This is a genomic window from Flavitalea antarctica, from assembly GCF_054461535.1.
Map to the genome: position 1 here is coordinate 1 of NZ_JBTLQG010000013.1, position 115,343 is coordinate 115,343.

Sequence of the window (115,343 nt, forward strand, 5' to 3'; positions counted from 1 at the left end):
GGTCAATACCTTCCTATTCCGGCCAATTCAACAACATCTTTTAACCAGCTTGCGGTTAACGTTGAGGAAAACAGTTCACGTACGCCGATACCTTACCGGACACCACCGGGAGTTGTGCGCCAGCAACAATTAAGCAACAACAACGTAAACCTGTTGTTAAATGAGCAATCACTGAGTATCCAGACCTGCGATCTCAAACAAAACGAATCAAGGGGAGTGTTCAAAACCATGAATCTTGACCTGAGGCAGTATGGTAAGCTCGAACTTTTTGTTCATGCTGAATCAGTAAACTCGAGCGGCGATATCAAAGACAACGAATTATACAGTATCATAAGAATTGGTGCGGACCTGATCAATAACTATTATGAGATCAAGATCCCGTTAAAGATGACGCCATGGGGCACCTCTGATGATGCGGTGATTTGGCCATCGCAGAATGAAATGAGTCTTTCCATAGAAAGACTGACAAAACTAAAAGTGGTCCGGAATGTGGCCGGCAGTGTCGGAACTTATTTTAAACAGATCGACAGTGATGGCAGGGAGTATGGTATACTCGGTAACCCGAATCTCGGTGAGATCAGGATATTTTTCCTTGGTGTGGAAAACCGAAGACAGGCTACGGCTTGTACGGAACTATGGTTTAACGAACTGCGTTTGTCTGAACTTGATGAAAAGGCCGGCTGGGCGGCATTGGGCCGGGTTGATATAAAACTTGCAGACCTGGGTACCCTATATGTATCCGGTGGCTCAAGGAGTATCGGCTTCGGATTGCTCGAACAACGGGTGAATGAAAGGTCGAGAGAAAATTATGACCAGTATGATATTGCGACTAATCTTGAGCTCGGAAAGTTATTGCCGGAAAAAGCAGGTATCTCGATCCCGGTTTATGCAGGATTTCAAAAAGCAGTTTCAACACCGGAATATGATCCATATGACCTGGATATTAAACTGAAGGATAAGCTGAAAGCTGCGCCGGCGGAGCAAAAAGATTCCATACGCGAAGATGCGGTTGATGTGCGCACCATCACAACGCTCAACTTCACCAACGTGAAAAAAAATAACACAACGGGCAAGGTGCAGAAGCCATGGAGCATTGAAAATATCGACGTGAGCTATTCTTATTATAAAGAAGAACAACATAACCCGCTTATTGAAAATAATAAGGTGACGCGTCATCGGGCGGGGCTTGGATATAATTATGTGGCCACGCCAAAATACTGGGAACCACTGAAGCGCGCAATCAAATCGCCGTCACCGTGGTTGTCGTTGGTGAAGGATCTGAACATCAATTATCTTCCTTCTTTGCTGGGGTTCCGTGCAGATGTTAACCGGCAGTTTGGTAGTTTCCGTCCACGCAGTGTCGGTACACCAAAAGGATTCATCCCGGAGACTTATGACAAATACTTCACCTTTGACCGCTATTATAACCTGCGATGGGACCTGACACGTTCACTGAACATTGACTATACAGCCGTGAACAAATCATGGATCGATGAAGATTCCGGCCGTTTGGATAAGGGGGAGAAAGCAAGGATGTGGGATAATTTTGTGAAGGGTGGTAGAACCATCCTGTACCAGCAGAATGCAAACTTCTCCTATACCTTACCTACAGCGAAGGTGCCATTGCTCGACTGGACAAATATCCGGTTAGGTTATGTGGCGACCTATGACTGGCTAGGTGCCTCACTGATTGCACGCAACTTTGGAAACTCAATATCAAACAGTCAACAGAAAAATGCGACGGGTGAACTGGACTTCACGCGCCTTTATGCAAAGTCACGATGGTTACGTGCATTAGAGGAAGAGCAGGCAGAAGCGAACCCGGCTGCGGCTGCGGGTGACAGTCTGAACGCGAAACGGCCAAGAGATAAAAATGATCCCCCACAGATCAGCGGCGCACTCAAATTCGCCGGCAGGTTGATCACTTCGCTGAAGAGAGTGAGTATTACTTATGCGGAAACCGCCAGTTCCACTATTTACGGTTATACCGACAGTACACATATACTTGGTATGAACTTCAAATCCGGTGCACCCGGTCTCGGATTCATATTTGGTCAGCAACCAGACACGAGTATGATCAACAGGTTTGCACAAAAAGGCTGGTTAACTGCCGACAGTAACTTCAACTATCAGAACCGGCAGGATTATAATCAAAAGATTACCATCAATGCCCAGCTTGTTCCCATCAGGGATCTGACTATAGACCTTAATATTGATAAAAGTTTTGGTAAGGGTTACAGCGAATTATACAAGGACACCGGTGGACTTGGTGGTTTTGTCAGATTGAATCCATATACCGCGGGTAGTTTCAACGTAAGTTATATATCGTATCAAACGATGTTCGAGAAGTTCAGTGCCACCGAGGTAACGAAAACGTTCAGGACCTTTGAGGACAACCGTATCATCTTATCTGAAAGGCTTGCAAAAGGGAACCCGTATTGGCAGAACCTGCCGGCTAACGAGAAGTTCCTTTCGGATGGTTATTATAATGGTTATAGCCGCTATGCCCAGGATGTATTATTACCAGCTTTCCTGGCTGCTTACACAGATAAGGACCCGAATACCGTACCACTGATCAAGCAGAATAACCCAAGTATTAAATCAAATCCGTTCTCAGGCATCCTGCCAAGACCAAACTGGAGGATCACTTACAATGGCCTGAACCGGATTGGCAATCTTGATAAGGTGTTCAGTGCCTTCAGTGTGAGCCATGCGTATAATGCAAACCTTAGCATGAACAGTTTCAATTCGTCCCTGTTGTTCCAGGATCCTTTCAGGCTCAGTTACCCAAGCTTTATTGATACGTTGACCGGAAGTTTTATTCCATATTTCCTTGTTCCGAATATTTCCATCAGCGAGCGTTTTGAACCGATGATCAACTTTGACATGCAGTTCACGAACCAGGTGACCATGAGTTTTGATTACAAAAAGTCGCGCACGGTGAGCCTCAGTCTTATCGACTTCCAGGTAAGTGAAGCGAAATCTACTGAATATACCATAGGTGCAGGTTACCGCAAACGTGGAGCCTTCTCCTTTATCCGTATCAAGGGCAAGCCAATGCAGAACGATGCAAGCTTCAGGCTCGATGTAAGTATGCGGGATGATGCCACCGCAAACAGCCGTCTCGACCAGACCCAGGCACTGCCTACTGCGGGCCAGAAAGTATTGTTTATTAATCCATCTATCGATTACGTGCTCAGTAACAGGGTCAACATCAAGCTGTATTTCGAGCAGCGCCGTGTTGAGCCAAAGATCTCCACTTCCCCGCCAATAACTACGACACGCGCAGGTATGCAGCTCCGTATTTCGCTGGCACAATAATCACAACCATCTTTGTTACCATAGCTAAGAACTATTGCTCACTGCAAACTGAGAAATATGGTTTACGGCAACCGATGAAATCATAATCACGGGAGACTCAGAAATGTGGTTCACAGGAGGCTGAGAACTGTCGGTCTGGGTTGGGTGCCAACCGGGGATCACGGTTTTATTATCCATAACTCCTGGTTGAGTCCAGTAACTTTCTGATGCATATCTTAAATTGTGCTTTCTTAGATAAAGCACTATGGGTAAAATAATTTTGGTTACAGGAGCAACTTCAGGTTTTGGAAAAGCAATTGCAGAAAAATTTGGTTCATCAGGTTATGATGTGATCATAACGGGCAGAAGAAAAGATCGTCTCGAAAAGTTAAGCAAAGAGCTGAAGGATAAATACGGAACCAGGATTTTACCCCTGGAATTTGATGTGCAGGATCGTGAGGCGGTTGCTACCGCAATTGCAGGCTTGCCCGAAGAATGGAAGGCTATAGATCTGTTGATCAATAATGCCGGGCTGGCGCTTGGCCGCGACTACTTTGAAGAAGCATCGCTTGATGACTGGGACACGATGATCGATACCAATCTGAAGGGACTGCTATACGTAACAAAAGCAGTGGTACCTTTTATGATAAGTGCGAAAGGCGGACAGATCATTAATATCGGTTCAACGGCCGGTAAAGAAGTGTATGAAAAAGGGAATGTTTACTGCGCAACAAAACATGCGGTAGATGCCATATCAAAAGCAATGCGCACAGACTTATTAAGGCATGGAATAAAAGTGACCGCTGTTCACCCGGGTGCTGCTGATACCGAATTTTCGCGGGTAAGATTTAAGGGCGATGAAGAAACGGCAGCAAAAGTTTATGAAGGGTATACACCACTTGCGGCCGAAGATATTGCAGACATCTGTTACTATTGTGCAACACTTCCCGCCCATGTTTGCATCAACGACCTTGTAGTTACCTGCACGGCACAGGCAAACTCTTTTATCACTTTTAAAGGGTGATTATTTACTTTTTTGTAGGGGTAAAATCCGCAGAGTTTTTGTAATAATCAGCGGCGGGCAGTCGTTATAAAAGCGAATAAGATAACATTAAAGCCAGCAAAGACAATAATCGATCAAACAGGGCCGGACCGGTAGAAAACTGTGGCCAGCGCTTTGATCAATCAAAATCTATGACTAGTTTTAAGTACTGAAACCGTCCAATAAATCCTGATTATGAAAATGACCCTTTGCCATATCATTATAGCATCCTCGTGCTTATTCTTTTCATCCCGCCTTTCTGCTCAAAGCGATCTTATCAAACAACAGGGATGTGATATCAAACCTTACCAGATTTCGATAGACAGTCTCAAACAGGTATATTCAACCCAGGGCTATAGCATAGTACGCGAAGCTTCTATGACCATGGAAAGTCAGTATGAAATGCCCATAGTTGTGCCTATGAATGAAGGTACCTGGTACCAGTTTATTTTTATCGGCGACCCCGGTTCAAAACTTTACGAAGTGCGTATGTTTGACTGGAGCGAGAAGCAGGTTGTTTATAAAAAAAATCAATGGGGCGAAGTAGATGGTAATATCATCTCTTATAACTATGTTCCCAAAACAACTGAGTACCATATGATCAAACCGGTGCAGGTAAATAAATCAAAAAAGAAACTGTGTGGGTATGTATTGTTGCTGAAAAAAACAGCAGCCGCATCTACGGCTTCAACAACAACTGCGACGTTGTCAAGATGAATTATGGTATCAACATTGCCGGATAATCACCGTATCAACATCGCGGTCCCTCGCTTTTGCAGAGCCTTGCCGGTATAATCGATGCCACTGACCATCCAGACGTAAGTTCCGCTTTGCTGCAGCTTGCCACTGATCATGCCGTCCCAGCCTTTGCCAACTTCTGAAGTTTCATATACCAGCTGACCATAGCGGTTGAACACGCGGAAATATTTTAACTGTTTAATGCCAACAGGGATCGGCCTGAATACACGGTTGCGCCCCGTTGGTGAAAATGCATTTGGAACAAAAATATCCGGGCCCGATTTGAACACCTTGATATTAATAGTATCCAGTGCAGAACATCCTTCCTCCGTAAACGCGCGCATCACATAAGTCATATCTTCCGTTAACTTCACTACAGGTCCTGCAATATTACTGCGGCTCAGATGCAGAGACGGTGTCCATTCAATAAGCTCTGACCCGGTACCAGCCAGTTGGAGCGGCTGGCCGGATACGACCGAAGTATCATTGCCGGCGAAAGCATTGATCTTATCTTTCACACTTACCAGGATATCATCAACTCCCGGTTTCGGACAACCGATATTATCGAAGACAGTGAGCGTGTATACGGTTGACCTTCTCGGGAAAGCAATAGGGTCAAGGCTTGTACCATTGCCCAGTGTATTTACCGGTGTCCAGACAAAACGATTCCCCTTGATTGAAGCATGAAGATGTGCCGTATCATCAAAGCAAACCGTCGTATCCCTGCCCGCATTTGCAAGCGGATAGGGCACGGTATAGATATTTACGTCTTCTGTTTTTGAGCATTTGCCTATGGAAGCAGTAACTGTGTATACGGTGTTCCCTCCCGGTCGCGCAACTGGGTTCCTGACCAACGGATTGTTCAGCGTTGAGCCCTGCGTCCAGCTATATTTCAAACCATCGCCATAGGCATTTAACTGCGCCGGATCGGTTAAGCAGATCGTAGAATCAGGTGTTGCAGACAGCGTAACCTGGTCAACAACACGCACACGAACGGAATCAGTATTCACGCACCCGTTATCATTCAGATGAACATAATACCAGGTGGTGGTCTTTGGATATACAAGCGGGTTGATAACACCCGGGTTGATCAGGTTATAAGCCGGTGACCAGTTAAATGTTCCGCCTCCCCGGGCACCCAGCTGCAGGGTATCGAGGCTGCAGATTAGCGTATCGCGGAAGGCGAGGTCGACCAACGGCTTATCCCTCACCTCGATCACCCTCGTGATATTTGCTTCACAACCTTTGGTTGTAGTTACTTTAAAGACTACCTGTTTAAAACCGGCAACGGGATATTTCCATGAGGCACTCCTGACATTGTTTGTATCATTGATCGCCGTTTCATCTCCAAAGTTCCAGTACCAGCTGTCTACCGCCCCATACGCGGCTTTGGTGGTATCCGTGAAAATAAAAGGATTCTGGTAGCATGAACCCGAAAGAGCAAAGCCGGGAGAGAAGCCGGGGAACACGGACAATTTTGAAGTTGCAGAATCGGAGCACTGATCATTTTTATTGATCACCAGTTTTATATCATAAACGCCGGTGTCAGAATATGTAAAGCTGGGCGAGGCAAGCTTTGAACCTGAGGCTGATTTATCGCCAAATTCCCAGGTGTAGGTTTTTATCAGGGAGCTGGGCGGTGCTTCGTTCTGAAACGTGAAGCTAAAATCATCACAGGTGCTGTAAGCGGGCTTTAACAGGGCAGCAGCAAGATCGCATCGTTCATCTACCTTGATATTGAAATCTTTCCGGTGATCACTGATCATTTTGCCGTGCCGCCATTCCCGCACGATAACGCTCATTACGTAGTCGCCTCCCTTAGGCGCCAAACCCGCAATTAAGCCGGTAGACGGGTTGATCGTTACCCCTTTACCCAGCGGCTCTTTACCTGAGAAACCGGAAGCATAGTTTACAAATTGTATGGAGCCGGGTGGAACGGGATTCAAGATACCACCTCCGCCGCCACCGGGTGCATTAAAGGCTTCGATAAACTCGTATGATAGTGAGTCGCGGTCAGGATCAACAGCCCCGAAATCCAGTTCAAAGGGACGGTTCTGGCAGATCAATACAGTGTCTTTGATCGCAAAAGAAGGGCTTGAATTCTTTTCACCCGGAAGTATGGAATTCGTACCATGAATGTTGCTGGTATAGGAGGAGCCGATATTGTTGTTGGGGCTGAGATTGGAAAGATTTTCGATGCGGCAGCAACGCTGGAACACGGCGGTATGCCCGATGGGGTCCCGGGGTAGCTCCACGCTCGATACATAGGTTCTTAGGCGGTAACATACCGGCGAAGGATTGACGATACAGGGATTCGGCTGGCGGATATTGATGAACTCATCACCCACCAAAGGAAAATTAAACGGTGATCCGGGTATTGACTGGTTGTCGGAAATACGGAATATACCAATATTGGCCATTTCATCCAGTTGCTGACCGGATGCATTGCATTCAAGAAACAGACGAAGGGTGATTACATACCGGTCCGTGTTCGGGGTGCTGCCGGGACCCTGGTATTCGTAGGAGATCTCACCGCCTTTAATATGCCTGGCCAGGATGTTTTGCATCCATAGGATAGTCAGGCAAGTTATTAAAAACAGTTTTTTCATTCACTCGTAAGCATTAAATACGGATGTTCTCACGTCGGGGTTTGCCACGTTCAAAACATATTTGAACGCAAGGGGTAGCAGATTTCACAGGATGAATTTGGATAGGGAGAAATAGAAACCACTATCAATTTAAGCGTTTTTGTTCATCAAAGACTACGCTGTTCCGAAAGAATTATAATTTGCTTCAACATAAATTTTTGCAGCGATCTGCATCATCGCAACAGTACGAGTGAGCCTCGTTTCACAACAGTTTTACCGGTATAATCTTTACCGCTGACGGTCCAGACATAGGCGCCGGCATCCTGGTTTTTGCCCGCCAGTCTTCCGTCCCAGCCCTTGCCGATCTCCGTTGTCTGGAACACGAGTTGCCCCCAACGGTTATAAATTCGGAAATAATCCAGTGAAGAAATTCCTACCGGGACCGGTCTGAAGACAGTGTTTTTTGTACCGGTCGGATTAAACGCATTCGGTACAAAAATGTCGGGCTGTGTTTTGAACACCTTTATATTAATGGTATCATATGCCTGGCAACCTTCTTCGGTAAATGCGCGGAGTATATAGGTAGCATTATCGTTGATCCTTGCAGTAGGAGTCGAAATGTTCCGCTGGTCAAGCCCCGCGGGTGGGGTCCATTCATACAGATCTGCGCCGGTTGCATTGAGTTTTAAAGGCTGACCGATAACTATCGAAGTATCGTTCCCTGCAAATGCCTTTATTCGCTCCCTTACCCTGATCTCTACCTCCGAAATACCCGGCTTTGGACACCCAAGGGTATCATAGGCGCGTAGTGTATAAATCGTGGTGGCCCTTGGAGTAGCGACGGGGTTTAGTACCGATGAATTATTGAGGGTGCTGATGGGTGACCAGTTGAATCTACTGCCCACAATACTTGCATTGATAAATGCCGGATCTGCGAAACAGATCACGGTATCATTTCCTGCATTGGCAATGGGATATGGAACCGTCTTAATGTTTACATCACCGAAAGCGGAACATTTACCGATATCAGCTCTTACATTGTATTGTGTGGTTGTTATCGGGAAAGCGAGCGGATTGCGGACCCCGGGATTATCCAGCGTTGCGGCAGGGGTCCAGGTAAACTTCAGACCATCACCCGAAGGCCGCAGGCGAACGCTGTCTGTTAAACAGATCGTCGTATCCGGGCCTGCATCAAGAGTCACAAAATCAACCACGCGCACCCGCACGATGTCGGTATTTACACAACCATTTTCATCCAGGCTCACCTGGTAGGTGGTTGTTGTTTTCGGCCATACCAATGGTGTGGCAGTATTCGCATTCATGATATTACCGCTGAGTGGTGTCCATGAATAAAGACCGGGACCGGTAGCTTTTAACTGGAGGGTATCGATATTGCAGATCAGCGTATCCTTGAAGGCCAGCAGCACCGGTGGCTTGTCCCTCACCTCTACCTTTTGCGAGATGGTATCGCGGCATCCCTTGGAACTTTCAACGATCAGTTCTACGTCTTTTATGCCGGTCGAACTGAACTTCCAGGATGGGTTTGCCTTAGAGGAAGTATCAGCGAGTGTTGATGCGTCACCAAAGTTCCAGGTCCACTTACTGGCCTGTCCATATCTTGAGGATGTGGTATCAACAAACTGCAACGGAAGCAATACACAGGTACCCAGGGTGGTAAACCCGGGAAAAAAACCAGGATAAACCTTTGCCAGCGTTGAGGTCTCGTCTACGCACTGGCCGGCCAGAACAACCTTTACTTTTACGCGGTAAGTGCCGGTGTCAGCGTACTGGTGATTTACGGCTCCCTGCGCATCCGTAGAGTTTACGACGGGTGTGCCGTCTCCAAAATCCCAGCTATACACTGATCCGGGGGGATTATTCTGCTCATTTTTAAAAGAAACCAGGAAGTCATCGCAGAAAGAGTAGTCGGGTTTGAGGAAAGCTTTTAGTGGAACGCAATCTGACACCCGTACGTGAATATCTTTTTTATGGACGTTGATCAGCACACCCTTGCGGTATTCATACGCGCAGGCAGTAATAACATACTGGCCGAGGACCACCGGGGCTATGCCGGTTATCAGGCCGGTTTTTGAATCCATGCTGACCCTTGATCCCAGTGGTGATGTGCCGCTGTAAGGATTGGCGTATTTCAGTTCCACAAACGGGGGCGTGCTGCTCAGCGAAGGATTTGGATTTTGCTGTGATCCGCCAACAAAGCCGCTGCAAAGCATATACACGAGCGAATCACCTGCTTCCGGCTGCTCCGCAGAAAAATCGAGTGTAAAGGCACTGTTGGTGCAGATGGCAGTAGCATCATTGGTTGAAAACCTTGGGCTTGAATTTTTATAGGCATCCGGCGCAACACCGGTGCCGGGTATCTCACAAAAATAAGTTGCACCAGCCGAGTTGCTGGGCTGGGAGAGATTTACGATACCGCCTATCCGGCAGCAACGCTGAAATGAAATGATATAACCCGCCTGGGAATCGGGTAGGGTTACGTTTGCGCTGTAAACCCGAACGCGGTAACAAACATCAGTTGGCGGATTGCCTATACAGGGATTGGAAGCCGGGTCAAATTTACTAAAGCTTTCACCGGTAAATGGTGCCGAGATGACCGAACCGTACTGGGTATTGTTGGATTTGTTGAAAACAGTCAGGGAAATACTTGGATCCAGCTGGCCGGAACTCGAAGCGCTGCAATCAATATAAAGTTTAAGCGATACGAGATAGTTGGAGGTTCCGGGCGCGGAACCTGGCCCCACATAAGTATAGAATAACTCACCGCCCTTGATATGCTCCGCCATAACAGGCAGTATCATACCAATTATACCAATAAGTATAGCCAGAAACTTCTTCATGCAATTAGTCCACAGTATTCACTGGTGCCCGCGGTCAGCTGTTATTAAGGAGAATCTCCAGGTAATGATTGCTTAGGTCGGGTTCTTCCAGCATACCCATATGGCCGGAATTCTTTAGAGAATGAAAATAGGACAATTCAGGCAAATAAGATTGTTCCAGCATATGCTTTAACGGGATGGCGGTATCCTGCTCTCCCGCAATAAAAAGCACAGGTTTGGACAGTTTTCTTAACACTTCGGACCTGTCGGGTCTCTGAATCATCGCTTCGTAGTAATGTACGAGCGATTCTGCGTAGAAGTTGGAATATCTGGCGATAATTTCCTCTACAAGGCCAGGATTTTCGGTTTTTGTCTTGTCAGAGAATAGATTTGGCGTGGCTTGTTGGAGAAATTTGAAAGAGCCGTGTTGTTTGATGAATTCGATGCTTTTTCGCCTGGATTCGATCTTTTCCTGGTTGTCTGCATATGCGGTGGAATGAAAAAGACAGAGCCCGGTAATCCTTTCGTGATGTTTTTCGGCAAAAGCGAGGGCAATATACCCGCCCATGGAATGGCCCACTATGTCAGCCGCCTCCAGTTTTTCGGCATCCAGTACCTGCAACAGCAGGTCCGCATGGTCATCCATACTAAAGATCTCCGGCGCAAAGTCCGATTTGCCACTTCCGGGCAGGTCGGGAACGATGAGCTGGAAATCTTCTTTAAACCGGCTGACCTGGTTATTCCAGATGCTGCTGTCTTCCCCGAACCCGTGCACCAGCATGACGGCCTTTCCTTTCCCATAAACTGAATAGCTGAGGCTACCGTTGTTGTGACTTAATGATTTCGTCATGATTTTATTTTTTTGAGCGGGTAAAGGAGCGGATAACCAGCAATAAGACCACGGGTATCAGTGAGTTATTGAGCTCCTGTGGCCACCATGGCCAGCCCAGCAACAATAATGCCCCCAGGATGCCGGAAACGCGGAAATAAGGTTTGATCCAGGGATTTTGTTTGCCGATGAAAAACGCCGCTACGGCATGGGTTGGCAGGGCCCAGATAATGTTCAGATTGTTACGACAAACCGTATCCTCCCTGAACAGCCAGAGGCAAACCATCAGGAGGCCAAGTAGCCCGGTAACGAAGAACAGCGATTTGTCCATGATCCTCACCGTTCTTTCCCGGGTAGAACTTAAAAAACTCGTGATCAGGAACAAAATGGAAACCGTAGTGAGTACGAGATATGGATTAATCCAGGGCATCGACAATTCCTTAACCTTTGGCTGGTACAGGTAAGGTTTAGAGATGACCAGTGGGGATAATGCCGCGGGATCCGGTTTGGTCAGGATGCTTGCACTGTCAAAACCCTTCATCAGGTAGTCGGGTAGAAACATCGATTGTTCATTCGTAACCTTTTTGTCGATCAATGAACCGAGCAAAAGATCAATGCCGAGTTTGCTCCAGTGTTGCTGACCCCTGTGCAGGTATTCATGGATCATGTTCCTGAACGTGGGCACCTCCGGCGGTAAAATGTTATTAAAACGTACCAGTGATCTTGGTTGCCTCGAGATGATATCGCGGATCCGCGTTGAGCAATTGTCGTAGAGAAAGGAATAATTATAATACTTGTTTTCTTCCTGCGCATTCAGCTTTAGCGCTTCGAACAACCGCATCTTATCTTCACAGGTCATATGCAATTGTTGTTCTATTACGCTGCGGCGGGTAACCTGGTATTCATACAGGAATGAATGTATATCCGTATAAGACAGGTAATATAACATCTGGCCTTTGGTAAACTTTACATAAAACGAAAAGTCATCAAACTCCATCGTTCCATAGTTAAAAACGATGTCCATGCCGGCATTGGCATCCGTAACCCTGATGGCCGAGTGCCCGAAGATCGAATACAGATCCTCTCCCGGTCCGCAGGTGAGCACGCTTACCCGGAGATTGCACGAATCTGTACCTCGCACAGCCGTATCATTCTGTGCAAATGCCAGCGATTTACAAAAGAGGAAACCAACAATTAATAACAGTCTCATGAAGTGCCGGCAATGTTTGGTGAGCATAAAACCGATGATCATTTCCTAACGGCTATAGTTAGGCGCTTCCTTGGTGATCTCAATGTCATGAGCATGGCTTTCACGCATACCTGCATTGGTAATTCTCACGAACTGCGATTGTTGAAGGGCTGCAATATCCTTTGCCCCGCAGTAACCCATACCGGCCCTTAAACCACCGGTGTACTGGTAAACTATTTCATGAAGATTTCCTTTAAAAGCAACCCGGCCCTCGATGCCTTCAGGAACAAATTTCTTGACATCGTCTTCAACGTCCTGGAAATAACGATCGCTGCTTCCGCGGTTCATCGCACCGATTGAGCCCATGCCGCGATATTGTTTAAACTTCCGGCCCTCATAGATGATGGTTTCACCGGGACTTTCTTCTGTACCTGCAAATACACTTCCCATCATCACTACGTTCGCGCCGGCTGCCAATGCCTTTACCATATCACCGGTATAACGGATACCACCATCCGCAATTAAGGGTACTTTCAGTTTATGCAGGGCGCTTGCCGCTTCCATGATAGCCGTGATCTGGGGCATACCTGCACCGGCCACTATCCTGGTGGTACAGATCGAACCCGGTCCGATTCCCACTTTAACAGCATCAGCTCCTGCTTCTACCAGCGCAGTAGCGCCGCTGGCTGTAGCTATGTTTCCGGCAATGACCTGTAGCTTTTTGAAGTTCTTTTTTACTTTCTTTAAAGCATTCAGCACACCTACGCTGTGACCGTGTGCACTATCAAGACAAACAACATCAACACCGATCTGCTGAAGTGCAGAGGCGCGGTCAAGTAAATCTTCCGTTATTCCCAATGCAGCGCCAACAAGCAAACGGCCATAGGAGTCTTTGACGGCCTCGGGGAAACTATGTAACTGGAGTATATCACGGTATGTAATAAGACCGATAAGTTTACCGGCTTTGTTAACGACAGGTAATTTTTCAATCTTATACTGACTGAGGATGGTCTTTGCTTTTTTGAGATCAGTACCTTCGGGCGCGGTGATCAGGTTGGTGCTTGTCATCACACTTTTCACCTTTTTGCTCATATCGGTTTCAAAACGCATATCCCGGTTGGTTAGAATTCCTACCAACTGGTTCTGATCGTTCACAATGGGGATCCCACCGATCTTATTATCCTTCATCAGCTTCAGCGCATCGGCGAGGACGGCTTCTTCATGAAGTGTTATCGGATCGAGTATCATGCCGCTTTCACTCCGTTTCACCTTACGGACCTGTTCGGCCTGTTGTTCAATGGACATGTTTTTATGAAGAATTCCTATTCCGCCTTCACGTGCAAGGGCTATGGCCAGTTTGGCTTCTGTAACAGTATCCATGGCTGAAGACAGCATGGGGATGTTGAGCGTAATATCTTTTGTAAGTTGGGATCTGATGCTCACTTCGCGTGGTAAAACCTGAGAGTAGGCGGGCACCAGCAGTACATCATCGAAGGTTAATCCTTCACCAAAAAACTTTTCTTGCCTGGGAGATCTTGATTTGGATGCGTTATTTATTGTTGCCATGTGCAAAGATAGCGCAACAGCCAAATCCCTTCCAAATGAATTTTTCAGGGTTTTAAATTGATAAAAATTAACACGTCCTGATGATAATTAACAAGTTGCCGATATAAAATACATATGCAAATAAGTTTGTTACATGTATTCCTGATGTTAACGGGTGCTCACATCTTAGTAAAGTTGAGCGAATGGTTACGCCCGATCACATCTCTGAGCTCAATCAAGTATATCAATCAAACGCCGCAAGATTTGCTCAACCGCTAAGCGTTAACCCTTATCACGACTCCTTAATCTATATCGCTTCCTATAATTAATATATAAAAGATCGTCCAAAATGTCAAAATCCGGAGTCGATTCGACAGTCGCACCAGACCGATTATTAGAGGAAATCATGTTTTCGGGTATTCAAAACAGATAGTAAAAGGAAATATTTAAGATTTATGCCCTGGAATTAACTTTTTTTTAATAAATCGATTTATATTCATCGGGAGAATAATTACCAGTCACTTCCTAACCAAAACGCACATGAGAAAAAAACTGCCCAGTCTTTTGCTGGCTATGCTATGCTTTGTAGTAGCCGGTATGTCACAGGTCCTGACCATCTCCGGCAGGATAACGGACGATAAAGGTGTCCCGATCCCATTTGTTTCAGTTGTTATTAAAGGAAAATCTACTACAGGTACCACTACCGATGCTCAGGGTAATTTTAAGTTGCCTGCTCAGAAAGGCGATATCTTATTGGTATCCGGCGTCAGTTATGCTACCAAGGAAGTAGTTGTAGGTTCAAGCAGTACCATGGATCTGATGTTATCCTCCAGCAAAGAAGATTTGTCTGAGGTTGTGGTAACGGCCATGGGTATCAAACGTTCTGAAAGGGCGTTGGGATATGCTGTTTCGAAAGTTGATCCCGGCACATTGTTACAGAAATCTGAACCGAATGTGCTGAACACACTTGCCGGAAAAGTGCCTGGTGTTGATATCAGGGCCGGCCAGGGTGCACCCGGTGCGGCATCCCGGATCCAGATCAGGGGTGTATCTTCTTTCAGTGGTGGTGAACCATTGATTGTTGTTGATGGAGTTCCTTACAGTAACCCGATAGTAAATACCTCGAATCCTTTCAACGGTGGTGGTACTTACGGTTCCGGCTTGAATAATATTGACCCGAATGACATTGAATCGATCAACGTGCTGAAAGGCGCCGCCGCGGCTTCGCTGTATGGCTCAAGGGCAGCTAACGGTGTATTGCTGATCACTACAAAATCAGGTTCACCAAGAAAAGGTGCCAAACCCCTCAACGTTAGCTACCGCGCAGGTTATGCAATTGAAAAGATCGCTGATATTCCGGAGTTCCAGAATTCTTATGGAGCAGGAGCCAACTTCAGAACCCAGTCCTCCAACGGATCCTGGGGAGCGAAGTTTGGCAAAGGCGTGATCTACGACGCTTCCGGTGTGGTGATCGGCACTTCGGCATCCGGCATTGACTCTATCCCTGCCACAACATGGGCCTCTATGTATGCAGCTTACCCGGAGCTTTTCCCTAATGGAAAAATTGCTTATAAGCCATATCCTGATAACGTTAAGAACCTGTTCAACACCGGTAACCTGATGGAACACTCCATAGGTCTGAACGGTGGACAGGGTAGCTCGCTTTTCAACCTTACCGTTTCAACTCTTGATCAGAACGGGTACATCACTAATTCCGGTTACCGTAAACATAATATCAGTGTGGGTGGTCAGACCGCTATTGGAAATCTTACCGTCGGTGCTAATATGGCTTATGCGCGTTCAAAACAAACCGGTGGCTTCATCGGCCAGGCACAAAGCTTCCTGAGCCAGTGGGGTCGTACCTATACCATGGCAAGGAACTGGGATATAGTTGGATTTCCAAGCGAAAACAAAGCCGGTGCACAGATCGGTTTCAATGACGGACAATATACTAACCCGGTATGGGGTGCATATCACAACGTGATCACTTCAATTGATGATCGCCTGGTTGCTACCGTGAGGGCATCTTATAAATTTAATAACTGGATCAAGGTAGACTTCAATGCCGGTGTTAACAGTTATGCGCTTTTCCGTGACCAGATCATTGATAAGTCTTCTTATGGAAGTGCCGATAATACCTTAGGTACGATCACTGAAGTTGTTAACAGGCAGCAGGAAATACAGGGAAAGATCGTGGCTGTATTTTCGCCCAAGATATCTAAAGACTGGACACTGGATGTAAACATAGGTAGTGATGTAAACGAAAGAAATACAAGAGCGCAGCAGGTATACGGTGTTGACTTTGTAATACCGGGATTGTATAATCTGACTAATACCCGCCGCCAGACTTTCTCTAATGACTCACGCACCAAAAGAAGACTCGTAGGTATCTTTGGTGATGCCTCGCTCGGATATAAGAACTTTGCTTTTCTTAACATGACAGGAAGAACAGATCTTACATCAACACTTCCTTATGAGAACGCGCAATATTTTTATCCTGGTGTTACCGGTTCACTCGTTTGGTCGGATGCATTTAAGTTGAAATCCGGCTGGTTAGATTATGGCAAGATCCGCGCAGGTTATGCCCGTGTCGGAAACGATGCTGCACCACATAATGGATCTCCTATCTTCAACCTGAATTCGGCAGGTTTCCTTGGCCAGCCATTAGCTACACGCGGTGGTTCCATCTATGATACCCTGCTTACACCAGAGTTTACCACTGAACTGGAAATCGGTTCCGACATGCGTTTCTTCAAAGGCAGACTTGGTCTTGAAGTAACCTGGTACGATAAAAGATCTACTGACCTGATCTATGCGATCGATCTTCCACAGACAACAGGTTATGGTTCATTCTATACCAATCTCGGAGAAGTGCGTAATACTGGTTGGGAAGTTGCATTGGATGTAACACCAGTTTCAAGCCAGAATTTTGTATGGGACATCCGTGGTATTTTCACAAGAAACGTTAACACAGTTGAGAAACTGGTTGAAGGACTTACCAGGGCACAACTTGGTGGATTCAACTGGATAGAAGCGGGTATGCCTTACGGTTATCTCCGCGGATCACGTTCTGCCCGCTCCGACGACGGTCAGCTGCTGATCAACGCTACTTCAGGTATGCCTTATCTGGATCCTAATGATGGTATCGTGGGCGATCCGAATGCTGATTTTAAAGTTGGTGTTACCAATACATTCTCTTTCAAAGGTTTTACATTGAATGTACTTGTTGATGCTACGATTGGTGGTGACTTTTATTCTGAAACCATCAGTGGTATGCTGGGAAGAGGTGTAACAAGAGATACAGAGGACCGCGAGAAAAACAGGGTAATAACCGGTATCTACGGAAACTCCACACCTGTAACAGGAGCAGATGGGCTTAACCGTTATACCCCAATGCTGGATGCAGGTAAAACAATACCTAACCAGACAAGGGTCACAACAAATGATTTGTTTTTCACTGCAGGTACCGGTGCAAGTTTCGCAACGAACGGTGCATTTGAATACGCTGTTTTTGATGGTACCGTATACCGTTTAAGAGAAGTTAGTTTTGGATATAACCTGCCTACAAAATGGGTAAGCAGAATGAAATTGTCCGGCATTAATCTTTCTCTCAGCGGTCGTAACCTCTGGTACCTGGCTCCGAATGTTCCTAAGTACACACATTTCGATCCGGATATCAATTCAGTGGTTGGAAGCGGCACCCAGGGTGTTGAAACCGGCGGTGCTCCAAGTACAAAAAGGTACGGTATCAATCTTAACGTGACCTTCTAATAACACAAAACAAAATTTGAATCATGAGAAAAAGATATTTCATATACTTTGTTTCGGTCTTACTAATCGGGGGTGTTGCAACCGGATGTAAGAAGTTCCTTGATGTAAACGAGAACCTTAACAATCCAACACCTTCTTCAGTAGGACTGCCGCTTGTGTTAAGTGCCGCTGAGCGTAACATCGCGGGCAACCTTGCTTTGGGCACCGGCCTCGGAAACACCATGGCTGTTTATACCCACCAGGTAACTGGTCGGGTAGGTGCTGACCGTTACAATGCCGGCGCATCCGGATGGGACGGCTTATATAGTGCCTTATCAAACCTGAACGTGATCATCGAGCGCGGGCCGACCGAAAGTCGTTACGTGTATTCAGGTATTGCCAAAATACTGAAAGCTTATACCGTCAGTATGATGGTTGACGTGTGGGGCGATATACCATATTCTGAATACGATAAATTTGATGAAGGAATATCCCAACCTAAGTTTGATAAAGGTGCTGATATCTATCCGCAGTTATTGACCTTACTGGATGAGGGTATCGCCGATATCAATAACCCGACTTTCAATCCTTCGAAACCCGGTACTGATGACTTTATCTACAAAGGCAATACCGCCAACTGGATAAAAGCTGCGAACACCATCAAATTGAAATTGTATACACAGGTAAGACTTGTACAGGACGTAAAAGCAAAGGTTACAGCACTGCTGGCTGCTCCAAATACATTGATCAATTCGCAGACCGAAAGTTTTATGTTTCCGTATGGTCCAATCAGCACAACGGACGACAGGCACCCGGCTTTCGGTGATTATAATGCCACACAACGTGGAGGCCAGCTTTTCAGCCCGTGGTTATATGAAATAATGAAAGGCAGAAATGCCAACATTCTTACCGGCCTGGCTGATCCAAGGGTTCCTTATTACATCTACAATCAGAAATCACCAGTTGGCGGAACGAACCCAACACCTGAAAACTGTACTGAGTACCGCGACGGTGGTTTTATCACCATCCTCTTTGGCTCCAACGGACCGTGCCGTGATGGATCTAACAGCCAGACCTACTCGCTGCTGGGTGTTTATCCCGCAGGCGGACGTTTTAATGACAGTGCCGCAAGAAGTGTAAACTCAATCGGTGCACAGAATGCCGGCACCGGTGCACGTCCACATGAATTCATCACTTATGCAGATCGTTTATATCTTGAGGCAGAACTGATACATCTTGGCCTTGCCCCGGGTGATGCTAAAGCTGCATTCAGTAAAGCTTTGGATGCTTCGTTCGGACAGGTTGACCATGTGGTGATCAACCACGTAAAACCGGGTTCAGCGGGTGCTGCTCAAACGGTGCCTGTTATCTCAACATTACCGGCAACCACCACCTACAAAACAGGCGTTCTTGCGGCATTCGATGCGGCCAGCCCTGCTAAAAAGCTTGAGTACATCATGACTGAAAAATGGATAAACAGGATTGAAAATCCCATAGACAACTATACTGACTATCGCAGAACGGGCTACCCGGTGTTGTTTGCTCCTGCCCCGGAAGGTGCTGTGACCAGCGTAACAAGTCCGGACGGAAAAGTTACCCCGGTGTCAAACGACCGTAAGTATCCATGGTCCCTGCCTTTCAGCAATACGGAGATTGGATTGAATTCAAATGCACCGCCACAAAAGGTACCTGAATCTTACAAAGTGTTCTGGCAACCGTGATCGTTTTATTACTTATTAATTTACAGATTATGAAACTGAGAAAAATAAACATACTCGCAGCTGTTGTATTCGGCGCAATGACCATCTTAACCGGATGTTCAAAGGATGACGGTGCCATCCCAAAAAATATAGGCATCGAAGATGTACCGGTTGTTACCACCAATCTTGAGACCGGGGGGACCACTGCAACAATTAGTTTTACCAACCAGGCTGCCTTCCAGGGAAAATTTAAGGTAGCACTGTATTTTGCCGGCGCCACACCTCCTGCTAAAGTGGACGTGGTGGTGAGAAAAAATGCCTCCGCTAAAAATGTGAGAGTCTATAAAACAGATGTCACAGCATTACCTGCCAGCTTTACCGTTACTGCAGCAGAGATCGCAACGCTGTTTGGTGCTCCGCTGGCATTGAATGACACTTACGATTTTGCTCCGGACATTTATGTTGATACCAGGAAGTACCAGGCTTTCCCCACAGTAGGGTTAGGCTCGGGACAGGGTATCACTGGTATGTCTACCATTGGTTTCGGAGAGTTCGTACGTTTTTCTGTGAAGTAGCATTAACAGAAGAACAATTAGTAAAAATTTATTTGCGGGCTGATCAAAGAGTTCATTGGTTAGCGGGCTGATGAAGATATCCATCAGTAAGTTTATTAAAAGAGTGCATCACACCGATGCACTCTTTTTTTTGCAATGCCCTTAACTGCCTGTTCCTCGTCTTTACTCTGACGAGTCACAAACGTTATACAAATACCTCGTCTTTACTCTGAGGATTCACAAACGTTATACAAATCGAAATTGCTCAGATAAGGTTAAATCTTTTTCCGGGTAAGGTTGCAATGATGCTCCGCAGCTCCAATGCAAGTATCACTGAAGCCGTGAGACTGTTACTCATGCCGCTTCTGAACATGAGTTCATCGATATGCATCGGGGCGTTATCCTTTAGCAGACCGATAATTTTCTGCTCATTTTCATCCAGGTCATTGAACAGCAGCATCGCCTTTTTTTGCTTAACGGCTTTATCATCGTTCCAACCCATTGTTTCAATAAATTCTTCCGGTGAAGTCAGTAAACTGGCCTTATGCGTTTTAATCAGCAGGTTACATCCCAGGCTTTTTGAATCTGTGATTCTTCCGGGACATGCAAATACATCCCGGTGATAACTGTTGGCCAGGTTTGCAGTTATAAGACTGCCACCCTTTATACCCGTTTCTATCACTATCGTTGCATCGCTTATGCCGGCAACTACGCGGTTCCTGCTGGGAAAGTTATGTTTGTCCGGCTGCGTATTGCTTTTGAATTCTGATAACAGGCCACCATGTTTTATCATATTTTTTGCAAGGGCCGAATGCTCGGGCGGATAAATGGTATCAAGTCCGTGAGCAAGTACCCCGATGGTTGGAACGTTGTTCCTGATCGCTGCCCTGTGTGCAAATGAATCAATCCCGAAAGCAAGTCCGCTGACTATTATGACATCATAAGATTGTACAGCCTGCACCAGTTTTTCTGTAATTGCCTTGCCATAGTCTGTACTTGATCTTGTGCCGATGATTGAAATGATCCTTGAACTGTTGAGATTTGCATTGCCGCGGTAAAACAATAAGGTTGGCGGATCATAACAGTTCAGTAAGCGCCGCGGGTAGCCGGGATCAGTGAGGAACAGCGGTTCAATCTTATATTTTTCAATAAACCGGATCTCGTTTTCTGCTGATTTGAAATCACGGAACTGTTTAATTTTATTTGCTTTGATCAGCCCGATATCTTCAATGGCTTCGATGTCCCTGACATGCGCCCTGAATATGTTTTCCGCAGAACCAAACTGATCCACCAGTTTTTTTGCATTTACGGGACCTATATAGGGAACCTGGCAAAGCGCCAGTTGAAAAATCAGATCTGGATTCATATCCTGTTTCTTTACAGGAAAAAATACAAATCATTAATGTGCTGTAACCAGTGGAATCAGCTGATTTAAATCGTCAAAACACCAACATTATTTGCTGATAACTTTTAACACGGTCCTTCGGTTTTGTGCCCTGCCGGCTTCAGTACTATTATCCGCAACGGGAACAGTAGCGCCAAAACCTTTTGCAGATAAACGGGTTGAAGGAATTCCTTTGGAGACGATGTATTTTACCACCGCTTCTGAACGGTCATTGGAAAGTTTAAGGTTATCAGCTGCCTTTCCAACATTATCGGTGTGCCCATCGATCTGGATAGCAAGTGTTGGATTCTCCTTCAGCAGCATAACAATTTTGTCGAGTTCGGAATACGATTCCGGTTTGATCACAAACTTGTTTACATCAAAGAAGATGTTCTTTAGTACGATGGTAGCATTGGTCTCTATGGGTTGAAGAGGTATATCGATATTGTAGGTGGAATCCGGTGATTTTTCGGTGAGTGAAAAATTTTCTGAAAAAAACAGGTAACCGCGCCGGTTCACATTGAACGCATAATCTTTTCCGACAGGAAGTGTGATGAGATAACTGCCGGTACCATCGGTCTGGATGCTGCTCAGTGTCTGCTGGGTGGCAAGGTCTGTAAGCTCGACAGATGAAGGCAAACCTTTGGTTGTTTTTTTGTCATACACTTTTCCTTTTATCCATAATGTGCGGGCAGGCCGGATATCATCGCGCAACTGAAAAGTATAGAGGTCGAGGCCCCCGCGGCTATCACTGCGGTCCGATGCATAATAAGCGGTTTTTCCATCTGCGGCAATGGAGAGACTTCCCTCGTTTTCAATCGTGTTGATCGGGTACCCGAGGTTGGTCGCTTTCGACCAGGCGCCTCCGGGAAGTTTACGGACCAGGAACAGATCTTCACCACCATAACCCAGGTGACCGCTCGAAGTGAAATATAATGTCTGGTTATCGGCATGGATAAAGGGACAACTTTCGTCGCCCGCAGTATTGATTTCCGGTCCCGCATTTTGTGGTTCGCTCCAGGTGCCGTTTGGCAGCCTCCTGCTGATATATATGTCTGAGCCGCCAAATCCACCGGGACGGTTACTGGTGAAGTAGAGGTCACGTTTATCGGGTGAGAGGGAAGGTGCAGTTTCCCAGGCTTCCGTATTGATCTTATTACCAAGATTTTCAGGATTGCTCCAACCATTATTGGTGAGATAAGAAATATAGAGGTCGCAGCTTCCCAGTCCTTCGGGAAAATTGCAGCCGGTAAAGATCAGCCATTGACCATCCTGCGAGATGTTCTGTGCTCCCTCGTTAGACGGTGAATTTATTTGGCCGGGGAGGGCGGCAGCGGCGCTCCAGGACGTATCGCTCCTGGAGGCGGTATAAAAGTCTTCGTTCGTATTGCCGACGCGACGGGTGAAGACCAGTTCCTTTCCATCAATGGTTAGGGTGGGAAAATATTCTGAGACCTTGCTGTTTACCTTATCTCCGAGGTTTTTTGGTTCGAATTTATAGTCGCCCAGTGGTTTTTGTTTTGAATAGTCGACTGCAAACTGGAAACTCTTCCGCCGGTATTCCGCTGCGAGCCGGCTCTTTTCATTGAGGCCTGGGATATTGATAAAGTCGGTGATAGCTGCAATTGCTTTTTCAAATTCGCCCTGGCCTGCCAGGTTGATCGAATAGGGGAGATTGTAATCCTGGAAATATTCAGCGTCAATGGATTTCGCTTTCAGGTAATTGTCGATCGAGGCCTGGTAGTTTTTCAGTTCGCCGTACATCCCGGCGATCGACAGGTAGGCGTCCATAAATTTTGGGTCGAGCTTAACCGCGTTCTCAAGAAGCTGAATGCCTTCCTTGAAATTTCCGTCATTGGCTTTTTCGAGACCCTGGCGGTAAAGCGTCATGGCTTTTTTCCCGATTTTTTCAGGGTAATATTGCGCCTGCAATGCCAGGGCAAACAAAAGGGTGGAGATCAGCAGCAGGTATTTTCGAGGATTGCCCGACATGAGTTTGGATTAGTGAACCAATATTAGATATTATATCTGAGGAAGATGAGTTCCAGGTCCTGAAAGTTGTCAAACACGCTTGCACCTGGGCATCCCGGGGGCAGTTTTAAGGGACATTTATGTATTTATGCAGCTGGAGCGAAAATTCCCACTTCGGATTCCGCTTGATATAATCGATGATCAAAGGCGTCATTTGCGCTGACTTCGACCATTCCGGCTGCAAAAACAGTTTGCATTCTGGCGAAACTGCCTTTGCATGTTGTTCGGCCCATTCAAAATCCGAATTGTTATAGATAATCACTTTCAGTTCGTTGGCCAGGGGCATGATTTCGGGCAAAGGGGACTTGAATTTTTTTGGGGAAAGACAGATCCAGTCCCAATCACCACTTAAAGGGCTTGACCCTGATGTTTCGATATTTGTCTCAAAACCGGCTTCGTGGAGTGCTTTGGTCAGCGGGCCACAATCATGCATCAGTGGTTCACCACCCGTGATAACTGCCAGTCGGCCCGGGTAAGCGGCTGCTTCACTAACAATAGAATCAATATCCAGTAAAGGATGTTTGCCGGCATCCCAGCTTTCCTTTACATCGCACCAGAAACAGCCTACATCGCAACCCCCGAGCCTTACAAAGTACGCGGCTCTTCCCTGGTGAAATCCTTCACCCTGTATAGTATAAAAAGCTTCCATCACCGGAAGCTGAACCTTTGTTAATATTTCGGTCAGTTCGCTCATCACTGCATTATTCGCACAAACATTCATTATCTAAGTATTCCCTTTAACTAAGTATTCCCTTTAACGCTTACGGCGTTCCGCTTAATTCTAATGGCCTTCTCCCTTGATCAACGCATATCTGCTTATCCATGTTTTTGCTGGCAGGCCTTAAAAGTGTTGGTCATCAGCGCTGCGATGGTCATAGGACCTACACCACCGGGCACCGGCGTGATATAGCTGCTCTTAGGTGAAACGGTCGCAAACTCAACATCACCTTTGATGCCATAGCCTCTTTTCTTCGTAGCATCCGCTACGCGCGTAATGCCCACATCGATTATGATGGCGCCTTCTTTAACCATATCCGCTTTTACAAACTCTGGCTTTCCGAGAGCCGCAACAATGATATCTGCGCTAAGGCAAATTTCTTTCAGGTTTTTGGTGTGGGAATGACAAAGGGTTACGGTACAGTTTCCTGGATTTGTGTTCGCACTCAGCAGGATACTCATAGGGCGACCCACAATATTGCTTCTGCCGACTACCACCGCATGCATACCCGCGGTATTGATTTTATAATGAGCCAGCAAAAGCATTATTCCGTAGGGCGTTGCGGATACAAAACCGGGCAGGCCCTGTACCAGTTTACCGACATTCACCGGGTGAAATCCGTCCACATCTTTTGTCGGATCTATAGCATTGATCACTTTTTCATCCGAGATGTGTTTTGGCAACGGCAGCTGAACTAGGATGCCATCAACATCAAAGTCAAGGTTCAGATCGTCTATAATAGATAACAACCTGTTCTCCGTGATATCTTCCTCGAGGCGGATAAGGGTACTTTTGAACCCGATCTCTTCACAGGTTTTCACCTTTGAGCCGACGTATGTTTCGCTGGCGCCGTTGTTCCCAACCAGGACAGCTGCCAGGTGAGGTATTTTTTTTCCTTCATTTGAAAGCTGCGCCACCTTGATCTTAAGCTCGTCTTTTATAGCCTGGGACGTGAGTACACCGTCTAAAATTTCCATTTCGCAAAGGTATATTTCCATTTGGAATAGATTCCCTAAAATTTGACCATGTGTCAGGATTAGTTAAAACTTTTGAACTGTCAATGAGAAAAATGACAGCTTACTGAAAAAAGTTTTCAGGTATTTGCATACCGGGATGAAAACTTTTCTTTAGTAAAGCAGTCGTGCAGATGATATTGTGGTGGACCGGATTTTTGTTGAGGATGATGCTCATTTTCTTTTGCGCTGGCGTCTTACAACCGCTTGCGGTTGCACAATCCGTGCGTTCTCCCCTGGCATTCACCGATCGTGGGGCAGGGGCCTTCAGCGAAAATTTTACTGATGTATTTTGTCTTGCAAACAATCCCGCGGCTTCAGCAGGGGCGGAGGGTTTCAGCGCTGGCATTTATAGTGAGCGAAGGTTCATGTTGAAAGAGCTGAGCAAGTATCATCTGGTGATTGCACACGCCGCAACAAATGGCAACATAGCGTTAAAGATGAACCATTCCGGGTTCTCCGGGTTCAGTGAGTCATCAGCTTCGCTCAGCTACGGTCGCGATCTTGGGAAGATCAGGCTTGGCATCGGCTTCAATTATCACCGGATCAGTATTTCCGGTTATGGTTCAGCATCCACTTACTCAGCAGACGTTGCGTTGATCTGGCAACTCACGGAAAAACTTCATGCAGGTATCCACGCCATCAACCCCGTACCTGTTTTCTTCGGACCCGGCAAGACGGAACAATATGCATCTGTTTACAAAATGGGAATGGGGTATGAGATCTCTGAAAAATGTTTCATAGCCGGTGAGTTATGGAAGGAAACTGGCAAGATCGTCAATGTCATGTTTGCATTACAATACCGTTTTATTGCCAGTTTAGGTGTTCGCGGCGGCTTCAATACCGATGTAGGGCAGCCTTTTGCGGGGGTAGATTGGGTTTTCGGAAGTATTCGGTTAGGTATATCCGGTAGTTACCATCCGGATCTTGGTTTTACTCCATCCCTCCTGGTTTGTTTCATGAAAGAAAAAGGTAAGTGACATGGATATCGGTTTGAGGTCCGTGAGATGGACGGCGTTCAGTTTTATCACAACGATCTTTGTTTTGATCCACGCTGGAGGTTTGGCGCAGGAACAAAAAACACTGACGATGCATGAAGAGATGATGCTTGAGGCGCAGGCAACCGGAACCGAAGATGAGGTTGAAGATGATGGTTATTTACTAACGCTGAACGAGTTTCGGAAACATCCTATAGCTATCAACACCGCGGATGAAAACGCATTCCGTGAACTGCGCATACTCACGGACCTGCAGATACTTCAGCTTTTGAGATACCGGTTGCTACTGGGTAGATTGATAAGTCTTTATGAGCTACAAGCCGTTCCCGGCTGGGACCTGGAAACGATAAAGAAGGTTTTGCCTTTTGTGGTACTCAACCAGGCGGAGCCCGTGTTAAAGAATATTGCTGCAATGCTCAATAAAGGAAAAAGTAATTTCCTGTTGCGAAGTGCTGTTGTACCGCAGCGGTCAGCCGGGTATCTGAAAGCCGATACAGGGTCAGGAGGATATACCGGCAGTCCCATGCGACTACTTGCCCGGTATCAATACAATTATAAGAACCTGTTTCAATATGGTTTGACCGGTGATAAGGACGCGGGCGAACAGTTTTTTAAGGGTAAACAGAAAGCAGGGTTCGATTTTTATTCTTACCACATCTTTCTGAGAACCCAGGGTTTTATCCGGGCGCTTGCCCTCGGCGACTATACGATCAGCATGGGACAGGGGCTCATTCACTGGCAAAGCAGTGGTCTAAGGAAAAACGCAGATGCAATGCTTACCAAAAGGCAGGGTCAGGTCCTCAAGCCATATCGTTCAGCTGGTGAATACAATTTTAACCGGGGAGCTGGTATCACATTGCAGGCAAAGCGATATTCGCTCACTGCTTTTTTTTCATACCGGCGACTGACATCCACGCTTGACCGCGATGCCAGCGGGGAATTTGTAAGTTCGTTTGGAAGCTCCGGGTATCACCGCACAGAACTCGAACTGGGGAAACGGAAAAATCTCACGGCCCTTGCCGGCGGCCTTGTCATGAAATACGGCTTCAGACAGGGTAATATTTCCTTCAACACGATACACTACAAATTCGGTCTGCCACTCAGGCCCCAGGAGAAGCCGTATGATCTCTATGGAATAAACGGGGCCCGATGGTCCAATTACAGCGTGGATTATAGCTATACTTTCCGTAACATTCACAGTTATGGGGAGATAGCCATTGATCGAAACCGGAATCCCGCCTTTTTACATGGTTTGTTGATCGCACTGGACCGCAAACTCGATGTTTCTCTCGTCTACCGGAACCTGCATAAAGCTTATCAAACCCTGGCCGCCAGTTCGTTTACTGAAAACAGTACACCATCAAATGAAATAGGGCTTTATGCCGGGATTGCTTTCCGGCCGGCTATGGGGTGGGTCGTAAACGTGTACAGTGATTTTTTTGATTCGCCCTGGTTGCGGTTTAACTCGGATGCACCTTCAAGAGGCAGGGGATATCTGATCCATGTGATCCATAAACCAAACAAGCGGGTTGAGCTTTATACCAGGTATTCGAACGAACAGAAATTGTTGAATGTCTCCGGGTCCATGCTCCGCGACCCGCAGATGTCGTTTATTTCAAGGAAAGAGTGGCGGCTACAATTCTCACAGGAACTTACCGGTGGGATGCTTTTCCGATCGAGGGTTGCGCTGAGTTGGTACGGCGACGCCGGGAAACCATTTCCGAAAAAGGGTTTCCTGGGCTTTTCGGACCTCGTCTGGAAACCGCCGAAAGGCTGGGTGTCGGGTAGTCTGCGACTGCAGTATTTTGATATGGACGATTACGATGCGCGCATTTATGCTTATGAAAACGGTCCGCTGTTCGACACAAGTATTCCCGGTTTTTTTGAAACCGGCTGGAGATATTATGTCAATCTGCGGCTTGAGCCGGTAATTCGTCGTTGGAATATTAAGGGCCTTGTCATCTGGCTGAAGTATGGAGAGTTATTGTATCCTGCAGGCACAACGATTGGATCAGGCCTCGACAAGCTTAACCGCTCTCAAAAAACGGACATCAAAGTGCAGGTGATGTATTCGTGGAACTAACAATCGTTAGTCGAACCGGTATACGTTTACTACTTTTTCCCTGCCGGAATAATAGTACGGGAAATGGAGTGTCCCAAAATCCGGCACCTGGACCTGACAAAAACGTCCGAAAAAGCCGGATTCAGGGCCTGCCTGAAAAAAAATTTTAAATTTTTTTTGGCCCCTCAAGACAACTTGTTTCGAGTAAAAGTACTCGAAATTGCCCGCCAGTAATTTTGCATTAAAGAAAGAAATATCCTTCAAAAATCGGGCAAAACACTATAAAAATTGATAGTGTTTATACGAAAGGTTAGAAAACCTTCGACGAACCTGACAGTCATTTAATAATTGTGAATTAGGGTTGAATGGAAATTCATGATAAGTTTGTCCAATTTTTTGATCCCGATCACCTAATTACGGGTATGATTATCAACACTTTATTGAGCACGATCAAGAAGTGCTTGTTTCGGGCCACTAATTTAAACGGCAATGCAGCGGTTTGGTTTGAAACGTTGACTTGTGATTTAACGAATTGTTAATTTATTTTTTTTTTGATTTTCAATTCTCTTAATTTTCAGCGTCACATTCCAGTTCACACGGTCAAAACAAACAAATCACATGAGAAAAATTCCATTGCTTTTGGCAATGCTGGTCTGCCTGTGCAGTCTGGCATTTGGCCAGGCCGGGACCATTTCCGGCCAAATTAAAGATGAGGCGGGCACTCCGATTGCTTACGCGACAGTAAAAATCAAAAATTCTTCGACAGGGTCATCCGCAGATGCACAAGGACGGTACAAAATAGCAGCAAAGAGCGGCGACGTACTTGTGTTTTCAGCGATAGGCTATGGACAGACGGAATTACCGGTTGGTAGCTCCTCTACGCTCGATGCAAATCTTTCCAAAACAGAAAGTTTAATTGATGAAGTAATCGTTACGGCCCAGGGAATCCGCAGAAGGCCACGTGAACTCGGCTATTCTGTTGCAAAAGTGAACAACGAAGACATAACTGTTGGTCGTTCACCACAATTAGCACAGAGCTTGTCGGGAAAGGTTGCCGGTCTTGCCGTATTTAATGTCAACAACTCTGTTGATCCGGCCGTGAAAATAGTTCTCAGGGGTTACCGTTCAATGACCGGTAACAATGATGCGCTTGTTGTAATCGATGGTTTGCCAATGCCTCCCGGTTCATCAACCATGCTGAATCTGTTGAATCCAAACGATATCGAAAATGTTTCTGTGCTCAAAGGTGCACAGGCTGCAACACTTTACGGTTCAGACGGTGTAAACGGTGCACTTGTAATCACTACCAAAAGAGGTACCAAAGGCAAGGCGAGGGTTACCTACTCCAATGCAACAAACGTTGAAACAATCAGCTTTTTACCAGATTTCCAGGACCAATACGGAAGTGGATCACATTACGCTACCAGCTTTGGTGCAGCGGGTTGGAAGTCAGATTATCTTGCCCGTATGAAGGATAACTGGAGATCTTATGAAAATCAGCAGTTCGGTGATCGTTTCGATGGAAGTATGAGACCAGCCGGCCGTTTGTTACAGGATGGCACATATTATAACCTCCCTTATTCCGCTATTGACGGAGAAAGAAAGAGAATCTGGAATACCGGTATAACAACCAACAACCAGCTTTCGATCAGTGCAGGAAGTGAAAACAGCACTTTTTACTTATCGCTTGAAAACAATCTTGCTGAAGGTGTTGTTCCGGAAGATAAAAGCAGGCGTACAGGTGTAAGATTGGCCGCAACAACAGAAGCCGGAAGACTTCGTGCCGGATTCAATCTTGCTTATGTTCAGGCAAGTTATGATCGTACAACTTTCGACTTCTACAACGAATCAATCAACCAGGCCGCACACATTCCTTTGTCTGAACTCCGCGACTGGAAAACGAACAAGTTTGCAAGTCCTGATGCTTATTACAATGACTATTTCACCAATCCATACTTCCGACTGGACAACGACCGTCAGAACTACGGCGATGCAAACTTCCAGGGTAATGTGGAGTTGAACTACAAAATCGCAAGCTGGTTAAATTTATATAACAAGCTTGGAATAATGAACAACACCCGTAATCGCAAAAACACGGTTGGTAAATATAACTACACCCAGTATGCGAAAACCGGGGCAAAGGTTCCACCGGCATTTGACCAGGACGATGGATCTGGTATAACACGTACTGTAACTGACCTGGCTGGTAGCGTGTATGATGCTACAGAGGTAGAGAACATTGTTAATAATGAGTTTCAGATACAGGCAGAAAAAGACTTCGGAGACTTTTCTACAAAAGGTTTACTTGGTTTCTCGGCTTATGACAGGAAAACTAAAGTGGTAGAAGTAAGCTCTGGGTCTATCGTGGTTCCGGATGTTTACAACGTAGCAAACCGCCAGGGTGAACTTGGTGGTGGAGAATCATCTACTGAGTATAGAAAATTTGGTTACTATGCAGACTTGTTGGTTGGCTGGAAAGAGTTGATTTTCCTTCACGGTTCCGTGAGGTATGATGGAACGTCTAAGTTTTACAAGCCTTCAAGATCAACTGATCTGTATACCTATCCTTACTACGGGGTAGACGTTTCAGCGAACGTTACAGAAATATTGCCCGCTATCAAAAGCAACATATTAAATTATGCCAAGGTCCGCGCAGGATACAGTAAGAACGTTTCTGATAACATTCCCATCTACGGTCTTGACAGATCTTATCCGAACGCTCCGGGCTTCCCTTATGGTAACACGGTCGGTATCTCTGTTGGTAATCTGCTTCCTGCTGATGACCTCAGACCGGAAAAAGTTGCTTCTTTCGAGGTTGGAACAGAACTTCAGTTGGTAGATAACCGTATCAACATTGATTTCACTTATTACACACAAAAAACTACCGATGGGGTGATCCCGGCAGCTATTCCGTCTTCAACCGGGTACACCCAGTTGAGATTAAACGTTGGTGAAACAAAGAACTGGGGTTATGAAGCCGATATCAGGGGCCAGGTGATACGGGGTGAAGATTTTAACTGGGAGCTGAGTTTCCGTTACTCAACAAATGACAATAAGGTTATAGATATTTATCCTGGTATTACCGAGTTTCAATCCAGCGGTTATACCTATGCAGGATCTTATGTAACTGATGAAAAATCATTCCCAAGAATCAAGGCAGTTGGATATGTTCGTGACCCGGTAACAAACCGTGTGATCGTTAACAGAACTACAGGCTACCCGATCTCTAATGGTCCATTGAAAGATCTCGGAAGGGCTTTGCCAAACAAGATCATGGGATGGGGCACTAAATTGAATTACAAAACAATTTCACTGGCAGCTACTTTTGAATACCGCGGCGGTAACGTGATCTATAGTGACCTCGGTCGCCAGATGACTTTCACCGGTTCAGGCGGTTGGACAGAAAACAGGGCTCCTCATGTGTTTCCTAATTCATCTTATGATGACGGAACCGGCAAATTTGTTGAGAATACAAGCGTAAACGTGCAGGAAGCTGAGTATTCACTTTGGGTGGATCATTACAGGCTGATCACAGAAAATTTCACTGTCCCGGCGTGGTTCATCAAACTGCGTGATATAAACCTTTCTTATAACTTTTCACAAAGATTACTTGTAAAGACCAAATTCATCGCTGATGCAAGCATCGCTCTGTATGGTCGCAATTTATTTACGATAGTCGATTCTCAGAATGATTTTGTGGATCCGGAGTTTAGTTTCACAACAGGCAATGGTTTAGGTATCAGTAACACTTCTCAGACACCGCCGGTACGCCAGATTGGAATTAACCTGAATCTGACTTTTAAATAATCAATTAATTACAACGTTATGAAGTTTAATAAAATATTGTTATCGCTGTCCATTGTGGCAACAGCGTTCAGTAGTTGTAAAAAACAATGGCTGGATATAAACACGAATCCTAACCAGTTACCTATTGCAACACCCAACTATGTTTTTACATCGGGTGCGAACAGAACTGCAGGTACCATTGGACCAAATGAGCTGGGTTCTTATTGGAGCGGGCAATGGACCCAGTCAAACACTTATATCATCAGTGGATCTCAGTTCCAGTATATATTCAATAACACAAATTTCAACTACTGGGACAACTGGTATGATATCCTCAATGATTTCCAGTTTGTGATTGATAATGCAGACGAGCAGGGACAGCCTTTTATGAAAGGTCCTGCTAAAGTAATGAAAGCTTATATCTATCAGCAACTGGTAGATGTTTATGGAAATATTCCTTACCGGGACGCATTGAAAGGAACCGGCAGCTTAACGCCAAAATTTGATGATCAAAAATTCATTTATGAAGATCTGATCAAAGTGCTCGATACAGCTATAACCGATCTTCGGGCCAATGCATTTACAGCGGTAGGCAGTAGTTCAGACATCATCATGAAAGGAAACACCGCAAACTGGATCAGGTTTGCAAACAGTCTTAAGCTAAGGATCCTAATGAGACAGACCCGCGTAGCAGGCAGGGCTCCATATATCATTGCAGAAATTAACAAAGCAGCTGCGGCCCCAGAAGGTTTTTTAGCTGCGGGATTTGATGTTACTTCTAACCCGGGATATGTTGGGTCAGAGGGCAAAACCAATCCAATTTATAACCAGTGGGGTTACACCGCAACTGGAACAACACAGGCATTGGGCCGTTACCCACGTCCGACTGAATTCCTTTTTCAACAAATGATCAGCACGGGTGATACCTTCAGGCTTAAGAAAATGTTTTATGCAGTGGGCGGTGAAAGCAGCACACCGGGCGTAAGTGTCAATGCGGAAGTGATGTCAAACTATAAAGCTGTACCATTCGGTGCATCTTCAGGTTACCTGTCTCAGAACACATCACCACTCGGGCCATCCGTTATTCAGCGTGGACAGTTCAATAAATCAGTGGTACTTTTCGAAGCCGCGGAAAGTTTCTTCCTGCTGGCAGAAGCAAAAGAAAGATATGCTGCCGGGGTAACGCTGACCGGAACCGCTCAGTCTTATTATGAGCAGGGCGTTCGTGAATCATTCCGTTATACAGGTACTGCAAGTACTGCCGCCACAACACTGTTAACGAGTGGTAAGGACCTGGCCGACTATACTGCTTCTCCCGACAAACTGAAAGCAATCTGGCAACAGAAATGGCTGGCTTTGGCTAACATAGGCGGCTTTGAAGCCTGGGCTGAATATCGGAAGAACAATTTTCCTGCTATTCCAAAGTCGGCATCCGCTGCTGCCAATGCAGTCGCGCCCGTCAGGTTGTATTATCCACAGGGAGAAGAAGCGAGCAATGGAGTTAATGTAAAAGAACAGGGAACTATCAATGTATTTACTTCACGGTTATTCTGGGATGTAGATTAATACAAACCCGGTTACCAATAAAAATGAAATCTTAATGACCGTCTCTTTTCAGGGGCGGTCATTATTTTTGGGTAGATGCAAGCAAAGAGCGCACCCTTTCACAGGGATAAATTCATTTTTATCAAATCCACCCTTAACTTCGAATAAAACCGGCAACATGCAGAATCAAAACCAGGCAGAAAATCAAATCAATATCGAGATCTCGGAGGAAACAGCAGAAGGTACCTATGCAAACCTGGCAATCATCACCCACTCTCATGCGGAATTCGTGATTGATTTTGTAAACGTAATGCCCGGTACCCCAAAAAGCAAGGTGAAATCGAGGATAATACTCACTCCGCAGCATGCAAAACGATTTATGAAAGCACTTAACGATAACGTGCAGCGTTTCGAAGCGGCAAACGGCAAGATCCAGGACCTGGAAGAAGTGCAGTTGCCACTGAACTTTGGTGGCCCGACTGCGCAGGCTTAGTAACCAGGTTCATCAGAAAAGTTCGCAACCGGCTTCATCAGAAAAGTTGGCAACCGGCTTTATCAGAAAAGTTTGGCAACCGGCTTCATCACAAAATTCGCAACCGGCTTATCAGTACCCTTTTCGTAATAGTGTTAATCAGTGCAGTCCGCAAACGCTGGGAGTACATTTTCAATGGCGATACGAAAAACGGTCATGCTCCTTATCTCATATAATACCTTCATCAGCAAAGCTGTAATAGCCGTATTCGCTTACTATAATGTGATCGAGTATTTTGATGTCGAGAAAACGGGCTGCCTCCTTGATTTTTGCGGTAAGTTCCTCATCTGCCCTGCTTGGCCGGATGCTGCCTGATGGATGATTATGACAAAGTATAAGGCTTACAGCGTCTTCTTCAAGCGCTTTTTTCAGAATGATCCTCGGGTCAGCGACAGTTCCGGTTATGCCGCCTTTGCTGATGATTTCGAAATGATTTACCCGGTTCGAGCGGTTTAAAAATACTACTCCAAACACTTCCTGCTGGTAATCTTTGAGCATTGCCTGCAGGTATTTGGCCATTCCGCTGCTGTCTTTAACGACTAGTTTTTCCAGTGAAACCCCTGATTGACGGCGTCTACCAAGTTCAAGGGCTGCGACCAGGGTAGCAGCTTTGGCGGATCCTATTCCTTTTACCTGCATGATCTCTTTCGCGGATAGTTTACCCAGTTCCTGTAGATTGTTTTGACTCAGTGCCATTACCTGGCGGGCAAGTTCGAGAGCGGAGTTCTTTGGCGTGCCTGATTTGAGCAGGATCGAGACGAGTTCGGCATCGGAAAGATTCGCGGCCGATTTGGTCAGTAGTTTTTCCCTGGGCCGGTCGTCCGGCGCCCAATCCCTGATACTACGGTGTGGTGTGTCCATGCCTCAATGATAAGGTCGGTTTGCGCACGTACCAACGTCTTTAAAACAAGAAATAAGGAGATTTTAGCAAGATAAAAGGCTCACACCGTAAATATCGCTGGTCCCATCAAGTAGTTTTGCGATTGCAGGAATCAATACCAACTGCTATTTTTATGTCAGTAACAGTTTTTAACGAAATAAACTTGTTTATCCGGCGTTAGAAACATGTTCCAAATTCCAATCCTTTTAAAAACACTAAATCCCTGCTATGAAACACAAATCTACACTCGCTGCTATTGGTGGTTACCAGCCATTTCTTTTTTGTATCGGAATGTATTTTGTTGCACTGTTCTTCTCCATTTTTATTTGTTCGGCCATCTTTTATGCAATCAATCCAAAGAAAACGATTGCTAAAGTAAACACCGTTGACAGCAGGAAAACCGCAATGCTAAATTCCGGCAACCAGGTCATGTTGTCTGTAACCAAATAGGCAGATCATAAAGGAATCATCTCTCTGCTGAGAACCAGGTGTGATGCCTGGCAGCGTGGATATGCGTGATATCTATATATGATCTTGTAGTGGATTAACAGGTTGAATTTTCTTTTCCCGATTATTCCTGAATCAACCGCTTCGGTTTATCTTCGCCGGATATTCAAAAGCGGCATGGAAAAAACGGTAAAAATATTTTCGGGTACAGGTTCGCAATACCTTGCTGAAAAAATCGCGATAAAATTTGGTGGCACCCTCGGGAAAGTCACCATTTCGCATTTTAGCGATGGTGAGATACAACCGGTGTTCCAGGAAAGCATCAGGGGCGACATGGTTTTCCTTGTTCAGAGTACCTTTTCTCCCGCTGAAAACATCATGGAACTGCTCCTGATGATTGATGCCGCCCGCCGGGCCTCAGCCTACAAAGTAGTTGCCGTGATCCCATATTTCGGATACGCACGTCAGGACCGGAAAGACAAACCACGGGTGGCCATCGGGTCAAAGCTCGTGGCCAATATGCTGGTAGCCGCCGGAGCCGACCGGGTGATCACCATGGACCTGCATGCACCCCAGATCCAGGGTTATTTTGACATCCCCGTTGACCACCTGGATAGTTCTGCCATTTTTATCCCTTATATACAGCAACTTCAGCTGGAAAACCTTACCTTTGCGGCCCCTGACGTAGGATCCGCAAACAGGATCCGGGAAATGGCCTCATATTTCAATGCCGAAATGGTGATTTGCGACAAACACCGCAAACGAGCCAATGAGATTGCGAGTATGGTCGTTATCGGAGATGTGGTAGGAAGGGAAGTAGTTCTTATTGATGATATCTGTGATACTGGCGGAACGCTTGCAAAAGCAGCCGGCTTGCTGAAAGATAAGGGAGCCAACAGTGTGAGAGCACTGTGTACGCACCCGGTTTTGAGCGGAAACGCTTATAAAAACATCGAGAACAGCGTGTTGGAAGAACTGGTGGTCTGCGATACGATCCCGCTGCGGCAGGAATCATCAAAAATCAAGATTCTCAGTGTTGCTGAACTGTTTGCGATAGCAATCAGGAACGCCTATGAGAACAGGAGCATAACCAGCCTGTTTATTCATAGCCAGTTGCGGAATCGTTGAGAAAATCGTTAACTAAAAATCAATTATAAAACAATGAAAACAATTACAATCGAGGGTCAACTGAGGACCGGAACCGGGAAACAAGCCACCCGCCAACTTCGCTCTCAGGAACTCGTGCCTGGTGTAATTTACGGCGGCGAAAAAGAGATCAATTTTTCTGCTCCAGCCAAGGCTTTCAAAAACCTTGTTTACACTCCGGAGTTCCAGTTAGCAGACTTAACAGTTGAGGGTACAACTTACCGTTGTATTCTGAAAGACATCCAGTTTAACAAGGTAAGTGACGAACTGGCCCATGTTGATTTTATGGAACTGGTGGAAGACAGGCCCGTTATTGCTACAATTCCTATCAGGTTTACAGGAGCTGCTGCCGGTGTAAAAGCTGGTGGTAAACTGATCACCAAGATCAAGTCCCTGAAAATTAAAGCGCTTCCCAAACACCTGACAGAAAACATAGAGGTAGACCTTACTAACCTCGAACTGAATGGTAACATTCGTGTAGAAGATGTGAACCTGGATAATGTAGAGATCCTTAACTCTCCACGTATTCCGATTGCATCCGTGGTTATGACCCGTGTGCTGAAACAGGAAGCTGAAGCCGCTCCAGCCGGTGCTAAACCAGCCGCCGCAGCTGCCAAGGCCGCACCAGCCGCTGCTGCCGCCAAGCCAGCCGCAAAAAAATAATCAGTTAAGTTTATTAATAAAAGCCCGGCTCAGGCCGGGCTTTTTTGTGCCTGGATTTTATTATATGTAGATACATACAAAACGTGGCTGTTTTCGTTCATCCATTACCGTGACAGGTTGGGATAGAATTTCCTTTTTATTATTATTTTTATCAGAATATCAAACAACTGAGATGTCAAAGTTCTTAATTGTGGGCCTGGGCAATATTGGTTCAGAATATGAAAAAACAAGGCATAATATTGGGTTCGACATCGCTGACGCCTTTGTTCAAAAACACAACGGAAGTTTCCAGAGCGGAAGACTTGCAGATGTTGCTACGCTGAAGTGGAAAGGTAAATCCATCATTGTTATCAAACCGACCACTTATATGAACCTCAGCGGTAAAGCAGTGCGGTACTGGATGGAAAAGGAAAAGATCGCGATAGAAAACATCCTTGTACTGGTAGATGAAATTGCCTTGCCTTTGAATAAGCTGCGTTTACGTGGTTCAGGAAGCGATGCGGGGCACAATGGCCTGAAAAGCATCCAGGAGATGCTTCTGACAGATAAATACCCGCGGCTTCGCTATGGCATCGGTAATAATTATCCAAAAGGTATGCAGGTAGATTTTGTGCTGGGCAAATGGACAGAAGCAGAACTTCCGGTTGTTAACCTTAAGTTACAAAAAAGCGTCGAAGCAATTGAAAGCTTTATCTCAACAGGTATAGAACGCACAATGACTGAGGTTAATAAATTGGATTTTAAACTATGAATTGTTAATTTGAATCTTTATTTTCGCAGTAATTAGCGTAACGGACTAATGTTTTGATATTCAATGAACCTATGCGATTCCCCACATACCTGTCCAGGTAATAACCTTTAAACTGTCATTACAGATAAACCCTTATTGAATATGAAAATATTTTGTGTCGGCCGTAACTATGTTGAACATGCTAAGGAGCTTGGTAATGAAGTACCGGATGAACCGGTGATCTTTATGAAGCCCAAGAGTGCATTGCTTCAGACACATACACCGTTCTACTATCCCGAATTTACCAACGAACTCCATTATGAATGTGAACTTGTACTTCGCATTTCAAAAAACGGAAAATACATCCAGGACCGTTTCGCCAACAAATACTATGATGCTATTACTGCGGGTATAGACTTTACCGCGAGGGACATCCAGAATGAACTGAAAGAAAAAGGCCTTCCCTGGGAAAAAGCCAAAGCGTGGGACAACTCCGCTGCTGTTGGTAAATGGATCCCTTTTCAGAATATAAAAAATAAGAAGGACATTAATTTCTGCCTTTATAAAAACAAGGAGCTTGTTCAGCAGGGTAACTCCGGAATGATGATCAACAGCTTCGATAAGATTGTTGCTTATATATCAAATTATTTTTCGATCAACATAGGAGATCTCATATTCACCGGCACACCCGCAGGTGTAGGAGAATGTGTAGTTGGTGACGAACTGGAAGGTTTCATAGAAGAAGAAAGTTTGTTTAATATAGAGGTGAAATAATTTCCGTTCGGGTTTCATCTCACTAAATTCTTGAAAAGGACAGTTCGCTGTCCTTTTTCTGTTAAGTGATCTTCTTGTATAATTACCAGGCAGGTTGTTATAATGGCGTAGATTAGCAAAGCACTTAATCATGTTATCCATGGTAGGCAAAGAAGTTTTGATAAAAGCATATACACTTATGTGTACTGCCAAAACCATGGCAGAAACTTACGAAGCCAACCGGCAGATTTGTCGTTATGTTCACTCAACCTCCAGGGGACACGAAGCAATCCAGCTTGCTACCGCTTTGCAATTGCTTCCATGCGATTTCGTAAGTCCTTATTACCGGGATGATAGTTTATTGCTGGGCCTGGGGTTTACTCCATACGAACTGATGTTGCAGCTGCTCGCCAGGAAAGATGATATCTTTTCCGGCGGCAGATCTTATTATTGTCATCCCAATTATCGCGGTCCTGATAAACCAACAATCATTCACCAGAGTAGCGCCACTGGCATGCAGGTGATTCCCGCAACCGGCCTGGCACAGGGCATTCAACACCTCGAAAGATATCTGCCCGGGAAGCTGGTGAGTGGACCAGCGCGGGAAAAACCTATAGTGATCTGTTCACTGGGCGATGCAAGTATTACAGAAGGTGAGGTGAGTGAAGCCATCCAGTTTGCTGTGCTGCGGCAACTACCCATCATCTACCTCGTGCAGGATAATAAATGGGGGATCAGTGTAAGCAGTGCGGAGGCAAGGGCCATGGATGCTTACGACTATGTTGAAGGTTTCAAAGGCATAAAAAGGATAAGGGTAGATGGAAGCGATTTTCAACTGGCGTTTAACTGTATGCATGACGTTATCCACGATGTAAGAACGTATCGCGGTCCATGGTTGGTCCAGGCATCCGTTCCACTTCTCGGGCATCATACAAGCGGTGTAAGAAAGGAATTTTACCGGTCATCAAGTGACCTCGCTGAACATGCGCAAAATGATCCATTGACCAGGTTGCTGGGCAGCCTTAGAGAAGCTGGTATCAGTGACCTGTTGATTGCCGATATAGAAAGTGATTGTATAACAATGGTGGAAGAACAGTTCAACCGGGCCAGCGCGGCGCCTGAACCTGATCCTGCCACTGTTTCCACACATGTTTTTGTTCCTACACCTGTAACGGATGAAGTTGGAGAACGCCGGCCGGCCGACGCGAAACCGGTAATGATGGTAGATGCCGGGCTGTTTGCGATACGGGAAATTATGGAGCAAAATGAAGAGGCTGTTTTTTTCGGGCAGGATGTTGGCAGACGACTTGGCGGTGTGTTCCGCGAAGCAGCTACACTGGCTGAAAGATTTGGTGATCACCGCGTCTTTAACACTGCCATACAGGAGGCCTATATTATAGGCAGCACGGTGGGATTAAGTGCAACTGGTATTAAGCCAATTGTTGAAATACAGTTTGCAGATTATATATTTCCCGGCTTCAATCAACTCGTCACCGAGATCGCAAAATCCTGTTATCTGAGCAACGGTAAATTCCCTGTTCAAACACTAATAAGAATACCTGTGGGTGCCTATGGCGGTGGCGGGCCTTATCACAGTGGATGTATTGAAACATTATTGTTGGCAGTGAAGGGGATCAAGATTGCTTATCCTTCCAATGCTGCAGATATGAAGGGGCTTATGAAGGCGGCATTCCTTGATCCGAATCCCGTGGTTATGCTTGAGCACAAGGGCCTGTACTGGAGCAAGGTGCCGGGAACGGAAAATGCCAGGCAACCTGAACCGGGTGCAGATTATATACTACCATTCGGCAAAGCAGCCATTGTATTAAACCCCGACCCGGAGGCAGGTGCAAAAGGAGTTACCTGTTGCATCATCACTTATGGTATGGGGGTTTATTGGGCCCTGGCAGCTGCTTCACAGTTCCCGGGACAGGTAGAGATTGTTGACCTGCGTACGCTTTTTCCGCTCGACGAGGCAATGGTATTCAAAGTGGTGCAAAGACATGGCAAATGCATGGTGTTGACGGAAGAACAGGCAGGCAACTCATTTGCGCAATCCCTTGCGGGTCGCATCAGCCATCAGTGTTTCCGCTTCCTTGATGCACCGGTAGAAGTGATCGGTGCGCTGGATCTTCCTGCCGTTCCTATGAATGTTGGGCTCGAAGCGGCCATGTTGCCGAGCCCGGCGAAGGTTGCACTGCGGATCAGGCAGCTCCTGGAGTACTAATTTACTCCCATTCACTGCTTCAACCTGGTATATCCCGCATCGTTTTAACCCCACTGAGCGGTTCTTTACTGCACTGGTTTCAGAAGTTCTGTTCCGGCGTTCTGCTGGCTTTGTTGCTCCGTTTTTCCGGCATTTGCTCCTGCCTTCTCCTGGCAAAAAACAACCTGATTCGCCTTCCTGATATTCAAATCCAACTAAATTACTAGACTTGATAAGCTCATTAATCGCACATCCCCGGGTTTAACCGCTTATAAAACTTTAACAAGCAGTCTTGCTGAAATTGTTGCTTATTTACGTAGGCTATCGTAGATGATCAACAGCAATTAATTAATTACACCACCTAATACTTCTTTCATGAAAAACAGATATCTAAAAGGTGCACATATTTCTGAAAGGAAAGTGCGGGAATTATTGAAATTATTCTGCGATGACCTCACTGCAACCCAGATTGCAAGCATTACCGGCATTAGCCGGATAACAATAAATGCATACCTTAAACTGATAAGATCGCATATCTCACTTCACTGTGATGAGCGCTTACCCATAACCGATAGATCTTTGATCAATACGCCTGCTTTTGCCCATCTTATGCCGGCAGAGACCCCGAGTGAACTGATACCGAGTGATATTGTCTATAAAAAAGCATTATATGGTCTGAAAACAGACAAGGATAATCTGAGGGCTCATAAGATCGCTGCCCCGGATCCGCAGGAGGTGTATGACTGGCTCAAATCGGCAGGATCTAAAAACCAGGAATATGCAAGGCAATATAACCTGACCTCCTATGATGCGATCATCGATTTCAACAACCTGAAATTATACCGGATCCATAATGGGATCCCCAAACCTATTGCATTAAAAGGACCGGTTGATGACATCGAGTTATTCTGGAGCATGCTTAAGGCCCGGTTGGTAAAATTCAGGGGGCTTAACGGAAACACCCTTTACCTGCATGTAAAGGAAACCGAGTTCAGGTTTAATCATCGCAACCAGGACATCTTTGATCTGCTGGTCAGCATTTTTCATCATCGTCCCTTACATGTTGCCAGGCAATATAGTTAGGTGACGTGTAAAAACGAATAAAAGAATTTTCATACCGGCGCATCTGCACCGGGTGAATAAAATCTTTCCGGGGCAATTCTCAAAATATACCGCGAAAGCTCCCGGAACTATTTTGCGGTACTGGAATTTTTCTCATGTGACTCGCGGCCCTGATTCCTCAGGGCCGCCTTTTTGTGTATTATGATGATTGGTACTTCATTGAACGGGGCTACATTTGCCATGGTCTGATGAAGCTAAAGATGAAAATAAGAGAAGCAAAAACTCTATACAAAGCGATTTTCCACTACCTCGCGACACGGCTCAACCGGGTTCAGTATATAATGTTCGTTGCTACCGTTGTGGGCTTTGTGTCTGGCCTTGCCGCAGTGTTGCTAAAAACTACTGTCCATTATTTACAGGTTGCGATAGAAGAGATACCTGTTTCAAAATTATCTTACCTGTTATTCCCGGGACTGGGACTGCTGGCGACTGTAATGATAGTACGGGTGGTGTTCCACGGACGTATAGACAAAGGGATAGCCATGGTGCTGAAAGCTATCGCGCGTAATTCTTCGGTTATTCCACTCAAACACACTTACCAGCATATCCTTACCAGCTCTGTAACCGTTGGTCTTGGTGGATCCGTCGGTCTGGAAGCACCTATTGTGGCCACCGGCTCGGCAATAGGCTCGAACGTTGCCAGGATACACGAGCTGAATTACCGCGAGCGGACCCTGCTCATCGGATGTGGTGCAGCCTCAGGGATAGCTGCTGTTTTTAATGCGCCCATTGCAGGGGTTATCTTTGCGATCGAAGTTTTACTGGTAGAATCCATAGTGAGCTATTTCATTCCATTAATTATCTCGGCGGTAATTGGTGCGCTATGTTCGAAGATAATTCTGCAGGAGGCTTTGTTATTCAATTTCAAACTCAAGCAAACTTTTGATCCGAACAATGTGCCCTATTATATTTTACTGGGGGTGATCGCGGGTTTCTGTTCGTTATATTATGCCAGAACATTCAAAAACGTTGAGCACAAATTGCAGCAATGGAAAATAAATGTTTATTGGCGGGCATTGCTGGGAGGAATCATGCTCATGGTCATTTACTTCCTTTTCCCGCCGTTATTTGGAGAAGGGTATGACAGTATAAAGGAACTGGCCGATGCCACTCCTTCCATTCCAGACAACTCGCGATTGCTATCCTACTTTTCAGACGAGTGGAAAATGATCTTGTTTACCGGTGTGGTAGTACTGTTGAAACCGCTGGCAGCCGGCATTACTATTGGCAGCGGTGGAAACGGCGGCAACTTTGCACCCTCGTTGTTTGCAGGGTCATATCTCGGGTTCTTTATTTCGAGGCTCCTGAATACCAGCTCCTGGTTTCAATTGCCGGTTGGCAATTTTGCCATAGTTGGCATGGCCGGAATGCTGAGCGGGGTAATGTATTGTCCTTTGACTGCCATCTTCCTGATAGCCGAGATTACCAATGGGTATGAACTCTTTATTCCACTGATGATCGTTTCAGCCATTTCTTTTTTCATCGTCAGACATTACGAGCCCTATTCCATGGAAATAAAAAAACTGGCTTTGGAAAGGCAGATCTTTACCCATCAGAAGGAGAAGAACATTCTGACTTCTATAAGTTTCACAGAAATGTTGCAGGATACCTATGCCACCATAGGTATTGACAAAAACCTGGGTGACCTTGTTGAGATTATAAAGCTTAGCAGTAAAAATATCTTTGCAGTAGAAGATAATAAGGGAAAGTTTGTGGGCATCATCGAATTGCACGATATAAAGCAACAACTATTTGATGCCGCAAACTTCCAACGCATTGAAATCCGGTCGATCATCAAGACGCCGCCGGCCGTGCTGCAGGAAGACCAGGACATGCATGCTGCAATGGAAAAGTTTGATATGACAAACAGCTGGTACATCCCCGTACTCAATAAAGAGAAACGGTTCGTTGGCTTTATTTCGCAAACCAGGGTATTCAATAAATATCGTGAGATCCTTGCTTCGCAGGGAGATTTGTATGAGTGACAAATCCAGTTTCGCGGTTGTTTTAATCTTCGTGCCTGGGTCCTTAGGCTGCGGCAGAGCCTTGTAATACCGGTGCGTGTTTTGTTCCTGTCTTGTGATCGAACAACCAGCTGAACATTTTGCTGATAAAGCTTGTGAATCCCGCGGCTGAATTCCGGGAATGACGTTCAAAATATTCTGCCTTTTGTATTCTCATCTTGAGAAGTACAAATTTATTATTTATCGCACCTTCTCTTACATCTTCAGGAAGGCTCACGAGATGTTGTATTTCTTCGGGATCACTGATAATGTATGCCTTGCCTGAAATATGGAGAAAATATTCCTTGCCCTTTTTGAAGAACCTTAGCTTGGCGGGGAACTCATGGTCAAACTCCTGTAGCATTTGCTGAGGAGGGTTCACTGAAAACCAGATCTGGCCTGCGTCATCCACTGTTAAAGCACTGATGATATTTGTTGGCAGTTTCAGAACCGCTTCTGACTCATTGCTGAACAGGGCGCTTCTTATATCAGCTATTTTATGCTGCAGAAATTTTAGTTGTTGAGTGTTCATTGTCTGGGGTGCGTTTGCATGATATTTCAAAAACTAGTGCCAGCAGTTTCTTCGAAAATTACCAATCATTAAACCAGATTTTAATGAAAGCCCGTGGAAGAAACTACCCATTTCCCTTTAAACGCCCGGAAACGAATTCAATTGTTTGAGATCTGTGGAATAAATATTCAGGAACCCACGGGCTTATTACCTGTAACATTATTCAGATTCGTCGCTCTTGTCGTTTGCAGCTGCTGATTCCTCTGTTTGGGAGTCGGCCGTAAAACCGCCCTGGGGTTGTGTAGGATTCTTTTCGTTGTAACCCGTCTTTAAAGCTGGGTCCGTACGATTCAGATTTTTCTGATCCTTCTCGGTGGTGCCTTTCTCAACCGGTGCGGGGTCGGGATTTTTTTCCGACTCATCCATGTAAGAATGTTTTGTTGCCATTTTATGTAATTTCCATAAGGAGGAAAAATCCTATGCCATTCTGTAGAAACCCGGGACACGACCCTGGCAGTTTGCGGATGGCATTCTAATTTAACTGTCAAAATCAAGGAGATAAATATGGAAGAACCAGTCATACAATTGTCGCACAAAGAATTTCTTAAGGTCGACCGGAACTATGAACAAGCCGCTGCGGCAATAAAACTGATTTACGTAAAGGATTCCGAGCCGGGCATTCAGCGCATCAAATCCGGCAAGGGGTTCACTTATATTTATGATAGTAAGCCATTGACCGGCGACGCACAGCTCGAGCGGATAAAGAAACTGGTAATTCCGCCAGCCTGGGAAAATGTATGGATCTGCCCATTGGAGAATGGTCATATCCAGGCAACCGGTCTTGACCTGAAAGGAAGAAAACAATACCGTTATCATAGCTTATGGAACAGTTTGCGGAACGAAACTAAATTCCACCGGCTCCTGGAATTTGGTAAACAGCTGCCGGCTTTGAGGTTACAGATTGAAAAAGACTTCGCAAAAAAAGAACTTTCTTTCGAAAAGGTGTTAGCTGTGTTGCTAAGCGTAATGGAAAGAACATATATAAGAATAGGAAACAACGGTTATGAAAAGTTGTACGGCTCTTATGGTTTGACGACATTGAAAGATAAACACGTTGAGGTATCCGGTGATACGTTGCATTTTAGTTTCAAGGGAAAAAAAGGTGTCGAACATGAGATATCGCTAAAAAATAAAAAACTGGCCAGGGCCGTTAAAGAATGCCGCGATATTCCCGGTAAAGAACTGTTTCAATATTATGTCGAAGATGGTAAAAGAAGAACGATCGATTCAGGAGCGGTTAACAGCTATATTCAGTCAGCAACGGGCCAGGATTTTACAACCAAGGATTTCAGAACCTGGGCGGGCTCAGTTCACGCGCTCCAGGCGTTCAGGAGTATAGGAGATGCGATAACGGAGACAGAAAAAAAGAAGAACATTGTTGCTGTGCTGGATACGGTTAGCCAAAAGTTGGGTAATACCCGGACGGTGTGTAAGAAGTATTATGTTCACCCGGGACTGGTAAAATTGTATGAAGAAGATAAACTGAATAAATATCTGAAGGAGCTCGACCAGATTGAAGAACCGGATAATGCTTCAGGGCTGACAGCGGAAGAAGAGATCCTGATGAAGATATTGAAGAAGCATTCATAAGTGCTGAACACGCTTCGATAAGTGCTGGAATAGTTCTGATAGGTTCTGAAAAAGTATTAAGTCCTGATAAGCATTCAAAGTCTCCGAAAATATTGAGACGTATGGACAAAAAAAAAGGTAACCAAGAATGGAAACCTCGTTTCATGCGTAGAAAAAAAATATTAATCAGTTCAATATTATTAGTTCAATACTATTTAATCATTTTATTTATTAACTCTCTTCTTACACTGCTACCATCTCACTAACAATTCTACTATAACACATCTACTATATCTATATCATTATCACTAGTACTATCTCATTAACACTACTATCTCACTAAAACTATATACTTACTCAGTAACACTATATACTATCTCACTAATTGAGCCAATCTCCTTTCTTATTCTAAAATCACCACTTACCCCTTACACGGATCGGACACTATTTCCTTACTAACAATCTTTCTTTCGTTACATCAATCTTTCGTTATTATCAGAGCATCGTTCCTCACAATTACCAGTACTAATCCATACACATCTCACGCACGTACGCCGTTTCTCTTTTTTCAAATAGACTACAAATTATTTTGCGTCTCACGTTTCTAATAACATGCCATTTGCTTTTACGCGGTAAATAACGGTGTTAACTGTCGTTAGCGGGATGGATTGCTTCAAGTTGTGAATTTTATTCTACAGGGCGGCCTCATTTCATTTCCACAGGGGTATGTGTTACAGTATAAGAGCGAGGCACGGTTTTTAAACACTCATAAGTCGATAAACGATTATATCAATTAACATTAATCACAATTAAACAAATTGTCATGGAAAGAAATACAGAGCTTATAGAAGTACTTAATGATCTTATTCAAATAAATAATGATCGCGTTGTTGGTTATGACAAGGCATCAAATGAACTTTCTGCTGCAGACGTGGATCTTAAAGCGTTGTTTTCACAGTATTCCTCTGAAAGCAGGAAATATGTAACTGAACTTAGTGCTGAAGTTGGAAAGCTTGGTGGTGATCCAACAACATCAACTACCGGCTCTGGTAAAATTTATCGTGCCTGGATGGATGTAAAGGCATTGTTCACAGGTAAGGATCGTCATGCAATTCTGGAAAGTTGTGAATTCGGGGAAGATGCAGCCCAGAAGGCTTATGATGAAGCACTGAAATCAGATGCCGTTATGGACACTGAGATCCGTCAGCTCATCACCAACCAAAAGTCATCACTGAGGGTCGCACATGATACCATAAAGAAGTACAGGGATATGCATGAAATTGCAAAATAAGAACATCTTTCACGGTTAATGCTGAGATGTGTAGTCACGAGCCGGTTCAATGAACCGGCTTTTTTCGGCCCTTGCCCGGATATGCCCGACCGCAAAAATGGTTAGCTTGAAGGAACCTTGATACACAAAAAAAAGACACTTTTAAAAGCATCCCTTGTTGATATTTCCGGTCATGTTTCGTTGTTCCCCGCTAAGCGTTTATGCCTGCCTTATGTTTTCTATCTTCTTCTAAAGTTTCCTGAGTTACATGTTCTGATTCTTCAGTCGCTTTGTCTGCTAGCCCTGTATTCAAATTTTCTATCACCGGCGAGGTCGATGCTTCTTCTGTTGCCTCTTTCATTTCCTGGTTGGGCTGCCCATTACTTACCTTATCCTGGTCCTGTTCGTTAACGATCTTTTCAGGAGAGATCTGCTTTGAGTATCCGTCGTTTTTTTTTGGTCCGGGATCTTTAGTGGGATTAGCTGCTGGGTTCATAAAAAATGTTTGAATGTTTATTGTCGTCAACGTTTTCACTTAATCATAGCGTCACGATCTTTGTTGGCTATCTTGCAGAATCCCTTGTCCTTGCTGTATCAGCTCTTCCTATTGTGCTGCTATCTTTAGCCGCATTACTGTCCTGCATATGGATCCGGTCATTAGGATGTTCATTGCCATAATTATTCAACATGGAACTATCCTGCGTTTTTACACTGTCTCCTGATTCCTCATTACTGCTCTCTCCGGAATTGCAGGCGAGCATACCAACAGTTATCATAAGCACAATCGAAAAATAGATATTCACAAAACTTTTCATGTCGGTTATTTTCGAGATACATTAAAAAACTGTTCCGGGACTTTAATGGTCGAAAGCAGGCCGGTAATGATATATAATAATGGCCGGAGGCCTTTCGGAGGGCTGACTTGTGGAACATCTTACTCAACATTCAGTATTGAAGACGCTAAAGGAAGATCGCGGAGTGCAGCAGATCATGGCACATTTTTCATCCGGTTAATGTATGTCAAACGAAGATATTCTGCTACGATTGGTACTAGCGGCGATTGCCGGCGGTATCATCGGCGCCGAGCGCGAATATCGTAATAAATCTGCCGGTTTCCGGACGCTGATCCTGATCAGCCTCGGATCTTGTCTTTTTACGATAGTTTCCATACTGATTGAAGAGGATTCAAAAGACAGGATTGCCTCGAATATCGTAACGGGGATTGGCTTCGTGGGCGCCGGGGTCATTTTCAAAAGTGAAACCGGGGTTAAAGGACTTACTACTGCAGCCACGGTTTGGGTAACGGCAGCGATCGGGATGTCTTTAGCGGTTGGATTTTATACAGCCGCCGCATTTACCTGTTTCCTGGCTTTGGTGGTTCTCAATATCCTGGGTTATTTCGGGAAGTGGCTCGAAAGAACCAATGTAAAGTTTAATTACAAGATCACTTTCAATGATAACCTTGTCGGCAATAAGGAATATGAGGCGTTCATGCATCAAATCGGGTTGAAGTACGTCAGATCCACCCTGGCCAAACGCGGTACGGAACTGGTGTTTGAATACGTCGTGAAGGGCAGCGAAGCAAAACATAACGACCTTCTCCAGAAACTGATGAGTGACTCGCGGGTCATTCATTTCGCTTCCATTGATCCCAACTAGGGTTTGGTTTCATCGCGATTTCCACCATCCGGATCCGTTTTGAGCCTCAGCGGCGAGTTGACCGATGCCAGTCAGGCTGACACCTGCGCCAGCAGTCCCTAGATCCCAGTCAGACCTGAATTTTACCGTTTTACAACAAATGACGATGATCAGAACGCTCAGGGGCGTTAGAGAAGCCATGACCGGAAGTCCGTATTTATCATACCCGCGGCTCAAAACCGGCTGGTTCTAAATAGTTAGAAATTCATTTCAGATTTTTACCGTATTTGTCTATTTTTGCACCCCTTAAGCAAACGTCCCTCTTTGGCGAGGTAGCTCAGCTGGTTAGAGCATCGGATTCATAACCCGAAGGTCGGCGGTTCAAGTCCGCTCCTCGCTACTATACCGAAACGTAGTATAGTGCTGCGTTTCGGCTTTTTTCCCCACTTGATACCCGGACTTGACTGGGAGGTTCTCCATCCATTGATCTTAGTCTGAATATATCATTGTCACCAGGTATTCCGGTTCACGATGTTATTTGATCGCAAAAATCCTTCAGAGTTGCTTGTATCCTCCTTTCCAGGATATGCCTAAGTGCTTCAGTTGTGATCTTATTCTTTTCGCGTCCATATGATACCATTCCGTTCAAAAGCTACTAATCCCTTGCCTTTCGCGAAATAATATTTCGTGATGCCAGACATATTGCAGTTGTCTATGGCTGCGCACTCATTGACAAGCACATTGTTATAACTTTTACCATTTATGGTGGCTGTACTTTCGAATCTCCTGTTTGTGCCTGGTTGGCTGACAACATTTTTGGTATCGTAGTAATGAATCCAGGTGTTTTTACGTTCGATCAAAACCCTCTCATTGAAACCGATCTCGGTTTTAATGGTGTCATTCGAACTCCGGTCAATAATACTGCCTCTTAGAAACTGACCCCTTGATTGAGCACATTCATCTCCATTCCAAACATCATCTTCTCCTAGAAAGAAATCCCGCAAAAGGAGTGTATCCTGTCTTAACCCGGAATCCTCGAATACCAGGTCTTCATTTCCGCTATATGGGAACCATAGTTTCACTGATGCTGTCAGGGTATAATATGGTTGTGTATTGCACTGTCTGTGTTTAGCACAGGAGGATAACAGAAACCCAATGATAATTGCTACTAAGACTCTTCTCATGCTGTTTATGCCATTGAAATTACGAAACTTCAATGCCGTTCAAAATGTAGCAATCATGATGTTGGCAGTCAGCACAGCTTTGCCATGCCGGGTGCATACCTACACCCTCTATTACAGACTAGAATATTTCAAGAAATTGAAGTAAATTCAGATAAGAATATAATCCAAGGTCCTGGAGAGATCATGCTAAGATATTTTGTGCGATGCCTCGCTTAATCGCACTTTCAGCCACGTTATCCGTTGTCTGTTCAAACAAAATGAAATGAGAAAGTTCGTGATGAGTTTTCTGTTTTTCGGTGCAGTCATTTATGCAAAGGCACAAGGACCCGTTCACCCTTCAGACACTTCGTCTCCCTTTCAAAAAACCATTGACAGTTTGCAATATCTTTTTTCACACCACAAGTCAGACACCGGGAAAGCAGGCGTCCTTCGCTCTTTAGGAATAAGTTACCGCACGGTAAATAAAGATTCATGTATCACATATTTCGAAAAGGCTTTTAATTTATCTCTTAAGATTGGAGATAATATTGGTCAGGCACAAGCGGCAAGGCTACTGGTAGACTTCCTGGCCGTATCAGGTGATTATACGAGATCTCTGGAATTTGCCTTATATAATCTGCAGCTGGCAGAAAAAACTCGTGACACGATGTACCTGTTCTGGGCCACACGGGCTGTTTGGAGAAGTTATTCTTATATGCTGGAACATACAAGGGTGCTTGAATACGCAAACAAAACGAAGCTCATTGTACATTCCGGGTATTTCAGGAAAGAAGAAGACATCAGACTTTATGCACTAATGGGATACATTAACGCTATGGCAATCGCCTATGATGGCTTGGACAAGATAGACTCCGCGATTTTTTATGGACGATTAGGCTATGAAACCGCCGTAGTACTTAAAGACGTTAGCCAGCTTGCGATTACGACTGTTCAACTTGGAGATCTTCATCGGAAAATCCATGATGAGTCATCTTCGTTCTCTTTTTATCGTAACTCTATCATTTATTCTCATAAAGCAAAGAGGAAGGATTTAGTCGCCAACTGCTATTTAGGCATAGCGAAATTGTATGCAGAGCGAAAACAGACGGATTCGGCCCTGTATTACGGAAAACTGTCGTTAACAATCCATCAGCGCCTTAAATCTTCAATACACGAATTGCTGGCTACTACTTTTCTCACTGAGGTTTATGCACATTCAACGCGAATTGATAGTGCTTATAAATATCAGTCACTATTACTTGCCCTCAAAGACAGCCTGTTCAGCCAGGAGAAAATGAGAAAGGTGCAATCCATCTCTTACAATGAAACATTACGCTTACAGGAACTGGAAAGGCAAAGAAACGAAATCGAGCGAAGTCATGCAACGCGCCTAAAGGCTTATGCCGTTTTTGGCGGACTGATTTTGTTCGGTTCGATCGGTTTTTTCAATTATCGACTGAGTAAGATAAGGCAGGAGAGCCGGCTCAAGACAAGTTTTACTACGAAAATCTATCAAACGGAAATGCGTGCTTTGCGTGCGCAGATGAATCCGCATTTTATTTTCAACTGCCTTAATAGCATTAACCGATACATCGTAAAGAGCGACCACAAGACTGCTTCTAATTACCTTACAAGATTTGCACGGCTAATTCGATCGATCCTTGACAACTCCGCAAGCGAAACCATTACCCTGGACAATGAAATACAAACATTGCAGTTATACCTCGACATTGAAAAACTCCGCTTTGCCAATGCATTTGAGTATTCGATCGAAGTGGAAGAAGGCATAACAGCGGAAACGATTAATATTCCTTCCATGTTGTTGCAACCCTATGTAGAAAATGCAATTTGGCATGGATTGTTGCAGAAGGAGTCAGGAACCCGTGAATTATGGGTACGCTTCCGGCAGGCTCGGGCAGACTTACTGGTAGCAGAAATAGAAGACAATGGTATTGGTCGTGAAAAAGCAAAAGAATTGAAAAGTAAAGAGGCGATCAACAAAAAATCTTACGGAATGCAGATCAGCAAAGACCGGATATTCCTGATTAACCAGATTTACAACATGCAGGCCAAGGTACAGGTTGAAGATTTAGTAGATATGTACGGCAACGCCGTAGGAACAAAAGTAACAGTTCAGATACCTGTTGGGCATTTGTAATTGTTCTTTTATGTTGGTGTAAGACAAAAAGAATCCAACAAACATTAATTATTTTGGAGAGAATTTAAGCACGAAGAACTCGAGAATATATGTAGCCTTATAGTCAGGTTAACACCCCATGATAAAAGCTGTTTTGATAGACGATGAAAAAGATGCATTGGAGATTTTGGAATGGCAACTCCAGAATTATTGTCCACAGGTACTCGTCATGGAGCGATGCTTAAGTGCTGATGATGGCATTGCGGCAATTGAGAAACATTCGCCTCAATTAGTTTTCCTTGACATAGAAATGCCCCGCAAAAATGGTTTCGAGGTGATTGTTCGTTTCCCGGAACCGGCTTTTGAAGTTGTCTTTGTCACCGCCTATGATCAATTTGCTATTAAAGCTTTCAAGGTTGCTGCGCTTGATTATTTACTTAAGCCCATCAATGGAGAGGATTTGATAGCTGCTGTGCAACGTTATGAAAAGAAGCAGCGCAATCTCCAGTTCAAAGAACAACTGGAATTTTTGTTACGACAATATAAGCAACCACAGCCAGCGCCCGGGAAACTTCCGTTCGCCACCCAGGAAGGCATTGTTTTTATCAATCCTGAGAACATCGTCCGCTGTGAATCCTCCAGTAACTACACCACTTTACATTTTGGAGATAAGTCAAAATTTATCGTTTCCAAAACGCTAAAAGAGATCGAAGATATGTTGCAACCTTACAACTTCTTCCGCGTGCACCATTCGCACCTTATCAACCTGCAACAGGTCAACCGTTATGTAAAAGCAGACGGCGGTTATATCCAGATGAGCGATGGTGCGCAGGTGCCCATATCCCGGCAGCGAAAAGATTTTGTCCTCGATCTGTTGATGAAAAGGCCTTGATTCTCCGTTTGCCAATTACTCATTCCCGCCACCCATTTGCTCAACCGCTCAGCATATTATACCCCGACATTCTAACTTACGCTCAATTATTCTACTTTGTTTATTAGCCGTTTAAGTGGCATTCAAAGCGTTTGTAAAGAGAACCAAACTATCCCAGGCAAACATGACTTAGGAATGATTGTCGACACAACCTCAGGCAAGCACTAAATAAATATGTGCGACAAGATAACGCAAATCGAATTAAGTGTAGCGACATGACTGCTTCTTCGCATTTGCACCGTTGCCACATGAAATCATATGAACTGGGATTAGCCGGGTTTCAACAAAAGAACCCGGGTTTTTTCTGGTGATTTAGCAAACATCCCTGCTTAAGAGTTAAGGTGTACATAGTCTTCATTCCGATACCGCAATGCCTGAAATAATTCTTTCCAATATCCGCTGCTGTTATTCGAAATTATTCTGTCAATATCAGCTTCAGCTATTCATCAGATTATTTCACTCAATATTAAAACCTACGATCATGAAGAAACAACGAACATCTTTATTGTTATGCGCAGTAGCGCTATTGGTTTTTTTCCCAGCCTGCGAAAAGAGCGATCCCAACGATCCTCCGGTTATTCCTTGTGGGGATGCCTGTGCAGCACAGGAAACTGCAGAGGTCCCGATAACCTGGTACAAGTTTTCCTTTAACTTTTTGTCTTCGATACCATTTCAGCCCGGTGGACCTGTGAGTGCCCGCACTTATGCCTGCATGGGTGTGGCACTATATGAAGCGGTGGTGCCGGGCATGCCAAAGTATCAATCCATCCAAAGCCAGTTGAATGAGTTGCCTGTTTTGCCAAGGCCTGATCTTACAAAGAAATATTATTACCCGGCATGTGCGAATGCCGCTTTAAGCCAGATGCTCGATAATATAACGCTCAACGCGACGCCACAACAAAAGGGCCGAATCGACTCACTGGAAAACGTGTTTGCGACATCTTTTCAATCCACTGTACCAAAGGATGTGCTGGACCGTTCCGCGGAATTTGGAAAAGCTGTTGCGAATGCTGTTTATGCGTGGTCTACTACCGATGGTGGTGCCGATGACATTTTCAACTGGTATCCGACTTCATACAATCCTCCTGTCGGACCAGGGCTATGGACCCCGCAACCCGGACAGCTTGCGATTCTTCCCTATTGGGGCAGTTTAAGGCCTTTTGTGCCCAACAACGTTGATCGTACGCAGCCAGCTCCGCCACCAACTTATTCTGCTGACCCTAACTCGCAGTTGTATAAGGAACAAATGGCAGTGTACACCGAATCAAAAAACCAGACCGCAGAACATCAGCAAATTGCCCGTTATTGGAATACCGGTCCGGGCTCCTATGGTTCTATATCAGTGTTAAACAATATACTGAGCAACAAATCTGCTAACCTTGCTACAGCGGCTGAAGCATATTGTAAAGCCGGGATAGCGATCCATGATGCAAACATCTCCTGTTTCAAAACCAAGTACACGTACAATCAGGAACGTCCGATAACCTATATCAGAACCCATATTGACCCCAAATGGTCACCACTGCTAATGACGCCACCCCAACCCGATTATACGAACGGGATCCCATGCCAATCGGCGGCCAACGCGACTGTGCTTACCGCTTTATTTGGCAATCGTACAACGTTCACCAACGACTTCATCAACGATAATTTTGGATTGACGCCTCGTATATACCATTCTTTTTCGCAGTATGTTGAGGAGGTAGCCCTTTCCGGCTTTTATGGAGGCATAGATATACCCATTTCCAATCAGATGGCTGTTGTTCAGGGTAACCGGGTAGGTGCGAATGTGAATGCATTGCGGTTTAGAAGAAAGTAAGAAACATGATCAAGCTTGGTATGAACAGTACAGGTGCTTTGAACAGTAGGGGATAAGCTCAGCGAAAAACCAGTGACTGCACAATATCGATAATTGAAAGCGGATGCATTTATAGTGTACCCGCTTTTTTATTTGCCGGAATATATAGTGCTATGCTACAAAAAAAAGCCCTCCTGTGGAAACAGGACGGCTCAACGATTGCTTGCCATATGAAAAGAGATAAAAATCAATTTTTAACTCACCAACATGTTACGAATATCTACATGTTACCCTCTTTCCTCAAATGCACATAGCAAATATAGTATAGAAACTTTAATTATCAAATATGGTTTTTATTAATATGAGTGTTTTAATCCCGTTTTAATCTGGGCGGAATCAGACATTAGTCAAATTGCCGCTGTCTTTCAACACTTTAGTGCGCAGGGGATATTTGTCAAGGGCCTTTTCCAGGCAATCCATGGCCTTTTCCAGGGATGCTGTATTTAATACATATGCAAGTCTTACCTCATTTTTGCCCAATCCCGGGGTTCCGTAGAAGCCGGAAGCAGGCGCCATCATCAATGTCTGGCCATTATGAGAGAACGACTCGAGCAACCACTGGCAAAATACATCAGCATCTTCGACAGGTAATTTTGCCATCGCATAAAAAGCACCGCCGGGATTAGGACAGAACACTCCCGGAATGTTATTGAGGCGTTTTACCAATAAATCGCGGCGCTTCATATACTCGGCTTTTGTTCCTTCGAAATAATCGGCAGGCAAATCAACCGCCGCTTCACCCAGGATCTGTGCAAATGAAGGTGGACTTAACCTGGCCTGCGCAAATTTCATGGCCGCAGAAAGCACTTCCTTATTTTTTGTGATAAAAGCGCCAATCCTGCCTCCGCAGGCGCTGTAACGTTTGGAAATAGTGTCCATCAGGATTATATGGTCGTCTACACCAGTGAGCTGCATCGCACTGAAATGCTCACCGCTGTAACAAAACTCCCGGTAGGCCTCATCAGCAAACAGGTAGAGGTTGTGTTTAAGGATGATCTGTTTTAACACCTCCATCTCCTCACGGCTATATAAATACCCGGTCGGATTATTTGGGTTACAGAGCACGATCGCTTTTGTACGGGGGGTTATCATTGCCTCAAAAGCGCTTATAGGTGGCAGTGAGAAGCCGGTCTCGATGCTCGATGTTACCGGCACTACTTTCACATCTGCCTCTACGGCAAACCCGTTATAGTTTGCATAATAAGGTTCTGGTATTATCACTTCGTCACCGGCATCAAGGCAAGCCATAAAACCAAACAGTATAGCTTCGGAACCGCCGGTGGTGACGATGATCTGGTTATGGTCGATATCAATATTATTATCAGCATAATACTTCACCAGCTTCCGGCGATAACTTTCATTACCCGCGCTGTGACTATACTCCAGCACCTTGAAATCACTGTGCCGGACGGCATCGAGAATCTGCGGCGGCGTCTCAATATCCGGTTGACCGATATTAAGATGATAAACAATGGTTCCCCGTTTTTTAGCAGCCTCTGCAAAAGGCACAAGCTTGCGGATTGGCGAAGCAGGCATAACCTGTCCGCGGTGACTGATTTTTAGCATGCAACAAAGATATTGCTAATTGATAATTTGGATCTTCTAATCAGGCGCAAAAAAAAGCCCCGGGATATCCGGGGCTCTTTTCATTACAATTTATAAACACTAAAAAAAGTTTACTTTCCTTTTTTTGATCCTTTTTCTTTTTCAAACTTAGCGTAATCTTCGGGAGATAATACCTCGCCGGTAATGGTAAGATTCATCGGGGCGTCAACACCAGCCACTTTAACTGTGATTGTTTTTGTGAATGGTCCAACAGTAGGAGCGGTAAATCCGGCTACCAGCTTGTCAGTTTTTCCTTTTGCAATCGGGGCCTGTGGCCAAACGGGAGTTGTACATCCGCATGATCCCACGGCTGATTCAATCACAACGGGCTTTTCGCTCACATTTGTGAAAGCAAATTCATGACTTACCTGGACGTCTTTCTTGATCTTTCCAAAGTTGTAGGTAGTTTCTTTGAACTTAACATAGTTCTCCGCTTTTTTGGTGGTAACACCAGCGGCAGCCTGGGTTTGAGCAAAGCTTGTTGCAGTGATAACAAGGGCAGCCAGGGACATTAAAATACTTTTCATATTATTGGTTTGTTGGTTTTAGTAAAGAGATAGACGCGTTTACCGGTGCAGAGGTTGCCGGCGCCTTATAAACGGTACCGGAAATGGTGATTGTTTTAACCTGGTTGCCGTTATAAGCGATGGTGACTGTTTTTGTGAACGGACCTTCAGCGGCGGCATTATATCCTACCTTGATACTTGCTGATGCTCCTGGCTCTACTGGTTCTTTGCTCCACTCCGGAGTAGTGCAACCACAGGAAGCCTGTACACTTTCAAGCTTCAGCGGTTCCTTGCCATTATTGGTGAACTCAAAAATATGCGTAACGGGACGGCCCTGCGGAATTTTGCCGAAGTCAAAACCATTCTCTTTCAGTCCAAGTACTTCCGCAGCAACAGGCGCCGCATTAGCCGCTTTTTGGGCAGTTGTTGCAGCAGTCTGGGCAAAAACGGTAGAAACTGTGACAATACTCAAGGCAAGTGCGAAGATTTTTTTCATGCTAAGTATTTGATTTTCAGTTATAAATTACCAGAATTGTTGAGAATCCGGTAGCTTAAAATTACAGCTAAAACGCTCGATATTGCAATAAATTTTTCCAGTAATGACAATTTTTTAACACCCGGTCATATTGATCGCAGGTTCGTTATTTTTGCCTGATGGAAAATACTTCTAATAATCAATCGCTTGCCAGCGAAAAGCTCTCCTTCGACCGGTTCCGGCAGGAAGTGCTTAAAGATTACAAGATGGCCTGTGAAAGCCGGGAAGCCAGTCTTCTCGGGCGAAAAGAAGTATTGACCGGGAAAGCCAAGTTTGGCATCTTTGGCGATGGAAAGGAAATTGCCCAGATTGCCGCCGCCAAATTTTTCAAGCCAGGAGATTTTTTATCAGGGTACTATCGTGATCAGACCTTTTCATTTGCCCTGGGTGAAGCAACTATCGAACAGTTCTTCTCCCAGCTTTATGCTGATCCGGATCCGGGTCATGAACCGCACAGTGGCGGCAGGCAAATGAACTCTCATTTCGCAACACCGAATGTAAGTGCGGAAGGGGATTGGCTCGATCTCGCAAACCGTAAAAATATCGCCGCAGGCATGGCGCCTACTGCCGCCCAGATGCCGCGATCGCTTGGGTTTGCCTTTGCATCCAAATTGTTCAGGCACTCGCCCGTCCTCAGGGATGAACAGGAACTCAGTGAAAATGGCAACGAGGTTTGCTTTTGTACGATTGGTGACGCCTCCACCTCAGAAGGTCATTTCTGGGAGACCATTAACGCTGCTGGTGTTTTGCAGGTACCACTTGCGGTTTTTGTGTGGGACGATGGTTATGGTATTTCGGTTCCCAGGAAATACCAGACAACCAAAGGGTCCATTTCAGAAGCATTGAAAGGAATGCAGAAACGCGATAACTCTAATGGGTTCGATATTTACAAAGTAAAAGCCTGGGATTATGCCGGCATGTGCGAGGTGTTTGACGAAGCGATAGCGAGAATGCGCGAAACCCATGTGCCCGCCCTGTTTCATGTTGAAGAAGTTACACAACCACAGGGGCATTCTACTTCGGGTAGCCATGAGCGTTATAAAGCTCCCGACCGCCTTGAGTGGGAACGCGCCTGGGATGCAAATAAAAAAATGCGCGAGTGGCTGCTCGAAAACGCATTGGCAAGTGAAGAAGAGCTTGAGAAGATAGAGAGCAATGCAAAATCGTTTGTGAAAAAGAGCCGCCATGATGCCTGGGAAAAATATATCACTCCCATCCGTGACCTTGTGAAAAAGAGCGTCGCCCTGATCGATGCACTTAGTGCAAACAGTCCCGACTTTAAAGGCAATATCGCAGCAATACGGAAACAGCTGGTCACCAACCGCGAACCATCAAGAAAAGAGATCCTGAAAGCGATACATCATGTTTTGCTTCATGCAGGGGAATCTGAGCAGGTTGCCGAGTTAAAGTCGTTTTACGATTCTCTTAAAAAAGAAGGTTACGATACATATGGATCACACCTGTATCACGAAGGTCCACGCAGCCCGTTAAAAGTAACACCAACCAAAGCTGAATATGCATCGGATGCACCGATGTTGAATGGTTATGAAATTCTCAACCGTTATTTTGATGAGTTGTTCGAGACGAATCCCAAAGTAGTTGCATTTGGCGAAGATGTAGGTAAGATCGGCGATGTTAACCAGGGTTTCGCAGGGCTGCAGGTGAAACATGGCGAATACCGGATCTTTGACACCGCCATACGTGAACTTACCATCATGGGGCAGGGCATAGGGATGGCCATCCGCGGACTCAGGCCGATCGCAGAGATCCAATACCTCGATTACCTGGTTTACGGTCTCCAGCCACTCACGGATGATGCCGCTTGTCTCCACTGGCGTACAAAGGGCCGGCAGAGCTGCCCGCTGATCGTGAGAACCCGTGGCCACCGCCTCGAAGGAATCTGGCACAGCGGGTCACCCATGGGTATGATGATCCATTCGCTGCGGGGCATGCATGTGTGTGTTCCCAGGAATATGGTACAGGCATTGGGAATGTACAATACATTGTTGAATGGAAATGATCCGGGCATCATGGTTGAAAGCCTGAACGGCTACCGGCTAAAAGAAAAACTTCCCTCCAACCTGACTACCTACCAGGTAGCATTAGGTATCCCTGAAATATTAAGAACAGGTGACGACATAACCGTCGTCTCCTATGGTTCAACATTAAGGCTTTGCCAGGAAGCTGCACTCGTTCTTGAAAAACTTGGTATCAGTTGCGAGGTCATAGATGTTCAAACCTTATTGCCATTTGATATCAACCAGATGATCCTTGCATCACTCAAAAAAACGAGTCGTATTGTTTTTGTTGATGAAGATGTTCCGGGCGGTGCGTGTGGGTATATGTTTAACCAGGTTATGGAAACACAGGGAGGATACAGATGGCTGGATGTTCCGGCACGTACCATAACTTCAAAAGCACACCGGCCATCATATGGAAGCGATGGCGATTATTTCAGCAAACCAAATACAGAGGAAATCATTGACACCATCCGGCGAATGATGGCTGAATGATATCCCGACACCCCCGGCTATGACATACGATATATACCAGGTTGATGCATTTACAAGTAAACTGTTCGGCGGCAATCCGGCGGCAGTGGTACCATTAAAAACGTGGTTGCCTGAAGACCTCATGCAGCTGCTCGCACTTGAAAACAACCTCAGCGAAACCGTATTTTTCGTGCCTTCGGATAACCAGGAGGAAGCCGATTATGATATCAGGTGGTTCACTCCTGAGGTGGAAATCAACCTTTGCGGTCATGCCACGCTTGCCTCAGCTTTTATCCTGTTTCACAAGCTCGGTCACAATAAAGAAACCATACGGTTTAATTCCAAAAGTGGTGTTCTCGTGATCAGTCAGCATGATGATAAAATTAAAATGGATTTCCCTTCATGGAAGCCGACCGTGATGTCCGATATACCACTTTTGCTGTTGAAGTCGCTAGGTGTCAGTTCGATCAAAGGATTATATCGCTACCGTGACCTGCTCGTTGAAATGGAAGACGAAGATGCTGTTAAGCATTGTAGGCCCGATTTTAACCTGATGAAAAAACTTGGTGCGAAGGTTATTATAACTGCTCCGGGAACCAGCTGTGATTTTGTATCCCGGTTTTTTGCTTCAGAGGCCGGCATAGATGAGGACCCTGTAACAGGCTCTGCACATTCACAGCTGATACCCTTCTGGGCAGAGCGGCTGGGTAAAACGAGTATGCATGCAAGGCAACTATCTGCCAGGGGAGGGGAGTTATGGTGTGAAGACATGGGCAGTCGCGTAACCATTGCGGGCAACTGTGTTTTTTATATGAAGGGGCAATTTGAAATCGAACAATAAAACACTTCCATTGATAACGCGGAGAGAGAAAAGATTTATACGTTCCTGGCAGGAACAAAGAGAAGGTGGCAAGTGGGCGTATTGCTTGTTGTATACATTCGGCGGCGGATTTATTATCACGCTGATCAGCTATATACTTATATTATGGATACTGCAGATCCGGGTACCAAAACCCTACTGGATGTTGCCGGTTTTCGGAGTGTCGGCAGCCCTGGTAATTACGCTGGTGGTGTGGAGTATGAATGAAAAAAGATTCAAGACGATAATCCGCCGGGAGATCAAACTGGACAGGGATAGTTACCCGGCAGATTAAATGCCCCCTGCCTATGCCAGGTTGTGAAAAACTTTCTGAACGTCTTCATCCTGTTCCAGCTTATCAACCAGTTTCAATACTTCCTGTGCCTGTTCTTCGGATAAATGTGTTGTAGTTGCCGGTATCCATTCTACCTCGGAAGTTATGGGATGAAGTCCCTTTTCCTCGAGTGCTTTTTGCATGTTCCCAAAGTCGGAAAACCCGCAACGGATCACGAGCACTGGTTCGCCTTGCTCCCCGGTTCCTTCTCCAAGTTCTTCCAGGCCGAAATCAATCAGTTCAAGCTCAAGATCATCAGGATTAAGACCTTCTGGTTTAAGTTTGAAAACACCCATTTTCTTGAACTGGAAACTGACGCTTCCGCTGTTCCCGAGTGTTCCACCCCCTTTATTGAAATGTGACTTGATGTTAGCAACTGTACGCACGTGGTTATCGGTGGCAGTCTCAACAAGGATGGGAATACCAAACGGACCGTAACCTTCATAAAGCAACTCCTCAAAGTTTTCGGTATCCTTACCCATGGCCCTCTTGATCGCGGCTTCCACGCGGTCCTTCGGCATGTTCACCGCTTTCGCATTCGCCATACATCGCCGCAAAGCGGGATTGATATTAGGATCCGGGCCACCGGCCTTTACCGCCATCGCAATTTCTTTACCGATCCGGCTGAACTGCTTTGCCATCCTGTCCCACCTGGCAAACATTGTGTGTTTCCGCGTTTCAAAAATCCGACCCATAACTTTTAGTTGATTGCTGAATTATACCGGTTAAATGTTTCACCCTTCATAACTCAGGGCTGCAAAAGTAAGAAAATTGAAAACAAAAAGTCCCGCTGTTTAGCGGGACTTTCATACAAAAAGATTTCTATTAACTATAATTTTGGGTTACCCAATTTACTGTTATACCTGCTGTAGACAAAGTAAAATATCAGTCCCACAACCATCCAGCCCAGTGCGCTTAGCTGGGTAGGGGTTGGCAAACCGACGATCATTGCGGCACATACAATCACACCCAGAATAGGAACCAATGGAACCAATGGTGTCCTGAATGGGCGTGGAGTTAAAGGATCCGTCCTGCGCATGATGATAATACCAATACATACCAGGATAAAGGCAAACAAAGTTCCGATCGATGTCAGATCACCGGCAACTGTTCCGGGCACGAAGGCGGCGAACGCTCCCACGAATATGAACAGGATCAGGTTTGATTTATATGGTGTCCGGAATTTGGGGTGCAGATCGGAGAAAACCTTTGGTAATAAACCATCAGTCGACATGGTATAGAATACCCGGCTCTGACCCATCAGCATTACCAGTATCACCGAAGAAAATCCGGCAAGGATAGCTACGGTTACCGCTGTGGACAGCCATTCGTAACCCGGCATATAAGTATCGATTGCATAAGCAACAGAAGCTTCTTTTCCTTTGGTGGGATCATTAAAATCAACAAAAGGAGAAACCCCGGTGAGCACATGGGCGAAAAGAATATATAAAATGGTACAAACGACCAGTGATCCAAGAATACCGATCGGCATATCGCGTTTTGGATTTTTCGCTTCCTGTGCTGCAGTGGAAACGGCGTCAAACCCAATAAACGCAAAAAACACGATCCCTGCTCCCGTGAGGATACCTTTAAACCCATGGTTCCATTCCCCCTCGTAACCGGGCGTTCCTTCCGGAATAATATAAGGTATATGATTTTCCGGCTTGATGAACTGCCAGCCTATCGCAATAAAAACAAGCACAATAGCCACCTTGATAAACACGATGACCGCATTTACCATAGCTGATTCCTGCGTACCCTTTATCAATAATAAGGTAAGCAACAATAAGATCAACAGCGCAGGAGCATTCATAATACCTGATACCACCGAGCCATCCGCCATTGTAAGTGACTCGAACGGCGAGTGGCACCATTCATAGGGTATAGCGCCTCCCAACAACTTGTTTAAATATTCGCTCCAGGCAATAGAAACAGTAGCCGCGCCAAGGGCGTACTCAAGAATAAGCGACCAGCCGATGATCCAGGCAACCAGTTCACCCATCGTGGCATAAGCATAGGTGTAGGCGCTACCCGCAATCGGGATCATAGAGGCAAATTCTGCATAACACAAGCCCGCAAAAGCACATCCGATCGCCGCAATGATGAATGAAATAGTGACCGCGTTACCGGCATGACCGCCTGCAGCGGCAGCAGTGCGTACAAAAAGTCCCGCACCAATAATTGCCCCTATACCCAGTGCTACAAGATTTCCGGCTCCCAGCGTTTTTTTCAATCCTCTCGAATCTTCCGACTGACTCATCAGGGACGAAAGTGTTTTTTTGACGAACAAACTCATTGCAGTTAGTAGTTTTTGAAATTAATTAGAAATATAGTTTAAGAACGGGTCTCTGATTGACTATGCGGAAAGATAAGAATTTCCAGATAACAACGAAATCAAAATGTCTTGTTCCATGGTCCCTGACTACGTTTTGTGCCGGCCTGAGCCATCGGCCTTCATATGTAATTTTATTTACTGGATAGTTAATAAGCGTCTCCCCGACACACCTGTTTGAGGCTCGGCTACAGGTCAGAACATGAACGGTCCCTCAACAGATGAACCTTAGTTAGTATTTAGTTAATGTCGTAACATCAGCCCACTATTCGCCTCCGAAATCCGTTTATATATCAAAGAAATTAGTTCAAATAAAAACGGAGAAAATGAAAAAGCTGGTTGTGATGTTTGTTGCACTCGGGCTTACTTTCGGGGCATCTGCTCAATATAAAAGGACTGGTCCGCGCAACGTAAGACCTGGAAAAACAGTGATTGTGAGAACTTATCCTCCCATCTCCCCATTCTATGGATTTGGCAGAGGTTTTTACGGATATGCCCCACTTTACGGTTATCCACCATTTGGTTATGGTTTTAATTACGGGTTCAATGGTTACATGCCTCCGAACAGGCCCACTAAACTGGATCTCGAAGTGGAGGATATCAAAAATGATTACCAGGACAGGATCAGGTCAGTGAGACTGGCTGATGATTTATCCCGCAAGGAAAAAAGACAGAAAGTTCAGGAACTGAAATCAATGAGGGATAAACTGATTAATGAAACCAGGAAGAATTACTATAAGTCCGATTCCCGTGTCTGACAATCCGGATCACGAACCCATGAGAAGGATTTAATCCCGCATCCGACACCAAACCCGGAAAACGGTCCCGTTAAAAGATCCAGTATCATTCATAAAGCCTTCCCGCACGTGCGGGAGGGCTTTTTGCTGGGGCATAAGTTTTGAAACTGGAATGACATGAAAAGAATGCTGATCCTAAGTCTCTTTTGCGGCGCTTTATTCACAGCGTGTAATGATGAGCCAGGCAACGTACCTGACAATGAAACGAGGGTTTCTGTTAAAAAACCCGCCAGGAATTTAAGTATCAACGCCGAAAACGCATATTCTGACCTCTTTGTTGATAGTAACAAGGTAGAAAAATTCATATCCGACCAAAAGCTGAACGATACGCTGGCTGAAAGCTTCAGGAAATTTTATAATGAAAGGAATTTCCAGTTTGCCTGGTTTGCCAGCGACGGAGTAACAGAACAAACCCTCAGTTTCCGCAGCCTATACGATTTTGATAGCGACAGTACAGTATCAAGAAAATCGCTCGACCATACGCTTGATGATATTCTTACACAGGATAGCCTGACGGGGATAGCACCTGATGCCCGGATCACAAAAACAGAATTATTGTTGACCTGGCGCTTCATCAATTATATCTCCCAAAAATACCCTAAAGACGCAGAAAGGACCAACGCCCTGGTACAAATGGTCCCGGCCAAAAAAGCACCTGCCCTTGTCATGGCTGAAGAATTACTTTCCGGTAAAAGAAATGAGTTTGGCGAAGAACCTCGTGACTACTCGGCCCTGAAAAAAGAGCTGAAACGATATGTTGAAAAGGCAAAGTCAGGCGGCTTTCCCGTGATCAATGGCATTAAGAAACCCCTGAAAAAAGGTGACAGCAGTGTGATTGTCCGCAGGATCAAGGACCGGCTGTCTGCAGAAGGCGTGTATAATGGATCGGACTCTTCCAATAAATTCATTCCGGAACTCGAAGAAGTGGTAAAACAGGTCCAGAAACAATATGGCCTGAAGGATGATGGTAAAATCGGTACTTCCCTCGTAAAGGAACTTAATGTACCGGTAGAAAAACGTATTGAACAGATCCTCATTAACCTGGAAAGAATGAAATGGATGCCTGTTGAACCCAAGGGTAAGCTGATCATGGTTAATATTCCTGAATTCTGCCTTCACGTTCTTGATGGTAATAAGAAGGTTTTTGATATGGACATTGTAGTTGGCAAGGAAGGCAGCAGCACGATCAATTTTTCGGGCACATTGAACCAGGTTGTTTTCAGCCCATACTGGAATGTTCCGCGGAGTATTGTTACCAAAGAAGTTGTACCTGGAATGGAAGCCAATCCTAACTACCTGGAAGAACACCAGATGGAAATCACCGGCGAAGAAGATGGACTGCCCGTGGTGAGGCAGTTACCCGGGGAACACAACGCTCTTGGTAAAGTGAAATTCATTTTTCCGAATAGTTACAATATCTATTTCCACGATACACCCGAAAAGGCACTCTTCAAGAAAACAAAAAGGGCATATAGCCATGGCTGCATTCGACTGAGTGAACCCATGAAACTGGCGGATTACCTGCTGGGCGAAAACTCAGACTGGACGAACGAAAGGGTGGACAGCCTGATGGCGACCCAGACCGAAAAATGGGTTAAAGTGAAGGAACCGGTGGCTGTGATGATCGCTTATAATACCTGTTGGGTGAACCAGGATGGACAAATATCATTCAGGGAAGACATATATAACTATGACAAAAAAATGTCCCGCAAGTTGTTTGATCAACGTGCAGGACAAAACGATAAACTCGCAGCAAAATAGCGCGTTATTATTTAAACCCTGAAGCCATTTAACATGGAAGATTTCAAAGCATAGTTTGAATCAGAACCATATAAAAACAGGCAGGAACCATCTTTAATTTTTTGAATAATTGGTCGGTGAAGTTGAACGGGTACCGCGGGGCAACCGAGGCTTCTGCCGATATATCCTCTATGCCTGGCCAGTTTTTCATTCACATAATTTGCCGCATGGATTACAATGCCACGATTGTATGCATTGTCATTAATACCTTTCTCCAGACCTTCAAGCCGGAGAGAAAATCCATGTTCGCCTTTATAGGTTTTACCGGTAATGAAAAATCCGAGGCTGCTTTGAAAGCTATTCAGATCATTGGAAAACCGGGTGGCTTTCTCCAAGCCGCTATTACGTCCATGACTTACAAATGTGTTGAATAACAATTTCCCCGTCACCAGGTCAATGATAAACAACCTCTTCTTTGATGAAGGCAAGGTAAAATCAACGATAGAGAGTACATCCTGCTTAACAATGGCTCCGTGGGCTAACAGATTATTATAACCCTTAACGGCATATGTGAACGCTTCACGGGAAAGTTCCAGCGAATCGAGATTCAGTGATTCATAAAGATTGCTGTAAGCCAGGTCATTAAAAGAATCAACTACTCCAACTGAGATAGAAGAAGCCACCGGAGCCGGTGCTTCAGATACCCTCGGGCTCATCGCAGACAACAATGACAATACCGTGACACAACCCGCGATTAACATAAAAGTCTTCTTATAAACAGGCTTCACTTTTCTAATCATGCATATTGTTTTTCATGTGATGGGGATATTATAACAGTGTGCAAAGGTGAAGGTTCACATCAAAAATAAACATTAACAGGTTGTTTAACCTTTGTTAAAAGGCCGTCGATACTCAGCTGCAGGTCAGCCATTAAACTGTATGCAAAAGCGTGTAGACTACCCGGTAACATGCTCAATTACCTTATAAGCACTATATTGCAGCCATTATATTATGACCTCATGAAGAAAAACCGGCTGACTCTATATATTATCATTTCCATGATATTGGGCATTCTGGTGGGTTATCTGGTTCATGTTAGCAGCTCCCCGGAATTTATAAAGTCGTTCTCCAGGAATATCAACCTGTTGGGTAAGGTATTCATCAGGCTTGTTCAGATGATCATCGCCCCATTGGTTTTTTCGACCCTCGTTGTTGGTATTGCCAAGCTCGGTGATCTGAAAGCAGTTGGCCGTGTTGGTGGTAAGGCGATGTTATGGTTCATAAGTGCGAGCCTCGTGTCTCTTACTGTGGGCCTTGTACTGGTCAATACTTTTCAACCAGGCGAGGCAATAGACCTCAGCCAGGCCGATACAGAAGGAGTGAAAGATCTGTTGGCCAAGAACCAGGAATTTTCAGTAGAAAAATTTGTTGAACACATCATTCCCCGGTCGGTAATTGAAGCAATGGCAACGAATGAAATACTGCAACTCGTTGTGTTCTCTATATTTTTTGGTGTTGCTACTGCTGCGATGGGTGAAAAAGCGAAACCGATTGTTAAGGCCATGGACATCATATCCCACATTATATTAAAAATGGTGGGATATGTGATGAACTTTGCGCCTCTTGGTGTGTTTGGGGCATTGTGTGCGGTTGTAGCATCGAAAGGATTAGGAATTTTTACGTTCTATATTGTTTACTTCGGTTACTTCCTGCTGGGTATCGTGGTGTTGTGGATCTTATTGCTTTTAGTTGGATACATCATTCTCGGAAAGCGATTATTTGAGCTCATGCGAAGAATCAGTAACCCATTGCTTATAGCCTTCAGCACAACAAGCAGTGAAGCGGTCTTTCCAAAACTAACAACAGAACTCGAACGCTTTGGCTGCAGGGATAAGATTGTAGCTTTCGTTCTGCCATTGGGATATTCATTTAACCTTGATGGCAGCATGATGTACATGACATTTGCCAGTCTCGCTATTGCGCAGGCCTATAATGTGCCCCTGGATCTGCCGACGCAAATAACCATGTTGCTGGTGCTGATGCTTACCAGCAAGGGAATTGCAGGTGTGCCCCGCGCCTCGCTGGTTATTGTTCTTGCGACCTGTGCCATGTTTAACATTCCGCCGGAGGGTGTGGCCCTGATCTTGCCAATAGATCATTTTTGTGACATGTTCCGGACTGCAACCAATGTAGTGGGCAATGCGCTTGCGACCAGTGTGGTAAGCAAATGGGAAGGTGAACTGGAGCCGGTTGCGGTGGATCTGCAGGTAGACTAACGATTACCATTGAAATAACGTCCCGACAAACAATTAACTGGTAACAGTTAACCGGTTATTAAATAACAGGATCTAAGTTGAAGATTTACCATAAAGAGATAGAAAAGAGAATTTACTGATTGATAAAAAGATTAAGAAAAATAAAAGTTACAGATTAATTAAAGACTACAAATGAGACAGTTTTTGCGTGTATGTTGTTTGATAATATTTTTTACGGGAGGTTTTCTAACGGCCGGACTAAGTCAGCAGGCTATGCTTTCGGGCAAAATTACAGACCAGTATGATCTTGCTGTTGCCAATGCAGAGATCAGGAATGCAGCTAATAACGAAGTACTCGGAAAGACAGACACTTCGGGCTCTTTTTCCATTAACATTGCAAATATCGATTCAGTAATATTGACCAAGATTGGTCATGAAACAGTTGCTTACCCCGCAACAGCCCTGGAAACAGCGTTTATACTTGAGCGTGATTTTGCCTGGTCAGATCTGCTTAATCCCCTTTTTTATATCCGCAACGGCGGTCTCTGGATGATGTTATTTATTGTTTTTGCGGAGACCGGTTTGATGGTCGGGTTCTTTCTGCCGGGTGACAGTCTTCTTTTTGTTGCCGGTATCTACAGCGGAAGCCTTGTTGATACACTTATACCCGGCGGAACCGGCAGTGATCTGGTGGATGTACTGATCCTGATTGTACTGGTCTCGATCTGTGGTATTCTTGGTAACATGCTTGGATATTGGTTTGGAAAAAAAAGCGGACCGTTCCTGTTTACAAGAAAAGATACCTTTTTCTTCAAACGCAAACATCTTTTGCGCGCTAAGGATTTTTATGACAAACATGGCGGCCAGGCAATCGTTTTTGCAAGGTTTCTGCCAATCGTAAGAACCTTCGCACCGATCATCGCGGGTATAGTACAGATGGAATGGAAGAAGTTTATGTTTTATAACATCGTGGGTTGTATTGCCTGGGTAGCCAGTATGTTACTTGCGGGCCACTATCTCGATAAATTATTCATCAGAAACTTCGGTTTCGATCTCAAACAACATCTCGAGCTGATCGTGTTGGGTATTGTGCTGGTGACCACCCTGCCCGTTGTCTACAAATTATTTTTTGGTAAAAGAGCCGTGATCGAGGAAACTCCGCCGAACAAAACCATTTGATAAATAATGGAACAGAAAAGTCCTTCTGTTTTCAATATCACCGTTATCGTAGCGGCGCTGGGGTATTTTGTTGATATCTATGATCTGCTACTGTTCCAGATCGTAAGGGTTAACAGTCTTGAGAGTTTAGGGTTCTTCGGTGAAGCCAATCAGCTTGCCGGTGAATACATCATTAACCGTCAGATGCTGGGGCTCCTGATTGGTGGCATTATCTGGGGCGTAATGGGGGATAAACGCGGAAGGCTGAGTGTTTTATTCGGCTCGATCGTATTGTATTCGCTGGCCAATATTGCTACCGGATTTATACAAACAAAAGAACAGTATGGATTACTCCGGTTTATCGCAGGCATTGGCCTTGCCGGTGAACTTGGAGCGGGTATCACGCTTGTTGCCGAACTTCTTCCAAAGGAAAAACGCGGTATCGGTACTTCGCTTGTGGCTGGCATCGGATTGCTTGGTGCCGTCCTGGCTAACCTGGTAAGCAAAACGGTCGACTGGAGATACTGTTATTTTATCGGAGGCGCGCTGGGCTTTATGCTCCTTATCCTGAGGATCTCTGTGTTTGAGTCCTCCATGTTTAGTAAGATAAAAGCGCTTGATGTCAGGAAGGGAAGTCTCATCATGTTCTTTAATAATACTGACCGGCTGAAGCGATATTTCTGCAGTATACTGATTGGATTACCAACCTGGTTTGTTGTTGGGATCCTTGTTGCGTTCTCAAAGGAGTTTGGTGAAAAGATCGGGGTCGAAGGCACCATCAGTCCGGGTGATGCAACGATGTATGCCTATGCAGGTATTTCTGTAGGTGATGTATTGATCGGGTTCGTAAGCAAGTGGCTGAAAAGCCGGAAGAAGGCGTTGTTTATATTTTATGGGTTAACCATCATCGGCATCCTCATTTATTTTTTTGCTACCCCGGGTACCGCTACTGGCTTTTATGTGTTGTGTGCCTATCTTGGTTTTGCTACCGGTTTCTGGGCAATCTTTGTGACCATGGCTGCAGAACAATTTGGAACCAATCTGCGTGCAACGGCCGCTACCACCGTGCCCAATATGGTAAGGGGGGCACTTCCCGTGATCATTGGTCTATTCAAATATCTTCGTGGTGATAATGCAGACGCTGCCCGGTTTATACAAGCCGGCCTGGTTACAGCTGGTATTGTAATGGCGATATCGATCATTGCCGCTATTTTTACGAGGGAAACCTATGGCAAGGATCTCAATTATGTGGAGCGGTGATTATGTTGGCAGGGAAGCCATAAATTTGGTGCACTTTAAACTATGAAGTTTTTAATCATCCGCTTCAGTTCGATCGGGGATATCGTACTAACCACACCGGTTATCCGTTGCCTGAAAACGCAGGTTCCCGGAGCTGTCATTCACTATCTCACCAAAAGGTCCTTTTCTGCGATCATCGAAAACAATCCGTATATAGACCAGGTACATTATCTTAACAATGATCTTTCAGAAACCATAAACGAACTCAGGGCTGAAGGTTTCGACCGCGTCATAGACCTTCATCACAATATCCGTAGTCTTAAAGTAAAACGTGCCCTCAAAGTTCCTTCGCATTCCTTTAATAAAGTGAATGTGGAAAAGTGGTTGCTCACCACTTTTAAACTCAACATCATTCCTGACAAACACATTGTTGACCGGTATATGGAGACGGTTGACTCTTTCGGGGTAGAAAATGATGAAAAGGGCCTTGATTATTTTATTCCTGATTATGACCGTGTGAAAGAAAGTGATATTCCTGCCGGCCACCTGGCTGGTTATATCGGTATAGTGATAGGGGCTACATATAACACCAAGAAACTTCCGGTTGAAAAGCTAAGGGAACTTTGTGCCGGCATTGATCACCCGATTATTCTTTTAGGCGGCAAAGATGACCGTGCACAGGGAGAAGAGATCTCCGGTGTGGATCGGCATAGAGTTTATAATGCCTGCGGAAAGTTTCTGCTGAACGAATCTGCGGATCTGGTCAGGCGAAGCAAGTTTATCATAACTCATGATACAGGGCTCATGCATATAGCCACTGCTCTGAAAAAGCAGGTGATCTCCATTTGGGGTAACACGGTTCCAGACTTTGGTATGTATCCTTACTATGGAAAAAAGTACCTGCAAAACTTTTCCTTGCGGTCACCCGGTAAGCTGCCTTATGATATAGTTGAGATCAACAACCTGAGTTGCCGGCCATGTTCCAAGATAGGTTATGAAAAATGCCCGCTCGGTCATTTCAGGTGCATGAAAAAAATTCCCATAAGCCAGGTAATTGAGCTTGTCAATCAGCGTTTGGCTTTGCGTTGATATGTACCTGTGCGATCAAGGCACTTAAATGATCATCACTTTCTGTGTTACAATAGTGTTGGTACCGGTAAGTCTCACGAAATACGCACCTGCGGGTAAATCAGGCAGGTTGAATCCTATCCGGTTGCCAGTTCTGCCGCCGATGTATTCCCGGAAAACCATAACCCCTTCACCATTGAAGAGTTGTACATCCTTGTAGGCATTTGCCAGCGTAATGTTTAATACGCCGTCACGGATAATCGTAGGTGTTACCAGGTCGGCAGGTTTCGCCAACCCGCTTCTCACTATAATTGAATTAGTGTAACTGGCGGCACCTCTTGTATCAATTACTTTCAGGCGATAGTACATATTCGTTTGTGCATCGGCGATATGGTTAAAGGTATAGGCTGCCCTGTTTGAAGCCTTTACCGTGCCGGCACTTTGAAAGTCCCTGTCGTTCGTACTGTATTCTACATTGTATTGTGCTACTTCGTTCTCCATAACAACTTCCCAGGTCAACCTGTACTGGCCATTCTCTGAGTTACCGGCAAAGGAAGATAATTTTGCCGGTGTGTTACTGAGCAACAAGTTCCCCGTGTTTGTTATCCCGTCAAAGTAGACATTTACGCCACTGTGGGATCCGCCATTCTGGTAATGTGAGGTGCTGCGGGGCGCATTCGCGCCTTCATTGTACCTTGTCCCGGAGGTGTTCTCGTATGGAGTTACACCCGGCAGAACGCTGAGCGTTTTCAAGGTTTTTTGCGTGTTTCCGCTGGTATTGAGACGGCCATTATTGTTATTGTGGGTGTTAATGTTGCGGGTGTTAAATGCTCCGGGCTGCTGTGCAGATGAAACCAGGGAGATGAGTAACGAACCCGTAACAAACAGGACGCTTACCAGAGGGCTGTTATGCGAATTACCGGTTATGTATATGTTCTCTTTCATAAAGATGAATTTTGGTGAGAAACGGCTTATCGGGGTTCATCACATCTATACAAATTGAATGCCCGGGCCCTGGGAACGGGGCCAAAAAAAACAGGCGCCGGATGGCGCCTGTATATGTATTTTGACAGTTATCAATCAATTGGCGGAAAGCACATCATTCATAGCTCTTACGGCATCAGCACTTTTGGCAAATAATGATTTTTCTTCTTCATTGAAGTCGAAATCAACGATTTTTTCCCATCCGCTTTTCCCGATAACCACCGGAACCCCAAGGCAAATGTCTTTCTGTCCATACTCACCATCCAGGGAGACACTGCATGTGAACAATTTTTTCTCATCACGAACAATGCTTTCGACCAGCGCCGCAACCGCAGCACCCGGAGCGTACCAGGCAGAAGTGCCGATCAGTTTTGTAAGTGTTGCGCCGCCAACCATTGTGTCAGCTACAATTTGTTTTTGTTGATCGGCACTTAACAATGAAGTTACCGGGATACTGTTCCAGGTTGCATGGCGGATGAGCGGTATCATTGTTGTATCGCCATGTCCGCCAACCACGAGTGCATTGAGGTCGCCCGGGCTGCATTTAAGATGTTGGCTCAGCTGGTATTTGAACCTTGCACTGTCCAGCGCCCCACCCATTCCGATGATCTTATTTTTTGGAAGTCCTGTAGATTTAAGCGCCAGGTAAGTCATCGTATCCATAGGATTACTGACTACTATAATGATTGCATCAGGAGAATGTTTCAGCAGGTTTTCTGAAACGCCTTTTACAATATTAGCGTTCGTGCCGATCAATTCTTCACGCGTCATCCCTGGTTTCCTCGGTAAACCGGAGGTAATTACCACCACATCACTACCCGCAGACTTTGAATAATCATTGGTAACACCGGTAATACGGGTGTCAAAGCCAAGCAGTGCAGCAGTTTGCATCATGTCTTGTGCTTTACCTTCTGCCAGGCCTTCTTTGATGTCCAGTAAAACCAGTTCTTCAGCCAGTTCTTGACGTGCGATATTATCAGCACAGGTAGCACCTACGGCCCCGGCGCCTACAACAGTAACTTTCATTGACTACAATTTATAAATGATCAATATTTAGCGCAGCAAAGGTAAGGGGTGGGTGGTACCAAAAATTTCCGCCCTTAATCTTTCTTTTTGAATGAGCTGAGCAGAGTATCTATTTTTACATTGCCTTCATAGGTGGTAATAAGTTTTCCTTCAGCATCGTAAAGGGCCTGGTAGGGTAATCCCCCAATCTTGAAAAATGGCTGCATCATGTATTTGGTGTCCCTGCCTGCCTGGATATTCGGAAACTCGGCAACCTTATACTTTGTGATGAAATCTGCCAGTTCCGGCAAAGGGGCGTATGTTGCCATCACGATCTGGATGTCTTTGAGCGCCTCTTTGTGAGTGATCATATCTTCCATCTGGTGCTGACAGTGTTCGCAGCCCGGATTGAAATACATGAACATGGTTGGTTTATTAGAAACGAGGTTCTCCTTTGTAATAGTAGTGCTGTCAATTTTCAGCAGACTGAAAGCCGGCACCGTTGGAAATCGTTTGAAAGGGGGATCTTTTTCCGTTTGCCCGAGCGCGGTTAGTACATATAAACTGAGTAACAGGAAGCAGGTCCACTTTCTCATAGCCTTATTTTTCCGCTAAAATAATTAATGAATCTGCTCACAACTGAAATAATTATTTGAGTTATCAATTTGCCCAATACTGAAATAATTATTTGGCGCTTCTACGAACTTGCCGTAGATTTACGAAAACTTCGTAGTGATGGAAAAGTTAAGCCCGCATGAGGAACAGGCGATGGTCATTATTTATAAGGTTGGAGAAGCCAATGTGAAATCTTTTCTCGAGGAAATGCCCGAGCCAAGACCGCCGTACACCACACTTGCCTCAACAATAAAGAACCTGGAAAAAAAAGGGTTTCTGAAAAGCAGGCTGGTTGGAAATACCTATCTCTATAAACCGGCAGTTGATGAGGAGGAGTATAAGAAAGATTATATGAGCGGGATAGTCAAAAATTATTTTGCAAACTCGTATAAGGACCTTGTTAACTTTTTTGTTGAACAGAAAAAACTGAGTCCGAAAGAGCTTAAGGAAATAGTGGAGATGATTGAAGGAAAAAAATAATCTTATCAAATTTTAGCCATGCCTTTTATTATTGAGTATCTCATAAAGCTGTCGGTCAGTTTAGCGGTAGTTTATCTTTTTTACCGTTTCATATTGAGGCCTCTAACCTTTTATACCTGGAACCGCTGGTATCTTGTGGGCTACTCATTGATTGCTTTTGTGATTCCGTTTATCGATATCAACCCGGTGCTGAATGCTATGGGTCCTGAACAGGCAGTTGTTATCAATTTAATACCGGTCATTGATCCGGCTGCATTACAAAATCAAAGCTGGTTCAATATCAATAACCGGTGGAACTGGATATTGGGCGGTATCCTGGCAGGTATGCTGGTTATGCTGATCAGGTTGTCTGCACAGTTTCTTTCTTATTATAAACTGCGTGAGTCGTCGACATTATTAGCCGCGGATCCGGTCAGGATCTTCCAGGTGGATAAAAACATAGTGCCTTTTTCATTTGGTAATTCCATTTTTATAAATCGTGACCAACACGGAGAGCTTGAGATACAGGAGATCATACAACATGAGTTTATACATGTGAGGCAAAAACATACTGCAGACATGATCTGGGCAGAAGTATTATGTATCCTCAACTGGTATAATCCCTTTGCATGGCTGATCAAAAAAGTTATTTGTCAGAACCTCGAATTTATTGCGGATCAACAGGTACTTAAAAACGGCCTGGATAAAAAAGAATATCAATACCTGTTGTTAAAGGTGGCCGGTGGCGCATCTTTCCGGATAACCAATCAATTTAATTTCTCATTTCTTCGAAAAAGAATAACAATGATGAACAAGATGAACAGTGCAAAATTCCACCTGGTGAAATTTCTTTTTGTGCTGCCACTCCTGGCAGTGCTGCTTTTATCTTTCCGCGAGGATATCGGGACAATGCTGAACGGTCCTCAACCAGGCAATGACCCGGATAAAGCTAATGCACTTACATCTGTTGATTACTACCTGCAGGGAACTGATACGATTCCGGCAAAGAGCAAACAGGAAGCAATAAATATCAGATCCGGCGATACTTCCACACACTGGAAGGATGAAAGCCTTTTTTCCACCAAAGGGAAGAACCGGCCACTTTTTATCGTGGATGAAGTGATAAAGGATGGTGACTGTGTGCGGGGGCTCGACCCAAACAGTATTGCCCGGGTTGAAGTGTTGAAAAATGAACATGCATTACAATATGGCGAGAAAGGAAAAAACGGGGTGGTCAGGATCTATACAAAACCAAACTATCGTGCCGATTCCAACAGCGGCGAAAAAATGGAGATATCAGTGACCGATAAAAAACAGATAGGGTTGCACTTTGTAAGGGATTCCATCACTATTGAAGCTGACTCAGTATACTTTGATAAAAAACAACTCCATTTTTCCAGCAGGGATTCCGTGTTTACCGATGACAGCCGTCATTTGCAACTGATCAATGATCCTATTGACGCCAGCCTTGATAAAACTAAAGCCCCTGGTGTGATCAGGGTAAGGGGAAAGGTAACCAATCCTGATGTAGTGATTTTAATTGATGGTGTAAGGCAACCGGCAGGAACAGATCTTAAGAACCTTGATCCAAACAGCATTCAGAGCATGACCATCCTCAAAGATGCACAAGCTGTTGCCTTATATGGTCCGGATGCCGTGAACGGTGCTATAAGCATCACGACAAAAGTGGTGCTGCAGGTTGACCAAAAACCTGCAGGGGTAAAGGTTACTGATTCAATTCCCCGCAAATCCGGCACTGGCCGCAACCATTAGATCGGCAAGGTGCTTTTTATCTTCTCAACTGGTTAATTGATCCGGGAAATTGTTATCTTTTGAGCCTTTAAATCTATTTTATGGATAAAGGCGAAATCACCATGATTGAAAATCTCCGGAAAAATACCGGGAAAAGCCTGGAACAATGGATCGCCCTTGTGAGCGTGGAGAAATTTGAGAAACATGGCCAGATCGTAAAATTTTTGAAAGAGCGATACTCGTTTTCTCATGGCTTTGCCAACCTGGTGGCTTTGAAAACCGCGGCAGCCCTAAAGCCGCAGGACGATACCGGCGACCTCATTGAACAACAATACCAGGGCAAGGAACATTTCCGCCCACTATATGACCGCCTGCTAGCGGAGGTCCTTAAGTTTGGGACCGATATTGAAGTAGCTCCCAAAAAAGCATATGTAAGCCTGAGGCGCAAAAAGCAATTCGCGTTACTACAACCTGCAAGCAAAACCCGTTATGAAGTGGGGATCATTCTCCGCGACCAGCCGCCATCGGGGCGCCTTGAGGCAATCACCACACCTAACGCTATGTGTTCTCACAAGATCACGCTCAATTCCGAAAAGGATGTTGATAACGAGGTAATTAAGTGGCTAAAGGCTGCTTATGAAAAAGCGAACTGAAATGAAATTCTTTCACTAGCTTTGCCGGCCTGAAAATATTTCATCTAAATACTCAAACCGCAACGATTTATGGCAACTACAGCAGATATGAGCCGGGGGCTGATTATCAAATTAGATAACAGTTTATACTCCGTGGTAGAATTCGGTCAGAATAAAACAGCCAGGGCAGCAGCGAAAGTGTGGGCAAAATTAAAGGGTGTTGATAATGGCCGTACCATAGAACATACCTGGAACAGCGGTGATACCATCTTCCCGATCCGCGTTGAAAAGAAAACATACCAGTTCTTATATAAAGATGAGAGTGGCTACACTTTTATGGACAACGAGACCTTCGAACAGATTTCCCTGAACGAGGCGATGGTTGATGCTCCCCAGTTTTTGAAAGAGGGCCAGGAAGTGACTGTTGCAATCAATACTGACACAGATCTCCCGATGAGTGTCGAGCTTCCCGATAAAATCGTTTTGATGGTAACCTATTCCGAACCCGGAATGAAAGGAGACACAGCTACCCGTACGCTGAAACCAGCGACTGTAGAAACCGGCGCAACGGTTAACGTCCCGTTATTCGTAAACGAAGGAGAGCTGATCAGGGTGAATACCAAGACCGGCGACTATGTAGAGCGTGTGAAATAATTTGCCCGGAACTTGTTTTGCAACGTGTAATAAGAGTTTGTTGAATCATAAGAGGCGATAAACCTGTTAACTTCATGTACAACAGACAAAAACAAAGTTTAAGCTTATTGTTCAATAAAAATCGTGGAACAAACTTTTTCTTATCTTAGTCCTTGTTTCACCAATGTAATTGACACTAAAAACTTTAAATGATGGATTTCAAACAAATTCAGGAGTTGATCAAGATGATTAACAAATCTAATATTGGTGAAGTGACTATAGAGGAGAAAGGTTTCAAAGTGATCATCAAACAAAAAGAAGAGCCCGTACAGAACTACATTTCCGGCGGCTCTCAAATGCCAGTTTCATATGCACCCCAGCCACAGCCTCAGCCCCAGGGTGGCCAGGCGCCCTTAGCCCCGGCACTCTCTGACAAACCCAAAACCGAGGCAACAGCAGACAACCTGATTACTATTAAAAGTCCCATGATCGGTACTTTCTACCGTAGCGCCTCTCCGGGCAAACCACAGTTTGTTCAGGTTGGAGATGATGTTACCCCCGGCAAAGTCGTCTGCATTATAGAAGCGATGAAGCTGTTCAACGAAATAGAAAGTGAAGTAAAGGGCAGGATCGTAAAAGTGCTGGTAGAAGACGCTTCTCCTGTAGAATACGATCAGCCATTGTTCCTCGTTGAACCATAATCGCTATACGCCCCGCCGTTAGCTCACTCAAAATATCAAGATGTTTAAAAAGATAATGATTGCCAACAGGGGAGAAATCGCTCTCCGGGTTATTCGCACCTGTCGCGAGATGGGCATTAAAACCGTCGCAGTCTATTCAACAGCTGATAAAGACAGTTTACACGTAAAGTTCGCGGATGAAGCCGTTTGTATCGGGAAACCGGCAAGCAGCGATTCTTACCTGAATATTCCACATATAATGGCTGCTGCAGAAATAACAAATGCAGACGGCATACACCCCGGATACGGATTCCTTGCTGAAAATGCAAGGTTCGCGGAGATCTGCGGAGAACATAATATCAAATTTATCGGCCCCACGCCGGAACAGATCCGTTCCATGGGAGATAAGATGACCGCCAAAGAAACCATGATCAAAGCCGGCGTTCCGGTGGTGCCAGGTGGTGAAAGCCTGCTGGCGAGCCTGGAAGAAGCCAAATCACTGGCCAAAGATGTGGGCTACCCGATCATACTGAAGGCAACTGCCGGTGGTGGTGGAAAGGGCATGCGGGTGGTTTGGGAAGAAGATGAAATGGAACGCGCATATAATGCCGCAAAAACAGAGGCCGCTGCTTCTTTTAAAAACGATGGCATTTATATGGAAAAGTTCGTGGAAGAGCCACGACACATTGAAATACAGATCGCAGGTGACCGGTATGGCAAGATCTGCCACTTAAGTGAAAGGGATTGCTCTATCCAGCGTCGTCATCAGAAGCTTGTTGAAGAATCTCCTTCACCGTTTATGACTTCTGAATTGCGCCAGAGAATGGGTGACGCGGCCATCAAAGCAGCCTCGGCCATCGGTTATGAAAGTGTTGGTACCATCGAGTTCCTGGTCGATAAACACCGTAACTTTTACTTCATGGAAATGAACACAAGGATCCAGGTGGAGCACTGTGTGACCGAAGAAGTGACCAATTTTGACCTGATCAAGGAACAAATAAAGATCGCATCCGGGGAAGCAATCAGTGGTCTGAACTACGAACCACAGATGTACGCCATCGAGTGTCGTATTAACGCTGAGGATCCGTACAATGATTTCAGGCCAAGCCCGGGAAAAATTACCACCCTGCATCAACCGGGTGGACACGGTATCAGGATAGACTCACATGTTTATGCAGGCTATGTGATACCTCCTTATTACGATTCCATGATAGCTAAAATAATTGCGGTTGCGCGTACTCGTAATGAAGCTATTAATACGATGAGTCGTGCGCTGAGTGAGTATGTAATAGAAGGTGTGAAAACGACTATTCCTTTTCACCAGCAACTGATGAAAAACGAAGATTTCATTTCCGGCAATTTCAACACCAAATTCCTTGACACGTTCAAGATGGTTTAATAGATCAGTACTAACTGCAGATACAGGCGGCTATCCATTTGGATAGCCGTTCCTTTTTCAGGAGTTTTCTATTGTAAGAAGTTTTCTTTAGTCAGCAGTTTCTTTAGTCAGCAGCTTTCTTTCGTCAGAAGTTTTTTTTAATCAGAACTTTTCTTTTGTCAGAATTTTCTTTTGTCGGAAGTTTTCTTTCGTCAGAAGTACACTGAATCAAATGTTGCGAGTAGTTTTTTACCCTGGTACAGGGAAAGTCTTTCGCCTGTTACCCGGTAATTGTCGGCCTTTGTGATCGCATCGGTGAGAAAGTTTTCGGTTTCCATACGGTCACAGTACATCTTCGTCGTGATAGCGCTGATCCTGATCCCATTTTTACCCGATAACACATAACTCCCTCCAAGCCCGTTGCAACCGGCAAAGCCCTGTAACCGGTTACCATCATTCCTGAATTTTATATGCACCTCGCGCGAATTTTCAGGCGTTGTTACCGGGCGATCATTCGCCCTTGTTAGCTTCCAGTAGGTGTTTGTTAATGTAGCCGTAGGAGTATTGATTTTTGTGTTCCCTGAACCAGTGCAGGCAATAAATCCCAACGCAGACATCAAAACGAAAACGAATAAAATCCTGTTCATTATTGTTTTTTGGGTGCAGTTCTTTGTCCAGGCAAATGATTTGCCTTGCACGTTTAATATTTTCAGTCACGTTCCACGTCTGATACGGTTGAAATCTTTTTGTGTTTTCGTCTCGCCTTCATGTTTTCTTTCACCACTTCATTGTATTGTTTTTGTTGTTCCGGTGTAAGTGTTTCCATGATGAGCTTTTTGCGGTTGGCGATGAGTTGTTTTTGCAGTTCCCGACGCATGCCCGCATCTATGGCAGTATCATTTTTTAATGAATCCGCTTTTGCTTTTGTTTGTTGGTTGATGCGTTTAAGCTGACGTGCCTGTTCATCAGAAAGATCGAGTTTTTGTATGGGTCGATCGTGGTGCCTGTCCTTTTGAATACGAAGGGTGTCACGTTGCTGGGCAAATCCGGAAGAAGCAAAAGCACATGATAAAATCATTAACATTAATAAACGTCGCATAGCTGAAATTTAAGTTGACTTAAGATTTAACACGACCCCTCGGTTTTTGAATCATCGTACAATCTACTCAAAGTCTCTATTGAACCGGATCATACGATGATGGGATCACAAGTCAGACCCTGCAGCGGTGCCCGGGTTTAATAGCTATTTGTTAAATAATTTAAGAATTCAGGCGGGGGTGTTGATCAGGTATTGATCCTAACCCTGGAAAGCGGCGGCGAGCTCATCAACCTTTGATTCAACGCCATAAAAGCCGGCAAGTTTCCGTATGATCTTTTCGACTACTGCGTCTGGGCATGAAGCGCCGCTGGTAATAAGGATCTTCGCAGGGACCTGTTGCGGTAAAAACGAATGGCTAAGCAACTCCTGTTTATTATGATAGTCGTAATGCAGGATGTCACTGCCTGAGATCAAATTTTCCTCCGAGTTAATAAAATAAACGGGAAGCTTCTCTTCGCAAAGTTCTACCAGGTGGGTGGTATTTGAGGAGTTGTAACCACCAACTACGATCGCAAGATCAGCAGGCTGTTCTAACAGCCCCGTCACTGCGGTCTGGTTATCGTTTGTTGCATAACAAAGTGTATCCCTGGTATCTGCAAATCGTTCTGCAATATTTGTATCAGACAACTGAAAATGTTGTTGAATAACCTGTTTGAGGTAATCGGCTATAGCCTGTGTATCCGTTGCCAGCTGGGTGGTCTGGTTGATTACGCCTATCCGCTGCAGATCCCGGGACGCGTCGAAACCTTCACTGTAACGGCCCGCAAACTCCTGGTAAAATCCTAATACATCTGCCTCACCGGTAATATAACGGGCAAGGGCAACCGTTTCTGCCATATCTGTAACAACCACGGATGGGGCTGTAGCGGAAGCATGTGAAAATGTAGCCCGGGTTTCTTCGTGTTTGGGCTTGCCATGAATTACAAGGCTGTATCCTTTGGCCGCAATCTGGTCGCCCCTGTTCCAAACCTTTTCAACGAATGGGCAGGTGGTATTATATTTTTCAGTTGGTATGCCCAGTCCGTTCAGTTCTTTTTCGATCGCCAGTGTGGTCCCGAAGGCCGGGATGATCACGATATCATCGGGTGATAAACTGCTGAACGGCACAAGCTGCTTTCCATATGTATCCTGGAGAAATTCAACTCCCTGATTTTTCAGGTCCGCATTAACCTGTGGATTGTGAATCATTTCACTCAGCAGGTAAATTTTTTTTCCGGGATTTTCGGCGATGGTCCGGAAAGAAATATCAATAGCGTTTTCCACACCATAACAGAACCCAAAATGCCTGGCTACATAAATGTGCAGGGGGCCTAAATCAAGGAAAGTGGGAGAGAAGTCTTTCTTCATTTTATCGTTCTGCTTACGCCTGTTTTTGATGGCAGTGATAAGCGGACTCCGGTAAGCAGTGGGAACATTGAATGTTTTCATGACGATGTGGGCAAAGTTACGAAACCTGATCGAAAGCCTTTAACCGGTTAAGCACGATGCCACGATGGTCGGATTAGTTAACAATTAATATACAAAACTTCGGGGTTATGGCTCAATCCGGGCATCTATCATTAATTTTGCGCCAATCTCAATAATACTATGACAGACAGACAGTTTAAAGCCGTACCATGGAGCCTGGCCACAAATATCTACGAGGTCAATCTCCGGCAGTACACCACGGAAGGGACATTCGCTGCCTTTGCCACCCATTTGCCGAGGCTGAGGGATATGGGTGTGGAGATTTTGTGGTTTATGCCCGTGACGCCTATCAGCCGCGAAAAGAGGCTCGGAATACTTGGAAGTTATTACGCCTGCTCAGATTACACTGATACAAATCCCGAATTCGGAACCGTAGAAGATTTCAAAACCCTGGTTGCTGAAGCGCATAAGTTGGGTTTCAAAGTAATTATAGACTGGGTTGCCAATCACACCGGTTGGGATCATGTATGGACCAGGACAAATCCCGGCTTCTACAAAAGAAATAAGGAAGGCAGCTTTTATGACAGCCATGGCTGGGTGGACGTAATTGACCTTAACTATTATGACCACAAGCTTCGCCGGGAAATGGTCAAAGCCATGAAGTTTTGGGTAGATACCTGTAATATTGATGGGTTCCGGTGTGATATGGCTCACCTTGTTCCGCTTGATTTCTGGAGAAACGCGCGCCTTGAGCTCGATGCGCCAAAACCATTGTTTTGGCTGGCCGAATCCGATGATCCAAATTATTTCGAAGTTTTCGATGCAGGTTATGCCTGGAACTGGATGCACAGCACGGAAAAGTATTTCAAAGGGCAGATCCAGCTGGATGAGGTAATGGGGGTATTAGCTGATTATGAAAAGCGTTACCCCATTGGCTCCAGGCACTTATTTTTTACCAGCAATCACGACGAGAACAGCTGGAATGGTTCGGAGTATGAAAAATACGGGGAAGCCGCACTCCCCCTCGCGGTGTTTTGTTATACCTGGAGCGGCATCCCGATGGTCTACAGCGGCCAGGAAATGCCAAACCTGAGGCGACTCAAATTTTTCGAAAAAGATCATATCGAATGGTCAGGCACTTTCTCGCTGCATGATTTCTATAAGACCCTGAATAATTTCAGGAATGAACATCCCGTCTTCCGGCAATATCCTTCGCAGTCTCCTACGCGCATCGTCACTGCACAGGACCGCAAAGTGTTGTGTTACCGGTCGGGAGAACCGGACGATGAAGTTGTTGTATGTCTTAACTTCTCCAACGAACAGCTTCAGGTTGATGTCTCCGCCGGTGCGATGACTGGACTCTATAAAAGTGTCCTGGATAATCGTGTGCTGGACTTTGGTAATACTGCTGTGATCGATGCGAAACCCTGGGACGCCATTATTTTGAGAAAGGAACTAAAATAAGATAAGGGTTTTTGGGTTGCACAAATTCCAAAGACAAAAGCCCAAGCGAATAATCATCGCTAAGAAATATAAAGCCTAAGCGTGAATTGATTATCGTTAACAGATAAAAAGCCTAAGCGTGAATTGATTATCGTTAACAGATAAAAAGCCTAAGCGTGAATTGATCGTCGCTCAGGAAATAAAAAAAGCCTGAGCGAATAACCATCGCTCAGGCTTTTGTATTATATCTCTCTTAGGATTTGTTTATTTAACCTTGTCTAATGATGATCGTTTCTTATCTCATCAACATGGAAACTAAACGCTGTAAACCTATTGGGCTTTATACACCAGGTCAGCTTACAGGTTGATTACAACTGTATGAATTCCTTCGTAACCGGGATATACACCTTCCAGCTTAACGCTACCGGTTGCTCCGTCGATTACTTTGGAAAATTCAGCAACGCTTTTTACTTCTTTACCATTTGCCTTCAGGATCACATATCCTTCCTGAACACGAACCTTGCTCATGATACCACCTTTGATCTCGGCAATAACGACACCACCGTTAACTCCAAGCTCTTTCGCAGCTTCCTTGCTAAGATCCTTGAAGCTTGCTCCAAGTTTATCTATAGCCGAAGTTTTTACAACTTCAGTGGTGCCGGAAATATTTTTAAGCGTAACCGGTGTAGTTATTTCTTTTCCATCGCGCCTGTAAGTGATGTTGATCTTATCACCAGGACGATAAGTGGCGATCTGGCCAACCATGTCAGCAGCATTTAATACAGGCAATCCATTCACCTTTGTAATAACATCACCTTTTTTAATGCCTGCACCTATAGCCGCACCTGCATCCCTCACTCCAACAACATACACACCCTCGCCGCTTTCAATGCCATTTTTTTCCTTTTCTTCTTCAGAAATATTTTCCGGTGCATACTCGATACCCAGGTAAGCTCTCTGGACGGTACCGAATTTCATCAGGTCGGCAATAATCTTTTTAACAATATTAACCGGGATTGTAAACGAATAACCTGCATAGGATCCTGTTGGCGATGCAATCGCAGAGTTGATACCGATCAGCTTACCATCAGTAGTCACCAGTGGTCCTCCACTATTACCGGGGTTCACTGCAGCATCTGTCTGGATAAACGCTTCAACAGGAGCATCGCTCTGGCGACGGTTTATTTCAAGCGTACGACCCTTGGCGCTGATGATACCGGCGGTAACGGTGGTCTCCAACGTTAACGGATAGCCGATAGCAAGTACCCACTGGCCAACCTTTACCTCGTCGGAGTTGCCATAGACCAGGAACGGAAGGTTTTTAGCCTCGATCTTTATCACTGCAAGATCACTTGCAGGGTCAGCACCGATCACCTTGGCCTTAAATGTCTTTTTATTGCTCAGTGTTACATTGATCTCGTCCGCACCCGCCACAACGTGGTTGTTGGTAACGATGTATCCGTCTTCACTGATTATCGCACCGGAGCCTGAAGCTGCCTGTGGAAGCGACCGTGAGCGCTCACCGAAGAAATCGCCCATATCCATATCAAACAAATCAGCGAAAGGATTTTTCCTTGGCAGATTGTTCGATGCTGTACGATTGGTTTTAGTTTTAATATGCACGGTTGCGGGGATAGCAGCCGAAGATGCCGGCGTGAAATCCAGTGCAGAACCTGCATCAAAACCATCCATAAATTTTGCGTAGTTGGAAGGTACTTTACCAGAATCAGTTGACCCCTGGTATATGTACTGATCTTTCATCACGAAGTGCCTGTACCCCCACATCGTTCCGATAGTGGTTACTGCACTAAGAAAGACAACAGCTAAAACCTGTTTCATTTTCATATGCTCTCTGAATTTATATATTACCTGTTTTCAAATTGTGTGCCTATACGCACAGTAAATAAACGCAACAATTAAGTAACAAGCTGTACCGCCTGTTTTGTTTAACATATAATTTACTAAAGTCTTCGTACTTGGCTATACAATTTAAAACAAAACCGGGCAAACACCAATAAAACCTTGGATTTTCATGGCAGTGGGGGGAAGAATTTTTTGAAAGAAAATTGTTCGCGAAATCAGGAAATTTCTTTCGGGAGCATTAAAAAAGGAAATCCTTAACAAGATAGCTTTTGTCAAAATTTCAGAGCGACAGCAAAAATTGCAGGGTATCGGCTCCGTCTGCAAAATCTGTCAGTCCCGGTTTCTGAGAACTGCCAAACGAGTGTTGACCGCCTCCGACGATACATTGTACGGATTCATTGCCCAGCAGGCTTGCTTCCAGTACCCCGGGATCGAGGTAGGTATCGTAATTCAGCACGCTGACAGGGGAAAACAGGGAAGCGTTTTTACGAAGAATGATTGATCCGTTTGTCATGTAATGTTCCCGGTTGATCATCAGCATGGCGAGCTGGTAATCATAATTGTTTTTGTATTTGTGGATGTCGAAGAGGTAATTATACTTTTTAAAGGCCTCAAGCAGCGGCACAAAGTCATAATTCTCCGGCACATAAATGATGGTTACATTCCTGCATCCGAGGCCAAAATAGGTGTATACATCGTCCGCAAGTGCCTCAAGTTCTTCCACCGTTTCATTGCCGGAAAGTATGGCAGCGGAGGTCCGGTTTTTACGGATGATATGCGGGAACCTGGAAAAATAGTATTCAAAATAACGGGAGGAGTTATTGCTCCCCGTAGCGATGTACGCATCGCAACCTTTCAGCATCTCCCCGAACCGGATCTCTTCCTTAAGGGATGGTTCTTTGTCCCATAGCCATTCAACGAGATGCTGAAGGAGTACCTTATCCTTTGACGACATTTTAATGGTCTGGTGATGACCCGATAAAAAGGTACACAGGAAGTCATGAAATCCAACCAGCGGAATATTGCCTGCCATGATCATACCGACGTTGCGGATTTTATTCGGTGTGTCAGGGATCTTATAACTGGCCGCGAGTTTTACCAGCTTGTCACGATCCAGAAATTCTGTGACGATATTACTTGTACTCAGATCTACAAATTCAGGTATGAACCAGCCATTCTCACGGTAAGCTTTTTCTTTCGCAGCGAGCCATGAATCCGGGGCCGCTGAGATATATCCGCCCATCTCCACCAATAAATTTAACCGTTGTTGTAAATCCATCAAACCTTATATTTGTGTTGCAAAGTAACTGCAATCAATTCTAAAAATTTATAAAAAGCATGGCGATAAAAATTACAGACGAATGTATAAACTGCGGCGCCTGTGAGCCTGAATGTCCGAACAATGCGATCTATGAAGGCGGGGTAGAGTGGGCCATTTCAGACGGAACAAGTATCAAGGGAAAGTTTACGTTGCTCGATGGTGTTGTTGTGGATGCCGACCAGCGGCATGCACCTGTGAGCGTAGACACTTACTATATTACGCCTAACAAATGCACCGAGTGCCAGGGTTTCCATGAGGAACCACAATGTGCTGCCGTATGCCCGGTAGACTGTTGTGTTCCGGATGAAATGTATGTGGAAACCGTAGAGGAGCTTTTGCAAAAAAAAGAAAGGCTTCATATATAAAAATTCTTAACTTCAGGTTTCACAATAGTGAATGTAGTGTAAAAACTACTCCAGCTGACGGGTGATATTTCCCGTCGTAAAAAGGTGAAGGGAAAATGTTCCTTCACCTTTGTTATTTTTGTCAAATGACTAACACAAAGCCAAGCATTGCCTTCGTGACCGGAGGTTACTCAACTGAATCGGTGATCTCTTACAAAAGTGCGGTCACCATCGAAAAGAATCTTGACCTCGACAAATACAATGTTTACAAAATTGACGTTACTCCAAAGGGATGGTGGTACGAAACGCCTGATGGAACAAAGACAGCAGTGAATAAAGATGATTTTTCACTGGTAACAGATGGCAGGCACATACGTTTTGATGCGGTGTTGATTGGCATTCATGGAACACCAGGGGAGGATGGCCGTTTACAGGGTTACCTCGACCTGATGGGACTGCCATATACTTCCTGCGATGCAGCTACCTCGGCGCTTACCATGAATAAAAGATATACCGTAGCCGTTGCAGGATTTGCGGGTGTGAATGTGGCAAAATCGCTCCACCTGTTTAAGCATACACCGGTTACCCCTGAGGTGATCCTGGCACAACTGAAACTACCTGTTTTTGTAAAGCCAAACAGCGGCGGCTCAAGTATTGGGATGAGTAAAGTAAGTAAAGCTGAAGATCTCCCCGCGGCGCTGGAAAAAGCTTTCAGGGAAGATGAACAGATCCTTATTGAAGAATTCATAAGCGGGCGCGAATTTACCGTTGGGGTTTTCAAAACGACCAAAGAGATCATTGTCCTTCCGATTACTGAAGTAAAAACGCAGAAGGAATTTTTTGATTTCGAGGCCAAGTACGAAGGTAAAAGCGAAGAGATCACGCCGGCACAGATCCCTGAAGCGATGACCGAACAGATCCGGAGCACCGCTAAAAAAGTTTATGAAGTACTTAACTGTCGCGGAGTAGTGCGGATCGACTTTATTTATGACGAGCAAAAATCGGAACCGTTTATGTTGGAAATCAACACTGTACCGGGGCAAAGTGAAGCAAGTATCATACCTCAGCAGGTGAAGGTTTTAGGCTGGACACTCAAGGATTTTTACTCTGCCCTGATCGAAGATGCGTTGAGTCGGAAATCCTGATTATTTTCATGATCTTAATTACAAACAGATAAAATATTTTCAGCCTGTGTTTAAATTTATCAGCAGCAAGCCATTATGGGTTCACATTCTGATCAGTCTTGTGCTTGTTTTCCTGGTCCTGTTCCTTTTTCTCAACTATCTCGATGTGCTCACTAAACACGGGAAAATTCTTACTATCCCTTCTGTCAATGGCAAGGATCTGGCAGAAGCCACAAAGCTGCTTGAAGAACGGGGATTTGATGTAGAGATCCAGGATTCGGTTTTTGTTGACACTGCCAGGGCGAATTCGGTTGTCCGGCAGTTTCCTGATGCCGATGCAGTGGTTAAAGTGAACCGTACCGTTTATCTTACCATCAATCGTTCCGTACCACCGGTTATCGACATGCCGAATTTTATGAGTATGACCTTCCGCAGCGCAGAAGTGGCACTTAAACAATACGGACTGCAGCTGGAAGACACGATATACAGGCATGATTTCGCCAAAAATGCGGTGCTTGATCAATTATATAATGGCAATTCGATTAAGCCAGGTTCCAAGATCTCGATGGGAAGCAAGATTACCCTGGTTCTTGGCTCAGGTCTCGGACAGGATGAATTTGCAGTACCTGACCTTGTTGGATTGACGTATGAGCAGGCCAGGGCCTTACTCGAAGGAAACGGGCTCGCTATCGGAGCATCGATTTTTGATCGTGATGTAGTTGACTCGGCGAACTCATATGTTTATCTTCAACGCCCGGAAAAGATGACGGCTGATAACAGGGTTATCCGGATCAGGCAGGGACAGTCAATAGATGTTTTTCTTGGCGTTAAAAAACCTGAAAGGCCGGTTGATTCTTCCGGCGTAATGTATTAATATGATCCGCAGCCCTGGAACTTGTTATTTTAGTATATCAGATAAAAAATCAAATCATGGAAAATATCACAGTAGAAGAAGTCAGGAAAAGATTGGATGCGGGCGATAAGCTTCACCTGGTTGACGTGCGTGAACCTTCGGAAAATGCAGAATTTAATATTGGCGGTAAACTTATCCCGCTTGGAAAAATCCGGTCGATGGATGTGCCTGAACTGGATGACCTGAAGGATGAGGAAGTAATTTGTTATTGCAGAAGTGGGGCAAGGAGCGGGCAGGCTTGCATGATCCTGGAATCTATGGGATTCAAAAACACGAAAAACCTGGTTGGCGGAATGCTGGCATGGCAGGGAATGAATTAGGAGCGGGAAAGAATTTCCAACCCGCTCCTCTGAAGGCTACTCATGCAGCCTTAATATTTACCAGTGCCAATCGATCACAACCTGATATTTAAACTCATCATGAAGTTGGTCCCGGCCATCGGGTAGTAATAGTTTTCGGTGGTCAGGGAACCATCATAGTAATAACTGAAAGTATAGCCGTTTGATTCGTATTTGCGGTTGAAGATGTTATAGACCTGTGCGCTCAGATTTATCTCTTTTGCGAGCAAACGGCGAAGGCTGTAGGAAACGCGGACATCCTGCACGAAATAATCATCAATACTCCTTGACTTTGTTGAAGTGTTGTCAAGGAACTGACGACTCACATATTTGCTGAACAAATTCAGTTCAAGATTTCGCACCGGTAATAAGGTTACCCCCGCAAAACCTGTTATGGCGGGTGAAAAGGAGATATCAGTTTCTCCATGATTCACTACTTTCTGGCCGCCTGCATCATAGTCATCAATATATTCAGTGAAATTGTTGATCCTGTTCCTGCTCAGGGTAAGGTTCCCCGATATACTCAACCAGTTTGTGAAAGCGGCTTTTCCCTGGAGCTCAACACCCATCCTGTAACTATCCGGAATATTTGTTCTTGTTTGTACGCCTACATCGTTGATCTTACCGGTTTGTACAAGTTGATTTTTGTAGAGCATATAATAAAGGACCATTCCCCAGCTGTATTGTCCTTCTCTTTTTTCTATCCCCAATTCGAAATCGTGCATGCGTTCAGGATTTGGTTGCTGGGAGAGACTGGCTTCAAAATCATCGCGGTTGGGTTCTTTATTTCCCATTGCATAGGAAGCATAAACCTGGTAATTGTTTTTGGCATACGATAACCCAAGCTTTGGATTAACAAAGTCATAAATGTTCCTGACCAACAGATCGGGGTTGTTACGGAAGCCACCGATATTGTACAGGACCCTTCGATACTGGATGTCCCCGAAGAGCTGCAACCCCGGCATTACATTATACTGATACTTCGCATATACATTAACGTCAGTCTTATAGGCATCCAGGTCATACCATTTGTGCTGAACAGGAAAACCTGCTGCTGCCCAGGGTACTATGCCAAAATGATTACCATCGTAGCGGTTCCAGCCGCCGCCTGCGGTTAACTCGGATCGGCCGCTTTTATATTGTAAGGAGAGCACCTGTCCGTAATAACTGTTGTCCAGCCACAGCTGCCGCACAAGGTCGGTCTCGTAGCTTGTATCGCTGCCGTTGATAACCGCCGGCAGGCCATAATCTTCATAAGCTTCGCCGGCCCGGTAGTTTTCATAATAGCCTTTACCGTTGGATAGAAAAAAAGCAGTGTTGAAACTTAGCATCGGGTTAAACTGGTGATTAAAGAGTAACTGGTAATGGTCCTGCTGATAATTGTCTGTTTCGTTATCATAAGGAACACCGGGTTTCTCAGTGCCGGATGAATTATAGGTCCTGTTTGAATCGAGGTAACTTTCCGGTATCCCGTTCCATGCCTGGTAGGTTTTTTCTTTACCGGAAAAAACATTGAGCCTGAGGGATGATTTTTTGGACAGGTAGGCACCGGATATGTAAAAGGAACTGAGATCACTGCTTGCCCTGTCAACGAACCCATCACTGGTGATTTTCGAAAGCCTGGCATCAATCGTAAAATGATCAGCGATGATACCGCTGCCTGCTTTCACGGTATGTTTCCATGTGTTGAACGAACCCACACTATTATTGATCTCGGCATAAGGCGCCGTGTTGATCTCATTTGTACTGAAGTTCATGGTTGCGCCAAATGCACCGGCTCCGTTTGATGAAGTTCCAACCCCGCGTTGTATCTGCACGTTGTTGATGGATGAAGCGAAGTCAGGAAGGTTAACAAAAAACAGTCCCTGTGATTCGGCATCATTGTAAGGGATACCATTGATCGTCATATTGATCCGGGTCGCATCCGATCCGCGGATCCGGATCCCGGTATAGCCAACACCATTTCCTGCGTCCGAATTGGTAACGACAGACGGCGTCTGGTTGAGAATAAAGGGGATATCCTGCGCGAAATTCAGTTTTTCAATGTCTTTTTTAGACAAATTGGTCTTGGTGAATGGGGCCTTGTCACCTGCCCGGGTGGCCCTGACCTCGACAGGCTGCATCATGAGGTTGAATCTTTGCAAGGACACTACAAGGTCCTGCTCGTTACCGGTAATCTTTTGTTCAACACTGCGGTATCCCAGGCTACTGACCCGTAGCAAAGGGTTGTTCCGGCCAGTGTTCCTGAAATAAAAATAACCCGAATCGTTGGTGAGCGTGGTTGACACGTCTTCCAATTCTACTGTCGCCGCTGCTACTGCGGTGCCGGTGGCGGCATCTGTTACTCTCCCGCGTATTTGCTGGGAGGTCACAGTGTGGGAAATCATCAGGTAGCAAATCCCCAAAAACAATTTTTTCATCGTCCATTAAGTTTAAATGGTGTCCCGTACTACAGGATCCATTTGCAGGAGCGATCTGTATTACGGGACTAAAATTGATTTGAAGGAAATGCTGCGGAAAAGAAAAGTAGGTGTGAATACTAAAAAGCTACCTTCCCTGCGCAGGCATTACCCTGACCAGGTTCTACGGGTATTATCTCAGCCTTGCCGGTTTTAACCGCAAAGCACCCCGAGGAATCTGAGAAATGTTCGCCAAAGGCGGAACGGCGGCAAAGATAACAACAATTTTTTTTTCTCTTGTAACATTTAAGTGCTGATTTCCGTCACACACATATATATCGAAAATCAGGCTTTTTTGAAACATTTTGACCGTAGCCGCTACTTTATGAAGGTTCATTAAAATTAATTGCCACCTAATATTTTAAACATATGAAATCAATCAGTTTTTTGTTATTCGGATTTCTTTTGACGATCTCGGCCCATGCACAAACATCTATCAAGGACGCGAATGCTGAGGTGAGACCTGCAAAAGACTTCCATGCTATCAAAGTGTCAAGCGGCATAGAGCTTATGCTGGTACAGGGTAATGAGGAAGCGCTGGCGGTTAGTGCAGTCAGTGAAGAACATCGTAAAAACATAAGGACAGTGGTAGAAAACGGTGTTTTGAAGATCAGTTATGATAATAATGTCTGGAAAAAAAATGATGGGAACAAAAGACTGAAAGCCTATGTTTCGGCGATAAAGATTGATGACATCCATATCACTTCCGGTGCTTCGGTAAAAATCGATGGTAGCCTGAGTTCACCCGAGCTTGGAATTGATGCTTCAAGCGGAGCATCTTTCAAGGGTGAAGTAAAATCCAACCGCATCGTTGTTGATCAAAGCAGCGGATCAGTTGCAGATATCTCCGGAGTCGCCGGTATGTTGAAAGTAGAAGGCAGCAGTGGCAGCGTGTTCAATGGCTATAATCTGACGGCGGATAGTGCAGAAGCGGATATCAGCAGCGGTGGTCTTATACATCTTACTGTAAACAAAGAACTCTCGGCAGAAGCCAGCAGTGGTGGTTCAATCTCGTACAAAGGCACCGGGGTTATCAGGAACATAAAAACCGGCAGCGGTGGAAGTATTCAGAAAAAAAGCTGATAACGCCGCCCATCCGACCCTCTCAAAACTTTCTAACAGCAATAATTTATCATCATGAAAAAGATACTGTCCATATTAGCGCTTTCTCTGCTTGTTTTGTCCGCGCAGGCTCAACAGATAAATGATCCAAACGTTGAGGTCAGGCCATTAACCGGGTTCAATTCCATCAAAGTATCAAACGCCATTGACCTTTATTTATCCCAGGGAGATGAAGAAGCCGTTGCGGTGAGCGCTGACAAAGTTGCCTGGCGCAATCATATAAAGACGTCTGTGCAGGACGGTGTTTTAAGGATCTATTACGAAAATACCGGTGACGGATTTAAAATGGGAAACCGTAAGTTGAAAGCATATGTTTCGGTGAAGGATCTCGTGAACCTCGAAGCTTCCGGGGCTTCTGATGTGGTGATCGCGGGAAGAATGACTGGTGGAGATGTGCGTATTCAGATGAACGGGGCGAGTGATTTCAGGGGAAGCGTGGACTTCAAGTCGCTCGACCTGAAACTTAATGGTGCATCAGATGCCAACATCACCGGCAGAGTGGTTTCATTGAAAGTTGATGCCAATGGCGCAAGTGATCTTAAAGGCTATGAACTGGAGACCGATATTTGTACGGCTGAGGCCAGTGGTGCATCGGATATAAAGATTACTGTCAACAAAGAACTAAGTGCGCGTGCTTCCGGTGCAAGCGGGGTATATTATAAAGGTACGGGGGTGATCAGGGATATTAAATCCAGTGGTTCGAGCAGTATCTCCAAAAAAGGATAACAAGTTAAAGAAACCAGAAATGATTGGATTTTATCTTAAAAGATGCAATCATTTTTGGTTTCGATGATGAAACGGTATACATTTGCAACCCACATCGCGAAGTAGAGCAGCGGTAGCTCGTCGGGCTCATAACCCGAAGGTCGGAGGTTCGATCCCTCCCTTCGCAACAAAATCAAGGCTCTAAGGAGCCTTTTTTTATTTGTAGCATCCCGTTCTTGCCTTCTCCGCGTGTGGAAACCCGTTCATCGATTTAGTTTATCGGCACCGGCCTTTAAATTATCTTTACACCAATAATTCAGATTTTGAAGTCAGGTTTTGTAAACATTTTTGGTAAGCCTAATGCAGGCAAAAGCACTTTTCTCAATGCAATGATTGGTGAGAAGTTAGCCATTGTCTCGTCCAAGGTCCAGACAACCCGTCACCGGATCAAAGGCATACTTACCGGCAACGACTACCAGGTTATTATTTCTGATACCCCGGGTATCATTGAACCGAAATACAAACTGCATGAGAAGATGATGCATGCGGTGAGAAATGCACTCGAAGACGCTGACCTTGCTTTACTGATCGTAGATGTGAACGAAGATCCCGAAGAGGCGAATACGATATTTGAGGCGTTGAAACTAAAGGTACCGGCGATTGTGGTGCTCAATAAGATCGACAAAGCAAAACCTGAGAAGATCGAACAAACGGGAAAGTTCTTCAGTGAAAAAAAATACTGCAAAGAGATCATTGCCATTTCCGCGCTTGCCGGTGTTCAGCAGGCAGAACTGGTGAAGGTAATGCTCAAGTATCTGCCGGTAGGAGAACCGTTTTTTGAAGGAGATGAGATGACAGATCTTCCCACAAAGTTTTTTGTAGGAGAAATGGTTAGGGAGAAGATCTTCAACCTGTTCAAGGATGAGATTCCCTACCATACAACAGTGGCAGTAAAAGAATTTACGGAAAAATCGACGCTGATCAAAATTTCGGCAGATATCATTGTTCAACGGGATACCCAGAAAGGCATTCTACTTGGTGAAGGCGGAAAAATGATCAGGCAGCTGGGAACCGAAGCGCGGAAAGATATTGAGCAGTTCCTGGGGCAAAAGGTTTTCCTCGAACTTTTTGTGAAAGTAAAGCCGAAATGGCGGGACAATGATTTCATGCTAAAAGAATATGGATACCGATAATTAGTACGCCTGCGACAAAAGACAGGACCGTGTTAGGCGGACAATAGAATGGTGGGAGAGTAACGCAGGCAACATTTTAATACCGGTGAATCCAGTACAACTGAATTTCACCATATAACAATTACAGAATGGGTTTTACAGTAGCAGTGGTCGGAAGGCCGAACGTTGGGAAAAGTACTTTTTTTAACCGTTTGCTGGAGCAGCGCAAAGCAATCGTGGACAATTTCAGCGGGGTAACCCGGGATCGTCAGTATGGAGTTGCGGATTGGAACGGAAAAAATTTCAATATCATTGACACCGGCGGATTTGTGGCGCGGAGCGAAGATGTTTTCGAGAGAGAGATCCGCAAGCAGGTTCACATTGCCGTGGAAGAAGCGAATGCAATCCTGTTTATGGTTGATGCCTCTACCGGTATCACCGAAATGGATAGCTCCATGGCAGAAATTCTCAGAAAATCCTCTAAACCGGTATTATTGGTCGTCAACAAGGTGGATAATCACGAGCGCCTCATGGAAGCGTCGGAGTTTTATTCACTGGGTTTCGAGCATATCTATTTTCTTTCTTCGATGAGCGGAACAGGTACGGGTGAATTACTCGATGCCCTGGCCGACCTGATCACAGAAGAACAATCGTCAGATACGCTTGATCTGGATGCTTTACCAAAGTTTGCTATAATGGGTCAGCCTAATGTTGGCAAGTCTTCACTACTGAATGCACTCGTTGGCCAGGAGCGGACCATCGTAAGTGATATTGCAGGCACTACCCGGGACACGATCCACACACACTATAATCTTTTCCAGAAGGACTTCATCCTGATTGATACCGCGGGAATACGGCGTAAGTCAAAAGTGCATGAGGACCTGGAATTTTACTCGGTGATCCGTGCAGTAAAGGCAATGGACGAAGCGGATATCTGCCTGATGGTACTGGATGCCGAAAAGGGTATTGCGGCCCAGGATCTCAACATCTTCGGCCTGGCAGCCAAAAAAGGTAAGGGTGTGGTTGTGTTGGTGAATAAGTGGGATCTGATGGAAAAAGAGACAAATACGGCCCGCGATTATGAAGCGGAACTTAAAAAACGAATAGCGCCATTTACGGATGTGCCAATTTTGTTTGTCTCTGCGAAAGACAAGACCCGTATTTACAAAGCCATTGAACTTGCCCTGGAAGTCTATGAAAATAAGAAACGCAAGGTCCAGACTTCAAAATTAAACGACGTCATGCTAAAGGCCATTGAGGCCTATCATCCGCCGGTAGTGAGAGGTAACCCGGTGAAGATCAAATATGTAACCCAGCTTCCCACCAATGTTCCTTCGTTTGCATTTTTCTGCAATTTTCCCGATGATGTAAAGGAGTCGTATAAAAACTATCTCGAGAATCAGCTGAGAAAAAATTTCAATTTTACCGGTGTCCCGATCCGGTTATTTTTCCGGAAGAAATAAAAGGCAGGCTTGTTTAAAGGATTAAACAGTATTCGGCAGTTACAGGCACGGTTTTTGAAAAAATAGATTGGTCGAAATCATTATATGTGATCGGGCGACCAAAAACATCATTTAAATGCATCTCTTTTAACAAAATATTTGAATTAAAGCCTCTGGAACGCTTTTAGTAAAAATTTGTTGTTAGATTTGCGCAAACTTTAATCAAAATAATATTCAGATGAAAAAATTTCTCGCAATTATCGCTATTACATCAATTATGGCATCGTGCACCGACAGCGCAAACACTGACGAAACAACAACTGATACAAGTTCTACACTTCAGGCTGCGCCAGACACTACTACGATTACACCTGATACTTCAGCCCTGAGAGCTGATACTTCAGCTGTAAAGCCAGATAGCCCTGCAGTAAAGTAAGCAATATCATTTCCTGATATATAGACCCTCCCTTTATCCGGGAGGGTTTTTTTTGGCGTTTATTGAAGAATTTTACGGTGTTGAAGCGGTCTTTGCCCCCTTGAGTGGTTGGATCAATATGCTAGCTTGCTTCAAATGCTGGCGAATATGTGGCGAGGGAAATCGGGAGTTTATGTGAAGTTTTTTGTTAGTGCTTTGCACTCATTAATATTTATGCTTGCCTGGTGCCCCGGGTGGTCCGCAGAATTGCGATGGGACGGGGAGGCAAATGATGGGTTGTGGCAAAATCCCCTCAACTGGTCATCTAACTCGCTGCCGGGTCCTTCCGACGACCTGGTTTTCGATAACAGCTTAATCAATTCTGCTTACACCGTCAACCTTGGATCCGGTGCGGGCGCTATTGTAATCAGATCTCTTCGCATAACCCCATCGGGATCAAATATTATTACCCTCGTTATTGCTTCAACCAACCTGGAAAGTCCTGCATTAAGTTGTTCGGGTAGTGTATATGGATTGGTGCTGGATCCCGGTGCCGTATTCATCAATGAGTCGGGCGCATCTTCTGGTTCAACTATAGAAGTAACGGATTCCATCCGTATCAACAACGGGGGCAGGTATGTCCATCGTACTCCCAGGAGCCATGCCGAAACCGTCAGATCCCTGTCAAGGGCACCGGGGACCGAGCAAGGTGAATTTGAGTTCAGCATCCCGGTCGCCTCAAGCACCATTTCGCTCAGCGGCCAGGTTTTCGGAAAACTCCGGTTGAGCCCGGGACCCACTGGCCTGATAAATTATACCGGCACAGGTACTAACGGTCTTACGATACGATCCCATTGCCTGATCATGCCGGGTGTGAACCTCAGCCTCAACCTGGAAGGGAGATTGCTGATTGGAGGCGACCTCCTTCATAATGGCGGGATACTGAATCTTGCCTCCACGGCACGAAAGCTCATCATGGAACTGGGCGGAAATTTTCACCAGTCTGCTGCCGCAATAACCACCGAATCCGGAACATCACAGCCTGAAATAATATTGAAGGGAAATCAGCTGCAAGAGCTGGGTATTGCAGGAAATATAACGAACGAAGTTTCATTGGAAATCAATAATCTGGCAGGAGCGAGGCTGACACACGACTTATCGTTGCCATACAAGCTGATACTGAAAAACGGTATCCTTAGTACCAATGATCACCTGGTTATATTGCAATCCTCCTGTCAGCTCGATATTGATGGGGCATCGGATAATTGTTTTGTGAACGGCAAAATAAGCAAAAAAGGCCTGGTCAAGGCCTCATTTCAATTCCCCGTCGGGAAAAACGCCACCCGCAGATGGGTTAAACTCCATGAAGCTACCGGGGATTTTGTCGCTGAATATATGCGCTCCGATCCCAGGATGCTTAGCCCTGACCTTGGAGCCGGCATAGCTCATATTTCAGGACTTGAGCATTGGAGCATCTCCGGAGCCGGCCCTGGGGCGGCTGCCAGGGTGGAGCTTTCATTTGATCACGTAAACAGCGGAGGCGTGACAGATCTGAGTGACCTACGCGTGGCCTGGCTGGATGGTCAGTCCTGGCAGGACGGTGGAAACTCGGCCACAACAGGAACTGCCGGCTCTAACGGTTCCGTAAGTAGTAATATGCAAACATGGGCAGGCACGCAGCCCATATTCTATACACTCGCGAGCAATACAACAACTGAGAATGCGCTGCCAATTATATGGAAAAGTTTCAGCGTCGCTTTTTTCGGGCGAATGATAAGATTGGAATGGATCACAGACAGTGAATCAGTAGCCTATTACAAAGTCGAAAAATCCACGAATGGCTCGTCATTCATCACCCGCGATGTGGTTCGGGCCAGAAACGGTTCTAGGGTTAATCAATATACAGATGTGGTAGATGATTCCCACATGTCACCCCGAAACATCCCGCTTTTTTACCGGGTGGTTATGGTTAAACATGACAGTAGCCAGTCCATAAGCAAAATAATCAGGGTCGGGTCCGGGTGGGGGATTTGGAGAAATTCCCTGGATTCGCGAAATGCCAGGGCGTTTCTTTCCACATCCGTATTGAAAATAGATTTTCAAGTGCCTGTAAATGAACTCTACTTCCTCGTGATTGTCGATATTTCCGGGCGTTTAATCTACAAGGGAAAGATAGAAGTAAAACAAGGAAAATCATTGCTGCCGTTATATTTACCGGTGGCCAGCGGCACGACTCTTTTCGTTCACCTTCGGGATAATAATGGTAACACGGTTGTCATAAAAGTAATGAAGCAAAAATGACCTGTGGTATGGTAAGTGATATGATGTTTAGAGCTTGCCAGTAAATAAGTCACCAAAACGCAGTGAGATTAGTGATTAAGGCTTCGTAGTATGCGGTACTGGGTTTTGGTGATTTTTTCTATAAGGTGCGATGAAGTTTCCTGCAAACGTTATGTGAGATGAAGTTTTTTAAGCCTGTTGGTTATGATGGCTTTGTAGTTTTTCAACTCTGCGATTTCCTTATTGATGAATGAATTGTCCCCAAGCTTCCCAACAACAGCATCCATCTCGGCGTTACTTTCATAAACCATTTGCCTGAACGGATTCATATAATCCTTCGCCCTGGAGTCATAAATACCTTTTACCATCCACTCGCGGGTCGTGATACTTTGCTGGAACATTAGCTTCAGGCAACTGTCACTTATTTTTTTCAGGTTCGTGCCGGTTACCTGTTTTACCGCGGCCATAGCATGAACTAATTTGTCATGTTGATAGGCATCTGCATGTGCCTGGTAAAATGCATGGATATCATCCCAGCCTTTGACCCGGTTACTTGTTATCTGGTGTAACAATTTTTCCACTGCGGCTTCCTGTATAAGCTGGCCTCCAATATTTTTCCAGTTGGTGAGACTTGCCCTCGCAGGCAACTTTTCGAGAAGGCTGGCAGTAGAGGTAATTTTTTCCTTTTCTACGAAATCATTTAATTGCTGAACCGCATAGTAGGAAACCAGTTCTTTAAATAGCAGGTAGGCTGATGGTACCTTGACGAGTAAGGTAGGACGCCCCGTATTTTCAAACTCAGTGGTCGTGATCTCCAGGTCATTCAGGATCTCATTATGACTGTTGAGCAGATCCTTTCCGATCCGTATAAGTTCTTCGTGACTGTATTTTTTGTTATCGTTTATTTTTTTGAAATAGGCTTCAGCGGTGAGTCTTTCTAACAACACCAGGGACCGCAGGATCTCATTGATCGTGTCAGGTGCAAGGAAATTAAATTCCAGTAATTGTTTTTTATTGATGCGGCTATCCCTGTCCACATACTTCCAGCTGTTGCGGGCGAGCGCATACATATTGTACATGAACCAGTAACCAGGCATTACCACCAGCACGTCGTTGGTAACATCATTGCTGACCAAAGAAAACGGGATAGTGATATTGAGTTCAGCAGGGTAATCACCTTTGGCAAGGATAGTATAAGAAGCAAACTTCGAGTTGTGCTTCAAACTAACACATAATCCCGGCCAGAAACCACGTGCAGCCTGTATTTCACCATCCGGGCTTCTTGAATTGTGATTAGAGCCTACGGTTGCACCCGCGGCGATATTACTTTGTCCCTCCACCAGCGCGGCACATAAAAAAGAATTATTGTGATGCTGTTCGTGTGATGGAAATATTAGTGAATTCAATACCTCGCAGCATGAAATGGTTGAATTATCCCCGAGGTAAGAGTTAATAAGCCGGGCTCCATATTTTAGCTGTGAATGCGAAGCAATATAAAAGCGAACGGCCTTTACCCCATAGAAGATCCGGCAGCCAAAATCAACAATCCCATTAACTAATTCGCAACCTTCACCAATCTGGGATTTGGCGTCAGCCGATGAGTTGATGGTTACATTTTTTATTTTATTTGCGCCTTTGATATAGGCATCAGTGCCGATCTTAACATCCTTTAATATCCTGCAGTTTTTTATAACGGTTCTGTCGCCAATAGTGCCATAATAACCACGGCGGCTATCCATTGTTTTTTGAGTGAACTCCTTAAATTTTTGTTGCAGAAGTTCATTGTCACGGTTCCGCGTCCAGAGATAGGCATCCCCCGGCAACATGCCATCAAACGGAATGATCTGCCTTCCCCCGTTTTCGTTACATACCTGTAACCAGATCCTTATATTTTCGTCTTCTCCATCTTTCAGGATCCCGTTACCAAACTTCGCTTTGTCGGTAGTTGCAATTTCGCTTACGTTAACGATCATCACATCACTACCAATGATATAATGTGACAGATAGTTCACATTGTCAACCACAACATTGTCTCCGAAGTCACAACTGATGATGGTGGAATTGTATAGTCCCACCGGCCTTTTGAGATTATGAAACTCGAGATAATAAGGTTCAAGTTTGCCTATTCTCACAAGCCCGTAAAATTTGCAGTTCTGAACAAGCTCAGGATTGAATGCATCTGAAACAAGAATAAAGTTCCAGTTATCTGAGGTGTTACGGTTTCTCACAAGCATCTCAATCTCAAACGCCGTTAACTGGCGATAAGTGATACCATTGTGGTTCTGCTGGTTCCTCAGATAATATTCTTTCTTTCCCTTTGGTAAAAATTCAGGGGATATAAAATTGTAGCCCAGAGTCTGAACGGGGCTTCTTTTGATATCATTCATAAGCAGAAATTGGGTTGAGACCGGTTATTCCACTGTCACTGATTTGGCAAGGTTCCTTGGCTTATCGACGTCAAGTCCTTTTGCAACTCCAATATAATAAGCAAGCAATTGTAGTGGTACCACGCTAAGCATGGGGGCGACAAGTTCATCGGCTTCAGGCACTATGATCACATCATCGGCAAGTCCGGTCACAACATCATCACCTTCCGTAATTACAGCAATCACTTTCCCTTTCCTGGCTTTAATCTCCTGCATATTGCTTACAATCTTTTCATGATAAGAATCTTTTGTAGCAATAAAAACAACAGGCAGTGTTTCATCCACCAATGCTATAGGTCCATGTTTCATTTCTGCAGCGGGGTAACCTTCAGCATGTATATAAGAGATCTCTTTAAGTTTAAGTGCTCCTTCCAGGGCAATCGGGAAATTGTATCCCCTGCCGAGGTAAAGGAAATCCCTGGCATCTTTATATTTTTCCGCAAGCTTTTTTATGGTATCGTCAAGTAGAAGGGTAGTCTTGATTTTTTCCGGGATCTCATGTAGCTGGTTAAGCAGATGCATGAACCTGGTATTATCAATCGTCCCTTTTTCGTACGCGATCTTTAAAGCGATCATGGTAAGAACGGCCACCTGGCCGGTAAAGGCCTTGGTACTGGCAACGCCTATCTCATGACCTGCGTGTGTATAGGCGCCGGCATGAGAGATCCGAGCTATCGAGGATCCTACAACATTCACAACTCCAAAAATCGTTGCGCCCTGCTCTTTTGCTTTTTCTATCGCAACAAGGGTGTCGGCAGTTTCACCGCTTTGCGACACGGCAATAATAACATCCCCTTTGTTAACCACAGGGTTCCGGTACCTGAACTCAGAAGCATACTCAACCTCAACCGGGATCCGGCATAATTCTTCTATTATATATTCGGCCAGCAGACCCGCGTGCCAGCTGGTTCCGCAAGCCACGATAATTATACGCCTTGCATTCTTCAACTGTTCTATGTTGTTCTGAACGCCTGCCATCGTGATTGTTGCGCCGACTTCATCAAGTCTTCCCCTCAGGCAGTCGAAGATGGTATCGGGTTGTTCAAAAATTTCTTTGAGCATGAAATGTTCGTAGCCGCCTTTTTCAATAGCCGCCAGTTCCATGTCCAATTTCTGAATGAAAGGCGTGATCTTTTCGTTGCCCAGGTTTTTCAGAATCAGTTCGTCTGGCCGTATGATGGCAAGTTCGTAATCATTCACATAAACCACTTCTTTGGTATACTCAATAATAGGAGATGCATCCGAAGCAAGAAAGTGTTCTCCTTTTCCAACACCTATAACAAGAGGGCTTCCTTTACGTGCGGCTATCAGGGTATCCGGGTTGTCTTCATCAAGTACAACGATCACGTACGCGCCGGTAACCCTTTTCAGTGCAATGCGAATTGCCTCTTCCAGTGAACCGTTGTTGTGTTTATGTATGTCTTCGATAAATTTCAGCAACACCTCTGTATCAGTATCACTCGAAAAGCTGTATCCTTTTTTCTGGAGTTCTGATTTTAACTGCGCGTAGTTTTCAATGATCCCGTTGTGGATCATCGCCAGCTTGCCATTGGCAGATGTATGCGGATGCGCGTTACGGTCACTGGGTTCACCATGGGTCGCCCACCTGGTATGGCCAATGCCGATAGATGCATGCACATCTTTGCCGACCAGCGAGTTTTCGAGTTCCGCAACCTTGCCCTTTTTCTTATGGACCTTTAATCCGCTATTGAGTAGTGCCACACCAGCACTGTCATAACCCCGGTATTCAAGCCTTTTCAATCCTTTCAGAATTACCGGGTATGCTTCACGATGACCTATATATGCAACTATTCCACACATGATATTTTATTTAGGGGTAGATGAAAACAAAAAACACATTTCAACCAAGTTGAAACGGACAAGGATATCGGAATGATAAATATATTATATTTCTTATACAAGCTAAAGAGACTCAAGATTACACAACTAAGTGCAGATTATCAAGTGCCTTTTGCAAAATCCCCAACCACCTGCTATTTCTTTAAGTTCGTTTCAAACAGTTTATAGATCCGCTTATACTCGTCCGTCCAACTGCTTGGCTCAACAAAACCGTGATCCTCGACCGGGTAAACGGCGAGTTCCCAGTTCTCTTTTTTAAGCTCGATAAGTCTTTGACTCAGCCGGACGATATCCTGGAAATGCACATTCACATCTACCATTCCGTGGCACATCAGGAGGTGGCCCTTCAGACCTTCAGCAAAATAGATCGGCGAACTGCGGCGATAAGCCAGGCTATCCGTGAACGGTTCGTTCAGGATATTGGACGTATAGCCATGGTTGTAATGCGCCCAATCGGTCACTGATCTTAAAGCGCCACCGGCTTCAAATACCCCGGGTTTTGTAAACATAGCCATCAGGGTGATGAAACCACCATACGATCCACCATAGATGCCGATGTGTTTAGGATTTACACCATGTTTGTCTACAAGGAATTTTGCGCCATCCACATGGTCGTCAAGATCCTTGCCGCCCATGTGGCGGTAGATTCCTGTTCTTACATCCCGGCCATATCCGGCACTGCCCCTATAATCGATATCCAATACCGTATAACCGTTATCGGCTAAAAAATTATGGAACATGTATTCCCTGAAATAGCTGCTCCACCATTTGTGCACGTTCTGAAGATAACCTGCACCATGTACAAATACTACTGCAGGGGCAGATGTATGTGGTTTAGAAGGTTTGTATAAGCGGGCGTAAACAGTTGCCCCATCAGTTGCTGTGAAGGTCACTATTTCGGGTTCGCGCCATTTATACGACCTGAACTCAGCGGATTGTCCGAGGCTGGTGACCTGCTCTGGTTTAGCGCCTGCTTTGTTTTGCTGAATATAAAGTTCCCAGGGTTTATTACTGTAAGAATAAAGGAAAGCAATGTTTTTTTCATCAGGGGATACCGTCGCCTGGCTGGATCCTGTCATACCGGTAATCTGCTCAGGGTTACCACCGTTTACAGAAAGCCGGTAAAGGTGCTGTTCACCGGGATGAACCGCATTGGTTGTGAGATAAAAATGTTTGCGGTCCGATGAAAGAATGGTGCGTTGAACTTCAAACCTGCCATTTGTCAGCGCGGTCTTCTGCTTTGTCTCAACGTTCATTTTGTACAGGTGCGAATAGCCGGTTGATTCACTCTGGAACCAAAAAGTGTTTTCGTTGATCCAGATGTTGCCGGCATTACCAAACGAGAAGCCGACACCGGGTCCACCGATCCATGCTTCGTCGCGCTGGCGATCAAGTGGCACCAGCTTTCCGGTTGCGGCTTCGAGGAGCATCAGCCATCTGTCTTTGTTGTCCTGCGAACGGATGTCCATGATGCCATAAGCACCATTGTCTGACCAGTAAGGACCGTTGAAGGTGACGCCCCGCGGAGACCGGCGTTTCGTCGTGTCTTTGAGGGGGTAATCCTTCGCATAATCAGGGGCATCCGTGATGCCGGGAATTGTATTTGTTTTGACCGGCAGAATGGTGTCTTTCCTGGTATCGTAAACGAAAAACTCCTGGCTGCCTAGAGGTGCCCCGACTTTCGTACGGCCGGGAATATCCGTCGTGAAGCCGGTTTCAGTCACAAAGGAAGGAATGATAGTATTTTTTTCGCCAACAGGTGCCTTCATCAACCGGTATGTAACGAAGCGACCGTCCGGGCTGATGTTCAGCCCTACCAGGTTGCGGTCGTCCAGGCTGATGGTCCGGAGTGTTTTTGGTTTTGGCTGTGATTTCGTCCAGGCGTCTGCTTTATCTTTTTTCTCTTTTCTTTGTTTCAACACCTCGAACAACTGTAATTGCTCGGTCCGAAGCGCCTGTTCCTGTGGATCACCGCTGGCCGTTACGGCTGAACCCCTCGATGCAGCTCCACGCAGTCCCTGGCCTCCCCCGATTCCACCACCGCCGGTGGTTCCCGCCGTGGCGGTACCTGCGGCACCACCGCCTGCCCTGACGAAATTCGTTAACTGTGTAGTTGTACCTTCTTCCAGGTCGAATGCAAAAAGATTTTGATTGCGGGTATAAATTATCCTCGTGTCGTTGCTTCCAAATTGTGGGTTTGCCTCTGGTTCAACGGTCTGTGTGATAATCCGGGTTTTGCCTGATTTTACATCTGTATACAGTATGTCCCCGTTTTTCGCATACACATACGCGTTTTTCTTCAGGTTGTATTTTATAGCCTGCGGTGAAATGTTATTCTGTATGAGTTCATAACCGGCTTTCCTGGGTTTTCGGTCATCCAGCGTTACATAATATAAGGAGTCATCGGTTGCTTTGTCCGGATTCCAGTTAAAGAACAGGTATTTTCCGTCTGCACTCCAATAAGGATTCGAAGGTGAAGATCCTAACCAGGCGGGATCGCGCATGATCTTTTCGATGGTCAGTGTGGAAAGGGTTTCCTGGCTTTGCGAAATGGCTACAATAAAAATGAGCAGCAGGCTGGTACAAATTTTTCTCATAATTCTTAAGCTGATAACTTGAAATTGATGGGAATCGAATGGTTTGATGTATTGAGTAAATAATTGAATAAACAGATTTAAAAAATGAACAGATTAAACAAATGGACAGATTAAACAAATGAACAGATTAAATAGATGAACAGATCAGTCAAATGAATAGATTAAAGCAGAATTCCCTGCATGAAAAAATAGGCCATGGAAAAATAAATGATCAACCCCGTTACATCGACCAATGTCGCAACAAACGGCGCGGATGAGGTTGCGGGATCGGCACCAAGCCTTTTCAAAATGATGGGGAGCATTGATCCTGACACAGTGCCCCATAACACAACACCGATAAGGGAAAATCCTACCGTAAGGCCGATGATCACTGTATGTTCCCCATAACTGTTGAAGATCTGGTTCCAGACAATCACCCTTAAAAAGCCCACCAGTCCTAAAATGGATCCGAGTAAAAGGCCGCTGACAATTTCTCTTCGCATCACCCTCCACCAATCGGTCACATGAATTTCACCTACTGCCATTGCCTGGATGATCAGCGTTGATGCCTGTGATCCGCTATTGCCGCCGCTTGAAATGATCAGTGGTACAAACAGTGCAAGCACTACTGCCTTTGCTATCTCATCTTCAAAATATCCCATGGCGGTAGCAGTAAGCATCTCGCCCACAAACAGGACTATCAGCCACACAACTCTTTTCTTGAAGAGCTTCATGATGGGCATTTCAAGATATGGTTCATCCAGGGCTTCGGTACCACCGATCTTCTGCATGTCTTCGCTGAATTCCTCGTTTGCCACCCACAACACATCATCAATGGTAACTATACCCAACAATAAATTTTTATCATCCACCACTGGCAGTGCCACACGGTTGTTCATTTTGAAAGTCTGGTTCGCTACTTCCTGGTCATCGTTTACATTAAGGGTGATGGAACGGTTGTCAATGATCTCACCGACTTTTTTATCCGGGCTGGCCAGGATGATCTCACGTATCCTCATATCGTCCACAAATTCGCCCTTGTCATTCACTACATATATAACATCGATCGTTTCCCTTTCTTTTCCTACTTCGCGGATATAATCCAATACTTCCTGTACCGTCCAGTCGACCTGCACCGCTATATAATCAGGCGTCATCAGACGGCCCACGCTACCTTCCGGGTACCCCAGCAACGAAAGTGTTACCCGTCGCTCTTCCGGATCCAGGAGTTTGATCAGTTCCTTAACTACCTCAGAGGGTAACTCCTCCAGGAATGAGGTCCGGTCATCTGCAGGAAGTTCATTTAAAAGTTCAGCCGTCTTGAAGGGAGGCAGTTCCTGGATAATTGTTTTCTGCGTATTAATATCGAGGATCTTGAAGACGCTTGCTGCGCGGTGAACGCTCATGTTACTGATGATACTCCCCTCATACTCAGGATACTCATAGATCAGCTCAGCAACATCACTGATGTTCTGTTGATTCAGGAATTCACCGATACGAAGCACGTCATCATACTGAATTACTTCAAGGAACTCTTCAAGCAGTGATTCTTTTTCGGTTTCCAATGCCATGCCTAAATTATCAATTTCTATATTTACCTTTCAAGCTCCTGAAAAACAGGGAAGATGAAGATCGGGAGGCATAAAGTTAACAATACAATCTCAGGATTTTTGTATCAGCCTGCAAAATACCGGGATACTATTAAATGGATGTAATATGATATTGCCGGCGTTATTCATATCGTCTACCCACCAAATGGGAAAAGGCGTTTTTACCTCGGAGAACCTGGAAGCCGGCACGGTGGTGGAAATTTCTCCGGTGATCGTGATGAGTGATGAGGACCGCAAACTGATTGACCAGACGATTTTGCATGATTATATTTTTGAATGGGGTGAAGATGTGCGGCAATGTTGTATGGCGCTTGGCTATATACCCATGTATAATCACTCATATAAATCCAATTGCGAATATGACATGGATTATGATGAAGAGATCATGACGATAAAAACGGTCCGCTTCATAAAGGCAGGGGAAGAACTATTTATCAATTATAACGGGGATTGGAATAACAGTAAACCTGTATGGTTTGAAACGGCTTAAAACGCAAACTTTCCTGCAGGAGCATGGCCAACCACACTTAACTCACCTTTTACAAATACCTGGATCTGTATCGTTTCTTTTTTGGACAGGAGACCCACGATCCTGAATTCGTTGAATTTACCAACCGTACTTAGCCATTCGTTCAGCGGCTGGTTCATTCTTTTCTCAATCTCGGTTTTGTTTTTTTGGATGAGGGCCGCCAGGTCAAGTACTGACTGGTCCTTGAGTTGTTTAAGAATTCGTTTTCGAAAAAGACCTTTTGCCATGTTCACCAGCATGTCTTTTGAATCTACTGAAAACGAAATATCGGGCATGGACAATACCTGTCTCGCGCTGTCCAGTACAGGGGTTCCCGTCAGGTGCAGCGTACCTTTTTTATATCCGTCGAACCTCAGGTCAACCGTCACCTTGCCTTCATCGGTGCCACCAAGCGCAATATCCCTGATCACGAAAGTATGGCCCTCCACTTCGAAGGGTTTGTTTTTCAGACTATCGTTAAGCAGCGAAGTAAGAGCCGAATAATTGTATACTGTATTCAGGTAAGCCGAAATACCGGGCTGGCTTTCGGTATTGCTGAAAGGGGGAAGGTAAGGCCTGTTTGATATAGACACACTATCCGATGAAAATTCAGGATTGCCATTGAAGCCTACTGAAAACATCAGGCTGTCCCTGGTGTAATTGAACTTACCCAACCGCAACATTGTGGGGTTAAGATTCAGGTAACCGTATTTGCTGACAGGTACAACCCGGTTGCCCTTTGCCCGCCAATCTGTAAGTAAACTATTGTTGTTGAGTGTGCTGACAAACTGGTCAAAATTCCCGGTATAGGCCTCCACTGATGCTCTTATGCTGTCCATGATCTCGGCGGTCATATCCGTTTGAAGAAGGGAAACGGTGCATTTGTCGCGCGGTACCAGTTTATCGAGGGTCGTTTTTGTAGACACCTCGTATTTGGGTAAGATAAATAACTGCGAGCTGATATTTACATCTACTTTTCGTAGGGGTTCGGACCCAAAACCGCAGCTGCCTGAAATCCAGGGTGACACCTGTTTGCCAAAGGCACAGGCCGCTTTACTGCCTGCAATCTGGTAGTTTCCGGTGAAGCCAATGCTTACCCTGTTGTTTATACAAGTGAAACTTACCGGTGAGCGGATAAAACGATATTTATACCTGAATTCGCAACTGGTCTGCAGATAATCGGGCCATTTTTCAGAGGTAAACTCTTTGGCCATCAATGAGTCCATCTGGCGAATGAGGACCTTCATATTCAGCTTTACCGGTATGTTGATCTGGGAAACGGGTAATGACGGTAATGAGCGCTTTTCCGTCCTGGAGATAGTTGTGGTAGTAGTTTTCTGGGTAGAGCACGATACCAATGCCAGCATAAGCATTGAAAAAATCAACAGGGACAACGATCTCATGGAAATAAGCCTAAACCATTTATAAAATGAACGATTGCATTGCGCGACAAATTAAGGAACGAAACCGGTAAGTTTTGTGTTTTTTTTGCGGTCAATGCAGTAGATATAATAACCTATTGCGGCTCCGATGGTATTAAGCAGGAGATCATCAACATCAAAACTCCCTAGAACGGCGATCAGTTGAATGATCTCAAAAATTAGACTAAGGGTAAGCGCTGCGAGCAATACCTGCTTTAAAGAGGCGATCTGGCGAAACAACATCGGAACAAGGATGCCAAACGGAATAAAACCCAGGATGTTGCCCAGCAGGTTTCCGACTATATCCCTCATGGAAAGTCGCGACTTGATAAAAAGCAGGATAGTGGTAAACGGAACCAGGTTGGCTCTTTTGAAATTTGCTTTTATCATCCCCCAGTCATAGTTATACAGGAAATGGTGAAAATAGTAGGAGGGTGGCCGTTTGAAGAGGATCATTTTTATAAGGATACAAGCATATAAGCCGAATACCATCCAGGTTAAAGTTCTGAAACTCCATCTAAATATGACAGGCTTTTGCTTCATTGTACGGCATAAAATGGGGTCTTGGATTTTACTAACCGTATGATTAGCCGGAGAGCTCAGGAGATATCAGATCTGTTTTGCAATATAAGCTAATACTGAAAAAGATAAAAGCCCCTGGCGTTAAATTATTCCAGGCGGTCAGGGGTCCGTTTTTTCTTTAGCACACCCGGAGAGTACCCATGATGTTTTTTGAAGATCTCTATAAAATTGCTGACCTTTTCATATCCGAGCCTCTCCGCAGTTTCGTTTACACTCAGGGAGTTCTCGAGCATTAATTGTTTGGCAAGATCCATTTTCTTCTCAAGATAATATTCATAGACACTTTTGCCGAATATCGCTTTGAAATGTCTTTTAAAGGTCGACTCACTTAATGCTATGGACCTGGCAATTTTTTCAAGGCTGGGCAGATTTTTCTGGAGATGCGCGAGAAGAATATTTTCCGCCTCCATAATTTTTTCGAAATGAGCGTCTTTGATAGCATAAGCCTCAGCAGGCTGACGATTAAACATTTTCCGGAAAAATTCTGATACCAGTACCACAACCAGTGATCGCACAACTTCGATCCTGGTACCATCATGAATGATTACTTCAAACAACTCATTTATGGCAAGATTAACCGCTGTGGAACAAATGTCCGAAAGTACAAATGGACCGTCTGTCTTAACTGTTCTTTCCCAAAAGTCCGGGAAAGGAAGTATTCGTTTTTCAAACTGAAGTTTCAACCATTCCGAAGAAATGCTGAGGTCAATTACCTGGACGGGGTGAAAAGCTGCGATTTCAAAATCATAAGCTACATCATCTGCCAGCAAATAACTTGTTCTTGCATCATAGTTGTTGAATTGTGTATGCGTACCAATTGTTTTGAGCTGGCAATACGCGGGAGTGAGAATATAAACAAGATTAAATCCCTTATTTTCTGTTGCAGGAATACCATGTTTAAACAGGCGCGTGGTTTGATTTAAGATCACGTTCCAAAGCCTCACCGACAAGCCAGGTTCAGGATTAACTTTCCTGATAAATCCCTTGCCCATCGAAGGATTTATATTAATAAGATTTTCCTGCGTTACCTCTGCCGAGATTGATTTTGCAAAAGTTTTAAAGGAATGATCCGAATGTAACCGGGTGATATGTACTTGATAGTCGGCCATTGATTGCTTCTGTTATTTGCCTGATTTTAGCAACGGCCCGACCTTGTTTTTGGATGCGTGACCATTACCCTGACAAAAAGTAGGATCGTTTGCTTGTTAAATCAGAAGCTTACCAGCCTTTTGAACTTAATTAAATGCAAGTATAATCATTTTAAGACTGCAAAGGCCGAACCTTCAACCAGGGATTCACATTCTATTGCGGGTTGCCGAAGTTATTTTCTCTGAGTGTGGCTGATAAACTGCTGGTTAAAACAAAGTATAAAAAACTGTTCCAACCACAGTAGTGAGGAATTAAGTAATACAGACATTGTACATTCGCAGTAAATGATGATATAACAATGGCTGGTACTTTCAAGGCTATTTATCACGATGAATTAAACCATTTCTACAACGCTGAAATTTTCATCAGCCAGGTTACGCTGACTATGCGTTATAGAAATGAGCATGGACAATTGATAGACAGGAACTGGCTCGGAGAAGATATTATTTCACTCGAGGAAGGCGAATTGCAGTCGACCTTATATTATACAAATGAATCCGGCAAAACGGAGAAACTCGTGATGCGTGACCGGGTTTTGGTTGATGAAATAAAGCGGCAGTTCCGGCATCGCAGGTTTGCCGGGAAAAAATTGCATTATTCTACCGGAAAGACCAGTTACCGGGTTGCTGCGCTGCTGCTGATCATTTTATTGATTGTGGGATGTATTTACTTCTTTTTTGTTCCATGGCTGGGGGAAAGGATCGCGGTCCGCTTTTCAAAAGAAAAAGAAATTAACCTGGGCGAACAAATGTATAGATCCATCATTTCAAATTCCAAAGTTGACCGGCACAAGACCGCAGTGTTAAACAGGTTCTACAAAGAACTTAACTATGATATCAGTTATCCCGTTAAGATCACCGTGATACAATCGGATGAGGTAAATGCTTTTGCGGTTCCCGGGGGTAACATCGTTGTTTATGACGGTATACTCGAAGGGATGAAAACACCGGGCCAGCTGGCAGCATTGCTGGGACATGAAGCATCTCATATCGAACTCAGACATAGTCTCAGAAATATTTTCCGGAGTATGGCCAGGAAAATGTTCCTGCTGGTTATTCTCGGTGGCGACGCAGGAATTGCGGGATATGTGGCTGACCGGGCTGATAACCTGAAAGGTTTGCAATACTCACGGGAACTGGAAACTGAAGCAGATAACAATGGGATCAACCTGATGAAAGGCTCAGGAGTGAACCCCAAAGGTATGCTGCAATTAATGGAATTACTCGCGAAAGAAGCCGATGGCAGGGAAACATCGTCTTTGCTTAGTACTCATCCTGTCTTCAGGATTCGTATAAAGAATATCCGGCAACAACTAACGCAACAATCATCTGAAACGCCGGGCAGTCCGCGACTCGCAGAGTTGTTCCATGAAATTTATGAAACAGGAAATTCCTACTGAGCAACTACTTCACATCCAGGATCTCACCAACATGTTTCCGGATGTTATCTGCGATTTTCTGCGTGGGTAAATCATTTGAATCTCCTCCAAAAGGATCTTCGATTTCTTCGGCAATCAGCTCAAGGGTGGCCAACACATAAAAGATCAGGCCGACAACCGGAATGGCCAGGTAACCCAATGCGAAGACCAGGCTGAATGGAAGTGTCATCACATATATGAAAATGAAACGTTTCAGGAAGGTGCTGTAAGAATAAGGTATAGGCGTGTTTTTTATTCTTTCACAGGCCCCGCAGACATTCGTGAACGTTTCCATTTCGTGGTTAAGAATGATCAACTGGTCACCCCTGATTTTCCCCTCCCTGTATAATTCATTGATCTTGCCGATCAGGTAACCCGCGACCTGGTTCGGTACATGTTTATTATTGTCAAGGTAAGCGAGTTCCGGATGTTCCTGTTCGTCGAGGGCCAGTCTTGTTTGCTCTGAGGCCAGATGATGGGAAAGCACTGAAGCGTACATAGCTATACTTTTCCGAAAGAATTTCCGATTGGCTGTATCGCCGGGTTCAAGTATCGCATCCAGTTTTATAGCAATGTTGCGGCTGCTGTTAACCAGGCTGCCCCATAACTTACGTCCTTCCCACCATCGGTCGTAGGCCGTGTTGGTTCTGAAAACCAGTAACATGGAAATGGCAAAACTTAGCAGGGTGTGCATGATGGTAAGGTTACTAACCTTACTGCCTTTGGAAAGCTGCAAGTATTCCAGTTCCAGGTATGAAATGAACCAGGTGTACACGCAAACACACACGATTAACAGGTATAATTTCTTAAGGGTGTCTGCCTTGTCTATGCGAAAAAACGAATACCAGTCTTTGGGATTATAAGTTTTCATGTTTCTTGAATTTAGGGATTCTTTCCTTCTGCGGATTTTTCCCTTTCTTTCATTTTTTCCTGGTAAGTTATGCCTTCAGTGATCCATTTTTCAGCCGGTTTTTTAAGGAGAAAATGATCAAAGAATTCCTTTTGTCTTTTCTGATAATCGATCTGGTTCTCTTTTTTTGCTAGGCCGTGGTTTTCGTCCGCATATACTAACATGATATGTGGTTTTTCCATTCGTCGCATAGTGCCATACATCTCTATTCCCTGGTGCCAGTCAACTGCCCCGTCCTTATCGCCGAAGGCAACCAGGAGTGGAGCCTTTATTTTTGCGGCATTAAACATCGGCGAATTCCGCATATGTTCTTCCATCCTTTCATACCAGGGACCGTCGAATCTTCCCTGGCTGGTTTCAAAAATTTGCTGATCAGGAGTGCCGGAGTTCCAGTATATTGATAATGACATACTGATCAGGTCGGTAAGTGGAGCACCCGCACAGGCCGCTTTGAAAATATCCGTCTGTGTAATGATAAAGGAAGTCTGGTAGGCACCCCAGCTATGGCCCATGATCCCGACTTTGGCTGTGTCTATCATACCGGTTTTGATAACTTCCTGCACAGCTGGCACAACACAGTTTACCGCGCTCATGCCGGGATCGTTGATGTCATAAACAATGTCTGGTCTGAAAACAAAATATCCGCTGGTAGTAAAATTCGTTGTATTATATGCGCTCCTTGTAGACGGGTTGGTGTAAAAATGAACGGTTTGCGAAAGGATCTCATAGATGTATACAATCATCGGATACTTTTTACCCGGTTCGTAATTAGCCGGGTAAAAAAGCGCCCCCTGAAGTTTTTTCCCTTTGGTGTTTGTATAATTGACCAGTTCACTTTTTCCCCAGTGATATCCTGCCTGCTGTGGGTTAGTGCCGGCGATCCTCTCGGTCTGCTCAAAATTGTTTGTTGCATATAATGCAGGCGACTCGTGGTAGTCCTGCTTTACATATACAAACGCATCCGCTTCCTTTGCTTTGGCCAGGCGGTTGATCATTTTATTTTCATACACAAGGGGAGAAACTTTGCCTTTGTGATAACGGTAATACCCAAAGTATTTAGTGGTATCGCCCAATGCAGAAAAATACAATGGCTTTGAATCATCCAGGTAAGGATGTTCAAAGTCGACCCGGATAACCCTGAAAATAATTTT

General features: G+C 45.0%; 92 protein-coding genes, 2 tRNA genes and 1 riboswitch (1 of these 95 running past the window's edge). Of the genes, 55 read left to right on the forward strand and 39 right to left on the reverse strand.

Annotated elements, in window-relative coordinates:
- The 3 genes from sov to ACX0G7_RS13665 form a co-directional block, all read left to right on the forward strand.
- On the forward strand, nt 1–3,321 hold a 3,321-nt coding region (sov, locus tag ACX0G7_RS13655; RefSeq protein ID WP_458924044.1), incomplete at its 5' end, for a T9SS outer membrane translocon Sov/SprA.
- Nucleotides 3,322–3,565: 244 nt separating this feature from the next.
- Complete coding sequence (locus tag ACX0G7_RS13660) at nt 3,566–4,324, forward strand: SDR family NAD(P)-dependent oxidoreductase (RefSeq protein ID WP_458924045.1); 759 nt, start codon at nt 3,566–3,568, stop codon at nt 4,322–4,324.
- 213 nt (nt 4,325–4,537) lie between these two features.
- Entirely contained in the window at nt 4,538–5,059 is a 522-nt protein-coding gene (locus ACX0G7_RS13665) for a hypothetical protein (RefSeq protein ID WP_458924046.1), read from the forward strand.
- A gap of 26 nt (nt 5,060–5,085) precedes the next feature.
- On the opposite strand, the gene ACX0G7_RS13670 is transcribed toward ACX0G7_RS13665, so the two are convergent.
- The 5 genes from ACX0G7_RS13670 to guaB form a co-directional block, all read right to left on the reverse strand.
- On the reverse strand, nt 5,086–7,689 hold the full coding sequence (locus ACX0G7_RS13670; RefSeq protein ID WP_458924047.1) for a PKD domain-containing protein: 2,604 nt from the start codon (nt 7,687–7,689) through the stop codon (nt 5,086–5,088).
- A 212-nt stretch (nt 7,690–7,901) separates the two neighbouring features.
- Nucleotides 7,902–10,526: a PKD domain-containing protein gene (locus ACX0G7_RS13675; RefSeq protein ID WP_458924048.1), complete on the reverse strand. Its 2,625-nt coding sequence runs from the start codon at nt 10,524–10,526 to the stop codon at nt 7,902–7,904.
- A 34-nt stretch (nt 10,527–10,560) separates the two neighbouring features.
- Nucleotides 10,561–11,355, reverse strand: coding sequence for an alpha/beta fold hydrolase (locus ACX0G7_RS13680; RefSeq protein ID WP_458924049.1), 795 nt, complete (start codon nt 11,353–11,355; stop codon nt 10,561–10,563).
- 4 nt (nt 11,356–11,359) lie between these two features.
- Nucleotides 11,360–12,544, reverse strand: a complete 1,185-nt coding sequence (locus ACX0G7_RS13685; RefSeq protein WP_458924050.1) for a lipoprotein N-acyltransferase Lnb domain-containing protein — start codon at nt 12,542–12,544, stop codon at nt 11,360–11,362.
- 45 nt (nt 12,545–12,589) lie between these two features.
- The gene (guaB, locus tag ACX0G7_RS13690) at nt 12,590–14,089 is read right to left on the reverse strand and encodes an IMP dehydrogenase (protein ID WP_458924051.1); all 1,500 of its coding nucleotides are present in this window, start codon (nt 14,087–14,089) and stop codon (nt 12,590–12,592) included.
- A gap of 519 nt (nt 14,090–14,608) precedes the next feature.
- On the opposite strand from guaB, the gene ACX0G7_RS13695 reads away from it, so the two are divergent.
- Genes ACX0G7_RS13695 through ACX0G7_RS13705 form a run of 3 tightly spaced genes read left to right on the forward strand, consistent with a single transcriptional unit; the run spans nt 14,609 to nt 20,093 of the window.
- On the forward strand, nt 14,609–17,839 hold the full coding sequence (locus ACX0G7_RS13695) for a SusC/RagA family TonB-linked outer membrane protein (protein WP_458924052.1): 3,231 nt from the start codon (nt 14,609–14,611) through the stop codon (nt 17,837–17,839).
- A gap of 23 nt (nt 17,840–17,862) precedes the next feature.
- Nucleotides 17,863–19,539 (forward strand): SusD/RagB family nutrient-binding outer membrane lipoprotein, encoded by a 1,677-nt coding sequence (locus ACX0G7_RS13700; RefSeq protein WP_458924053.1) that lies wholly within the window; start codon nt 17,863–17,865, stop codon nt 19,537–19,539.
- Nucleotides 19,540–19,568: 29 nt separating this feature from the next.
- Nucleotides 19,569–20,093 (forward strand): hypothetical protein, encoded by a 525-nt coding sequence (locus tag ACX0G7_RS13705; protein WP_458924054.1) that lies wholly within the window; start codon nt 19,569–19,571, stop codon nt 20,091–20,093.
- A 244-nt stretch (nt 20,094–20,337) separates the two neighbouring features.
- On the opposite strand, the gene dprA is transcribed toward ACX0G7_RS13705, so the two are convergent.
- The 4 genes from dprA to folD all read right to left on the reverse strand — a co-directional run bounded on the left by dprA (nt 20,338) and on the right by folD (nt 25,182).
- Entirely contained in the window at nt 20,338–21,438 is a 1,101-nt protein-coding gene (dprA, locus tag ACX0G7_RS13710) for a DNA-processing protein DprA (protein ID WP_458924055.1), read from the reverse strand.
- 87 nt (nt 21,439–21,525) lie between these two features.
- Nucleotides 21,526–23,448 (reverse strand): OmpA family protein, encoded by a 1,923-nt coding sequence (locus ACX0G7_RS13715; RefSeq protein WP_458924056.1) that lies wholly within the window; start codon nt 23,446–23,448, stop codon nt 21,526–21,528.
- Nucleotides 23,449–23,554: 106 nt separating this feature from the next.
- The gene (locus tag ACX0G7_RS13720; protein ID WP_458924057.1) at nt 23,555–24,208 is read right to left on the reverse strand and encodes a 7-carboxy-7-deazaguanine synthase QueE; all 654 of its coding nucleotides are present in this window, start codon (nt 24,206–24,208) and stop codon (nt 23,555–23,557) included.
- A gap of 95 nt (nt 24,209–24,303) precedes the next feature.
- Nucleotides 24,304–25,182, reverse strand: coding sequence for a bifunctional methylenetetrahydrofolate dehydrogenase/methenyltetrahydrofolate cyclohydrolase FolD (gene folD / locus ACX0G7_RS13725; protein WP_458924058.1), 879 nt, complete (start codon nt 25,180–25,182; stop codon nt 24,304–24,306).
- Nucleotides 25,183–25,352: 170 nt separating this feature from the next.
- On the opposite strand from folD, the gene ACX0G7_RS13730 reads away from it, so the two are divergent.
- The 5 genes from ACX0G7_RS13730 to ACX0G7_RS13750 all read left to right on the forward strand — a co-directional run bounded on the left by ACX0G7_RS13730 (nt 25,353) and on the right by ACX0G7_RS13750 (nt 34,102).
- A complete protein-coding gene (locus ACX0G7_RS13730) occupies nt 25,353–26,198 on the forward strand; it encodes a hypothetical protein (protein WP_458924059.1) in 846 nt (281 codons plus the stop codon).
- A 1-nt stretch (nt 26,199) separates the two neighbouring features.
- Entirely contained in the window at nt 26,200–28,299 is a 2,100-nt protein-coding gene (locus tag ACX0G7_RS13735; protein WP_458924060.1) for a hypothetical protein, read from the forward strand.
- Between the two features lie 597 nt (nt 28,300–28,896).
- Nucleotides 28,897–32,085, forward strand: coding sequence for a SusC/RagA family TonB-linked outer membrane protein (locus ACX0G7_RS13740; protein ID WP_458924061.1), 3,189 nt, complete (start codon nt 28,897–28,899; stop codon nt 32,083–32,085).
- Between the two features lie 18 nt (nt 32,086–32,103).
- Nucleotides 32,104–33,630: a SusD/RagB family nutrient-binding outer membrane lipoprotein gene (locus ACX0G7_RS13745; protein WP_458924062.1), complete on the forward strand. Its 1,527-nt coding sequence runs from the start codon at nt 32,104–32,106 to the stop codon at nt 33,628–33,630.
- A 157-nt stretch (nt 33,631–33,787) separates the two neighbouring features.
- A complete protein-coding gene (locus tag ACX0G7_RS13750) occupies nt 33,788–34,102 on the forward strand; it encodes a DUF3467 domain-containing protein (RefSeq protein WP_458924063.1) in 315 nt (104 codons plus the stop codon).
- 207 nt (nt 34,103–34,309) lie between these two features.
- On the opposite strand, the gene radC is transcribed toward ACX0G7_RS13750, so the two are convergent.
- Nucleotides 34,310–35,002 (reverse strand): RadC family protein, encoded by a 693-nt coding sequence (radC, locus tag ACX0G7_RS13755; protein ID WP_458924064.1) that lies wholly within the window; start codon nt 35,000–35,002, stop codon nt 34,310–34,312.
- A 247-nt stretch (nt 35,003–35,249) separates the two neighbouring features.
- On the opposite strand from radC, the gene ACX0G7_RS13760 reads away from it, so the two are divergent.
- The 8 genes from ACX0G7_RS13760 to ACX0G7_RS13795 all read left to right on the forward strand — a co-directional run bounded on the left by ACX0G7_RS13760 (nt 35,250) and on the right by ACX0G7_RS13795 (nt 44,073).
- A complete protein-coding gene (locus tag ACX0G7_RS13760) occupies nt 35,250–35,471 on the forward strand; it encodes a hypothetical protein (protein ID WP_458924065.1) in 222 nt (73 codons plus the stop codon).
- Nucleotides 35,472–35,645: 174 nt separating this feature from the next.
- On the forward strand, nt 35,646–36,596 hold the full coding sequence (locus tag ACX0G7_RS13765) for a ribose-phosphate pyrophosphokinase (protein WP_458924066.1): 951 nt from the start codon (nt 35,646–35,648) through the stop codon (nt 36,594–36,596).
- 33 nt (nt 36,597–36,629) lie between these two features.
- The gene (locus tag ACX0G7_RS13770; protein WP_458924067.1) at nt 36,630–37,277 is read left to right on the forward strand and encodes a 50S ribosomal protein L25; all 648 of its coding nucleotides are present in this window, start codon (nt 36,630–36,632) and stop codon (nt 37,275–37,277) included.
- Between the two features lie 172 nt (nt 37,278–37,449).
- The gene (pth, locus tag ACX0G7_RS13775; protein ID WP_458924068.1) at nt 37,450–38,028 is read left to right on the forward strand and encodes an aminoacyl-tRNA hydrolase; all 579 of its coding nucleotides are present in this window, start codon (nt 37,450–37,452) and stop codon (nt 38,026–38,028) included.
- 141 nt (nt 38,029–38,169) lie between these two features.
- Nucleotides 38,170–38,781 carry a fumarylacetoacetate hydrolase family protein gene (locus tag ACX0G7_RS13780; protein WP_458924069.1) on the forward strand — a complete coding sequence of 204 codons (612 nt, stop codon included), beginning with the start codon at nt 38,170–38,172 and terminating at the stop codon, nt 38,779–38,781.
- A gap of 139 nt (nt 38,782–38,920) precedes the next feature.
- Entirely contained in the window at nt 38,921–40,987 is a 2,067-nt protein-coding gene (locus ACX0G7_RS13785; RefSeq protein ID WP_458924070.1) for an alpha-ketoacid dehydrogenase subunit alpha/beta, read from the forward strand.
- Nucleotides 40,988–41,341: 354 nt separating this feature from the next.
- Nucleotides 41,342–42,049 carry a hypothetical protein gene (locus ACX0G7_RS13790; protein WP_458924071.1) on the forward strand — a complete coding sequence of 236 codons (708 nt, stop codon included), beginning with the start codon at nt 41,342–41,344 and terminating at the stop codon, nt 42,047–42,049.
- Nucleotides 42,050–42,288: 239 nt separating this feature from the next.
- Complete coding sequence (locus ACX0G7_RS13795) at nt 42,289–44,073, forward strand: chloride channel protein (RefSeq protein ID WP_458924072.1); 1,785 nt, start codon at nt 42,289–42,291, stop codon at nt 44,071–44,073.
- Nucleotides 44,074–44,116: 43 nt separating this feature from the next.
- Here the strand turns inward: ACX0G7_RS13795 and ACX0G7_RS13800 are convergent, their stop codons facing one another.
- Both ACX0G7_RS13800 and ACX0G7_RS13805 read right to left on the reverse strand, forming a co-directional pair.
- Nucleotides 44,117–44,623: a pyridoxamine 5'-phosphate oxidase family protein gene (locus ACX0G7_RS13800; protein WP_458924073.1), complete on the reverse strand. Its 507-nt coding sequence runs from the start codon at nt 44,621–44,623 to the stop codon at nt 44,117–44,119.
- Between the two features lie 198 nt (nt 44,624–44,821).
- Nucleotides 44,822–45,049 carry a hypothetical protein gene (locus ACX0G7_RS13805; protein ID WP_458924074.1) on the reverse strand — a complete coding sequence of 76 codons (228 nt, stop codon included), beginning with the start codon at nt 45,047–45,049 and terminating at the stop codon, nt 44,822–44,824.
- 117 nt (nt 45,050–45,166) lie between these two features.
- On the opposite strand from ACX0G7_RS13805, the gene ACX0G7_RS13810 reads away from it, so the two are divergent.
- Nucleotides 45,167–46,252, forward strand: coding sequence for a DNA topoisomerase IB (locus tag ACX0G7_RS13810; protein ID WP_458924075.1), 1,086 nt, complete (start codon nt 45,167–45,169; stop codon nt 46,250–46,252).
- A gap of 802 nt (nt 46,253–47,054) precedes the next feature.
- Entirely contained in the window at nt 47,055–47,522 is a 468-nt protein-coding gene (locus tag ACX0G7_RS13815; protein ID WP_458924076.1) for a ferritin-like domain-containing protein, read from the forward strand.
- 190 nt (nt 47,523–47,712) lie between these two features.
- Here the strand turns inward: ACX0G7_RS13815 and ACX0G7_RS13820 are convergent, their stop codons facing one another.
- Nucleotides 47,713–47,997, reverse strand: a complete 285-nt coding sequence (locus tag ACX0G7_RS13820; RefSeq protein WP_458924077.1) for a hypothetical protein — start codon at nt 47,995–47,997, stop codon at nt 47,713–47,715.
- 67 nt (nt 47,998–48,064) lie between these two features.
- A complete protein-coding gene (locus ACX0G7_RS13825; RefSeq protein WP_458924078.1) occupies nt 48,065–48,316 on the reverse strand; it encodes a hypothetical protein in 252 nt (83 codons plus the stop codon).
- Between the two features lie 202 nt (nt 48,317–48,518).
- Here ACX0G7_RS13825 and ACX0G7_RS13830 point away from each other — a divergent pair, with 202 nt between their 5' ends.
- Both ACX0G7_RS13830 and ACX0G7_RS13835 read left to right on the forward strand, forming a co-directional pair.
- Nucleotides 48,519–49,160, forward strand: coding sequence for an MgtC/SapB family protein (locus ACX0G7_RS13830; RefSeq protein WP_458924079.1), 642 nt, complete (start codon nt 48,519–48,521; stop codon nt 49,158–49,160).
- Between the two features lie 305 nt (nt 49,161–49,465).
- Nucleotides 49,466–49,539: transfer RNA gene (locus tag ACX0G7_RS13835), tRNA-Met, on the forward strand.
- Nucleotides 49,540–49,750: 211 nt separating this feature from the next.
- Here ACX0G7_RS13835 and ACX0G7_RS13840 read toward each other — a convergent pair.
- On the reverse strand, nt 49,751–50,323 hold the full coding sequence (locus ACX0G7_RS13840; protein ID WP_458924080.1) for a hypothetical protein: 573 nt from the start codon (nt 50,321–50,323) through the stop codon (nt 49,751–49,753).
- Between the two features lie 262 nt (nt 50,324–50,585).
- On the opposite strand from ACX0G7_RS13840, the gene ACX0G7_RS13845 reads away from it, so the two are divergent.
- From ACX0G7_RS13845 to ACX0G7_RS13855, 3 genes are all read left to right on the forward strand, one after another.
- Nucleotides 50,586–52,460, forward strand: coding sequence for a sensor histidine kinase (locus ACX0G7_RS13845; RefSeq protein WP_458924081.1), 1,875 nt, complete (start codon nt 50,586–50,588; stop codon nt 52,458–52,460).
- 118 nt (nt 52,461–52,578) lie between these two features.
- Entirely contained in the window at nt 52,579–53,331 is a 753-nt protein-coding gene (locus ACX0G7_RS13850) for a LytR/AlgR family response regulator transcription factor (RefSeq protein ID WP_458924082.1), read from the forward strand.
- 520 nt (nt 53,332–53,851) lie between these two features.
- Nucleotides 53,852–55,189, forward strand: coding sequence for a vanadium-dependent haloperoxidase (locus ACX0G7_RS13855; RefSeq protein WP_458924083.1), 1,338 nt, complete (start codon nt 53,852–53,854; stop codon nt 55,187–55,189).
- 375 nt (nt 55,190–55,564) lie between these two features.
- Here ACX0G7_RS13855 and ACX0G7_RS13860 read toward each other — a convergent pair whose 3' ends face one another.
- The 3 genes from ACX0G7_RS13860 to ACX0G7_RS13870 all read right to left on the reverse strand — a co-directional run bounded on the left by ACX0G7_RS13860 (nt 55,565) and on the right by ACX0G7_RS13870 (nt 57,835).
- Complete coding sequence (locus ACX0G7_RS13860; RefSeq protein WP_458924084.1) at nt 55,565–56,794, reverse strand: pyridoxal phosphate-dependent aminotransferase; 1,230 nt, start codon at nt 56,792–56,794, stop codon at nt 55,565–55,567.
- A gap of 110 nt (nt 56,795–56,904) precedes the next feature.
- Nucleotides 56,905–57,360, reverse strand: coding sequence for a DUF1573 domain-containing protein (locus ACX0G7_RS13865; RefSeq protein ID WP_458924085.1), 456 nt, complete (start codon nt 57,358–57,360; stop codon nt 56,905–56,907).
- A 1-nt stretch (nt 57,361) separates the two neighbouring features.
- Nucleotides 57,362–57,835, reverse strand: a complete 474-nt coding sequence (locus ACX0G7_RS13870; protein WP_458924086.1) for a DUF1573 domain-containing protein — start codon at nt 57,833–57,835, stop codon at nt 57,362–57,364.
- A 158-nt stretch (nt 57,836–57,993) separates the two neighbouring features.
- On the opposite strand from ACX0G7_RS13870, the gene ACX0G7_RS13875 reads away from it, so the two are divergent.
- Genes ACX0G7_RS13875 through ACX0G7_RS13885 form a run of 3 tightly spaced genes read left to right on the forward strand, consistent with a single transcriptional unit; the run spans nt 57,994 to nt 61,520 of the window.
- Nucleotides 57,994–60,387: an alpha-ketoacid dehydrogenase subunit alpha/beta gene (locus ACX0G7_RS13875; RefSeq protein ID WP_458924087.1), complete on the forward strand. Its 2,394-nt coding sequence runs from the start codon at nt 57,994–57,996 to the stop codon at nt 60,385–60,387.
- 19 nt (nt 60,388–60,406) lie between these two features.
- A complete protein-coding gene (locus ACX0G7_RS13880; protein WP_458924088.1) occupies nt 60,407–61,207 on the forward strand; it encodes a PhzF family phenazine biosynthesis protein in 801 nt (266 codons plus the stop codon).
- 10 nt (nt 61,208–61,217) lie between these two features.
- The gene (locus ACX0G7_RS13885) at nt 61,218–61,520 is read left to right on the forward strand and encodes a hypothetical protein (protein WP_458924089.1); all 303 of its coding nucleotides are present in this window, start codon (nt 61,218–61,220) and stop codon (nt 61,518–61,520) included.
- A gap of 11 nt (nt 61,521–61,531) precedes the next feature.
- On the opposite strand, the gene ACX0G7_RS13890 is transcribed toward ACX0G7_RS13885, so the two are convergent.
- Together ACX0G7_RS13890 and ACX0G7_RS13895 are read right to left on the reverse strand one after the other, a co-directional pair.
- Nucleotides 61,532–62,254 carry a YebC/PmpR family DNA-binding transcriptional regulator gene (locus tag ACX0G7_RS13890; RefSeq protein WP_458924090.1) on the reverse strand — a complete coding sequence of 241 codons (723 nt, stop codon included), beginning with the start codon at nt 62,252–62,254 and terminating at the stop codon, nt 61,532–61,534.
- 134 nt (nt 62,255–62,388) lie between these two features.
- On the reverse strand, nt 62,389–63,855 hold the full coding sequence (locus tag ACX0G7_RS13895; RefSeq protein ID WP_458924091.1) for an amino acid permease: 1,467 nt from the start codon (nt 63,853–63,855) through the stop codon (nt 62,389–62,391).
- 362 nt (nt 63,856–64,217) lie between these two features.
- On the opposite strand from ACX0G7_RS13895, the gene ACX0G7_RS13900 reads away from it, so the two are divergent.
- Nucleotides 64,218–64,649: a hypothetical protein gene (locus tag ACX0G7_RS13900; protein WP_458924092.1), complete on the forward strand. Its 432-nt coding sequence runs from the start codon at nt 64,218–64,220 to the stop codon at nt 64,647–64,649.
- Nucleotides 64,650–64,805: 156 nt separating this feature from the next.
- On the forward strand, nt 64,806–66,449 hold the full coding sequence (locus tag ACX0G7_RS13905; RefSeq protein WP_458924093.1) for a L,D-transpeptidase family protein: 1,644 nt from the start codon (nt 64,806–64,808) through the stop codon (nt 66,447–66,449).
- Nucleotides 66,450–66,460: 11 nt separating this feature from the next.
- On the opposite strand, the gene ACX0G7_RS13910 is transcribed toward ACX0G7_RS13905, so the two are convergent.
- On the reverse strand, nt 66,461–67,228 hold the full coding sequence (locus ACX0G7_RS13910; protein WP_458924094.1) for a murein L,D-transpeptidase catalytic domain family protein: 768 nt from the start codon (nt 67,226–67,228) through the stop codon (nt 66,461–66,463).
- A 219-nt stretch (nt 67,229–67,447) separates the two neighbouring features.
- Here ACX0G7_RS13910 and ACX0G7_RS13915 point away from each other — a divergent pair, with 219 nt between their 5' ends.
- The 4 genes from ACX0G7_RS13915 (at nt 67,448) to ACX0G7_RS13930 (ending at nt 72,169) form a co-directional block, all read left to right on the forward strand.
- On the forward strand, nt 67,448–68,704 hold the full coding sequence (locus tag ACX0G7_RS13915) for a dicarboxylate/amino acid:cation symporter (protein WP_458924095.1): 1,257 nt from the start codon (nt 67,448–67,450) through the stop codon (nt 68,702–68,704).
- A 171-nt stretch (nt 68,705–68,875) separates the two neighbouring features.
- Complete coding sequence (locus ACX0G7_RS13920; protein WP_458924096.1) at nt 68,876–69,862, forward strand: VTT domain-containing protein; 987 nt, start codon at nt 68,876–68,878, stop codon at nt 69,860–69,862.
- 6 nt (nt 69,863–69,868) lie between these two features.
- A complete protein-coding gene (locus ACX0G7_RS13925) occupies nt 69,869–71,101 on the forward strand; it encodes an MFS transporter (RefSeq protein WP_458924097.1) in 1,233 nt (410 codons plus the stop codon).
- Nucleotides 71,102–71,143: 42 nt separating this feature from the next.
- A complete protein-coding gene (locus tag ACX0G7_RS13930) occupies nt 71,144–72,169 on the forward strand; it encodes a glycosyltransferase family 9 protein (RefSeq protein WP_458924098.1) in 1,026 nt (341 codons plus the stop codon).
- 24 nt (nt 72,170–72,193) lie between these two features.
- On the opposite strand, the gene ACX0G7_RS13935 is transcribed toward ACX0G7_RS13930, so the two are convergent.
- The 3 genes from ACX0G7_RS13935 to ACX0G7_RS13945 all read right to left on the reverse strand — a co-directional run bounded on the left by ACX0G7_RS13935 (nt 72,194) and on the right by ACX0G7_RS13945 (nt 74,733).
- Complete coding sequence (locus ACX0G7_RS13935; protein WP_458924099.1) at nt 72,194–73,093, reverse strand: T9SS type A sorting domain-containing protein; 900 nt, start codon at nt 73,091–73,093, stop codon at nt 72,194–72,196.
- 135 nt (nt 73,094–73,228) lie between these two features.
- Nucleotides 73,229–74,158 (reverse strand): malate dehydrogenase, encoded by a 930-nt coding sequence (mdh, locus tag ACX0G7_RS13940; RefSeq protein ID WP_458924100.1) that lies wholly within the window; start codon nt 74,156–74,158, stop codon nt 73,229–73,231.
- A 74-nt stretch (nt 74,159–74,232) separates the two neighbouring features.
- Nucleotides 74,233–74,733, reverse strand: coding sequence for a TlpA family protein disulfide reductase (locus tag ACX0G7_RS13945; protein ID WP_458924101.1), 501 nt, complete (start codon nt 74,731–74,733; stop codon nt 74,233–74,235).
- Between the two features lie 139 nt (nt 74,734–74,872).
- On the opposite strand from ACX0G7_RS13945, the gene ACX0G7_RS13950 reads away from it, so the two are divergent.
- The 6 genes from ACX0G7_RS13950 to accC all read left to right on the forward strand — a co-directional run bounded on the left by ACX0G7_RS13950 (nt 74,873) and on the right by accC (nt 80,307).
- The gene (locus ACX0G7_RS13950) at nt 74,873–75,232 is read left to right on the forward strand and encodes a BlaI/MecI/CopY family transcriptional regulator (protein ID WP_458924102.1); all 360 of its coding nucleotides are present in this window, start codon (nt 74,873–74,875) and stop codon (nt 75,230–75,232) included.
- An 18-nt stretch (nt 75,233–75,250) separates the two neighbouring features.
- Nucleotides 75,251–76,984, forward strand: a complete 1,734-nt coding sequence (locus tag ACX0G7_RS13955) for a TonB-dependent receptor plug domain-containing protein (protein ID WP_458924103.1) — start codon at nt 75,251–75,253, stop codon at nt 76,982–76,984.
- A gap of 80 nt (nt 76,985–77,064) precedes the next feature.
- A complete protein-coding gene (locus ACX0G7_RS13960) occupies nt 77,065–77,616 on the forward strand; it encodes a DUF5655 domain-containing protein (RefSeq protein ID WP_458924104.1) in 552 nt (183 codons plus the stop codon).
- Between the two features lie 69 nt (nt 77,617–77,685).
- The gene (efp, locus tag ACX0G7_RS13965) at nt 77,686–78,249 is read left to right on the forward strand and encodes an elongation factor P (protein ID WP_458924105.1); all 564 of its coding nucleotides are present in this window, start codon (nt 77,686–77,688) and stop codon (nt 78,247–78,249) included.
- Between the two features lie 191 nt (nt 78,250–78,440).
- The gene (gene accB / locus ACX0G7_RS13970) at nt 78,441–78,929 is read left to right on the forward strand and encodes an acetyl-CoA carboxylase biotin carboxyl carrier protein (RefSeq protein ID WP_458924106.1); all 489 of its coding nucleotides are present in this window, start codon (nt 78,441–78,443) and stop codon (nt 78,927–78,929) included.
- Between the two features lie 40 nt (nt 78,930–78,969).
- Nucleotides 78,970–80,307: an acetyl-CoA carboxylase biotin carboxylase subunit gene (accC, locus tag ACX0G7_RS13975; protein ID WP_458924107.1), complete on the forward strand. Its 1,338-nt coding sequence runs from the start codon at nt 78,970–78,972 to the stop codon at nt 80,305–80,307.
- 191 nt (nt 80,308–80,498) lie between these two features.
- Here the strand turns inward: accC and ACX0G7_RS13980 are convergent, their stop codons facing one another.
- The 3 genes from ACX0G7_RS13980 to ACX0G7_RS13990 all read right to left on the reverse strand — a co-directional run bounded on the left by ACX0G7_RS13980 (nt 80,499) and on the right by ACX0G7_RS13990 (nt 82,843).
- Nucleotides 80,499–80,933: an META domain-containing protein gene (locus ACX0G7_RS13980; protein ID WP_458924108.1), complete on the reverse strand. Its 435-nt coding sequence runs from the start codon at nt 80,931–80,933 to the stop codon at nt 80,499–80,501.
- Between the two features lie 62 nt (nt 80,934–80,995).
- Complete coding sequence (locus ACX0G7_RS13985) at nt 80,996–81,385, reverse strand: hypothetical protein (protein WP_458924109.1); 390 nt, start codon at nt 81,383–81,385, stop codon at nt 80,996–80,998.
- Nucleotides 81,386–81,583: 198 nt separating this feature from the next.
- The gene (locus ACX0G7_RS13990) at nt 81,584–82,843 is read right to left on the reverse strand and encodes a 4-hydroxy-3-methylbut-2-enyl diphosphate reductase (RefSeq protein WP_458924154.1); all 1,260 of its coding nucleotides are present in this window, start codon (nt 82,841–82,843) and stop codon (nt 81,584–81,586) included.
- A gap of 129 nt (nt 82,844–82,972) precedes the next feature.
- Here ACX0G7_RS13990 and ACX0G7_RS13995 point away from each other — a divergent pair, with 129 nt between their 5' ends.
- Nucleotides 82,973–84,256, forward strand: coding sequence for an alpha-amylase family glycosyl hydrolase (locus tag ACX0G7_RS13995; RefSeq protein WP_458924110.1), 1,284 nt, complete (start codon nt 82,973–82,975; stop codon nt 84,254–84,256).
- Nucleotides 84,257–84,592: 336 nt separating this feature from the next.
- Here ACX0G7_RS13995 and ACX0G7_RS14000 read toward each other — a convergent pair whose 3' ends face one another.
- Together ACX0G7_RS14000 and ACX0G7_RS14005 are read right to left on the reverse strand one after the other, a co-directional pair.
- Nucleotides 84,593–86,080 carry a trypsin-like peptidase domain-containing protein gene (locus ACX0G7_RS14000; protein WP_458924111.1) on the reverse strand — a complete coding sequence of 496 codons (1,488 nt, stop codon included), beginning with the start codon at nt 86,078–86,080 and terminating at the stop codon, nt 84,593–84,595.
- 298 nt (nt 86,081–86,378) lie between these two features.
- Nucleotides 86,379–87,377, reverse strand: coding sequence for an acyl-CoA reductase (locus ACX0G7_RS14005; protein ID WP_458924112.1), 999 nt, complete (start codon nt 87,375–87,377; stop codon nt 86,379–86,381).
- A 59-nt stretch (nt 87,378–87,436) separates the two neighbouring features.
- Here ACX0G7_RS14005 and ACX0G7_RS14010 point away from each other — a divergent pair, with 59 nt between their 5' ends.
- The 4 genes from ACX0G7_RS14010 (at nt 87,437) to ACX0G7_RS14025 (ending at nt 90,120) form a co-directional block, all read left to right on the forward strand.
- The gene (locus ACX0G7_RS14010; RefSeq protein WP_458924113.1) at nt 87,437–87,784 is read left to right on the forward strand and encodes a 4Fe-4S dicluster domain-containing protein; all 348 of its coding nucleotides are present in this window, start codon (nt 87,437–87,439) and stop codon (nt 87,782–87,784) included.
- A 125-nt stretch (nt 87,785–87,909) separates the two neighbouring features.
- Complete coding sequence (locus ACX0G7_RS14015; protein WP_458924114.1) at nt 87,910–88,908, forward strand: D-alanine--D-alanine ligase; 999 nt, start codon at nt 87,910–87,912, stop codon at nt 88,906–88,908.
- Nucleotides 88,909–88,954: 46 nt separating this feature from the next.
- On the forward strand, nt 88,955–89,761 hold the full coding sequence (locus ACX0G7_RS14020) for a PASTA domain-containing protein (RefSeq protein WP_458924115.1): 807 nt from the start codon (nt 88,955–88,957) through the stop codon (nt 89,759–89,761).
- A 56-nt stretch (nt 89,762–89,817) separates the two neighbouring features.
- Nucleotides 89,818–90,120, forward strand: a complete 303-nt coding sequence (locus ACX0G7_RS14025) for a rhodanese-like domain-containing protein (RefSeq protein WP_458924116.1) — start codon at nt 89,818–89,820, stop codon at nt 90,118–90,120.
- A 74-nt stretch (nt 90,121–90,194) separates the two neighbouring features.
- Here the strand turns inward: ACX0G7_RS14025 and ACX0G7_RS14030 are convergent, their stop codons facing one another.
- Nucleotides 90,195–92,558 carry a TonB-dependent receptor gene (locus ACX0G7_RS14030; RefSeq protein WP_458924117.1) on the reverse strand — a complete coding sequence of 788 codons (2,364 nt, stop codon included), beginning with the start codon at nt 92,556–92,558 and terminating at the stop codon, nt 90,195–90,197.
- Between the two features lie 116 nt (nt 92,559–92,674).
- Nucleotides 92,675–92,779: riboswitch (TPP riboswitch) on the reverse strand.
- Nucleotides 92,780–92,966: 187 nt separating this feature from the next.
- Between ACX0G7_RS14030 and ACX0G7_RS14035 the strand changes: the two genes are divergently transcribed.
- The 7 genes from ACX0G7_RS14035 to ACX0G7_RS14065 all read left to right on the forward strand — a co-directional run bounded on the left by ACX0G7_RS14035 (nt 92,967) and on the right by ACX0G7_RS14065 (nt 99,754).
- Nucleotides 92,967–93,680 (forward strand): head GIN domain-containing protein, encoded by a 714-nt coding sequence (locus ACX0G7_RS14035; RefSeq protein ID WP_458924118.1) that lies wholly within the window; start codon nt 92,967–92,969, stop codon nt 93,678–93,680.
- Nucleotides 93,681–93,734: 54 nt separating this feature from the next.
- Nucleotides 93,735–94,445 carry a head GIN domain-containing protein gene (locus ACX0G7_RS14040; protein ID WP_458924119.1) on the forward strand — a complete coding sequence of 237 codons (711 nt, stop codon included), beginning with the start codon at nt 93,735–93,737 and terminating at the stop codon, nt 94,443–94,445.
- A 95-nt stretch (nt 94,446–94,540) separates the two neighbouring features.
- Nucleotides 94,541–94,612, forward strand: a tRNA-Met gene (locus ACX0G7_RS14045).
- Nucleotides 94,613–94,747: 135 nt separating this feature from the next.
- Nucleotides 94,748–95,617, forward strand: a complete 870-nt coding sequence (era, locus tag ACX0G7_RS14050) for a GTPase Era (RefSeq protein WP_458924120.1) — start codon at nt 94,748–94,750, stop codon at nt 95,615–95,617.
- Nucleotides 95,618–95,745: 128 nt separating this feature from the next.
- A complete protein-coding gene (gene der, locus ACX0G7_RS14055) occupies nt 95,746–97,059 on the forward strand; it encodes a ribosome biogenesis GTPase Der (RefSeq protein WP_458924121.1) in 1,314 nt (437 codons plus the stop codon).
- Between the two features lie 217 nt (nt 97,060–97,276).
- A complete protein-coding gene (locus ACX0G7_RS14060) occupies nt 97,277–97,474 on the forward strand; it encodes a hypothetical protein (protein WP_458924122.1) in 198 nt (65 codons plus the stop codon).
- Nucleotides 97,475–97,621: 147 nt separating this feature from the next.
- Nucleotides 97,622–99,754: a hypothetical protein gene (locus tag ACX0G7_RS14065; protein WP_458924123.1), complete on the forward strand. Its 2,133-nt coding sequence runs from the start codon at nt 97,622–97,624 to the stop codon at nt 99,752–99,754.
- Between the two features lie 149 nt (nt 99,755–99,903).
- Here the strand turns inward: ACX0G7_RS14065 and ACX0G7_RS14070 are convergent, their stop codons facing one another.
- From ACX0G7_RS14070 to mgtE, 4 genes are all read right to left on the reverse strand, one after another.
- A complete protein-coding gene (locus ACX0G7_RS14070) occupies nt 99,904–102,120 on the reverse strand; it encodes a DUF4954 family protein (RefSeq protein WP_458924124.1) in 2,217 nt (738 codons plus the stop codon).
- A gap of 24 nt (nt 102,121–102,144) precedes the next feature.
- The gene (gene glmS, locus ACX0G7_RS14075) at nt 102,145–103,980 is read right to left on the reverse strand and encodes a glutamine--fructose-6-phosphate transaminase (isomerizing) (protein ID WP_458924125.1); all 1,836 of its coding nucleotides are present in this window, start codon (nt 103,978–103,980) and stop codon (nt 102,145–102,147) included.
- Between the two features lie 173 nt (nt 103,981–104,153).
- Nucleotides 104,154–106,616, reverse strand: a complete 2,463-nt coding sequence (locus ACX0G7_RS14080; protein WP_458924126.1) for a S9 family peptidase — start codon at nt 106,614–106,616, stop codon at nt 104,154–104,156.
- A 161-nt stretch (nt 106,617–106,777) separates the two neighbouring features.
- Complete coding sequence (mgtE, locus tag ACX0G7_RS14085; protein WP_458924127.1) at nt 106,778–108,166, reverse strand: magnesium transporter; 1,389 nt, start codon at nt 108,164–108,166, stop codon at nt 106,778–106,780.
- 184 nt (nt 108,167–108,350) lie between these two features.
- Between mgtE and ACX0G7_RS14090 the strand changes: the two genes are divergently transcribed.
- On the forward strand, nt 108,351–108,695 hold the full coding sequence (locus ACX0G7_RS14090) for an SET domain-containing protein-lysine N-methyltransferase (protein ID WP_458924128.1): 345 nt from the start codon (nt 108,351–108,353) through the stop codon (nt 108,693–108,695).
- On the opposite strand, the gene ACX0G7_RS14095 is transcribed toward ACX0G7_RS14090, so the two are convergent.
- The 3 genes from ACX0G7_RS14095 to ACX0G7_RS14105 form a co-directional block, all read right to left on the reverse strand.
- Nucleotides 108,692–110,116 (reverse strand): DUF4403 family protein, encoded by a 1,425-nt coding sequence (locus tag ACX0G7_RS14095; RefSeq protein ID WP_458924129.1) that lies wholly within the window; start codon nt 110,114–110,116, stop codon nt 108,692–108,694. The two genes, ACX0G7_RS14090 and ACX0G7_RS14095, sit on opposite strands and share 4 nt — an antisense overlap.
- Before the next feature lie 51 nt (nt 110,117–110,167).
- The gene (locus ACX0G7_RS14100) at nt 110,168–110,677 is read right to left on the reverse strand and encodes a VanZ family protein (RefSeq protein WP_458924130.1); all 510 of its coding nucleotides are present in this window, start codon (nt 110,675–110,677) and stop codon (nt 110,168–110,170) included.
- A 125-nt stretch (nt 110,678–110,802) separates the two neighbouring features.
- On the reverse strand, nt 110,803–111,825 hold the full coding sequence (locus tag ACX0G7_RS14105; protein ID WP_458924131.1) for a helix-turn-helix domain-containing protein: 1,023 nt from the start codon (nt 111,823–111,825) through the stop codon (nt 110,803–110,805).
- A 338-nt stretch (nt 111,826–112,163) separates the two neighbouring features.
- Here ACX0G7_RS14105 and ACX0G7_RS14110 point away from each other — a divergent pair, with 338 nt between their 5' ends.
- A complete protein-coding gene (locus ACX0G7_RS14110) occupies nt 112,164–113,264 on the forward strand; it encodes a M48 family metallopeptidase (RefSeq protein WP_458924132.1) in 1,101 nt (366 codons plus the stop codon).
- A 4-nt stretch (nt 113,265–113,268) separates the two neighbouring features.
- On the opposite strand, the gene ACX0G7_RS14115 is transcribed toward ACX0G7_RS14110, so the two are convergent.
- Nucleotides 113,269–114,153, reverse strand: coding sequence for a bestrophin family protein (locus ACX0G7_RS14115; RefSeq protein WP_458924133.1), 885 nt, complete (start codon nt 114,151–114,153; stop codon nt 113,269–113,271).
- 11 nt (nt 114,154–114,164) lie between these two features.
- Nucleotides 114,165–115,343 carry the final stretch of a S9 family peptidase gene (locus ACX0G7_RS14120; RefSeq protein WP_458924134.1) on the reverse strand. The gene runs 1,659 nt beyond the window's last position, so the window shows 1,179 of its 2,838 coding nt (coding positions 1,660–2,838); its start codon lies beyond the right edge, outside the window; it ends in the stop codon at nt 114,165–114,167.

Excerpts from the sequence above, each read along its gene's own strand:
- mgtE (WP_458924127.1), bottom strand. The coding sequence starts at position 108,166 with ATGGCATTGGAAACCGAAAAAGAATCACTGCTTGAAGAGTTCCTTGAA.
- ACX0G7_RS13765 (WP_458924066.1), top strand. The coding sequence starts at position 35,646 with ATGGAAAAAACGGTAAAAATATTTTCGGGTACAGGTTCGCAATACCTT.
- ACX0G7_RS13715 (WP_458924056.1), bottom strand. The coding sequence starts at position 23,448 with ATGTCGGGCAATCCTCGAAAATACCTGCTGCTGATCTCCACCCTTTTG.
- dprA (WP_458924055.1), bottom strand. The coding sequence starts at position 21,438 with ATGAATCCAGATCTGATTTTTCAACTGGCGCTTTGCCAGGTTCCCTAT.
- ACX0G7_RS13825 (WP_458924078.1), bottom strand. The coding sequence starts at position 48,316 with ATGAAAAGTTTTGTGAATATCTATTTTTCGATTGTGCTTATGATAACT.
- ACX0G7_RS13780 (WP_458924069.1), top strand. The coding sequence starts at position 38,170 with ATGAAAATATTTTGTGTCGGCCGTAACTATGTTGAACATGCTAAGGAG.
- ACX0G7_RS13945 (WP_458924101.1), bottom strand. The coding sequence starts at position 74,733 with ATGAGAAAGTGGACCTGCTTCCTGTTACTCAGTTTATATGTACTAACC.
- ACX0G7_RS13750 (WP_458924063.1), top strand. The coding sequence starts at position 33,788 with ATGCAGAATCAAAACCAGGCAGAAAATCAAATCAATATCGAGATCTCG.
- accB (WP_458924106.1), top strand. The coding sequence starts at position 78,441 with ATGGATTTCAAACAAATTCAGGAGTTGATCAAGATGATTAACAAATCT.
- accC (WP_458924107.1), top strand. The coding sequence starts at position 78,970 with ATGTTTAAAAAGATAATGATTGCCAACAGGGGAGAAATCGCTCTCCGG.
- radC (WP_458924064.1), bottom strand. The coding sequence starts at position 35,002 with ATGGACACACCACACCGTAGTATCAGGGATTGGGCGCCGGACGACCGG.
- ACX0G7_RS14070 (WP_458924124.1), bottom strand. The coding sequence starts at position 102,120 with ATGAATGATATCAAAAGAAGCCCCGTTCAGACTCTGGGCTACAATTTT.
- der (WP_458924121.1), top strand. The coding sequence starts at position 95,746 with ATGGGTTTTACAGTAGCAGTGGTCGGAAGGCCGAACGTTGGGAAAAGT.
- ACX0G7_RS13920 (WP_458924096.1), top strand. The coding sequence starts at position 68,876 with ATGAGACAGTTTTTGCGTGTATGTTGTTTGATAATATTTTTTACGGGA.
- ACX0G7_RS14065 (WP_458924123.1), top strand. The coding sequence starts at position 97,622 with ATGTGGCGAGGGAAATCGGGAGTTTATGTGAAGTTTTTTGTTAGTGCT.
- ACX0G7_RS14040 (WP_458924119.1), top strand. The coding sequence starts at position 93,735 with ATGAAAAAGATACTGTCCATATTAGCGCTTTCTCTGCTTGTTTTGTCC.
- ACX0G7_RS13830 (WP_458924079.1), top strand. The coding sequence starts at position 48,519 with ATGTCAAACGAAGATATTCTGCTACGATTGGTACTAGCGGCGATTGCC.
- ACX0G7_RS13995 (WP_458924110.1), top strand. The coding sequence starts at position 82,973 with ATGACAGACAGACAGTTTAAAGCCGTACCATGGAGCCTGGCCACAAAT.
- ACX0G7_RS13820 (WP_458924077.1), bottom strand. The coding sequence starts at position 47,997 with ATGAACCCAGCAGCTAATCCCACTAAAGATCCCGGACCAAAAAAAAAC.
- ACX0G7_RS13790 (WP_458924071.1), top strand. The coding sequence starts at position 41,342 with ATGAAAAACAGATATCTAAAAGGTGCACATATTTCTGAAAGGAAAGTG.
- ACX0G7_RS13880 (WP_458924088.1), top strand. The coding sequence starts at position 60,407 with ATGACATACGATATATACCAGGTTGATGCATTTACAAGTAAACTGTTC.
- ACX0G7_RS13680 (WP_458924049.1), bottom strand. The coding sequence starts at position 11,355 with ATGACGAAATCATTAAGTCACAACAACGGTAGCCTCAGCTATTCAGTT.
- ACX0G7_RS13925 (WP_458924097.1), top strand. The coding sequence starts at position 69,869 with ATGGAACAGAAAAGTCCTTCTGTTTTCAATATCACCGTTATCGTAGCG.
- ACX0G7_RS14115 (WP_458924133.1), bottom strand. The coding sequence starts at position 114,153 with ATGAAAACTTATAATCCCAAAGACTGGTATTCGTTTTTTCGCATAGAC.
- ACX0G7_RS13980 (WP_458924108.1), bottom strand. The coding sequence starts at position 80,933 with ATGAACAGGATTTTATTCGTTTTCGTTTTGATGTCTGCGTTGGGATTT.
- ACX0G7_RS13985 (WP_458924109.1), bottom strand. The coding sequence starts at position 81,385 with ATGCGACGTTTATTAATGTTAATGATTTTATCATGTGCTTTTGCTTCT.
- ACX0G7_RS13720 (WP_458924057.1), bottom strand. The coding sequence starts at position 24,208 with ATGAATGTTTGTGCGAATAATGCAGTGATGAGCGAACTGACCGAAATA.
- ACX0G7_RS13705 (WP_458924054.1), top strand. The coding sequence starts at position 19,569 with ATGAAACTGAGAAAAATAAACATACTCGCAGCTGTTGTATTCGGCGCA.
- ACX0G7_RS14010 (WP_458924113.1), top strand. The coding sequence starts at position 87,437 with ATGGCGATAAAAATTACAGACGAATGTATAAACTGCGGCGCCTGTGAG.
- ACX0G7_RS13810 (WP_458924075.1), top strand. The coding sequence starts at position 45,167 with ATGGAAGAACCAGTCATACAATTGTCGCACAAAGAATTTCTTAAGGTC.
- mdh (WP_458924100.1), bottom strand. The coding sequence starts at position 74,158 with ATGAAAGTTACTGTTGTAGGCGCCGGGGCCGTAGGTGCTACCTGTGCT.
- ACX0G7_RS13860 (WP_458924084.1), bottom strand. The coding sequence starts at position 56,794 with ATGCTAAAAATCAGTCACCGCGGACAGGTTATGCCTGCTTCGCCAATC.
- ACX0G7_RS13785 (WP_458924070.1), top strand. The coding sequence starts at position 38,921 with ATGGTAGGCAAAGAAGTTTTGATAAAAGCATATACACTTATGTGTACT.
- ACX0G7_RS13685 (WP_458924050.1), bottom strand. The coding sequence starts at position 12,544 with ATGAGACTGTTATTAATTGTTGGTTTCCTCTTTTGTAAATCGCTGGCA.
- ACX0G7_RS13950 (WP_458924102.1), top strand. The coding sequence starts at position 74,873 with ATGGAAAAGTTAAGCCCGCATGAGGAACAGGCGATGGTCATTATTTAT.
- pth (WP_458924068.1), top strand. The coding sequence starts at position 37,450 with ATGTCAAAGTTCTTAATTGTGGGCCTGGGCAATATTGGTTCAGAATAT.
- ACX0G7_RS14025 (WP_458924116.1), top strand. The coding sequence starts at position 89,818 with ATGGAAAATATCACAGTAGAAGAAGTCAGGAAAAGATTGGATGCGGGC.
- ACX0G7_RS13865 (WP_458924085.1), bottom strand. The coding sequence starts at position 57,360 with ATGAAAAGTATTTTAATGTCCCTGGCTGCCCTTGTTATCACTGCAACA.
- ACX0G7_RS13800 (WP_458924073.1), bottom strand. The coding sequence starts at position 44,623 with ATGAACACTCAACAACTAAAATTTCTGCAGCATAAAATAGCTGATATA.
- ACX0G7_RS13760 (WP_458924065.1), top strand. The coding sequence starts at position 35,250 with ATGAAACACAAATCTACACTCGCTGCTATTGGTGGTTACCAGCCATTT.
- ACX0G7_RS14035 (WP_458924118.1), top strand. The coding sequence starts at position 92,967 with ATGAAATCAATCAGTTTTTTGTTATTCGGATTTCTTTTGACGATCTCG.
- ACX0G7_RS14030 (WP_458924117.1), bottom strand. The coding sequence starts at position 92,558 with ATGAAAAAATTGTTTTTGGGGATTTGCTACCTGATGATTTCCCACACT.
- ACX0G7_RS13695 (WP_458924052.1), top strand. The coding sequence starts at position 14,609 with ATGAGAAAAAAACTGCCCAGTCTTTTGCTGGCTATGCTATGCTTTGTA.
- ACX0G7_RS14060 (WP_458924122.1), top strand. The coding sequence starts at position 97,277 with ATGAAAAAATTTCTCGCAATTATCGCTATTACATCAATTATGGCATCG.
- ACX0G7_RS13905 (WP_458924093.1), top strand. The coding sequence starts at position 64,806 with ATGAAAAGAATGCTGATCCTAAGTCTCTTTTGCGGCGCTTTATTCACA.
- ACX0G7_RS14105 (WP_458924131.1), bottom strand. The coding sequence starts at position 111,825 with ATGGCCGACTATCAAGTACATATCACCCGGTTACATTCGGATCATTCC.
- ACX0G7_RS13850 (WP_458924082.1), top strand. The coding sequence starts at position 52,579 with ATGATAAAAGCTGTTTTGATAGACGATGAAAAAGATGCATTGGAGATT.
- ACX0G7_RS13815 (WP_458924076.1), top strand. The coding sequence starts at position 47,055 with ATGGAAAGAAATACAGAGCTTATAGAAGTACTTAATGATCTTATTCAA.
- ACX0G7_RS13795 (WP_458924072.1), top strand. The coding sequence starts at position 42,289 with ATGAAAATAAGAGAAGCAAAAACTCTATACAAAGCGATTTTCCACTAC.
- ACX0G7_RS13890 (WP_458924090.1), bottom strand. The coding sequence starts at position 62,254 with ATGGGTCGGATTTTTGAAACGCGGAAACACACAATGTTTGCCAGGTGG.
- ACX0G7_RS13745 (WP_458924062.1), top strand. The coding sequence starts at position 32,104 with ATGAAGTTTAATAAAATATTGTTATCGCTGTCCATTGTGGCAACAGCG.
- ACX0G7_RS13895 (WP_458924091.1), bottom strand. The coding sequence starts at position 63,855 with ATGAGTTTGTTCGTCAAAAAAACACTTTCGTCCCTGATGAGTCAGTCG.
- ACX0G7_RS13660 (WP_458924045.1), top strand. The coding sequence starts at position 3,566 with ATGGGTAAAATAATTTTGGTTACAGGAGCAACTTCAGGTTTTGGAAAA.
- ACX0G7_RS14110 (WP_458924132.1), top strand. The coding sequence starts at position 112,164 with ATGGCTGGTACTTTCAAGGCTATTTATCACGATGAATTAAACCATTTC.
- folD (WP_458924058.1), bottom strand. The coding sequence starts at position 25,182 with ATGGAAATTTTAGACGGTGTACTCACGTCCCAGGCTATAAAAGACGAG.
- ACX0G7_RS14080 (WP_458924126.1), bottom strand. The coding sequence starts at position 106,616 with ATGAGAAAAATTTGTACCAGCCTGCTGCTCATTTTTATTGTAGCCATT.
- ACX0G7_RS13935 (WP_458924099.1), bottom strand. The coding sequence starts at position 73,093 with ATGAAAGAGAACATATACATAACCGGTAATTCGCATAACAGCCCTCTG.
- ACX0G7_RS13845 (WP_458924081.1), top strand. The coding sequence starts at position 50,586 with ATGAGAAAGTTCGTGATGAGTTTTCTGTTTTTCGGTGCAGTCATTTAT.
- ACX0G7_RS13735 (WP_458924060.1), top strand. The coding sequence starts at position 26,200 with ATGGATATCGGTTTGAGGTCCGTGAGATGGACGGCGTTCAGTTTTATC.
- ACX0G7_RS13855 (WP_458924083.1), top strand. The coding sequence starts at position 53,852 with ATGAAGAAACAACGAACATCTTTATTGTTATGCGCAGTAGCGCTATTG.
- guaB (WP_458924051.1), bottom strand. The coding sequence starts at position 14,089 with ATGGCAACAATAAATAACGCATCCAAATCAAGATCTCCCAGGCAAGAA.
- ACX0G7_RS14000 (WP_458924111.1), bottom strand. The coding sequence starts at position 86,080 with ATGAAAATGAAACAGGTTTTAGCTGTTGTCTTTCTTAGTGCAGTAACC.
- ACX0G7_RS13955 (WP_458924103.1), top strand. The coding sequence starts at position 75,251 with ATGCCTTTTATTATTGAGTATCTCATAAAGCTGTCGGTCAGTTTAGCG.
- ACX0G7_RS13875 (WP_458924087.1), top strand. The coding sequence starts at position 57,994 with ATGGAAAATACTTCTAATAATCAATCGCTTGCCAGCGAAAAGCTCTCC.
- ACX0G7_RS13915 (WP_458924095.1), top strand. The coding sequence starts at position 67,448 with ATGAAGAAAAACCGGCTGACTCTATATATTATCATTTCCATGATATTG.
- ACX0G7_RS13670 (WP_458924047.1), bottom strand. The coding sequence starts at position 7,689 with ATGAAAAAACTGTTTTTAATAACTTGCCTGACTATCCTATGGATGCAA.
- efp (WP_458924105.1), top strand. The coding sequence starts at position 77,686 with ATGGCAACTACAGCAGATATGAGCCGGGGGCTGATTATCAAATTAGAT.
- ACX0G7_RS14100 (WP_458924130.1), bottom strand. The coding sequence starts at position 110,677 with ATGAAGCAAAAGCCTGTCATATTTAGATGGAGTTTCAGAACTTTAACC.
- ACX0G7_RS13770 (WP_458924067.1), top strand. The coding sequence starts at position 36,630 with ATGAAAACAATTACAATCGAGGGTCAACTGAGGACCGGAACCGGGAAA.
- ACX0G7_RS13730 (WP_458924059.1), top strand. The coding sequence starts at position 25,353 with ATGATATTGTGGTGGACCGGATTTTTGTTGAGGATGATGCTCATTTTC.
- ACX0G7_RS13870 (WP_458924086.1), bottom strand. The coding sequence starts at position 57,835 with ATGAAAAAAATCTTCGCACTTGCCTTGAGTATTGTCACAGTTTCTACC.
- ACX0G7_RS14095 (WP_458924129.1), bottom strand. The coding sequence starts at position 110,116 with ATGAGATCGTTGTCCCTGTTGATTTTTTCAATGCTTATGCTGGCATTG.
- ACX0G7_RS13910 (WP_458924094.1), bottom strand. The coding sequence starts at position 67,228 with ATGATTAGAAAAGTGAAGCCTGTTTATAAGAAGACTTTTATGTTAATC.
- ACX0G7_RS13665 (WP_458924046.1), top strand. The coding sequence starts at position 4,538 with ATGAAAATGACCCTTTGCCATATCATTATAGCATCCTCGTGCTTATTC.
- ACX0G7_RS13900 (WP_458924092.1), top strand. The coding sequence starts at position 64,218 with ATGAAAAAGCTGGTTGTGATGTTTGTTGCACTCGGGCTTACTTTCGGG.
- ACX0G7_RS14090 (WP_458924128.1), top strand. The coding sequence starts at position 108,351 with ATGGGAAAAGGCGTTTTTACCTCGGAGAACCTGGAAGCCGGCACGGTG.
- ACX0G7_RS13700 (WP_458924053.1), top strand. The coding sequence starts at position 17,863 with ATGAGAAAAAGATATTTCATATACTTTGTTTCGGTCTTACTAATCGGG.
- ACX0G7_RS13740 (WP_458924061.1), top strand. The coding sequence starts at position 28,897 with ATGAGAAAAATTCCATTGCTTTTGGCAATGCTGGTCTGCCTGTGCAGT.
- ACX0G7_RS13805 (WP_458924074.1), bottom strand. The coding sequence starts at position 45,049 with ATGGCAACAAAACATTCTTACATGGATGAGTCGGAAAAAAATCCCGAC.
- ACX0G7_RS14015 (WP_458924114.1), top strand. The coding sequence starts at position 87,910 with ATGACTAACACAAAGCCAAGCATTGCCTTCGTGACCGGAGGTTACTCA.
- ACX0G7_RS13840 (WP_458924080.1), bottom strand. The coding sequence starts at position 50,323 with ATGAGAAGAGTCTTAGTAGCAATTATCATTGGGTTTCTGTTATCCTCC.
- ACX0G7_RS13960 (WP_458924104.1), top strand. The coding sequence starts at position 77,065 with ATGGATAAAGGCGAAATCACCATGATTGAAAATCTCCGGAAAAATACC.
- ACX0G7_RS13930 (WP_458924098.1), top strand. The coding sequence starts at position 71,144 with ATGAAGTTTTTAATCATCCGCTTCAGTTCGATCGGGGATATCGTACTA.
- ACX0G7_RS13675 (WP_458924048.1), bottom strand. The coding sequence starts at position 10,526 with ATGAAGAAGTTTCTGGCTATACTTATTGGTATAATTGGTATGATACTG.
- glmS (WP_458924125.1), bottom strand. The coding sequence starts at position 103,980 with ATGTGTGGAATAGTTGCATATATAGGTCATCGTGAAGCATACCCGGTA.
- ACX0G7_RS14005 (WP_458924112.1), bottom strand. The coding sequence starts at position 87,377 with ATGGATTTACAACAACGGTTAAATTTATTGGTGGAGATGGGCGGATAT.